The organism is Shewanella halifaxensis HAW-EB4 (genome assembly GCF_000019185.1).
Taxonomy (GTDB): Bacteria; Pseudomonadota; Gammaproteobacteria; order Enterobacterales; family Shewanellaceae; genus Shewanella; species Shewanella halifaxensis.
This window is the reverse complement of the sequence record NC_010334.1, coordinates 2,651,796-2,767,138: the sequence shown is the minus strand read 5'-3', so window position 1 is coordinate 2,767,138 and position 115,343 is coordinate 2,651,796. Positions and strand designations below refer to the sequence as shown.

Sequence of the window (115,343 nt, the reverse complement as noted above, 5' to 3'; positions counted from 1 at the left end):
CAAAAGCCCTAGCTTGGGTCGAAAATAGGCAAACAACTTCTGATGGCCAAATGCGTTACGCTCTTAGCTCCGGCGGTGAGCACCATGCTAAACAGGCTTTGTCGAGAAATGGTTATTTGGGGTTAGCTCCTGTGCCATTAAAACAGTACGCAAATATTTGTAAAAAGCAGTCGAGCAGGGCTAAGGCGATTACGTTTGAAATGCTCGAAGCAGGCTTATCCGCCTTAGTATTGCCTAAAGACCTACTGTTTAAAATTGGACCCGCAATGAACTCCAGTAGACCTGTACTTATTTATGGGCCTCCTGGTACCGGTAAAAGCTATTTGTGTCGCCATTTAAATTTAACCTTAGGCGATAGCGTACTCATCCCATATGCGATTGCGATAGGTAATGAGGTGATTCAAGTTTACGACCCCGAGTTACACCACAAGGTTGGGGTGGGGAATGAAACTAGCAGCCTTAGATTATCGGAAGGGCATGATCCCAGATGGATTAAGTGTGAAAGGCCTTTACGGATCACCGGAGGAGAATTAACTGCAGAGATGTTAGAGGTTCAATTTGATAGTCATAGTCGAACTTACATGGCACCACTTCAGTTAAAAGCAAACAACGGAATATTATTATTAGATGATTTAGGTAGGCAGAAAATTAGTGCTAAGCAGTTGTTTAACCGTTGGATTATTCCTATGGAAGAGCGCAGAGACTTTTTAAGTCTTCAATCGGGTGAGCATTTTGAAATTCCTTTCGAACTTATTCTTCTGTTTTCTACTAACCTTAATCCTAAAGAGCTTGTAGATGAGGCGTTTTTAAGACGTCTTGGATATAAAATTCACTTCGATGCCTTGGATGAAGAGCTATATAGAAAGATATGGTTTCAAGTCTGTGAGGATCTAGACTTAAGCTGTACCGAAGAAGTTTTTCAATATCTTTTAGAGGAATATCACAAGCGCTATGAGAAACCATTAATTCCATGTTATCCACGAGACTTACTGGGAATAATGTCTGATCAAATCAGCTTTATGGAGTTTGAACCCGTAATCACTCCGTCTTTGGTTGACTCAGCATGGTCGATATATTTTGTCTAAAATATTTTACGAATTTTGATTAGGAGCGACAAATGAATAACAAAACCGTCCTATTTGTCATTTTATCATTAGTATTTGGTGTTACGGCTGTTTATCTTGCGCAAAGCTGGCTTAAATCAAACACGCAAACAGAAACGGTAGGAACGACTTCCAATGTCATTACTATGGTTACAGAGGTACCTCTAGGAACCATTATTGAAAGGAAACACCTTGCTTTAACTCCCGTGCCAGAAAACCTTGTTCCTAAAGGTGCAATTACCGATATTACCGAAGCGGAAGGTCAAGTGGTTAAACACCGACTTTATCAGGGAGAGGTGTTGCGTAAAGAGCGATTAACCCCCAAAGGAGAGGGAAGCACATTGGCGAGCTTGATCACGCCCACTATGCGTGCTGTCACGATAAGGGTGAACGATGTTGTAGGTGTTGCAGGCTTTCTTCTACCAGGAAATAGGGTAGATATTATCAACATATTTAAGAGCAGCGGCCTTAAAACAGACATCGTTCTTTCTAACGTAAAAATCTTAGCTATCGACCAAAAAGCATCAAATGATGAGAATAAACCTGTCTTGGTTCGTGCCGTTACGCTAGAGCTTAGTTTAGAGCAGGCGGAGGTGCTAATGATTGCAAAGAGTCGAGGCTCGTTGCAATTGGCCTTACGAAATCCCAACGATACAGCGGTGATAGAGCTTGCAGAAATAGATGAGCCTGATGAAGACGAGGTTGAGATAAGCGAGAATATCCAACCCGTTGAAGCCGTACGCGTAGCAAGTGTTTCAGCATCTGGCACAAAAAAAGTATTTCTGCTTAAAGGCATGAGTGAACAAGAGATAAAAGTAAAAAACTAACAAGTAGTTGATAACAAGCATTTAGATTCATGTTTTAAGGAGAATAACATGTCATTCCTTCGTCACTGTTCAATTGTTTGTTTGTTAACAATGTTGCAGGTATCAATCGCGTATGCCGGTGGTCCTACGCCAGGAGCAAGAAATGATATTCAGCGAATCCCTATATTTAAGTCAAGAGTACTTATGCTCAATGGGCCTATACATAGGGTGTCTGTGGGTAATCCGAGTATTGCCGATATTAAGTTACTTCCTAATGACGAACTGTACATTTTGGGAAAACAATTAGGTAGCACTAATATCATGATTTGGGACAAGAATGAGCAGCTTGCAAGAATTATGGATATTGAAGTGACTCATGACTTAAACGGATTAAAGACAAGGCTGCATCAGTTTCTTCCAACTGAAAAGTTGGGCGTTCAGACCTCTCAAGGGCAACTTTTATTAAGTGGCCAAGCTTCTAATTTACAGAAAATGAATACTGCCGTTGAGCTTGCGCAGGGTTATGCAGAAGCCGCCGCAGGAGATCGTGCTCCAAGTAAAGTGTTAAATATGATGACTATAGGTGGCGATCACCAAGTCATGCTCGAAGTGGTTGTCGCAGAGGTTCAAAGAAACGTAGCGAGACAATTTGATTCAAAGTTTTTGATTTTCAATCAAGGCTCTAACTTATCAGGTGGTGTTATTGGTGGCGGTGGAGGCTTTGATCCTGGAAGTATTGGTGGAGTCGACGGAAAAGGTTTATTTGCACAGTACATTAACGGTGACTTAATGATGAACTTTGCCTTAGATGTCGCTAAACAAAATGGATTAGCTAAAGTATTAGCTGAGCCTAATGTTACAGCTATGAGCGGTCAGTCTGCCGAGTTTCTTTCAGGTGGGGAATTTCCAATCCCAGTGCCAGGTGAAAATGGCAATACAACCATCGAATACAGAGACTACGGTGTAGGTGTAAAATTTGTGCCAACAGTTCTCGACTCTGGGCAAATTAATTTGAATCTAAATGTAGTGGTTAGTGAGATTAGTACCGCCAATGGTTTTTCAATCTCCGGTAATACTTCAACCTCATTGGTTGTGCCGTCACTGGTAAAAAGAAGCACTGCAACAACGGTTGAGTTGGCCGATGGGCAAACTATCGCCATTAGCGGTTTGATTAGTGACACATTACGAGAAAATATCGATAAGTTGCCGGGATTAGGAGATGTACCAGTATTAGGTCAGTTATTTACCAGCAAAAGCTTTCAAAGTGGTCAGAGTGAGTTGGTTATCCTAGTCACGCCTAGGCTTGTTCGGGCATTTAATCGCAAAGATATTTCGTTGCCTACTGATGGTTTTGTTCTACCGTCAGATGTTGAATTTTACCTGCTAGGTAAACTGTCCCATAAAGAAAATACAGATGACACCAGTGATACTCCTTATGAGCCTGTTGAGTCAAAAACAAAACTAGATGACACAGGTACTCAACAAAAATATGGTCATTCACTTTAAAGTTAGGAGTAAGGCTCATGAGATATGACGCTAAAGGTTCGTTTTATAATTGTTTTGTTGTCTTTTCTATCACAATTTTGAGTTTAACAGGATGCACAAAAATCAATGACTTTCCTATGGGGGAGAGTCACTACCAGATTAAGCAAGTCCAAATCTTAGATCCCGAAGCTGCGGAACGTAACGACGGTATCATACTTAATCTCGATGGTACTTATGGTGAAGCGGTTATGCAGTCATATCGGAAAAGTAGTGTTGAACCTAAGTCTTCCAAAAACATGGGGTCAACCAAAGCGAGTAGCTCGAGCTCAGGTTCGGGCAGAAATTAGAGCAGACATGTGAGGTTATGATGTCTAAAAGTCATTATTACGTGAGTCGAGGTTTATCTTCAATAGGTCGTCAATCTGGGGCGATCTTGGTGATGTTTACTATAGGTATTTTTGCCGTTATTGCTTTTGCTGCCTTAGCGTTAGATGGTGGCCATATGCTGTTGAGTAAAGGCCGTTTACAAAATGCAGTCGATGCCGCAGCGTTAAATGCGGCAAAAGAATTACAAGAGGGGGCGACACTCTTAGAAGCCAGAGAAGCGGCGTACACTATATTGCTTCAAAACCTTTCCTTTACTGAAAATGGCGAGCTCAATACCTCTGTATCCTTGTCTAGTCCCGACTTCAACAACACTCAAGTTACACCACGCTTACAGGTCGAATTTTCTGAACTCCCCGATCCATTTAATCCAATACTTGCAGAAGGGAGTGAGTATGTTCGAGTGAGAGTTGAAAATGTAAAGTTGTCAAATTTTTTAGCCGATATTCTCAATTTTGATAAAGAAATTCGAGCATCGGCCGTAGCTGGACGCAGTCAGGATCTTGCCTGTGTGAATAAAATATTGCCGCTTCTGGTATGTGGAAAGGAAGGTTCGACGGCAGAAGATAACTATGGGTTAGCCGATGGGCTGCATCTTATGAAGGTTGGGGCCGGTCAGCCGAGTGCTAATGGTTCGGGTAACTTTCAGCTGATAAGCCTAGATGGTGACCGCGGAGGAAGTGATCTAAGGGACGCATTCTCGGGGAATTACTCACCAGATCAATGTGTTAGTGAAGGTACCGTGGCAACGACTAAAACAGGGGGCACGGTTGGACCGGCCGCACAAGGAATGAATACCCGCTTTGGTGATTGGGGGCCTGCGGGAACAAACAGCGAAGATAACCCAAGAGATTTTAATATCTGTGAAGGCACGCCTGTAACAGTCGAAGAAGTTCAAGCTATGGATGATGATGAAAACCTTCTGTTTGATGAAAATGGCAAACCAGTAATGCAAACTGCTATCGCTCCTGACTCGATAGCGGGGGCGTATCGTTGGTCAGATTATGATGCTGCTAACCATTCTGATAGCCCCCAAAACTGTGAAACGACAGATGACCCCAATGCAATGGAGCTGCGAAGGGAGTTAGAGGTAGTAGTAGGAATTTGTGATCCTGATGCAAACGGTACTTACGACATAACGATTTTGGGTACGGCTTGTTTCTTCTTGACACAGAAAGTCGGGGGAACAGGACAAGACTCTTATATCGTAGGCGAATTTCTAAATACTTGCTCCAACAGTGGATTAGCTTCACTTGACCCTGACTATGTTGGGGATAGTTCAACGATTGTCCTATATTGGGATCCTGATAGTCCAGACTCTTAGGTGAATGAACATGAATAATCAGTTATATGTCATGAAGCAAAAGGGGATTGCGGCTATCGAATTTACGATTGTCTTACCCTTGTTTTTAGTTTTGATATTATTTACAGCAGAGTTAGGACGAGGGATCTATCAGTATAGCCAGTTAACAAGAATGATCCGAGATGCTGGCCGTCACTTATCCCAAACCATAATCACAACCAGTAATGGCGTACCCTCGGTTTTAATTGACGAAAATTGTGATTACTGTATTTCTGATACAACCAACCTATTGGTCTACGGTGCTAATACAGGTGCTACACCGCTACTGTCTGGCATTGACATTACCGATGTTTCAATCTCAGAGCTTCCTATAGATAGTGGCATTTTAGTTATTTCCGTCGATTATGATTGGACGCCTATCTTTTTTGACAGGCTATCAGGGTTAGGCTTGGGAGACGGTGTTGACCTTAGTTTTAGCTTAAATTCAACGTACGCGGTGAGGGCTATATGAAGCATATTAGAGGGGTTTATGCTATTGAGTTTTCTATCGTTGCGAGTGTGTTTTTTTTAGTGCTTTTTTCTGCAATCGAAGTGGGCAGATTATTATATACCTATAATGTATTACATGAAGCTGCACGTCGCGCAGCAAGGATTGCTGTGGTATGTCAAGTGAGTAGCGACATTCACTCTCAAGCATTATTTAACGGCGCGAACTTAGTCCCTAATTTAACAAATGATAATTTGATAATAAGTTACCTCAGGCTAGATGGAACAGTTATCGAAGACTTGGTTAATGACCGCGGTTTTATTAGGCTAGTGAGAGCAGAAGTTACAAATTACCAGCATCAATTCTTAGTTCCTGGTCTTACTCAGACCCTCAATTCTCCTACCTTTTCTGCAACTTTGCCTAGAGAGAGTTTGGGTGTTTTCAAGGGAGGAACATCTGATTGTAGTTAATTCTTTTTCAATCAATAGGTAAATAATCAAATAGCTTAAGGAATGTTGTCTATAGTAAATATAGCTGTATTAAAAAGGGAGGTAGGTGCGCAATGGATAAACCGCTTGAGCTATGTGTCTCGAATAATAACCAAGAATCACCTATGTCTTTTTGTCTAGCGTTTCCTGTGCAGGCGATTGTGGCAAGTTGTGGTCATCAGTCGCTTAGTTGGTTAAGTGAAAGCCTAAACCAGTTCGAAAATCTAAAGTGGCAGTCTGCGTCATATGAAGATCAGCATTTAGTAAAAGATAAAAGTAACTTCAACCTCGTGTTATTGGTACTCCCCTCTGAAGAGGTCGAGGCAGAGAAAGCGTTAGCATATGCAGCTAATTTCGATTGCGACATTATATTGGTAGGCCACGATACTCCACAGAATATTTTAAGATTGGCATTTCAATATGATGTCAGTGACTTTATCCCTTCAAGTTCGCAGTCAAATGAACTATTTAGCTCTTTGGAAAAAGTATCTAACCGTCTTGTAAAGAATGCTGATTTGGCACCTGTAGTTGCTATTATAAATGGTAAGGCAGGCTCGGGAGCAAGCTTTCTATCCGCAAGCTTAGCTGATGTCGTCTCTCAAAGAGAAGGCAGCGATCTCGCACTATTAGATATGGATCTTCACCATGGTACATTGGCACATATTCTTGGGTGCGACGCTAAATACTCGATTTGTGATGTGCTTGGTACGATTGAAGACCTCGATGAGATCGCGCTAAAAAGCACGATGACTAAGAATGGAAACTTGAGCCTTCTCGCGGCAAAACCTTTTGAGCTTCTGACTCTAGACGAAGAGGTTGACTTTAACCGCATTAAAGAACTTATTTGGAAATACCGTCAGTTTTATAAACAGGTTATTTTAGACTTTTCTAGAGGCCCTGAAGATTGGAATTGTGATCTATTATTGAATGCGACGATATTGATCGTTACTCAACAGAATATAATGCACTTGCGTCAAACCAAAGATTTAATTTTTCAATTGACTAAAAATATGGGTATTGCTTCAGAGCAAATTAACTTGGTTGTTAATCGATATAACAAAAACTCCAATATAAAGTTATCAGATATTAAAGAGGCGTTAGGTATATCAAGTATAAGTACCGTCATCAACGATTATAAGTTATCAAACGAGTGTGTAGATCTTGGTAAGCCCCTGACTGAAGTTGCAAGGAAACAAAAGATAGTCACCGATGTGCGTTTTTTAGCTGATAAGTTTCTACCCATTAGTAGCGAGCAAGATAAAACTGGAACAACTTTTTGGAAGCGTCTTTTAGGAAACTAATATGGAAATTAGAAAAGAAATTAACACAATTAATGATTTCCAGCCATTAACTCAAGATGAGCAGGACATTAAGGTTACCCTTTACGATAAATTATTGAGCATGATGGATCTCTCTCTTATTGAGACAGTATCAAAAGACCAAGCTCAAGTCCAAATAAGTGAGATATGTGAACAGATCTTAAATGGGTTAAATTTACCTATTAACCTTTCTACAAGAAAGCGCCTTATAGGTCTTATTATCGATGAAGTACTTGGATTGGGACCTCTAGAAACTCTCTTATCAGATCCATCAATTTCGGATATTCTCGTAAACTCATATGATAGGGTTTATATCGAGCGAAAGGGCAAGCTAGAAGCGGTTAATATCAAGTTTCACAGTAATGCTCACCTTCTAAACATCATAGACCGAATCGTCTCTAGTGTTGGTCGGCGAATAGACGAATCATCACCTATGGTCGATGCAAGACTTGCAGATGGATCGCGTGTGAACGCCATTATACCTCCACTCGCCTTAGACGGTCCTTCCCTTTCGATCAGACGGTTCGCAGTCGATAAACTTAACGCCAGACAGCTTATAGATATTGGTTCGGTGACAGAGTCAATGATTGAGCTGCTTAAAGGGAGCGTTAAGGGAAAGCTAAATATTTTGGTATCAGGTGGAACGGGTAGTGGTAAAACAACCCTGTTAAATATGCTATCGGGTTTTATTCCTAGTGATGAACGAATTGTTACTATTGAGGACTCCGCCGAACTCCAACTACAGCAACCCCATACCGTTAGGTTAGAAACTCGACCACAAAATATTGAAGGTAAGGGGGAGGTTTCTCAACGAGATTTGGTTAAAAATTGCTTGAGAATGAGACCGGATAGAATTGTGATTGGTGAGGTTCGTGGTGGTGAAGCCTTAGATATGCTTACCGCAATGAACACGGGTCATGAGGGCTCATTAACAACCTTACATGCTAATAGCCCAAGAGATGCGCTTGGCAGGCTTGAGTATATGGTTTGTATGGCGGGCTTTGACATGCCAGTAAGCAATATTCGAACCCAGATTGCATCTGCAATTGATCTAGTGGTGCAGTTAGAGCGCCAAGAAGACGGCCGCAGAAGAGTCACAAGTATCCAAGAAATTAATGGCATGGAGGGTGACATTATCACTATGTCTGAAATATTCCGCTTTAGCCGAAAAGGAATAAATGAGGAGGGGATGATTATCGGAGACTTTGAGGCGACAGGAGTCATACCTGGCTTCCATGCGAAGTTAAAGCAACACGGTATTGAACTTCCATATCATCTTTTCAACTGTGGCGATCCATTTGCTGAATTTTAGGGAGCGTAGACATGTTTTCTAACCAAGTTATCTTCCTAGGACTGGTTTTTGTTGCGGTGCTTTTTTTATCACAAGCCCTGTTTCTACCAGTCTATAGCCCCCAAAGAGCAAACAGTGCTTTGGTACGCAAGCGCCTCAAAAAGCTTTCAGAAGCATCAGGCGATATAACTTATGAGACATCATTACTGCGTAAGAGCCGCTTAGGAAAACTTGGACCCATTGGGCGCTGGTTAGAGCGCTTTCAGTTGATAGAAAACTTAAGTTATCGCCTAGAATTAGCAGACTACAAGCTCATGGGCCACCAATTCATTTTTCTGGCTCTCTTTTCGGCATCGATAGTCGCTTCGGTGGTGTGGTTCTATTTGGGCGAACAGATCGCTGCCGGATTTATGTTTGTGGTCACACTATTTATCTTTAACTTCAAGCTAAATCGCGATACGGCAAAACGCATGGAAAAGATTGAGGAGAGCTTTCCGGATGCTTTGGATGTGTTGAGGCGAGCACTGCAAGCGGGTTACTCCTTTTCCGATGCCATTAAGTTAGTGACTGAAGAGATGGAGGGGCCGCTTGCTAAGGAATTTAGTTTAATGTTCGCTAACATTAACTACAGTAAAGATACGAAAAGAGCACTTTTGGGTTTTATTGAACGAGTTCCTAGTGTATCTGCGATGGCATTCGCGAGTGCTGTAATGGTACAAAAAGAAACGGGTGGTAATTTAGCCGAAAATATCAATAACTTGGCAAGAGTCATTCGATTACGCTTTACGTTCAGGCGAAGAGTGAGAACGCTTTCTGCTGAGGGACGGCTTTCAGCCTGGATCCTTATCTTGCTGCCATTTGTGTTATTTGCCGTGATCTATATTCAAACACCTGGTTATGTTGGTGAGTTAACGGGGACTGAAGAGGGCAATCAACTGCTTATTTGGGGAGCTATCGGTATGTTTGTCGGTGGCATGTGGATTAGTAAGTTAATAAGGATAGATATGTAATATGGATTTCCTAATTGGTTTATTTGGTCAGTTTTTTGATGATCCCCAACACGTTGAGTGGGCGATATATTCTGTTGCCGCAATTGCTGGGGTCACTCTTGCGATATCAATATCTTACTTGATTAGTGGTGTGTACTCTCCGATTAGAAAGAGGTTGAAATCACTTAATGCAGCGGAAGGAACCAAAGTGACACATGATGTCACTGGCACTTTGGAACATGGTATGGGTGAGATGGCTAAGAAGCCATTCCTCAACTTTTCTAATCATGAAACTAGGCGCCTGTTGATCCATGCGGGGTTTCATTCAGAAAATGCCTTGGCTGTTTTTAATGCATCTCGTTTACTGCTTATTTTGTTAGGTTTTGTCATTTCATTAGTTATTTTGAACCTGTTTCCTGAGATCTCTGGTATTTGGACGATTTATATATTCTGCCTTTTTATTGGCGGTGCGTTTATTGTTCCGTCAATGGTGTTGCAGTCACTTGCAAATCGGCGAATGCGCCAACTTAGAGTCGGGTTTCCGGATGCGCTGGACTTATTAGTTGTCTGCTGCGAAGCAGGATTGGGGCTAATGGCAGCAATGCAAAGGGTTGCAAGGGAGTTAGCATTTAGCCACCCAAGTCTTGCGAGTGAGTTGGATTTGGTTTGTAGTAAGGTGAGGGCGGGGTTAACCATTAAAGTTGCCTTACAGGAGTTTACCGATAGAACAGGACTTGAAGATATTAAGGGACTGAACTCTGCTATATCACAGAGTATGCGTTTAGGTACCGGTATCGCAGAAACTTTACGTGTGTTTTCAGATGAATACCGTGATAAGCGACTACAAGCGGCTGAAGAGCAAGCTGCAAAACTTGCTGTTAAGATGATATTTCCAATGATGTGCTGTATTTGGCCGTCATTTTTTATCGTTGCAGTAGGGCCTGCTGTACTAAAAGTGATGAAAGTATGGGGGCAGGCATTTTAGCGCTACATTATAAGAATAGGGGATGCTTATGAGACTGGAATGGATGCAGCTAAGTAAACGGGGAGTGGGATCTGTCATGATATTGATTAGGGCCTGCATTATGCTGAGTATATTGTCAGTAGTGTCCGCTTGCAGCTCTACTCCAGAAGAGACTCCTGCGCCAATAAAGGCTCCGGAGCGTCAAGATTTGCTTGATGTAGGTACGTTATCGTCTATTACTCCAGATTTTTCAGCACCGACAACCGAAGAAGAGGCGCTACAAAAGGCGCATACCGAAGAGCAGTCTGGTAATATTGAAAAGGCACTGTATGCCTATATCCAAGCATTAGATTTTAACGCTAAAAATGCCGAAACCTTTTATCAGATTGGGCGCATTCATACCATAAGGGGCAATCCGGATATTGCCTATAGAGCATATAATGAAGCACTCGTTCTTAATCCTAACTTGATGATGGCTCATGCAGATCTTGGGGTCATTAGTATGGATAAGCGTCAATATAGAGAAGCGCGCTTACATCTTGAAAAGGCGATAGAGTTAGATCAAAAAAGATTAGCGCTACTCGAAGAGAAGCAAAATATGGGGGCGTTTTTGGTGCCTAACCGAGAGTCTCCTGCAAGAGTCTATAACGCCATTGCGATTTTAGAAGATGTCGAGAATAATCACCAAAAAGCCAGAAATTACTTCAGATTGATTTTAGAGTTACAGCCACACTCGTCGATACTTATTACCAACTTAGGTTACTCCTATTATTTAACCGCTGAGCTGACAATGGCTGAGAAATATTTAAGACAGGCGATTAGAGAAGACTCTAGCTTCAATAGAGCCTGGACAAATTTGGGGCTTGTCTATGTTCGAAAAGGCTTTTATAAGCGTGCGCTCGCCGCGTTTGAGCAGACAATGTCTCCGGCTGATGCACTTAATGACTTAGGCTACTTCCTCATGCTTGAGGGGCAGTATGAAAAAGCGATAGGGTTATTTGAGCGCGCAATCGATATGTCACCCAGCTATTTTGAGCAAGCTCAAAAAAACTTAAGAAGGGCTAAAGCTGAGATTTCTGATGAATTTCAGCATGCAAGTTATTGATTACTTAGTTGTTGATTATTTAGTTGTTGATTATTTAGCGGGGAATTAACCCAGAGTTAATGACAAAACAAAACTCTACAATATCAAGCGCTGCGATAATAAGCTTAATAATCTAGAAACGATATTATTAGAAACAACAATAATAGGCCCTACAATATGAATAGTAGGGCTTATTCCGTTATAGTCACTAGGCTTGCTCTAGCTCGAGTTGCATTAACATCATATCTTCACCATCGAGTACTTTCGTCTGGCCACTTTGGCAATGGCTGCAAATTACGCTTCGCTCACTATGTTCTGTGCTTTGTCCACAGTCCAAACATCTGAGTACTAATGGCTGGATATTCATCACGAGATTAGCTTCGCGACAGATCCCCTCTAACTTAAAGGTTTCAAAAGCCGTCCTGAGTAACTCTGGCTCAACGCCACTAAGGATCCCAAGCTTTATCTCTACTCGGCTCACCTTACTTGCATTGTTAGCAAAGGCATGACGCTCACACTCTTCAATCAATGCGGTTACTATCGAGTACTCATGCACTAGCAGATCCTCGGTAGTAATTCACCCTGAGGTAAATCCAAGTAACGAGTGCTTCCCCAAGGAGTGTTGAGTACCACTTTGCCTTTTCGGTTCTCGTTTACATCACCGATGATAGATGCTTGTTCGCAGTGACAGAAGCGCTTCATAATCTCTAGCGTAGCATCGGCACTCTCTTTAGGTACCGCTAGGATAAAGGTGCCCTCATTTGCTAGATCAAATGGCTCAAACCCATATAACTCACAGAGACCTCTCACTTCATCGCAAACAGGGATCGCTTCCTCATGAACATTGATTTCGACATCAGATGCCTGCGCCCACTCATTGAGAACCGCAGAGAGTCCACCACGGGTAGCGTCGCGCATCGCATGGATTTCAATGTTTGCAGCAATAAGCTGTTCGACTATCGGCCATAGTGTCGCGCAGTCACTGGTTAGCTCAGAGTCGAGTGCCAAGCCCTCTCTCGCCATCAAAATTGCCGCGCCGTGGCGGCCGATGTCACGAGATACTATGATGACATCGTCGCAAGCTAAGTTTTTTACCGAGATCCCTTTACGAAGAATACGGCCAACCCCAGAAGTATTGATGAAGAGGCCATCTGCGCAGCCACGGGGCACAACTTTAGTGTCTCCACACACGATACGAGCGCCGGACTGTTTCAGCTCCTTGGCCATGCTTTCGACGATGGTTTTTAACTTGGCAATCTCAAAGCCCTCTTCGATGATAAAGCTGCAGCTGAGATATTGTGGTTCTGCGGCCATCATCGCTAAGTCATTAACGGTACCCGCTATGGAAAGCTTACCGATGTCGCCACCAGAGAAAAATAACGGCGCTACGGTAAAGGAGTCGGTAGTAAAGGCGACATCGCCGTTAAAATGCAAAACAGCGGCATCTTCTTCGTTACGTAAAATGGGATTATCGAAAGCCTTAAAGAACAGGTCCTTAATCAGGTGGTTCATCTCTTTACCGCCACCGCCATGACTGAGCTGCACGACTTTGCGCGAGTTAATTTGATTCATTCTGTGACTCCGTTATAGCGATAGTATGCGTTGCAAGCACCTTCAGAGCTAACCATACAGCTACCTAATGGTGTTTCTGGCGTACATCCTCGGCCAAACACCTTGCAGTCTTTGGGTTTGCATAAGCCTCTGAGAATATCACCACATTGACAGGCTTTATGGTCGTCAATTTCTTCATTTGGAAGATGCTCAGCAAAAACACGTTCGGCATCTCTATGGGCATACTCATCTCTTAGCATTAACGCAGAAGAGGGGATTGGGCCAAGACCCCGCCAACGGAAATGCTCTCTCACTTTAAGGTATTGGTTCACCAACGCTTGGGCTGTAAGATTGCCCTCTTCTGAAACCGAACGGCTATACTGGTTTTCGAGCTCGGCCTTTGCTGCCGCTTTTTGCTTAACAATCATCAAGATTGACTGCATTACATCCACTGGCTCGAAGCCAGATATGACGACAGGAGTATTGTAATTGGTCACCGCAGGGCGGTAGACCTTTGCGCCACTAATCACGCTTACATGTGCTGGCCCAATAAAGGCATTGACCTTGGCTTTGGGATCGGCCATCACAGCATCAATCGCGGGAGGAACGAGTACATGGTTGATATGAAATACTAGATTTTTTATATCACGCTTTTCAGCTTGATCGATAAGTACCGCGGTCATAGGAGTAGAAGTTTCGAAACCTATCGCAAAGAAAACAATGGTTTTGTCAGGGTTATCGATAGCGATCTGTAAGGTATCGAGAGGATCATAGATAGGCCTGATATCACAGCCATTTGCACGATAGTTAGCTAAACTGCCTTTAGAGCCAGGAACACGGATCATGTCGCCTAGCGTTACCAAAATGATACCTGGTAAATTTGCCAGAGCGGCAGCATGATCGATACGCTCTTTAGGCATGATGCAAACTGGGCAGCCTGGACCATGGATAAAGTCGATATTATCGGGCAATAATTGGTTTAAACCATATTTCATGATGGTATGGGTGTGTCCGCCGCAGACCTCCATAATATTAACATTACCGTCAATCAAACTTGCGTAGGTGGCAATCTCTTTCGCTAAAGAGCGAATGACTTCAGGATCTCTGAATCCTTTGTAAAGCTCAGTTAGGGCTATCATTAAGACTCCTGCTGTTCTTGCTCGAGTTTTTCAACAATCTCTCGATATAGAGCCAAACTTTCCATGGCATCGGCTTTATCAATTTTGTTCATAACGAAACCGATATGGATCAGCACATAGTCACCTATTTCTAATGCATCGGCCATTAGATGACTGCTGACCTTACGTTTGACACCCATAGTATCGACGGTTACCGCTTGCTCGTCTTCATGTAGTGCAACAACTTGTGATGGAATCGAAAGACACATTAGGCAGAGGCTCCGGTATGTTGCAGTAGCCAATCGGCAACTTTGGCTAATGATTGAGGATCTTTAACTGATATTTCAATCAGCTCAACATTCGGATTAAGCTTCTTGAGCTGAGCACGGGATTCTTCCATGCTAAAGTCAAAATAGGGCATGAGATCTGACTTTGTTATGAGTACCAAATCAGCACGGCGGAACATGACAGGATACTTCTCAATTTTGTCATCCCCTTCAGGTACAGATAACAAAACGATATTCTTATGGGTACCAACATCATAACTCGCCGGGCAGACTAAGTTACCAACGTTCTCGACAAAGCAGATATCCAGAGGGTCTAAGTTAATGTGGTGAAGGGCACTGTGAACCATGAATGCATCCAAGTGGCAGGCCGCTCCAGTTTGGATTTGATACGCATCGATGCCTTTGGCGATGAGTCTGTCAGCGTCTCTAGAAGTTTCGAGATCGCCCTCAATAACAGCATACTTAAGTGGCGTGTATTGATGTAAATGCTCCAGTAGAGTTGTCTTACCGCTACCTGGGCTACTCATTAGGTTAAATGCGGTGATCCCCTTTGCTTCAAAGTGTGCGCGATTATGCTGCGCTTCAATATCATTTTTATCTAGAATCTTATGAATGATGGAAAGGGTCTTTTTGTCATTGAGTTGAGGGTTTGTAGCGATATTATCGTCAATTTTAGAATGCGAATGACCTGAACTTAAAAGATGATCATGACGAGTGATCGAACAACCACAGTCTTGGCACATAGGTAACTCCGTTATTTTTGTTTAAGTTAATTGTCAACTAGGCCGACAGTTGTGGCCTTGATGCAAATCAGATTTGTGTTTGTTGTTGGGTGATGCCTGTCACACATGTTTGTCGTGCATTGCATACCACAGTTGGCCGAGTGCAATGCCAGCATCGTTTATCGGCACCTTGTTGCTCGAAAGTAGCTGATTGCCCTGTGCGTTAAGTTGTTTCTCACAACGCTCAAGTAGATATCGATTTTGAAATACTCCGCCGCAAAGTACGATAGGGGTATCAAGATGATCCTTGGCACATTCACAGACCAAATTGCACAGAGCGTCCATAAACGCTTTGGCAATGAGTGCTGCACGAAGAGGCGTGAGCGGCATCAGGGTAATTTGCTCTACAATTTGCCCTAGCAGTTCTGAGCTATCCCATTGGCCGTTTGACTGCTTTATATCAAACCTAATGGGCTCATGGTGCTCAGCTATTGTTTCTGGGGCCGGGCAAAGTAGCGGTTGAAGCTTAAATTGGCCATCAAAATGATTCAGTTCAGAAGCTGAGCTCAGTGAGTTGGCTGCGGTTTCAATTAAGATCCCGGCTTGTCCTTCATACTGAGTATCACTAATCATCCCAAGAGCAACAGCTACTGCATCAAACAATCTTCCAATCGATGACGTTTTAATACTCGTATTCGTTTGCCAAAGCTTAACTAGGTTAGTAAACATCGTCGGTGATAGTGCCTTTAACGCAGGAATATCGAGCTTATAGATTACTTCTGGTGAATGTTTTTCAAGCAAAATAGACAGTAAAATTCTAACTGGTTGCTTGATAGCTTGTTCGCCACCAATCAATGCAAAGGTACTCAAGTGGGAAAGACGCTGATATTGGTGAACATCACAGCGCAACAGTTCTCCGCCCCAAAGCGTATCGTCATCGCCTAACCCTGTACCATCAAAACTAAAACCCAGTACGGGCGTGGTGATCTTGTTTGCGGCCATGACGCTCAAAACATGTGCGTAGTGATGTTGCACCGAACTAGTATTGTTAATGGCTTGCGACAAGGCCCACCTACTCGTTGCATAATCTGGGTGGCTATCATGGACTAATTGACTGGCCTTAAACCCATAAAGTCTTGAGAACGTATTGAGTGTATGGTGGAAATACTCCTCGGCTTCAATTGACACCAGATCGCCAATATGAGGGCTTAGGAATAGGTTGTGCTCAATACCAAAACAGATACTGTTTTTCTGTTGGGCACCCAGCGCAAGAATGCTTTCTTCCAGTGGCTGCTCGCTATAGAAAGATAGCGGCGCGTACCCCCTTGCTAAACGTAGTACCTGTAGTTTGTCATTTATGACTTGCACGACACTGTCGTCACAGCCATTCAATATCGGACGGTTGTGATCGAGAATATTATCGATGACATTAGCCAGCTTGCAATTAATTGCCACGCTATCGGTGATGATTGGTTCACCCGAGAGGTTTGCACTGGTCATGACTAAGGGACGTTTAACCCCATTTAGTAAGAGTTGGTGCAAAGGCGTATAAGGCAGGAAGATCCCGAGTCTGTCTATCTGAGGTGCAACAAGATCACTTAGCGATGGCTCGACATCGTGAGCATCGATTTTGCGCATCAAGGTAATAGGGCGCTCGGCGCTGCTTAGGACCTGCCATTCAGCCGTGTTACCTGTAACGAGTCTCTTAGCGGCGTCGATATTTTCAACCATTACCGCAAACGGTTTCGCTGGGCGATTCTTGCGCTGTCGTAACAGTTCAACACTCTGATTGTTAGTGGCATCACAGACTAGATGAAAGCCACCAATGCCTTTAATGGCTAATATTTTACCTTCGATGAGAGAATTAATCGCATCCTCAAGGGCAGTCTCTTTACTACTGAGCAGAGTCAGATCGGCACTTTTGAAGCTCAATTGAGGGCCGCACTTGGGGCAGCTCACAGGTTGTGCGTGGTAACGCCTGTCCATCGGGTCTAAATAAGCACGCTCACAGTCGGGGCACATGTCAAAATCAGCCATCGCAGTATTAGGTCTATCATAAGGCAGGGCATTGATCAGGGAATACCTAGGTCCACAATTAGTGCAATTGGTGAACGGGTATCGAAAGTGGCGGTTATTAATATCGTTGATATCTTTAAAACAGTCTTCGCAGGTGCATTTGTCAGATGATACGGCAACAACGGCAAGACTCTCTTTTTCACTATGAACGATACTAAACAGATCGCAGTCATCGATAACCGGCAGCGGGGTGACATTAATATTGTCAATACGCGCGAGTGGAGGCGCTTGGTTGCTAAACGCAGCTTCAAACAAAGCAAGTTCAGCAGGGCGCCCCTGAGCCTCAATTGTCACTCCTTCACTATTATTCAGTACGGTTCCGGTTAGATTGAGCTCATGGGCTAACCGATATACAAAAGGACGAAAACCGACACCTTGAACGATGCCGGTGATCTTTAGCTGTAAACGACTCTTTTCCAGATTTTTTGTCATGAGTTACAGTTGCTTAGTGTCTACGCTGTTTAAGGTACAAAGCACCAGCAGCGATATTTAGACCATCAAGATCCATCTTCGAATTAGCATTAAGGGTGAAGTTTTTACCAAGGCGTAGAGAGACTCTTTGTGCCAATAGTTCATTAGCAAAGCTATTGCCTGCAATCACGACTGATTTAATACAGATATTTTGATCTAAGTGTTCAATCCAGTTGCAGATATAGTCTGCGAAGGAGTCGTGCAAACCAAAGGCGAGTTTATCGATATTCTCCTCTTCAGCGAGTCTAAAGCTGATAAGACTTCCCAACGTTTTACACCAATTTAGACTCCTAAAGGCTTCTCCACGAGTTAACGGGAAATCGACCCTTGGCGCGTTGGCACCTTTGTGGCACATCGCGCGGGCTACCACAAAATCACAAAGTTCAGTCTTGCTTAAGGGCACTATTTTACTTGAGGATTGATTATGCTGTGTTTGGGTCGTTGCACCGAGAAAGACAGCAGCAATAGCCCACAATGACTCAATATTATTGGTCGGGTGTGCCAGCTTTAAAGATAAAAGCTTAAGGTAATCATCAGGGTATAGAGTTTTGAATTTATCTAGTAAGGCCTTTTGAGGTGATAGTTCAAGCTGGTGCACTATGTCATAGCCGTTATCGGGCAAGCTTGGAAATTCAAAAAATAATTCTAGATTTTGTTTGCTATCTAGCGTGACTATCTGCGTCTTACTTGAACTGCTGAAGTATAAAGCTGCTATATTTCTAGGTTTATTTTCACCAATCACCGCACTATGCAGAGCGCAACTAGCAGCGCTATTGATGGGGGCTATTGCATTGTCTTCATTGGTACATGGTTGGTTAGCGATGATTTCAATATGATCTGCAGCCCACTTTGCCTGATAGTTACCAGCCTGTGCGTCATCGTGTAAAGGTTGTCTAGTTGCTTCAATGACTAGCACCTTCGTTGTTGCAGGTGTTTCTATCAACGACCATTTAGCTTCAACCATGGCAATCTTAGGGTTATCTACGTTAGCAATATAGACGTAATCGATGCCTTGCTGACGAAGAATTTCACAGATCACCAGTAATAGTCGCGATTTTGCAAAACAGATCTCGTATAAAGGCTGCTTGAGTCGAGTGTGGCTCCTGATAGGCCTAGCTTTTATAAAAGGCTTCTCGATGCTCGAAAGTGCAAGTATTTGGTTATCGTTCACAGAAAAGTGCGCGTGCAAGTTATTAGGATTACAGATCACCAACTGTTGCCGAGCTTCTCGAGGTTGGTTTTCAATGGGTTGGAAACTAATAATAGTGCCTGCACCTAGGTTACTATGGGGCAGTACTATTGACCCGAGCTTATCGAGTTTTTTGACTAAGGCTCTGGCATCGGCTAAGGAGACGGCCTTCTCGGCTGAGGTGATACGTTTTTGTGCCTGACAGCAAGGGCAGTCAAATCCGACGTCACCAAAATGTGCTGCCTGATTATCACCAAACTGTGGTTGGCAATGTTGACAGTATTCGATTTCGAGTGGTCTTGATGGGAGTAGCTTCTTCGTGCCGATAGGACTGTCGATTGCACAGATTTGAGGCTTTACTAGCCAAGCTGAAATTAAGAAATCGTTCGCTATCGCATCGGCTAGTTGTTCAAGTTGCGCTTGTTCGCCTTTCGCCTCGATATAGTAAAGATTATCTAGTTCACCAATAGTCACATCATATTGTTCGTTTTGTAGGTATTGATTACAGAGGTGCCCATAAAATGGCACTTCTCGGCTACAATTAAATTCAAATCTAATATTCTTCATCTAAAGTTAAACCACGTTTGTAAGAGTCGGGAATAAGGCTGTTAATATCTATGTTTGCAATACGTTGGTGACTAAAGCCTAAAGAGTCAAAATGAGTCAGCAACGTTTTTTCCATTAAAGGCACGGCCGCTTGGATCTGTTCTGTCAATCCAAGAGTCATGGGCTCAATAACCGTCGGGGTAACACCTAACACAAAGGTCTTGGGTCTATCACCGACCATCTCCATCATGATAAGCGTTTGCAACATTTCAACTTCATGAGCACTACCTTGCCAATCAATTTCGGGGGGAGCCTTATCAAAATCGAAAAAGTAGACTTCTCCTGGGGTAACACCGTTTGCATTAACGGTGTCAACGACGATAAGGTAGTCGTATTGGCAAAGTATAGGGATAAGACCTTGGGCAAGCGTTCCACCGTCTAGCATATCGAGCTGATCGATTTGATGGTGGAAGCTGTAGTTTTCTTGGATGTAATTGACGAAATGTACGCCGATGCCCTCATCGGCGTACAAGACATTGCCAATACCAAGTAGCAATACCTTCATGTTTTCCTTTTATTTTTTCTTATGGTAGTCGTAGCCTGAGACGATTGAGTCAACAGAGTTATGCTTAAAGCGAATTCCAGACCAAACAGCCATGTACACGTGTATTACCACAAAGATGATAAATACCCAGGTAAGATAGTGGTGCCAGATCCGAACCGGTGCTAATCCACCCATTAATGCCGTGACCCAATTCGCCATGCCGCTGAGCATGCCACCAAGACCTTGGTGATATACGTTGGCATATAAGACTAGGCCTGTAATGCAGATCAGCAGAGCAACAACTGATATTGCAAAGTAAGTCACGAACTGTAGTGGACCATAAACCCCTTTTTTGTCTAAATGTCCCATCCAAAGGTAAGATTTAAGCTGAGTGATCCAGCTCTTTATACTCATAACGTCTTTAAATGAACGACGCTCGATATCACTCTTACCAAAAAAGAACAGATAAGCGCGGACAATGGTTATCGCGACTAACAAAAATCCGAAGACCTGATGAGTTGCTCGAATATAGCCCTGTACCAACACATCTGAGTTCTCTGGTGCAGCCAAAAATGGCCACGAGATATAAAACCCGGTTACGACTAGTACAAGAATGGATAAGGCTCTTAGCCAGTGAAATATTCTTATCGCAGCACTAAAGATCAGTTCCCTTTGGTAAGGTGCAGATTGAGTTGCCATGTTATCCCCCTTGATTAAAATCCGTTGGGATCAATTTTAAACTCACCGAGATTCTGCCCTTTATAATCCATCACATGTACAGCGCAAGCCATACAAGGGTCAAAAGAGTGAATAACTCGGAGAACTTCTAACGGCTTAGTTGGGTCTTCAAGCTGTAAGCCAATAAGTGATGCTTCATAAGGCCCCATTTGCCCCAGCTCATCCACAGGTCCAGCGTTCCAAGTTGTAGGTACAACAGCTTGGTAGTTCTCAACTAGACCATTTTTGATCCGAATCCAGTGGCTGAGCATACCCCGTGGCGCTTCAATCATAGCGTGACCTAAATACTCTTTATTTGGGTCAATTTCAGGTTTAGTGTAAGTGGATTCATCTGATTGAATGTTAGTAATCAAGGCATCGAATGTCTTAAGACATTCATCAGCAACAATACATGTATGCAACATGCGAGCGGCTGTTCGACCAAGAGTTGTGAATAGTGCTTCTATCGGTAGCCCAGTAGTTTCCAATAAACCATTTACCGCATCGACGACAACTTGGTTACCACGAGCATAACTGACGAGTATGCTTGCGAGTGGGCCGACTTCAATAGGTTCACCGTTATAACGTGGTGACTTGACCCATGAGTACTTACCATCTTCATTAAGAGTCGGTAGCTTACCGTAAACGGTCTCACGTTCAACTAAGCTGGTATAGTCAGGAATGGTCGTTCCGTCATAAGGGTGCTGTGGTGCATCGGCTTTATACCAAGCATGGGTGACATCTTCTACGATCTGCATAGGATCTAAATCACTCACGTTGGCGAGATCGCCGTTCATGATCACCCCTTGGTTAAACATGAATTGCCCATCGGTAGTGACAAAGTCTTCTGTTGCTAGGAAATTCGGGACGTTCAAGCCCCCAAGTACGCTTGGCTCGCTGCCAAAGGCCGCTGCAGCCATGACTATGTCAGCTTTGTATGCGCGAATGATGAAATCATTTACGAATTCATGCTTTTGCTTCCACTCTTGTAAACGAGCTGGACTTAACATATCGCGAACAGAGGTAACACCACCGACGACAATGGATTGTGGGTGAGGTGATTTTCCGCCAAATATTGCCAGCATCTCAGCGGCAACACGTTGAACCTCTAACGCTTTTAGATAGTGAGATAGCGCGATTAAGTTTTGCTCTGGCGTAAATTTATAAGTACGGTTGCCCCAATATGCATTGGAAAAAGGTCCGAGCTGTCCCGTTTCAACTAGTTTTGTAACACGCTCTTGTACTGCTCGAAGATCGCCTTCCCCTGCAGAAATAGGGTTGGCGGTATATTTCATTGCTTCTTGCGCGGCTAAGGCCGGATCGGCGCTCAATGCTGATACCACATCGACCCAATCTAAACCGTGAAGTTGATAGAATTGAACAATGTGATCGTGCATATGAAGTGAAGATTGCATCAAGCTTCGAAGGTACTTGGCATTAGGCGGGATCTTTACCCCTAAGGCATTTTCTACTGCTTCTGTACCGCAGCGATAGTGAGAATAGGTACACACGCCACAAATACGCTGCACGATTAGGCCAACGTCCATCGGTGTACGGCCTTTAAGGATCACTTCAATGCCACGCCAAAGAGTTGAAGATGCCCAAGCTTTGGTAATAACATTATTTTGGTCGACTTCGACTTCAATTCGAAGATGACCTTCAATACGAGTGATTGGATCGATAACTACACGTTTATTCATGACTATTCCTCTTCAGACTTGGCAAAAATACTGGCTACAGCGTGTGCGCCAATTCCGACAGCAGTAGCGCCTAGAATGACGGCACCTATGGTGTCACTGGTCGCATCAAGACCATGCAGTAATTTCCTTCCTAAAGGTTTTTCGAAATCTGCCATCTCGTCCCAGAAGTCGGGCTCTGAGCAGCCAATACAGCCATGACCAGCAAGTACTGGCCAGCTAGTGTGGTGATTGAACCGTTCTGTCGGACAGTTATTGTAGGTATAAGGTCCTTTACAGCCTAACTTATAAAGGCAATAACCATCTTTTGCAGCTTGATCACCAAACTCTTCTACAAACTCACCGGCATCGAAGTGACCACGACGTTCGCAGTTATCATGAACGCGAGCACCATATGCCCACTTAGGACGGTTAAACATATCCAGTGCAGGTAACTTACCAAACATGATGAAGTACATCAGTGTTCCGACAATATTGGTTTCATTAGGTGGACAGCCACCGAGGTTAATAACAGGCTTATCAATGACTTCGGATACACCAACAGCTCCTGTTGGATTTGGTGCTGCGGCTTGAATACCACCGAAAGCGGCGCAGGTGCCGACAGAAAGAATTGCTGCTGCATCTTTGGCTGCTTCTTTAACAATATGTAGTCCAGTGTGACCTTTACAACCTACCGTTAAAAAATTACCGTTGTTTGCTGTTGGTACTGCCCCTTCGATAGCGAGCAGATAACTACCTTTATAGGCTGATAATGCGCGCTCAAGGTTTTCCTCTGCTTGCCAGCCCGCTGCGGCCATTAGAGTTTCTTGATACTCGAGTGAGACGTAATCAAAGATTAAGGTGGAAATATTAGGTGTGGTTGTTCTAATAAGAGACTCTGTACATCCTGTACACTCGGCCATATGTAGCCAAACGAGGGGAACTCTGTCTGCAAGCTCTGCTGCTTCGGCAACTAAGGTGCTAAACGGAAGAGGTAAGGCAAGCATTGCCGTTACAGATGCGCTCCATTTCATAAAGTCACGGCGAGTAATGCCATTTTGTTCCAATTTTTGCTGCAGCGTTTCACTGTGGCGAGGTTTTTGCTTACGAAGTTGCTCTATTCGCGCTAAACCTTGCTGGTAAAGGGCTTCATGTGTTTCCATGGTTAAACCTTTTTTTGTTTATTAAGGAATGTGTTCAACGAAAACAGTCTAGGCCTCAAAACGCTGGGTATTATTGATATGCGTCAAGCTTTACAGACCTTTGAGCTATACTACACAGAGCAGTTACCCCCCAATTGAGCTAGATCATTAAATGGGTTTTAAGCGAGACAATATGACCACATCTTGCGTAAAAGGTGATGGAGATCACGTAAAGTCATGACTTTGTATTTGAGGCTTAGCTTAGCTAAGGGCTTACTTATAAATGTTTGATTTAAATGTGGTTGGCTGGACATGTTAACTTTAATGCTGATGGGTCTTAATAAATAGAGGGGGGATAGATGTTGAGAATGATAAGAATTGTGCGTAGATGATAAGGAACGATGAGGTCTAGTTCTCGAATAAATATAAAAAAACCTCTGACATATAATGAAAGAGGCTTTAATATCGTTGCTAGCTTACCGGTAAGCTAGCAGTTCTGTAAGCTACTAATTCTGTGAGTTAACAGATTAGAAGTTAGCAGATTTTGGAGAGCGTGGGAATGGGATCACGTCACGGATGTTAGACACACCAGTTACATAAGAAACCAAACGCTCAAAGCCTAAACCAAAACCAGCATGAGGGACTGTGCCATAGCGACGTAGGTCACGGTACCACCAGTAATCTTCTTGGCTTAGTTCCATTTCAGCAAGACGCGCATCGAGTACATCTAAACGCTCTTCACGCTGAGCACCACCGATGATTTCACCAATACCAGGAGCAAGTACGTCCATAGCAGCAACTGTTTTACCGTCATCGTTTAAGCGCATGTAGAATGCTTTAATGTCTTTCGGGTAGTTTTTAACAACAACAGGGGCTTTAAAGTGTTCTTCTGCAAGATAACGCTCATGCTCTGAATGTAAGTCGATACCCCATTCAACGTCATACTCAAAGTCTTTGTCACAAGCTTTAAGAATTTCAATCGCATCGGTGTAATCAATTTGAGCAAAATCACTGCTTACAAACGCTTCTAGGCGCTCAATAGCTGTTTTCTCAACGCGCTGGGCGAAGAACTCAAGATCATCACGACGCTCTTCAAGCACTGCCTTAAAGCAATACTTAAGCATGTCTTCAGCAAGTTTTGCAGCATCATCTAGGTTGGCGAAAGCCACTTCAGGCTCAACCATCCAAAATTCAGCCAAGTGACGGCTAGTGTTTGAGTTCTCTGCACGGAATGTCGGACCAAAAGTATAAACCTTTGACAATGCACATGCGTAGGTTTCAGCATTAAGCTGGCCCGATACGGTTAGGAATGATTCTTTACCGAAGAAGTCTTCGCTGTAATCAACGGTGCCTTTATCTGTGCGAGGAAGGTTTTCTAAATCAAGAGTTGAAACACGGAACATCTCACCTGCACCTTCGGTATCAGAAGCGGTGATCAGTGGCGTAGAAACCCAGATATATCCTTGCTCATTATAAAAGCGGTGGATAGCTTGAGATAAACAGTTACGCACACGAGCCACGGCGCCAATAATATTAGTGCGTGGACGTAGGTGAGCAAGCTCGCGTAGATATTCAATTGAGTGGCGCTTGGCAGCCATTGGATAAGTGTCAGGATCTTCCACAAAGCCTACGACTTCAAGTTTGGTCACTTGCATCTCAAATGCTTGACCTTTACCTGGAGACTCAACAACTTCACCTGTCATTACGACAGAGCAACCAGCAGTAAGCTTTAACACTTCGTTGGTGTAATTTTCTAGATTATTTGGTACAACACCCTGAATAGGATCGAAACATGAACCATCATAAACAGCGAGGAATGAGATCCCTGCTTTAGAATCGCGGCGGGATCTAACCCAGCCACGTACTGTGATTTGCGAACCAATCGCAAAGTCACCTTTAAACACAGAAGCGACAGATGTAATGCTCATTGTTGCTTAGTTCTCCAACGAAACGTTTTTGTAAATAATTTGGAGGTTTATATTACCTGTATAAACGCTTTTCTCAAGTGGAAAGTAGGGTATCTTGGTACCTAAATTGTTATTCTGACGACAATCATGACAAAAACTAAGGATAGCTTGCATGAATAGAGCAAAATTCTTCCAACTTCTATTGTCGACGCTATCGATTGTCGGCTGGTCATTGGCAATTTATGCGCTGCTGATTTTCGACAAAGCACGTCCTGATACCGCTATTGGTTATTTTCAGAGTCAAGGTGCGGCAGTGCGTTTTGAATGGGATCCAAGCCAAACTGTGTTGCTCGAACATATTATCTGGGTTTGTGCTGGGGTGAGCTTTATCAATCTGGCTTTCAACTTTTATATTTCACGCCATAGTCGTATTGGCTGGTGGGTAAACATTCCTTTGTTATTTTTATGCTCACTAGCGGCAGGGCTCTATATTCGATTTGTTGTTTAAAGCCTAAGGATTGAGTTTTCAAACCTTAGCAGTTTACCTGTTTAGAATTTTCTGTTTGGAGTTTAGATCTTAGAGCCTAGAAAACTTAGCTAGCGCAACTGATTTTAGTCAGCTTTCTCGCAGCTTAGCTGCCTACAAAGAAGGTCGATCATCGCCGCAGTCGCCCCCCAGATGAAATGCTGCTTATAGGGAATAAAGTGAACAGGGTATTGGATCCCCTTACGCTTAAACCTTTGTGTATGACGATTATAACCTTGCATTAAAAAAGAAAGTGGCACAGTGAAATACTCATCCACTTCACCGGGATCTATAATGGGCGTAAATGTTTGCTTAACGATGCCAACAAAGGGGGTGATCTCAAAACCGGTAAAGGTTTTGTGGGGCGGGAGTGCACCTATGACCTCGACATTACTGCTGAGTAACCCTATCTCTTCTTCAGCCTCTCGTAGTGCCGTTGCCTGATAGCTTAAATCAGACTGTTCAACTTTGCCGCCGGGAAAGCTAATTTGCCCGGGGTGGGCACGAAGGTGTGTGGGCCTGCGGGTTAAGATCAGCTCGAGACGATTATCGACTTCATACAAGGCGATTAACACCGCGGCTTGACGAAGCTGCTGATCTAACTCGATTAAATCAAGTTCTGGCAGAGCATTAAGAGTATACCTGAGTCTAAACTCCGCCAGATCCATAACTTATCCTTTGCTATTAACCCCGTATAGGGCTGGTTGATATACGACTTATTAACGGTTTAGGTTAGAAAGAACGGGCAATATACGACTGATTTTATCAAAACTCTCCTGATACTCAGCATCGACCTTAGAATCGGCGACGATACCGCCTCCAGCCCAGCAATGTATGATGCCTTGCCTTCCGTTAAGGGGAGCTAGATGACTGGTTTCGTCTCTTTGGGCTACTAACGTGCGGATAGTAATGCTGGTATCCATAGTACCGTCTTGGCTTATATAGCCTATAGAGCCACAATAGAGGCTTCTTCTAGAGGGTTCAAGCTCTTCAATAATCGACATCGCTCGAATTTTTGGCGCGCCTGTTATTGAGCCCCCGGGGAAACATGCTCTCAATAGATCTGTAGGGTTTAGCTCTGGTTTAAGTTTCGCGGTAACCGTGCTGACCAGATGGTGCACCGCAGGAAAGCTTTCAACCTCAAATAGGTGAGGGACCGCAACACTGCCAGGCAGTGCTACTTTACCTATATCGTTTCGTAGCAGGTCGACAATCATGACATTCTCAGCCCGATCTTTCTCTGAAGCCTTTAGTTGAGCGGCAAGTTCACTATCACTATGTGGGTCAACACCTCTTGGCATAGTGCCTTTAATCGGCTTAGTTTGAATGTCGCCATTTTTATGCTGGATAAAACGCTCTGGCGAGATGGAGAGTAGCGCATGGCCCTCTAAGCGGATAAACGCTGAAAATGGTGCACCATTACTCTCTCGCAATGCTTTATAAGCTTGCCATTCGTTACCCGTATACGAGGCACTAAACCGTTGAGTTAGGTTAATTTGATAACAATCGCCACTGAGCAGATATGCTTGTACCTGTTCAAACTTGTCTTTATAAGCCTGTTCAGAAAGCTGATTACGCCATTGACCGTTAAGCCTAAAAGCACTATTCGCTATAGGGTTATCTTGTTGGTCTGTTTCTGAATTTTTAGAGGTATTTAACTTCTGAGTGTTTTCTAAGTTCAGAGAGTTCTCTACGTTCAGGGAGCTTTCAAGCGTCGAATTGACTTTAACCAACAGGCTAGGCTCGATAAGCTGATTTAGCCTCAGCTCAAGAGCCTCCAAAGCTTGTTGTGATTGATAGTGAACCAGTTGCCAGCTTTGGGTTTTATAGTCAAAAATTAGCGCCCAGTCGTAACAAGCAAGGTTCATCTCAGGCAGCGAAATATCGTTAGCCGCAATTTGGGGGAGCTTTTCAATGACTCGGCCAATATCGTAGCTAAAACTTCCCATAACGCCGCCACTAAAGATGAAGGGGCTGTATTTCTGTGTTGGGTAGTACTCTGCCAACAACTCATTTAAGAGATCAAAAGGATCGCGACTCGATACCGAATGTTTAGCGGCTTTTTCTGCGTACTCATTTTTTGGGTTATCTAAGTCGTTGTCAGCTGGTTGTTGATCGAACCTAAATAGCGGTTGTCTGTCAGTTGAGCGTGTAATAGTGGTTGATTGGCCATGGTTTACTATAGTGGCTACAGGCTCGGCACAGATCACATCGAATTTAGCATCTATGTGAGCAGCATTGGCAGAATCGAGCAAAACTGACCAAGGCAAGGCTGAAAAATGCTCAAATAATTCTGTTGTGCTTAAATTCCAATCAAGACGCTTTGTAAAAACTGCATTTTGCGTCAATTTGTTCATCTGTTAACCCTATCTAAAATGTGATGTTTAACTCAAACTCGCGAAAGAGTATCATATTGCTTACACAAGTAATAAAAACAAAACACGTGAGCTTTAATGGCGACTGAAGTCATTTGCACTTGCAAGTACGAGTGTGGTTTCAGCCGATTAATAAGTGTCTGCTAAAAAGGAAGTGTCTGTGAGCAAAGAAGTCCCTGTAATCAAGCAAGCCGATCTCATTGAAAGCGTTGCTGATGCCCTACAATATATCTCTTATTATCACCCGAAAGACTTTGTAGATTCTATGGCCGAGGCCTATGAGCGAGAACAAAGCGCTGCCGCCAAGGACGCGATTGCACAAATTCTTATCAATTCTCGCATGTCTGCAGAAGGTAAACGTCCACTTTGCCAAGATACGGGTATTGTCACCTGCTTTGTAAAAATCGGCATGGGTGTTCAATGGGATAAGACAGATTTAACCGTTCAAGAGATGGTAGATGAAGGCGTACGCCGTGCTTATACCAATCCCGATAACCCGCTGCGCGCATCGATTGTTGCCGATCCTGCTGGTGGCCGAAAGAACACCAAAGACAATACACCGTCAGTTGTGCATGTTGAAATGGTTCCGGGTAACCATGTTGATGTCGCTATTGCAGCAAAAGGTGGGGGATCTGAGAACAAGTCTAAAATGGCTATGCTTAATCCATCTGATGATATCGCAGCTTGGGTAGAGAAAACACTCCCTACAATGGGCGCCGGATGGTGTCCACCGGGTATGCTTGGCATAGGTATCGGTGGTACCGCAGAAAAAGCGGCGGTTATGGCTAAAGAGTCATTAATGGATCCAGTTGATATCCATGAGTTACAAGCTCGCGGCGCCAAAACAACCGATGAAAAGCTACGTCTAGATATTTTTGATCGCTGCAACAAGCTAGGTATTGGCGCGCAAGGTCTAGGCGGTGTGACCACTGTTTTAGATATTAAAATTAAATCCGCTCCAACCCACGCGGCCTCAAAGCCTGTTGTGATGATCCCTAATTGCGCAGCGACTCGTCATGTGCATTTTCACCTCGATGGCACAGGTCCTGCTGAACTCACTCCACCATCACTTGAAGATTGGCCTGACATTACCTGGGAAGTGGGTGAGAGCGTTCGCCGTGTTGATTTAAACACAGTGACTCAAACTGAGATGGAGCAGTGGAAGAGTGGTGATACTTTATTACTAAACGGCAAGATGCTCACCGGTCGTGACGCCGCGCATAAACGTATTCAAAGCTTAATTGAAAGCGGTGAAGGCTTGCCTGAAGGAGTGGATTTTAAAGGTAAGTTTATCTATTACGTTGGTCCTGTCGATCCTGTCGGTGATGAGGTTGTAGGTCCGGCTGGCCCAACGACAGCAACGCGCATGGACAAGTTCACTGATTTGATGCTTGATAAAACAGGCCTGATGGGCATGATTGGTAAAGCCGAGCGTGGTCCTGCAACGGTTGAGTCAATTAAGAAGCATAAATCATGTTACCTAATGGCCGTAGGCGGCGCAGCGTATCTCGTCTCTAAGGCAATTAAAAAGTCTCGTGTTGTCGCCTTCGAAGATTTAGGTATGGAGGCAATCTATGAGTTTGATGTTAAAGATATGCCAGTCACGGTAGCGGTAGATTCTGAAGGCGTCAATGCACATGAAACTGGGCCTGCTATTTGGAAGGTTAAGTTAGAAGGCTAATGTTTGAGTGAAAGTGCAAACTTAGTCTAAAGCAACGGATTAGAACAATGGCTTAGGCGTATTGCTTAAGCCATTTATTTTGGCTACTGTGTCGGGTCTCTAACAAAGCATACAGGCTAGTTTTAGTCGATAATATCAATCACAAATTGAACACTTACATCTTTTAACTATAAGAATAAGATCATAACGATGAAAAAAACTGCAATCATAATGGCGCTAGCGTCTGCAGGCGCGGTATTTAGCGCTCAAGCCACATCACCAACCCCTTTTACAGTTCAACAACTGGTTAAAATTAATAAGCTGCATTCAGCTGCGCTGTCTAATGACGGCACTAAAATCGTTTATGCTGTGAAAAATATTGACGCAGAAGGGGAGGCAAGCACAGACCTCTATATTCAAGACTTATCGTCAAGTTCATCACAAGCAAAGCAGCTCACCAGTGCTGCGGGTACAGAGCACAGTGTTGTATTTGGTCCTAATGATAACAGCATCTATTTTCTAGCGGCTCGTGATGGCTCAAGCCAAGTGTATAAACTGGCCCTCGATGGTGGCGAAGCGATTCAGGTTACCGACTTTCCGCTAGATGTTGAAGGCTTTAAGTTATCGCAAGACGGCAAACAGGTCGTTGTAAACATGCGTGTATTCCCTGAATGTACAGACTTAGCGTGTTCTAAAGATAGGTTTGCAGCAGAAGCTGAACGCGATACTACCGGTCGTGAATATAAACAGTTGATGGTTCGTCATTGGGATACATGGAGCGACCACTCAAGAAGTCATCTATTTGTTGCCCAGTTAAATGGGAATAAAGTGTCTAATGCGGTTGATGTCACTGCAGGCCTTGATACTGAAACACCACCTAAGCCATTCTCTGGCATGGAAGAGGTCACGTTCACTCCAGATGGCAAGCACGTGGTTTATACCGCTAAAGCGCCCGGTAAAGATCAAGCGTGGATCACTAACTACGATTTATGGAAAGTGAGTGTGGCTGGTGGCACGGCAGAAAACTTAACCGAGTCGAATAAAGCGTGGGATGCACACCCAACGTATTCAACGGATGGTCGCTATTTAGCATATTTCGCTATGACAAAACCGGGTTTTGAAGCTGACCGTTACCGCATCATGCTGCGTGACACAGTAACTGGCCAAGAAAAAGAGGTTGCACCACTGTGGGATCGCAGCCCAAGCTCTTTAGCTTTCGGTAAAGATAACAAAACCCTGTATGTGACAGCACAAGATCTTGGTCAGGTGTCAATCTTTGAAGTCAACACCCAGTTTGGTGATGTTAAAACTATCTACAATGAAGGTAGTAACAACATTGTCGGCATTAATAACGACAAGATTATTTTTAGTAACAAGACATTAGTAGAGCCGGGCGACCTATATTCTATTAACTTAGATGGCCAAAACTTAAATCGTCTAACTGAAGTGAACAAAGACAAGTTAGCTGAGATCAAGTTTGGTGAATACCAACAGTTCAGCTTTAAAGGTTGGAACAACGAAGAGGTTTACGGATACTGGATTAAGCCGTCTAACTACAAGGCGGGTGAAAAATATCCGATCGCTTTCTTAGTCCACGGTGGTCCGCAAGGTTCATTTGGTAACTCGTTCAGCAGTCGTTGGAATGCACAGTTGTGGGCCGGTGCTGGTTATGGGGTCGTGATGATCGATTTCCACGGCTCAACGGGCTACGGTCAGGAATTTACCGATTCAATCACTCAAGATTGGGGAGGCAAGCCTCTTGAAGATCTGCAAAAAGGTTTAGCCGCTGTGACTAAGCAGCAAAAATGGTTAGACGGCGACCGTGCCTGTGCGCTTGGTGGTTCATATGGCGGTTATATGATGAACTGGATCCAAGGTAACTGGAATGACGGCTTTAAGTGTCTGGTAAACCACGCTGGTTTGTTTGATATGCGTTCTATGTATTACGTTACCGAAGAGCTATGGTTCCCTGAGTTCGAGTTTGGTGGTACCTACGACAAAAACAAAGAGCTGTATGAGAAGTTTAACCCTGTTAACTATGTAGAGAACTGGAAGACACCAATGCTAGTGATCCACGGTGAAAAAGACTTCCGTGTGCCATATGGTCAGGGACTCGCGGCGTTTACCTATATGCAGCGTAACGGTATTCCATCAGAGTTATTGATCTATCCTGATGAGAATCACTGGATTTTGAACCCTGATAATCTAGAGCAGTGGTATGCCAATGTATTGGGTTGGATGGATCGCTGGACAGAAAAATAAGTAAACCGTTGTAGCGTCAGTAATAACAAAAAGCCAGAATATCATTCTGGCTTTTTGCTTATACAGATTGATATTCTCAAAGACAGGTAACGGACGATAAAGGGTGAGTTAGCTAAACAGTCATTTTATCTAGCTCACGAGCGCTTCTAGCTGTCTCTAACGTTATCTAGCAGTCTTTATCATAAACTCGAACGCTATAGTCCCGTATGGCGGTTGGCGAGCTATATTCTACATGGCATTCAAATTTGCCAGTGTTAATATCAGTGAGTTTATCTTGCCACTTGATGGGAACGATAGCCGTTGCCGATACGTGTCTTGGTACACTGGTGAAAACAAACTCCGATTCAGGCAAGCCAAAGGCGCTGCGGTAGTTTTGGTTCACGACGTCGCTAGAGGACAATGGTGGTAAAGGATAGCCCAAACTGACATAGAGCCGAGTGCCAGAGACATCGACAAAATATTCCCCCACCAATACGTCCCAGTTTTCATGACCGCCACATTGGTAAGTACAACCCTTAAGTTGTTCAATATTATCTATAGCGCTTTTACTATAAACCAATTGATTTTGACCGCTCAGATCGGTAGCAAGATTATCTAGCTGTGCCACTTGAGCATCACGGTTAAAGTTAACAAATTTGCTTGCGGCAACAACGGCAATAATACCCAAAATAACGATGACGACGACTAATTCTATTAAGGTAAAACCGGAAGACTTTTTGGGAAAGATATGTTTTCGTGTCAGTAGCATTACTTTGGCTCTTTATTTACAAAGCGCGAAAGGTTATCGATCAATCCAGTGCCTAACAAGGCATTGGTGATACATTGTGATACAAGATTGCTGAAGTGTTAATGTGATCACGTTTATCGTTAAAAGTTCATGGTTAATAGTTTTTCGTTATGAATAGCGAAGTGAACTTGCGTTCAGTTCAGCAAGTATCGAGAGGAGTTTCTATGATGACGAAGAGGTTGTTAACGATTAGCAGTGAATAAATTTGTTGGTAAATGTGTTTTTAAACGTACATTAATGATTTATGTAGTAATAACAATTAATTAGAGCTCTAAATAATTGACTTATCAATCAAGTAATAGCTTGGTGAGCGTAGGTAGTGATAATTGTGGACTACTCGATATAAAAAAGCCTGCTCTTTAGCAGGCCTTTCATAATTAGCTCATTATTAACAATCTAGTCCACTTCAAAAACCGATTGCCATAATGACGACTTAGCTAAATTGGTTCATGGTGTTGTCTTTACCCGATGCCTTCAGTGCTTGGTCACCAGAGAAGTACTCTTTGTGATCATCACCCATATCAGATCCAGCCATGTTTTGGTGCTTAACACAGGCGATACCTTGACGGATCTCCTTACGCTGAACGTTAGCCACATAACCAAGCATTCCTTGGTCGCCAAAATACTCTTTCGCTAAGTTATCTGTTGAAAGCGCAGCGGTGTGGTAAGTCGGTAGGGTAATCAAGTGGTGGAAAATACCCGCTTCACGAGCAGCATCGGCTTGGAAGGTACGGATCTTTTCATCAGCTTGAATAGCAAGTTCTGTTGCATCGTATTCAATGGCCATTAACTTCTCGCGCTCATATGCCGAAACATCTTGGCCTGCTTCAACCATTGTATCGAATACCTGCTGGCGGAAGTTTAGTGTCCAGTTAAACGAAGGTGAGTTGTTATAGACGAGTTTTGCATTGGGAACGGTTTCACGGATCTTATTAACCATTGCACCGATTTGGGCTACGTGAGGCTTCTCTGTTTCAATCCAAAGCAGGTCGGCACCATTTTGTAGCGAGGTAATACAATCAAGCACACAGCGCTCTTCACCGGTCCCTGCGCGGAACTTAAATAATCCGTTAGGAAGGCGTGCTGGTTTAACAAGTTCGCCATTTTGCTGGAATACCACATCACCGTTAGCAAGCTTGGCAGCATCAACCGCTTCAACTTCTAGGAAAGAGTTGTACTTGTCTCCTAAATCTCCCGCCTCGCTGGTTACTGCAATCTTCTGGGTTAGGCCAGCACCTAGTGAGTCGGTACGAGCAACGATAACGCCATCATCGATCCCTAACTCTAAGAATGCATAACGAACGGCATTAATTTTAGCGAGAAACTCAACATGAGGAACTGTCACCTTGCCATCTTGGTGACCACATTGCTTAACATCAGATACTTGGTTTTCTAACTGAATACAGCAGGCACCCGCTTCAATCATCTGCTTTGCCATCAGGTAGGTGGCTTCTTCATTACCAAAACCCGCATCGATATCGGCAATGATAGGGACAACATGAGTTTCAAAATTATCAATTTTAGCTTGAATTACCGCTTTATCACTTGGGTTAGCAGCGTCTAACTGACGGAATAGGCCACCTAGCTCACGAGCATCGGCTTGACGAAGGAAAGTGTATAGCTCTTTGATTAACGATGCGACAGAGGTCTTTTCGTGCATAGATTGATCTGGCAATGGACCAAACTCACTACGAAGCGCCGCAACCATCCAGCCAGAAAGGTAAAGATAACGACGCTTTGTGGTCAGTAGATGCTTTTTAATCGAGATCATCTTCTGCTGACCAATAAAGCCATGCCAACAACCTAACGACTGAGTGTACTGCGATGAGTCCTTGTCGTAGTTATCCATGTCTTCACGCATAATTTTGGCGGTGTATTTCGCAATATCTAATCCGGTTTTGAAACGATTTTGTAGACGCATACGGGCTACAGACTCAGGGTTAATTGCATTCCATGCACTACCTTCAGCATTAATCAAGGTAGCAGCTTCATCGATGTTTGATCTGTAATTTGTCATGTGTCTATTCCTTTAACAATATGATTAGCGGCGATTGATTACGTTGAAAATATTAGTAGGATTTGTTTAAATAAGTCTAATTGATAGTTTCTATATCCGGTATTTACCTTATGAATATATCTCGTATCGACTTGAATTTATTGGTTTATCTTGATGTGCTGTTACGTGAGCAGAATGTTACAAAGGCTGCGGTTCAGCTTGGGATCAGCCAACCTGCAATGAGTAATGGCTTGAAACGTTTGAGGACACTATTTGACGATCCGCTGTTGATAAGAACGAGTCAGGGGATGACGCCGACCGAACGAGCACGGGAGTTACAGCCTACAATTAGCGAGTTAATTATTGGCTTAGAAAAAGCGGTTCAACCACGAGCCAAGTTTAATGCCGGTGAGAGTGAGCAAGTATTTCGAGTGATGGCCAGTGATTACGCCGAAGCCACCCTTATCCCGCCACTCATCGCTAGGCTTAGAACCGAAGCGCCAAATGTTATCTTAGATATTATGACTCCAAGTGACGTGAGTTTCACCGATGTTGAACAGGGGCGAGTCGATATGGTTATTAATCGGTTTGACAGTATTCCTCAGTCATTTCATCAAAAAGTACTTTGGAGTGATGACTTTAGTTGTTTGATTAGCAAGACTAACTCCGTTCTTGAAAAGTTTTCACTAGATAGTTACTTAAGGGCTAACCATGTCTGGGTCAGTAAAACGGGTATGGGAGTTGGGGTCGGAATGGATCCGGGCGATGTACAGAGACTTGGTTGGGTTGATGAAGCTTTAACACGAATAGGTGTGCAAAGACGGATCACTGTATTTACTCGGCACTACCAAGCAGCCTGTTTGTTGGCGGAGCAACAAGATTTGATCGCAACAATACCAAGCAAGATGGCAAGGCAGCATGAAAACAATGAACGTGTTTGCATCGTGCCGCCGCCGTTTATTATCCAACCTATTGCGCTTACGATGGCCTGGAGTCCACTTCTACAGCACAATCCAGCCCATAAGTGGATGCGTCAGCTTATCACTCAAACAGCTGATAGTTTCGGACGTAATTAAAGTGGTTATACCAATCACTTTAAATATTTGATCGCTCTTAGTGAGCTGTATTAGTGTCTTTATTTCAATTTTGATGATTTTTACACCAAAATGGTCGAGTTAAATTAGTTTGGTGAATACTGGTAATAAAGGGTATAGATTTCAAAAATGAGCAGCGCTTGGTATAGGCTAGTTTATATCAATAAGTCCCATTGTTGAAAATGGATAACTCAAAGCTAAAACGGATAGATAAAGGGCATATTATGACTACAAGGATTCGAGTAGGTGGTTTACAAATAGAAAAATCACTTTGGGAGTTGGTAGACAGTGAGATTTGTCCAGGTACAGGCATAAGCTCGCAGATCTTCTGGACAAAGTTTGAAGGGATAGTCGATGAACTCGGTCCAGTCAATCGACAGCTTTTGCAAAAACGTGAGCAACTGCAACAACAGATAGATGAGTGGCATAAAGGAAATGCGCAGCACGCTTTTGACTTGAGTGAATATAAACAATTCCTAACGGATATAGGTTATCTTGTTGAAGAGGGTAAACCTTTTACTATCAGCACTGAAAATATTGATAGCGAGATCAGCATTCAAGCAGGTCCACAGCTCGTCGTGCCCGTTAAAAATGCGCGCTTTGCGTTAAATGCAGCCAACGCCCGTTGGGGCAGCCTATACGATGCTCTTTATGGTACGGATGCTATCCCACAGAGCGAAGGGGCTGAGCTAACAAAGGGTTATAATCCTGTGCGCGGTGCAAAGGTCATAGCCTTTGCTAAGTCACACCTTGATAACGCAGCTCCTTTAGCATTAGGTTCTCACAGTCTTGTTACTCAGTATTTTATTGAAAATGGTTGCCTTCAGGCCAAACTCAAAAATGGCTCGCAAACGCAGCTTATTCACCCAGAACGCTTTGCCGGTTTTCAAGGGAGTGAACAAAACCCAACGGCTGTTCTCATTGTTAATAACGGGCTGCATATTGAGATCCAAATTGACTCTAGTCACCAGGTGGGTAAGACAGATTTAGCTGGAGTAAAAGATCTATTAGTAGAGGCGGCCGTCACGACTATTATGGATTGTGAAGACTCAGTTGCAGCGGTAGATGCCGAAGATAAGGTAGAAATATACCGTAACTGGCTTGGATTAATGCAAGGAAATTTGACTACAACGCTTAATAAAAATGGTAAAGCTATCGTACGTGAGCTAAATGATGACAGAGTTTATACCTCCGCCAATGGCCAGAGCATTAAACTCCCTGGTCGTAGCCTGCTGTTTGTGCGCAATGTCGGTCATTTGATGACGATTGATGCTGTGCTGGATAAAAACGGTGATGAGGTGCCTGAAGGATTTTTAGATGGCATGGTGACAGTACTTGCAGCAAAGCATGATCTTCAAGGTAATAACAGCCAGCGAAGTAATAGCCGTAAAGGTTCGGTGAATATCGTAAAACCGAAATTGCATGGTCCAGAAGAAGTCCAGTTTACATGTGATCTGTTCACGCGAATTGAGGATGCCCTTAAGCTATCTCGAAATACGATTAAAGTCGGGATCATGGATGAAGAGCGACGCACAACTGTCAACCTTAAAGAGTGTATTCGCGCAGCGTCAGAGAGAGTCGTCTTTATCAATACTGGCTTTTTAGATAGAACCGGTGATGAAATTCATACTTCGATGCTTGCTGGGCCATTTGTGGCTAAATCAGTCATGAAGCAGCAAGCTTGGATTAAAGCCTATGAAGATTGGAATGTCGATATCGGACTCGAATGTGGCTTACAAGGTCGCTCGCAGATAGGTAAAGGCATGTGGCCTATGCCTGATGAAATGGCGGCGATGCTTGAGCAGAAAATTAGCCACCCCAAAGCTGGGGCTAACACCGCTTGGGTTCCATCCCCTAATGGAGCGGTATTGCACTCCACTCACTACCATCAGGTAAATGTTAGCGACGTGCAAAATCAGCTTAAGTTGCGAAAGCGTGCAAGTTTAGATGATCTGCTTACAATTCCTTTGATGGCGCAGGGCACTGAACTGACCCAAGAGCAAAAGCAATTTGAGTTAGATAACAATGCTCAAGGCATTCTAGGCTATGTTGTACGCTGGGTTGATCAAGGCGTAGGCTGCTCTAAAGTACCGGATATCAATAACGTTGGCTTGATGGAGGATAGGGCCACCTTGCGTATTTCATCTCAATATTTGGCTAATTGGTTAGCGCATGGGGTGTGTAGCGAGCAGGACGTTATGGCATCGCTTAAGAAGATGGCACGAGTTGTTGATAAGCAAAATGCTACCGATCCTGAGTATATCAATATGGCACCAAATTTTGACGGTATCGCCTTTAAAGCGGCTTGTGATCTTATTTTCAAGGGAGAGTTGCAGCCATCGGGTTATACGGAGCCCTTACTGCATGCATATCGAAAACGAGCCAAGCTTCAGTCTTAGTCGCTTTATGTGTTACGGGTGATAGTAATAGGCACAGCAAAAAGCCCTAACCGAAGGCTAGGGCTTTTTAATGACTAAAATGGTTTACTGATCGCGATAGCTTTCTCCATAGTAGCTGGCTAAAAGGATCTGTTTTATCTCTGCAATTAATGGGTATCTAGGATTGGCGCCTGTACACTGATCATCAAAGGCATCTTCTGCTAACTCATCGAGTTTTGCGAGGAAATCGGCTTCGTTGACGCCTGCGGCTTGAATCGAGCGTGGAATGCCAATCGTCTCTTTGAGTTCATCAATTTTTTTAAGCAGTGTCTCGACTTTTTCCGCATCAGTTTTGCCTTCGCCTATGGCGCCTTCCAGTTTTAAATATTCAGCAATCTTTGCATATCGACAAAGTGCTTTCGGTCTATCGTATTGGCTAAATGCCGCCTGTTTAGTGGGCATATCGGTTGCGTTAAAACGGATCACATTGCTGATAAGTAACGCATTCGCTAAACCATGGGCTAAATGGAACTCTGCACCCAGTTTGTGAGCCATAGAGTGGCAAATACCCAAGAAAGCATTGGCAAAAGCGATGCCTGCAATGGTTGCACCGTTATGTACTTTTTCACGAGCCACTGGCGCATTGGCGCCATGTTCGTAGGCGTCTGGAAGATGCTTAAACAGTAAGTCTAGTGCTTGTAATGCTTGGCCATCGCTATATTCGTTGGCCATTACGCTCACATAAGCTTCTAATGCATGGGTCACAGCGTCTATGCCACCAAAGGCTGTGAGTGACTTTGGCATGTTCATGACTAAATTAGGGTCAACAATCGCCATGTTTGGCGTTAGCTCATAATCGGCAATGGGGTACTTCATACCCGTTTGTTCATCGGTAACGACTGCAAATGGAGTCACTTCTGAGCCAGTACCAGATGTGGTTGGTATCGCGACCATCTTGGCTTTTCTACCCAGTTTTGGGAATTTATAGATACGTTTTCTGATATCCATAAAGCGTAGCGCTAAATCGGCGAAATCGACATCAGGATGTTCATACATCACCCAGATGATCTTGGCGGCGTCCATTGGCGAGCCGCCGCCTAAGGCGATAATAACGTCAGGTTGGAAGCTTTGCGCAACTTTGGCACCTTGCTTGACGATTTGCATCGTTGGGTCGGCTTCTACTTCATAGAAAACTTCGGTTTCAAGACCTTGGCTCTTTAAGATCTTGATGGTTTCATCGCAGTAACCATTATTAAATAGATACTTGTCAGTCACGATAAGCGCACGCTTCTTATCGCTGAGCTCCTCTAGTGCGATAGGTAAGCTACCACGACGGAAATAAATTGAAGAGGGAAGTTTGTGCCACAACATATTTTCAGCTCTCTTAGCGACCATTTTCTTATTGATCAAATGGCTCGGACCGACATTTTCTGAAATGGAGTTGCCACCCCAAGAGCCACAACCTAAGGTTAGCGACGGAGCGAGCTTGAAGTTATAGAGATCGCCAATCCCGCCCTGTGAAGCCGGAGTGTTAATGAGAATACGCGCGGTCTTCATTCGAAAGCCGAAGGCTTTAACTCTTTCAATTTGAGTATCCTGATCCGTATACAGCCCCGATGTATGTCCAATACCACCCAGCGTGACTAGGGCTTCAGCTTTATCTACAGCATCGTCAAAATCGGCTGCGCGGTACATAGCCAGCAACGGTGAGAGTTTTTCATGGGCGAAGGCTTCGGCTTCATCAATATCGGACACCTCACCGATCAGCACTTTAGTTGTGTGGTGTACCTCTATTCCGGCCATCTTGGCAATGCTTGCGGCGCTTTGACCGACGATATCGGCATTAAGCCCGCCATTTTTTAAAATAACATTTTGCATTGCAGCAGTTTCGTCAGGGCTTAAAATGTAGCCGCCGTGGCTTGCAAAACGCGCTTTAACCGCCTCGTAAACCTCATCTACGATAACAACAGCTTGTTCAGATGCACAGACAACGCCGTTATCGAAGGTTTTTGACATCAATATAGAGCTAACGGCGCGTTTTATATCTGCGCTTTCATCAATAACAATTGGTGTATTACCTGCGCCGACGCCAATAGCTGGTTTACCTGAAGAGTAGGCGGCTTTTACCATTCCCGGCCCGCCAGTAGCAAGAATGAGATTAATATCTTTGTGGGTCATTAATTGATTGGATAATGCGACTGATGGCTCATCTATCCAGCCAATAATGTCTTTTGGGGCTCCTGCAGCAACGGCTGCTTCCAATACGATACGAGCGGCAGTTGTCGTCGACTCTTTAGCTCTTGGGTGGGGGGAGAAAATAATACCGTTTCGAGTCTTAAGGCTAATCAGAGCCTTAAAGATTGCTGTAGATGTAGGGTTAGTGGTTGGCACTATGCCACAGATAATGCCGACAGGCTCGGCGATGGTGATGGTTCCAAATGTGGGATCTTCAGATAGGATCCCGCAGGTTTTTTCATCTTTATATTTGTTGTAGATATATTCTGAGGCAAAGTGATTTTTAATCACCTTATCTTCGATGACGCCCATTTTAGTTTCATTGGCGGCCATCTTAGCAAGTGAGATCCGCGCATCGGCAGCGGCGAGGGCTGCGGCTCTGAAAATCTTATCGACTTGTTCCTGAGAGTAGTTAGCGAACGTCTGTTGCGCCGTTCGCACTCTGTCTACTAGGAGATTGAGTTCTTGCTCATTTGATACTGTCATAATCGCAATCCTGAAAAAATTTAGCCAAACGGTATTTGGCTAAACATTCTCCGGTGCTCTAAAATCCATTTGATGAAGAAAAATTACACGCAAAGGCGAGGCTATGCCGTGATGAATGCCACAGTTTAGTGGTAATCTGTAATTTTATAACCAATTTTACAATATCTTGTGGTGGTTTTAGGTCTGTACTCTGAGCAGCCGATTAAAAAATTTTATTCAAAGTTGTGATTTGGGATAGAAAATCTCATTTTTTGTTTTTAAGGCCATGAGTTAGAGTAGCGCCACATTTTTATGAACAGATAACGCCTTGGGCGCGTTGAGGATAAGACGTTGGATTTAACACTCTATGTTAAATTTTTTCTCGGCTTAGTCGCGATAATAAATCCTTTTGGTTTATTACCCGTTTTTGTCAGCCTAACTAGCCATCAGACTGAACTTGAACGTAATCAAACGGCTAAAGTCGCAAATTTTGCCGTTGTAGTGATTTTGCTCGTGACGATATTTGCAGGGCAACACATATTAAACCTTTTTAGTATATCGTTGTCCGCATTTAGGATTGCTGGCGGAACCCTGATTGCTATCATTGCTATGTCGATGCTTCAAGGTAAATTAGGTGAAGTTAAGCGCAACAAAGAAGAGGGGCGAGAAGCCTCGGCTATGGAATCCGTCGCTGTTGTTCCCTTAGCCTTGCCATTAATGGCAGGTCCAGGTGCGATTAGTTCGGTGATTGTTTCGTCTGCTGAGCATAACACTCTGCCAGATCTTGTCGGCATGTCACTTGCCATCATAGTGTTCGGTGTTTTGAGTTTTTTACTGTTTAGAATGGCACCGATAATCTTTAAACTGCTCGGTAACACAGGCATTAACGTGATCACCCGTTTAATGGGTCTGATCATGTTGTCGATAGGTATTGAAGTGATAGCGGCTGGTGTAAAAGGTTTTTACCCAGGCTAATAACGAGAAGACAGATAGATAAATCTACTCTGTCTTGCTAAAAAAGGCACTCAATGAGTGCCTTTTTTATTGCATTAATCTAACGAGTTTAAGGTGTTTCATATCTCTCGTTAATACTTCACGCCTGTAAGCCAAATTAGGTTTCTTGGTCTAAAACTCGCAATTAAGCTCCATCATAGAGCCTGATTTTGGACTAAATAGGTGTTGGTGTAGCCTAGCGGCAAACTCGTCTGTCATACCAGAAATATAATCCGCTATCACTCTATGACTGTTTTCACCTTGCTTTTCACTGGCAATCCAACGTTCCTGAGTATTGAGTGGTAACAAGCGCTCGGGATCTGAAATAAAGGCTTCAAAGAGCTCCATCACGATCTGATGTCCTTTATATTCAAGCATCTGGATCTCTGGCTTTCTTATCACATACTTAAACACAAACTGCTTTAGCACGTTAAGCGCAATATCGAAGGCTGGCTCTAATGCCGCATTATATTTTAATAATGGTTCATCAAACCCTTCGACTTCATTGATTGATATCGCGGTAACAAAACCATTGACTAATGTGCCGATGGCGTCTTTGCGTTGATGGTGCTTGGCAGAGAATAGGCGCAGGCTCATTGTGGCGAACTCATTTTGTAGCCATTCATCTTCGCTGTTGCATAACACTTGAGTCACGTCGTTGTGCCATTGTTGTTCGCTGACAATACCCATGACTATCGCATCTTCTAAATCGTGTACCGCGTAGGCGATATCGTCAGCAAGCTCCATGATTGAGCAATCGAGAGACTTGTATCGTGTTCGCTTATGTTGGCCATCGGCAACAGTATAGCTCGATAAAAATAACTGCTTGTCCGCTTTGGAAAGCGGCTCTAATACCCAGTCTAAGATCGCTAAGTCGTCATCGAAGATCCCTTTTACGGGCGGCCACTGAGATGGCTTCAGTTGTCGAAAATGTTGGACTGTCTCATTAGGTTGTTCACGACAGAGGCGAGAATAGGGAGCGGGATACTTTAAGATCCCAAGTAGGGTTCTACGGCAAAGGTTCATGCCATAAAACTCGGTATAGGGTTCTAGACGGGTTAATATTCGAAATGTTTGTCCATTGCCCTCGAATCCTCCGTGGGCGCGCATCATATAGTTGAGGGCAATTTCGCCGCCATGTCCAAAGGGGGGGTGGCCAATATCGTGAGCCAAACACAAGGATTCAATTATGCTCATAGAGTTGAGCAGAGGATTGAATTCAGGCTGCTTTTGCTTCAGCTGCGCTCGAATACCTGTACCTATTTGAGACACCTCTAACGAATGAGTCAGCCGGGTACGGTAGAAGTCGTTCATGCCAACGCCAAGCACCTGAGTTTTTGCCTGCAGTCGCCTAAAAGCGGCGGAGTGCAGAATACGTGCTCGATCACGCTGATAAGGGTTACGGTGATCATTGCGTCTAAGCTTGTCTTCCCCTAAACGTCTTTCGTTCCAAATTGACTGTGTCATAGCGGATCCCTTTAAAGGTATTAAAGCAGCTTATTTATGTCATCGAGATCGAGAGTGAAGCTAGGAATAAAGCACTCGACAAAATAATTGACAGCGGGATTAGGATCATCCTTGAGACTTTTTTCTAGTCTCTTTTGTGCGGTACTGAACTCTGTATTCCCTGCGCGCCTTTCTTCAAGGCATTTAAGGTAAGCACATAATGTATCGGCTGATTTCACCAACGCCTTGTATTGCGGGTCGGCATATTCACTGGTTAGCAGAGCTTGATAGTCTTGCTTAAATTCATCCGGCACCATTTCAAGCAGGCGTTGCTCGGCTATCGCTTCAATCTTTTTATACTCAGCTTCAATTTCTTTATTGAAATATTTAACGGGTGTCGGCAGATCGCCAGTTAAGATCTCGCTGGCATCATGGAATATGGCGATGGTGGCGGCTTGACTTGGGTCGTAGTTCCCATCAAATTTTTTGTTGCTAATTAATGCAAGTGAATGCGCTACCATGGCGACCTGAAGAGAGTGTTCTTGAACATTTTCAGTTCTAACATTGTACATAAGTGGCCAGCGTTGAATTAATTTCATTCTTGCTAAGTGGGCAAATAAGTGGCTCATCGCATTCCTTCTAGGCATGAAGAGTTGAATGAATTCAGATTAGCATAGTTATAATACAAAAAAACGACCCGTAGGTCGTTTTTATCAGTCTAGCAATGATAAATAATAATTTAATTAGCTACTTAGTTTTAGTTCGCGACTTAGTTCGCGACTTAGTTCGCGACTTAGTTTGCCACTTAGTTCGCTAGCTTCAATTTGATGCTACTTATCGTTGCTACTGCTTATAGTTTCCTAAGAAGTCACCGAATTCCGATAGCGCTTTGGTCAGCTCTTCTTTATAAGGCAGGAACACCACGCGAACATGATCAGGCTCCGGGTAGTTAAACGCTGAACCTTGTACCAGTAAGATCTTGCGGTCTTTGAGAAGGTCGAGAACTAAACGCTCATCATCGCGCAGGTTAAACTTCTTTTGGTCCAGTTTAGCAAAGGCATACAAGGCACCTTTTGGCGTTTTTACGCTCACACCAGGAATCGAGTTAAGCATCTCAACGCAGGCATCACGTTGTACACGCAGGCGCCCACCAGGTTGTACTAATTCGTGAATACTCTGATAGCCACCTAATGCCGTTTGGATCGCATGCTGACTTGGCACGTTAGCGCACAGGCGCATCGATGCCAGCATATCTAAGCCCTCGACGTAACTCTTAGCCGCTTTTAGATTCCCGGTGAGCATCATCCAGCCAACACGAAAGCCTGCAGCACGATAAACTTTAGATAAACCATTAAAAGTTACCGTTAAGATGTCATCTGATAGACTAGCTGCAGGAATATGTTCAGCTTCATCATATAGAATTTTGTCGTAGATCTCGTCGGCAAACAAAATCATGTCGTTTTGACGACACAGTTCAATGACTTCAAGGATCAGCTCTTTTGAGTAAACTGCGCCCGTTGGATTATTCGGGTTAATTAGAACGATACCACGGGTTCTAGGAGTTATTTTACTCTTGATGTCTTCAAGATCTGGGAACCAGTCTGACTCTTCATCACAACGATAATGCTGCGCTTTACCGCCCGAGAGGTGAACCGCCGCAGTCCACAACGGGTAATCTGGTGAAGGCACTAGGATCTCATCACCACTGTTAAGTAGACCTTGCATCGCCATAACGATCAATTCTGATACGCCGTTACCAATATAGATATCTTCGATATCGACACCGAAAATACCTTGAGACTGGTAGTGCTGAACGATGGCTTTACGCGCCGAGAACAGGCCTTTAGATTCACAATAGCCCTGTGCACTTGGCAAGTTCAGAATAACATCACGAACGATCTCTTCTGGGGCCTCAAATCCAAATGGGGCTGGGTTACCGATGTTAAGCTTTAGAATTCGATGACCTTCATCTTCAAGTCGACGGGCTTCTTTATGCACCGGACCGCGAATGTCATAACAAACAGAATCTAATTTATTGGATTTGATAATAGGGCGCATCTACACCTCGAAAATGCTGAAAATATGGGCCAAACATCTCTTTGGCTTTGTTGCAGGCACAATAGCTAAATTCAATCGACAAATAAAGGATTAAATCACTAATTTAACGCACTAAAAAAGAATATCATCTCAATTGGTGTCTGCCGCAAACTTCAATTCAGAGCATTATGCTGTTTTGGTTTGAAGTTGTAGCGCTAAGTTTGGTCTAGCTTGAAAGTGACACTATATAAAGACTAATTTATTAATCTGTTAACTCATTAGAGCGTAATCGAGCGTAGGCAGAAGATTGATGGCAAATTTCAGCCAAAAAAAAGCCAGCGTATATGCTGGCTTTATCAAAGCATGGCTTAAAAATTAAACGCGCTTCTTGAACTCGTTAGTACGAGTATCAATTTCAATCATGTCGCCAGTCTTAACGAAGTCTGCAACACTTAGCGTGCCGCCACCAGTGATGGTAGCTGGCTTCATTACTTTACCTGAAGTATCACCACGAGCCGAAGGCTCTGTGTATGTTACTTCACGTACTACTGAAGTTGGTAGTTCAACTGAAATTGCTTTACCTTCGTAGAAAGTCACTTGGCAATTTTCTTCCATACCGTCAACGATGTAAGCAGCAGCATCGCCTAGGTTTTCAGCTTCAACGTCGTACTGGTTGTATTCAGCATCCATGAAAACATACATAGGATCAGCGAAGTAAGAGTAAGTACAGTCTAGACGCTCTAGAATGATATCTTCCATCTTGTCTTCACCTTTGAAGGTGCTTTCAGTAGAAGAGTCTTGTAGAACGTGCTTAAGCTTTAATTTAACGATAGCAGCGTTACGGCCAGAACGAGTTGTTTCAGTTTTTTGAACAACCCATGGGCTGCCATCTAACATGATCACGTTACCAGGACGGAGTTCATGAGCAGTTTTCATTACACTATTTCCTATTTTAGGTTTTTCTATTTAAACGTAGTATCTTAGCTATTTTTGACGAATTGAACTAGTCGAGAAACAAGATCTACATCATTGATTGCATCGATTGGCCATTGTTTTGCGTGTTGCAATAGCGGCAAATCGACTAAATTTATTTTTTGCCAGTGGCTAGCTGTCAGTTCTTGCTGTTCATTATTGAAGGCAAGATTTAACACTTTCCAGCTTTTAGCTAATTCTGGCGGCAGATTATTACAGTAAAGCTGCATAAAGGCATCTAATTTTATTAGATGATAGTCATCTTCTTGTGCATATATGTGCCAAATGAAGGGTTTTGCGGCCCATTGGGCTCTTAAAAATGAATCCTCACCGCGCACAATATTAAAATCACAGCTCCAAAGTAACTTATCGTAACCTTCTTGATCTGTCATTGGCAAAATATGAATGACCAAATTACCAAGCTTAATCTGCATTCCTGCACTGAGTTCTTCAATAGAGCAGGGGAGAATCGATTGCAAGCTGTTAAGGCTACGCCCTTTAGGGAACAACGCATGAATAGTTTGTTCACTATCTTGCCATGTTTCACACAGAGCGAGTAACGCCTTCGTCTCATAGCTAAAAACGCTAACAACTTTATCAATCGGCTCTATGCCACTGAGCCCGAGACTTGCAAACAGATCCTGTCGATTTTGCAGATTTAATTGCCAAGCATCGCGCTTTTCAAACAGCTTGTTTTCACAAATAAGCCCACCCGTTTTAGCGGTGAACCCAGGAAAGTAAAAATACTTCTTTAAACCGCTAGCTTGCATAGAGGGTAAGCCATGGCACCCTTCTACCCAAGATTCGGCACTGAGATATTCAAGGTTGAGCCATAAAGGCGGCTTCGCTGCGCTTGAGTCGAGCTTGGATGCTTGTTGCATTGCAATTAAGCTGGTTTTGACTTGCTCGGGCAATTCACATGCAAAGGCCTCGATAAGCACATTACCAGTTTGATACGCGATAGCTAACGGAGTAGACCACTGATTGATGGTGACTCCAAAGTGCACTTGGCTAACCAGCTCAGGATCTAATGCGGGTAATATGTGTGAGAAGCTTTTTAAATCATCGACCCATAAGGTGATAGCAATAGGTTGCTCTGCAGACAGTTGCTTTGCAAGTCGCCATGTGACGCCAATGTCACCATAATTATCAACAACGGCACAAAAGATATCCCAACGTTCTGGGCTATTTTGACTTGTCATATTACAAACACTCACAGTATCAGCTCATTAGGAGTTGGTTAAATAGGTTATTGAATAGCCAATATTCATAGAGACAAAAAAGCGGCATAATAATATGCCGCTTTTACAGGAATGCGATAAAGCAAATGATGCCTTTATTGCGTGCTCCTTTAGTCTTCTAGCTCAGCTAAACACATCTCTTCATAGATCTGCTTAACCCATGCATCAACACGTGCCTCTGTTAGCTCTGGCTGACGGTCTTCGTCAATACCTAGACCAACAAAGTGTTTGTCGTCTGCTAAACCTTTTGATTCTTCGAAATCATAGCCTTCGGTCGGCCAGTGACCAATAACGATTGCACCACGAGCTTCAACGATTTCGTTGACCATGCCCATAGCATCAAGGAAATACTCTGCGTAATCTTCCTGATCGCCACAACCAAAGATTGCGACTAATTTATCTTCGAAGTTGATTTGCTCAAGCTCAGGGAAGAAGTCATCCCAGTCACATTGTGCTTCACCATAATACCAAGTTGGAATGCCAAAAATGAGCAGATCGTAATCTGCAATCTGTTCCTTGGTACTTTTGGCAATATCTTTTACCTCAACCATATTTTTACCCAGTTTCTTCTGGATAATTTTGGCGACGGCTTCGGTGTTGCCTGTATCAGACCCGAAAAAAAGACCTACTGTTGCCATTGTTGTTCCTTTAATATCTAGTTAACTATTAATGGTATGCGTGCATTTAAAAGTGGGTTAGTCACTAACCTGCTTTTGTAGTATCGATTCGATTAGTTGGCTGCGGCTGATATTACTGGCCATAGCTTGTTCATTCAAGGCGTCATACAAATCTTGTGACACCTTTAACTCTATTCGTTTTAATCCGTTCGCTCGATCACGCTGAATTTGATTTCTTTTATTGATTTTAAGCTGTTGGTCCCGTGGCAAAGGATTGCTGCGAGGCCGACCACGTCGCTTTTCTGTTGCGAACAGATCAATGGTGGTTCTATCTGATGTTTCTTTTGCCATTGAGTTCGTATTTACCCGATACCTGAGCTTTCCCAGGTCATCTGTATAATCCCTTTTGCAATAAACCCGGCGCAGCCGAGAAATAAAACTAGCCAAACGATGTTTCGCCCAAACGTTGGCACATTGCCTTGTTTGAGTACATCCCTAATGGCCATACCAATAAAAAAGAAAATGGCTGCAAAAAACAGGTTTAAGCCGAGTGCTTCAATCTGCTCCATATATTGCATCAACATTCGCCATTCCTTTCTTAGGCTAAAAAAAGTTGCGCGAATATACCATATAAGTTTTCAAGCGGCTATATGCTTTACACCTTTGTGCGGTGAAAAATGGCCTAGCCGTTTGTAATGAAATCTTTGACTACGCGGTTAAAAATGCTGGCTTTTTGAGCATGTAGCCAGTGGCCCGCACCTTCAATCGTTTTAGCCTTTACTGTAGGAAATTGTGTCAATATTGCTTGCCTGTGCTCCGCCGTCACGTAATCAGAATCCCCCCCACGAATAAACAGGCAAGGGCCGTGGTAGGATCTATTAAAGTGAGGCCAATCAATAATATTCGCGTAGTTGGCTTTAAGTCCCTCTAGGTTCATTCTCCAGGTAAAACCTTGCTCTGTTCGCGTAAGAGACTTTAATAAAAACTGCGCGGTAGCATCATCAATATCCCAAGATTGCATATGGGCGAGCGCTTGGCGTCTATCTTTAATTTCAGGTAACGGCATCGACTCTAATGCCGCGAAGACTTTATCATGACGATTTTGGTAGGCTACTGGCGCAATATCCGCAACGACAAGCTTGCTAACACGTTGTGGATATTTGAGTGCGGTTGCCATGGCAATTTTACCGCCCATGGAGTGACCAATAAGGATAGCATCTGTACAGTTAAGCTCTTCAATCAATTTGGCCATGCTATCGGCCAGCGATTCATAACTCATATTGGCAACGTGCGGGCTGCTGCCGTGATTGAGTACATCAATGCGAACAACGGTGAAGTTTTCCTCTAGTTCTTTGCCCAAAGTCTTGAGGTTATCAAGATCCCCAAACAAGCCATGTATAAGGATAACTACCGGGCCTTGGCCACTTGTCACATAATGCATTATCTTTCCGCTTACTAGTAAGTTGTGTGGCGCAGATTGTGCCTTGGTTTACGATAAAATCCAACAAAGGGCGGCTAAGTTGCCGTTTAGTGCCGAAAAAATAGACATTGATTGCCTAGTAAATAGGATCTTTCTTCTCTGGATCGCAGTTTTCATTTAATGACGCTTTATCAAGGCTCTAAACCTCGCTACACTGAGCGGATAATTCGGGACAGTTATGCGATCTTTTGCATTTAAGAACACCGATCCGCTTTTCTACTTAAGGAAGATAACCGTTATGAAATATATCGAAGTTGATGAAGAGCTTTATCGACACATCGCCAGCAAGACTGAACATATTGGTGAGAGCGCTTCGGATATTTTGCGCCGTATATTGGGATTACAAGTTGAATCAGTGGTTCAAGATGCACCTGAAGAGATCAGTCATCCTAGCCTTGAACGAGTTTCACCTAAGCCAGTTAAAGTCGCTAAAGTGATAACTAAGATGACATCTACGGCTGTTTCTGATTTTACAAGTTTAATCGATGCCGATGTATTGGCAGCCCAAAAGGGCGCTGTAGGCCGTTTTCTATTTATTCTCGATACGGTTCATAGAGCATCACCTGTTCAGTTTGAGCAAGTGTTACAAATTCAAGGACGTGACCGCTTATACTTTGCGACGTCAAAAGACGCACTGTTAAAAGCCAGTAAGTCAGCGAATCCTAAAGAGATTGGCCAAAGTGGTTTTTGGGTAACGACAAACAACAACACCGCTAAAAAACGCACCATACTTTCAGAAGTTTTGCTGCAGTTTGGTACTGATGAAGCACAAGTTACCGATATCATAGAGAAAATCTAACGCCGTATCGCGTTAATGTAAAACATTTAAACTTGCCGTGCTTAACGTCATCACGGCAATAAAAGGAGAAGGAACTTGGCTACACACAAGAGAGCTGGATTGATTGCTGAGCAAAAGGATTTGGTCAATATCCCAAAACTCGTTAGCCTATATTATTGCTTAACACCCGATGTGAATGAGGTTAGCCAAAAGGTCACGTTTGGCACGTCGGGGCATCGCGGCAGTGCGGTACAAAAAAGCTTTAATGAAATGCATATCCTTGCTATTGCACAAGCGGTTGCTGATTATCGAAAACAAGCCAATATTACGGGTAAGTTGATTTTAGGTATCGATACTCACGCTTTATCGCAGCCTGCAGCCATTTCGGTTGTTGAAGTATTAGTTGCAAACCAAATCAGCGTTGTGGTCCATCAAAATGATGGTTTTACCCCCACACCAGTGGTGTCTCATGCGATTATTTGTGCCAACAAGAGTCCCGCCGAGGGCTTGGTTGATGGCCTAATCGTGACACCTTCCCATAACCCACCGCAAGATGGAGGTATTAAATATAATCCGCCTCACGGTGGGCCCGCAGAAGGTGAGATCACCACTTGGGTGGAAAACCGAGCTAACCAATACTTAGCCAGTCAGTTGGATGGGGTTAAGCGTGTCAGTTACGCTCATGCAGTAGAAAGCCAGTACTTGCTTGAGCAAGACTTAATTACTCCTTATGTCGAAGATCTGTGTAATGTCATCGATATGCAGGCGATTGCAGATGCTAAGATCCGCTTGGGCATCGATCCTCTCGGTGGGTCAGGGATCCATTATTGGACTCCGATTGCTCAGCATTACGGGATCGATATCACTGTGCTTAACGAGAAAGTCGACCCGAGTTTTAGCTTTATGCCACTCGATAAAGACGGCAAGATCCGCATGGACTGCTCGTCACCTTATGCGATGGCGGGGTTATTAGCGCATAAAGATAATTTTGATCTTTGTTTGGGTAATGATCCTGACTTTGACCGTCACGGTATTGTCTGTCCAGGCAGTGGATTGATGAATCCAAATCATTTTCTTGCGGTTGCAATTGATTATCTGCTAACCCATCGTCCTAACTGGACCGAACAGATGGTGATCGGTAAGACTTTAGTGTCGAGCGCGATGATAGATAAAGTCTGTGCGATGCATAATAAGCAAATGTCTGAAGTTCCGGTGGGCTTTAAGTGGTTCGTTGAGGGACTTGCCAATAGCGATTTTGCCTTTGGTGGCGAAGAAAGTGCAGGCGCAGCATTTTTAAGAACCGATGGCAGCACTTGGTGTACAGATAAAGACGGATTTATTTTGTGTCTACTGGCCGCTGAAATGCTTGCCGTGACAGGTAAAACACCTCAGCAACGTTACGATGAACTAGAAGTTCAATTTGGTAAGAGTTTTTATCAGCGTATTGATAGCCCTGTGAGCCTAGAAGACAAAGCTAAGTTTTCGACGATCTCTGCTGATGCAATTGTTGCTGATACCCTAGCGGGTGACACTATATTACAAAAACTGACTCATGCCCCAGGTAACGGCGCAGCCATTGGTGGCATTAAAGTCGTAACAGAGAAAGGCTGGTTTGCTGCTCGTCCATCGGGTACCGAAGCCTTGTTTAAGCTTTATGGTGAAAGCTTCGTAAGCCTAGAACATTTAACTCAGTTGCTAAAAGATGCACAGCAGATTGTGGCTGCTGCATTAAGATAAATGGATCGTTTGTTATTTAGAGTCAAGTATCAAACGCAGTAGGCACCTTTGATAGCTTGAGCATATAGCTTGAAACCTTTGGTGCATGAGGGATTGCAAAATCCACTGTCCACACATCGAGCACAACAGTTAGGACATAACAATAAGAAGCCCCAATTTTGGGGCTTTTTCATTTGATTTATAGCCTGTTGCTGAATGTGCGCACACTTCAGTGACACGGTGAGTAAAGCGAAGAGTTGGGTTACGAACAAGAAGCATGGATGCTGAACTGGCCATTAGATATGGATATCGTTGCAAGCACATCTGATCTTAATTGTCCTTATAGCCTCTACGACAGCTTCCCTGCTATCGAAGGTCACTGCCGTATTCACACCTCAGCATTCATCACATCGAATTTGCTTCTTTAATTCGCTTGGTGATCACAACCGCGGAGGGCTTCGTTCAACTCATTTTTGGACATTTTCAATTTAGAAATCGAACCACCACGGCTAAATAAATGCACCAATTATCCAGTGTAGATGCGGCCGTGACCGTCCATGACATGGACGTCATGGTCGAGCTTCCAAGGACGGACTTGCTGCGTGTCACAGCAGTATCTGCACATACCCCGCTGGAGGCGATTAGGTACACCTTTACTCAAAGGTAAACACACTTTGGGGCAAAAGCGTGTTTCAAGTTGGCCTAGTGAATGTCCGGAAATGGCACAGAATTACCGCCTTTAGCAACTAAATCTCTACTACGTTCTGCCCTTGATAGTGATAGAATCTCGGCATCAGAATTACCGAGACACTCTATGTATATCCATCATGTTAACGGCATCGACTGGCTGGTGATTACAGCTTTTGAAGAACTGAAAACTTTATTTATCGAAGAAGCCGGTGCGATCCCCTTTTGCTTCTCTACCGCCAGCAAATTGAACCTGATTGTTCAAGCCAAGCGCACTTATGGATATTTGCCTACACTCAGCGGCGTAATCACCGATACCGGCATTTATCAAAGTCAGGATAACGAAGAAGATTTGAACCCACAGCTTGCCTGCTTGGTTGAAGGGCGTGGTCGGGTATTTATCTATCACGGCGGCTTTGTGGCTTTTGTGGATGACAAGCAAACCTTTATTACTCAAATGGACTGAAAATTATTCAGTAAGGTGAAATCGGCGAATTGGCATCCCTAGCCGTTCATCCGCAAGCGTTTCGCTTTTTAACAGGGTGCGGGAACCTAGCTTCAATAAGATATGCAATGCTGCGGTTAACTGGCGAGCTGTATCCCTAGCAAGGAATGGGGCATTTCCAAGCTAGCAATCAAGCCACTACTCCCTAAATGAGACACCAATTATTTAGTGCAGATACGGCCGTGACCGTCCATGATATGGACGTCATGGCCGAGCTTCCAAGGACGGACTTGCAGCGTGTCACGGCAGTGTCTGCACATAAGGTCGTTCCTTCACATCCATGTGATCACGACATTCGGACATCCTGTCCAGCACCCGCTGCAGGCGATTAATAACTCTAAAGCAACAGTGCAGAACTCGCTACCCTGTAGTCACAGCACAGATAAAAATGCAATAAGCCTTCATTAGAAGGCTAACCAACTTTGGGGCAAAAGCAATTCACCACGGCGAATATGGCAAAGCCATGTGCTAATAAGCGAGAGCTAGGGATAGCGAACTGGCTGTTAAACAAGGATGTTATTGGAACACGAAGATCACGGAGAAACGCAACAGTCGAGGCCAGTTAAACTCTTCATCTTTACCTCCGTGTTCTTGGTGAAAACGCACCGCTTCGTGGTGAAATTCGCGCTATAGAATATCCTATTTGCTCAAATTGAATAACGATACCTCTTGTGATGATTTTTTAATGGGTAAAGGGGGCAGGTCTTGTATTTTGCACCTCACATTAGCTGAGTGATGGCTAAAGTTGATAAACAGGATGTAAACAAACTTCTTTCCTAGCTAACTAACGCTTTGTGCATGGATGTTTACTAGGGTAGGGGAGATTAATATTTTTTAGCCATAAACAGGTAAATGTAGTTCCTGCATACAGTAATGAGTTTCATTATGGAATCTTGAGTGCCTTTTGATGCGTTTTTATAATTGAGTAAGGAATATCAATTATGACTCGCTGTTTGTCGGTATTAATAACTGATGTGACAGCTAGGCAAGTCATTCTTAGCTAAATAATCTTGATGATACTCTTCGGCTTGATGAAATTGCTGGCAAGGGACAATTTCGGTGACCACTTGTCTCGCTCCCCATTTTTGGCTTTTTATCAACGCGAGTTTTGAGTCCTCTGCCTGCTGTTTTTGCAGCTTATCGTGGTAAAAAATAGTACTTCGATATTGATTACCTATGTCGCCACCCTGTTGATTCAGGCTAGTCGGGTTATGGTTTTGCCAAAATACATTGAGCAAATCATCAAAAGAAACGATATTTGGATCGTATTCCACTTGTACGACTTCAGCGTGACCAGTTGTACCTGTTTTAACCTCTTGGTAGCGAGTGTAGTGGTCCTTGCCGCCCATATAACCGCAAGTACAATCAATGACACCTTCGACTTCTCTAAAGAAATATTCAACTCCCCAAAAACACCCTGCGCCGAATGTAGCCACTGCCATAGTTTTCCCCTTACCACTGTTTCTGAATATTGATGACTTTTTATCACAGCCACTTAGATGGCTAGACGTCTTAATCTTGTTTTGTTTTTTCCCTTTATGCAAGCAAAAAAATGCATGGCTGATGATTTGTTGTACTACCGAGGCTAAAAAGGACACGAGATACATGAGTCAAATATGCTACTATCGCTCCCAGAATTAGCGAGGCTAGGTATTACAAATGCCCGTGGTATTTGAAATTTCTGCCAAAATAAAGCTGACATCGATAAATAAGGAGAAGTTTGTGTTTCACGAATTGAAACAGTCTAAGGACTTTTTAGCGCTGACCCTGGCACATCCACAATATTTACCAGAAACTTTTGAGTTTGAGCTTGATAACCTGATCCGTGTAGAAGTTTGGGATACAGGTGTCATCATGTTTGAGCCGCTTAACGCTAAACATACCAAAGATATCGTATTGTCTTGTGCGGTCCACGGAAATGAAACGGCTCCGATTGAACTGTGTAATGATCTTATGACACAACTACTGAGTGAGAACATTGCACTAAAACAGCGAGTGCTTTTTCTTATTGGTAACCCACCCGCTATCCATAACGGTACGCGCTTTATCGATGAAAATCTCAATAGGCTGTTTAATGGCGCATACTCTCGCGGTGAAGGTTTATGTAACCCTGAGCGTGTGAGAGCACAAAAACTTGAGCAATATATCGATAAGTTTTTTGCGTCACAGTCAGGCGAACGCCACCGAATGCATTACGATCTTCATACTGCGATTCGTGCTTCTAAGCATGAAAAGTTTGCGATTTACCCTTATCGCGCCAATCGTAAATACAGTAAACAGCAGATTATGTTCCTAGAGTCTTGTGGTGTAAATACCATTTTATTCCACCACGAACCCACCACAACGTTTAGCTATTTTTCCTCTGAAAACTATCATGCCGATGCATTTACCATTGAACTCGGTAAAGTGTTTCCTATGGGGCAAAATGATATGACGCGCTTTATCGCGATGAAAGAGATGCTAACACTATTAATGAAGGGGAAAGACCTACAGTTACCCGACTTCGATATGAAACGTTTAAACCTGTATCAGGTTTGTCGTTCGATAAATAAACATTTTGATGATTTTGAATTTAGTTTTGCTAACGATGTAGAAAACTTTACCGCATTTCCAAAAGGATTCACCTTAGCGAAAGAGGGGGGTAAAGAAGTGAAGATTGAACATGAGTTTGAATCTATTGTTTTTCCAAATGCCAAAGTGCCAGTAGGCCAAAGAACGGTATTGTGTTTAAAGTCAGCAGATGAAACTCTTTTAGAATAAATTCAAACTGAATAACTGTGCATGTAAACCAATATATACATGCACAGACATGCTTAGTTATGTTTCAATGATGGGAAGTGTTGAGAGTTAGTTTACGTTAACGTAATGTTCTTCCCGCGTATTAAAATAGCAAGGCGTCGTATTTAGTCGTTTAGCGGCACCATCAATAACAAGAGCACATTATGAGCAACGCAACAACGAATGCAGAAACAATCCATCGCGTGAGCTTTCTTGATAAAGACTCACTGTCGATCCCGATTTTAAAAGTATTACAAGCTGACGGTACCGCCTATGAAGGTGCCGTATTACCCGTAATAGACGAAAATTTAGCAAAAAAAATCCATGATACTTGTGTGTTTACCCGAGTGTTAGACGAGCGTATGTTGGGGGCTCAGCGTCAAGGCCGTATTAGCTTCTATATGACCTGTACTGGTGAAGAGGCTTCTATTATCGGCAGCACCGCGGCTCTTGATGATGGTGATGTGATCTTGGCGCAATATCGCGAACATGCAGCAATACGCTATCGCGGTTTTACCACTGAACAGTTTATGAACCAGATGTTCAGTAACGAAAAAGATTTTGGTAAAGGCCGTCAAATGCCGATCCATTACGGTAGCCAAGAACTTAACTATCAAACGATTTCATCACCGCTTGCGACTCAAATCCCACAAGCAACTGGTGTCGCCTATGCCCTTAAAAGGCAGGGCAAGCGCAACATTGCCATCTGTTATTTTGGTGAAGGTGCTGCCTCTGAAGGCGACTTCCATGCAGGCCTGAACATGGCTGCCGTTTTGAATTCTCCGGTTATTTTCTTCTGCCGTAACAATGGGTATGCGATCTCGACCCCAACGGAAGAGCAGTTTAAAGGTAATGGTATTGCAAGCCGTGGTGTGGGTTACGGTATGCATACTATCCGTGTTGATGGTAACGATATGCTGGCAGTACTCGCTGCAACGCAGCAGGCTCGTGCATATGCGCTAGAGCATAACGCCCCTGTACTGATTGAAGCCATGACTTATCGCCTAGGCGCGCACTCTTCATCAGACGACCCGTCGGGTTATCGCTCAAAAGATGAAGAGGCTAAGTGGCAGCAACACGATCCGGTTAAGCGCTTCAAACTGTGGATGATCAATAAAGGTTGGATGAACGAGCAAGAAGATGCCGATCTTTATGTGAAATACCGTGAAGAAGTGTTATCTGAGCTCAAAGTGGCAGAGAAAGTACCAACTCCTCATCTAGATAGTATCATCGAAGATGTCTACGATACGCCAACACCAATGCTTAAGAAACAGTTAGCACAGTTGAAAGAACACGTAAAAAAATATCCAGAATCCTATCCAAAAAGCGCAGGGAGAGTATAAGCCGTGGCTCAGATGAATATGTTGCAAGCCATTAACCAAGCGCTGAGCTCGGAAATGGAATCAGATGAAACAATGACAGTGTTTGGCGAAGATGTTGGACACTTTGGTGGGGTATTTAGAGCGACTTCGGGTCTACAAGAAAAGTTTGGACGTGACCGCTGTTTTAATACGCCGTTAACCGAACAAGGTATTGCCGGTTTCGCTAATGGTTTAGCGTCAAATGGTATGACGGCAGTGGCTGAAATTCAGTTTGCCGATTATATTTTTCCAGCGATCGATCAGATTGTGAATGAAAGTGCCAAATTTAGATACCGTAGTGGTAATGAGTTCGATGTCGGCGGACTAACATTTAGAACCCCATATGGTGGCGGGATTGCAGGTGGCCATTACCACTCGCAATCGCCAGAAGCTTATTTTACTCAAACACCGGGGCTCAAGGTGGTTGTGCCACGTAATCCTGAGCAAGCCAAAGGCTTATTAATCGCGTCAATTCGTGATAAAAACCCAGTGATTTTCTTCGAGCCTAAGCGTCTATACCGCGCCTCAGTAGGCGAAGTGCCCGAGGGCGACTACGTTATTGAATTGGGTAAAGCAGAAGTGGTGAAACAGGGTTCTGATATCACGCTTCTGGGCTGGGGCGCCCAGATGGAGGTCCTTGAGAAGGCGGCAGAGATGGCGGCCAAAAAAGGAATTTCTTGTGAAATCGTCGATTTAAGAACGCTTTCTCCATGGGATATCGATACCGTCGCTGCCTCAGTTAAAAAGACCGGTCGTTTACTGATTAACCACGAAGCCCCTTTAACGGGTGGTTTCGCAGGCGAAATAGCCGCGACAATCCAAGAAGAGTGCTTCTTGTACCTTGAGTCGCCAATCGCCCGTGTTTGTGGTCTCGATACACCGTATCCTTTGATCCATGAAAAAGAATATATGCCAGATGCGTTAAAGACGTTTGAAGCGATCAAAGCTTCGGTTAAATTTTAGGAGCCAGCCATGATTAAAGATTTTATCCTTCCGGATATCGGCGAAGGCGTTGTCGAGTGTGAGCTGGTCGAATGGTTAGTACAAGAGGGTGATACTGTTGTTGAAGATCAACCTATTGCCGATGTGATGACTGATAAAGCATTAGTACAAATTCCAGCGCCTAATGCTGGAGTCATCACCAAACTTCACTATGCAAAAGGCGAAATCGCTAAGGTGCATGCACCGCTTTATTCTGTTGATATAACAGAAGAGGGACAAGCTGCACAAAACGATACCGCTGTGGCTTCGGTAAGTGGTGCTGGCATGACTGCCGAAAGTGAAAGCGCACAGGCAACTAATACAGAAACTAATACAGAAACTAATACAGTAACGATAGGCTCTGGTGTCACGATTGAAGAGTTTTTGCTGCCCGATATAGGCGAAGGCATTGTCGAATGTGAACTGGTCGAATGGCTAGTTAACGAAGGTGACATGGTTGTTGAAGATCAGCCTATTGCCGATGTGATGACCGATAAAGCCTTAGTACAAATTCCCGCGATTAAAAGCGGCAAAATTGCTAAGTTACATTATCGAAAAGGTCAGTTGGCCCGTGTACATGAGCCACTATTTGCCATTGAAGTTGTATCCGATGTGGTCAGTGTCAATGCATCAGAGCTAAGTGACACCAATACCACTGTCGCTAATGCATCTGTAACGACTAATGAATTTGTACCACAAGGTAAAGCGTTAGCAAGCCCTGCGGTACGACGATTGGCCCGTAGTCTAGATATTGATATCTCAACAGTTGTTGGCTCTGGTAAAAATGGCCGAGTGTACAAAGAAGATGTTGAGCGTCACCAGACTGGCGGCGCAGCTGCGCTTTCAACTGCTTCTAACTCAGTAAGCACGCCTGAGCCAGCAGCACAACCCACTGCTGCTGTTGAAAATACACAAGTTAAAGGTCAAGCTGATAGAGTAGAGCCTATAAAGGGCGTCCGCGCGGTGATGGCGAAGATGATGATGGAGTCGGTATCGACGATCCCACATTTTACCTATTGTGAAGAGTTTGATCTGACCGACTTGGTTGCTCTGCGTGAAAGCATGAAGAAAAAGTATTCATCAGATGAGTTAAAGCTCACCATGATGCCTTTCTTTATGAAGTCTATGTCACTGGCACTGGCTCAATTTCCAGACATGAACAGCCGAGTTAATGCAGACTGTAGTGAGCAGACATATCTAGCAAGCCATAACATAGGTATGGCCGTTGATTCTAAAGTTGGCCTACTGGTGCCTAACGTCAAAGATGTACAGGATAAAACGATTCTTGAAGTCGCAGCTGAGATCACGCGTTTAACCAATGCTGCGCGAAGTGGCAGGGTATCACCAGCGGATCTTAAAGGTGGCAGTATCTCTATTTCTAATATCGGCGCATTAGGTGGCACGGTGGCAACACCCATCATCAATAAGCCTGAAGTCGCGATCGTTGCCTTAGGTAAACTGCAAGTGTTACCACGCTTTAATGAAAAGGGTGAAGTTGAAGCGCGTAAGATCATGCAGGTTAGCTGGTCAGGGGATCATCGCGTTATTGATGGTGGCACCATCGCTCGTTTTTGCAACTTGTGGAAACTCTATTTAGAGCAGCCTCAAGAGATGTTGTTAGCCATGCAATAGGCTACAAGCATTTTGTAAAATGGCGCTAGTGATAGCGCCTTTTTTATTTCTATTATCCTCGTAGTAGTTTTAAATTTGTGAACAATTCCGTATAATTCCGCTAATCTGTTATTGCCCATTGGTTGTACTATGAGCGCGTTCGCCCCAATTATCGAAAATATTGATTATCCTTTTCCACCAAAGCCTGCTCCCTTATCTGATCGTGAGAAAGCTGAATCAAAAGCAAAAATTAAGCAGCTTTTAAAAGAAAAAGATGCGGTTTTGGTTGCGCATTATTATACCGACCCAGAAATTCAAGCCTTAGCGGAAGAGACTGGCGGCTGTGTTTCTGACTCATTAGAGATGGCTCGCTTTGGTCGCGACCATCCGGCTAAAACATTGATTGTTGCTGGCGTTAAGTTTATGGGGGAAACCTCAAAAATCTTAAGCCCTGATAAAACGATTCTAATGCCAACGCTTGAAGCGACATGTTCGCTCGACCTTGGCTGCCCAATAGAGACTTTCAGTGAGTTTTGTGACGCACACCCAGACCATACCGTGGTGGTGTACGCTAACACCTCGGCGGCAGTAAAAGCGCGAGCGGATTGGGTGGTTACCTCAAGTATTGCCCTTGAAATTGTTGAGCATCTAGATAGTGAAGGTAAGAAAATTATCTGGGGGCCAGACCGTCACTTAGGCAGCTATATCGCTAAGCAAACGGGTGCAGAGATGCTGATGTGGCAGGGCGAGTGTATCGTTCACGATGAGTTTCAAGCCAAGGCCTTACGTGAGCTGAAGAAGCTACATCCAAACGCCGCGGTTTTAGTGCATCCAGAATCACCTGCTAGCGTAGTAGAACTCGCTGACGCAGTCGGCTCAACCAGTCAGTTAATCAAAGCCGCACAAACGATGGATAACGATATGTTTATCGTGGCAACAGACAAAGGTATCTTCTATAAGATGCAGCAGGCCGCACCTGATAAAAATTTAATAGCTGCGCCGACTGGCGGTAATGGGGCGACGTGTAAGAGCTGCGCTCATTGTCCTTGGATGGCCATGAATGGTCTTAAGGCGATTGAAAGTGCGCTAGAGAATAGTGACTCACAGCAACATGAGATCTTTGTTGATGATGCGCTGCGGCTCGATGCCCTCAAGCCATTGGATAGAATGTTGGACTTTGCAATGACTTTGAATATGAAAGTCAAAGGTAATGCTTAGAATTCAACCTGTTATTTCAATGTTTTATATAACTGCATAACTTATGCAGTTGTATAAAACTTGATCTATAACAATAAGCTCGTTAATACGGGCTTATTTTTTGAAACAAATTTAAAAAAATATTTACCTAGATGAAGTTTCGACTATGCTAAGGCGATAATTAATAATATTTAAATAGGTTGTTTTGCGAATGAAACTAACTTTTATTAGTAGCCTCACTTTAAAGCAGAAATTTCTGATTGTTATCCTACCCCCGCTATTGGTTTCTATAATTTTTGGTGGACTCTATGCGAAAACCCAATACCAACTTAAAACGGAGCTTACCGAGGTTCTTGTATTAAGTGAGTTAGCGGTTAACAACAGTAATCTGGTCCATGAACTCCAAAAAGAGAGGGGAATGAGCGCCGGATTTATCGGTTCAAGCGGGCAATCTTTCGCGCAAGAGCTGGCAAAGCAGCAACGCGCAACTGATACTCTGCTACAAAGTTATCAGCAGTTCCTCAATCTTAATGCCCTACCTGCCGCCTTTTCGACACAGATTACAACAGTGGAGTCATTAATAAAGCAAATTCCAGATATCCGAAATCGTGTTAGTAATTTGTCTATTTCAGTAGCAGAGGAAGTGAAGTTTTATACTCAAATAAATGCTCTGTTATTGAGTATTGTCGATTTAACTGCGATTAATGCTGCTAACCAAGAGATAGCGATCCGTTCAGCAGCGTTTGCTGCTTATCTACAGATGAAAGAGAGAGCGGGCTTAGAAAGAGCGGTGCTGAGTTCGACCTTTGGCAACCAAGGTTTTAAAGACGGGGTATACCGCAGATTTATTACTTTAGTTGCAGAGCAGGAAAGTTATCAAGAACGCTTTTTAGCCTTGGTCGATAAGCAAAACAGCAGTAAATACCAATCTTTATTGAGTTCGACAGAACTTCTCGATGTCAACCGATATAGGGCAATCGGATTCGAACAGTTAGCCAGTGAAATAGAAGGGCAGAAACCGGAGCAGTGGTTTCAGGTATCGACTAAACGCATCGAATTGTTAGCCCAGTTTGAGCATCAATTATCGCAGGATTTACTGATGGTGACTAAGCAGCGCTTGTCGTCAGCTACACAAGGATTTTATATTAGTGTATTGAGTCTCCTGTTTGCAGCCACAACCGTGTTATTACTCTCGTTTTCGGTGCTGCACTTTATACACCGTAGTGTTGCTAATTTACATAACTCAGTAACGAGCGCCAGAACAAATTTCGATCTCAGCGTTAGAATAGAACAGCACAGCAAAGATGAGTTTGGCGAATTAGCAGGCGCCTTCAATGAAATGATGGCGGATTTTGAACGTGTGATCGAGCATGTTCGTAAAAACTCGACCTCTTTATTGACCGCCGTCTCCAAGATGGAGCAATGCTCTACTCAACTTCGCACCGATGTCGAACAGGGACATGGAGAAGCTGAGCAGGTTGCCTCTGCAATGACTGAGATGAGTGCTACCGTCGCTGAAATCGCCATAAACGCCGAGCGTGCCTCTGAAGCTTCAACCCAGGCCAATACCGAGGCCAAAGAGGGCTATGCCGAGGTGGGCCGTACGAGTGAGTCGATTAGCGTACTTGCCGACGATATCCGAGGGTCGGCAGATGCGCTACAAAAGCTTGAGCAAGATATACAAAGTATTGTTGCCGTGTCTGATGTGATAAGTGGTATTGCCGAACAGACTAATCTGTTAGCCCTTAACGCCGCGATTGAAGCCGCGAGAGCAGGCGAATCCGGCAGAGGCTTTGCGGTTGTGGCTGATGAAGTTCGTAGCCTCGCGCAGAGAGCCCAAAGCGCTACAGGGGACATAAAAGCCATGACCGATCGCCTCCGTAGTGGTGCTAATATTGCGGTATATGCGATGGAGCGTGGTATGAAGCAGACAGATGATAGCGTAGTAGAAGCATCCAGAGCCAGCGCAGAGCTTGATAAAATTGTTAATCACATAGGTGTCATCGAGAGCATGAACGAACAGATTGCCGCCTCGACTCACGAGCAATCAGCCGTTGCCGAAGAAGTGAACGTAAATGCGCTTAAAATTAGTGAGATCTATTTGCAAACCCATAGTGTTGCAGATCAGCTTAGCTCGCTAACAGACCAGTTAGTGCAAGACACCGCCGAGATGTCAAAAGAGGTTAAAAAGTTCAAGTTGAGCTAATTCCCTCAATAAAATGAGGTAACTGGCTAGCAATTATGCAAACGTTTGAGATTACGGCTATTTGTCTTGACGCAATTGGGCCTTTTAAGTAAAGTAGCGCTCCGTTGACCAAGCAAATAATCGATTAACGGTTTTTTGTTAGCAACCGTGGTGCTTAAACACGTAAAAGATATTGCATCGGTGAGCTGGCTGAGTGGCTGAAGGCGCACGCCTGGAAAGTGTGTTTAGGTTAATCCCTAACGAGAGTTCGAATCTCTCGCTCACCGCCATATTAGAAGAGCCCGTTATCGCAAGATAACGGGCTTTTTGCTGTCTAAAATCTGCTTACAGCACAAGTCTAACCGGGCAGCTTACTTTGTAATTTGATTATCATGTGCTTGAGTGTGGCCCTTAAAGTGCAAGCCCATTGCAATCGCTAGGTGCGTCGAGCCCTAATGCGTCCATAAATAAGACGCATCACCAACCCAAGCGTGATTAGCTTGTTCTGTATGCTTTGTCGTTTCCTTGTAAGCTTGGCGCTGAGTGACGACTAGACCGAGCTTTGAGATAATGGTTCTAGTGCGATAACGACTAATACTGACGTTTTGCATTCATGAGCTCCTCGATTGATTATCGTATTATCAACAGTTAAGTTATGCATAACAATTAGACAAGATTAGTCGTGGTACGGTATTCGGTAGTCCCGACTAAAAGCAGGGAAGAGAGTCTACCTCCATTTTCATTCATCCTGACAACCTTTCTTAGTGCCAGTCGAATGGTTATATCCGTTTTCAAGTATTGGTGAAGTTCAATAGCGATATATTAAACCAGTAAATAAGCAGTTTTAATATAGATGTAGTTTAATTGGCAATTCCGGCAACATATTAACGATGTCTGACTAATTTATCAAAGGGGAACTATCCTCTCAATCTATAGCGATTAGATTCAGTTTGTCACAGAAACTGCAATGATAATGTGAATATGATTAAAAAATAAATAGAATTATTAACTTATGGTCTAATAATACATATTTCATATATGGGTTACCACGAAGACTGTGGTTTTATGTTTAGTTTTGTAGGATGTAGTCAATTACCATTAACCATGTTTTTTTCACGAGTCATCAATACTACAGTTTTTATAGTGTATGGAATATCCATTTTATCTATTCTTCATGGTTAAACTAGTTTGATTTATTCCGATTAGGTTAAGGGGTAAGTTAATTAGTTTTAAGTTAATAGCTTTAGCTCGCGGCGATTTGCGTTATTTAATTTTCATATTATTTTCTCTGTCAGTATTAATGCATCATTTGTAATAATTAATGATAAAGTATGATGCTCGCCTCGATATCGACGTTAAATATAATATTAGTAATATAAAAAACACCAGGCAGTCTATTCAATTGATTAAAAAAGTAAGCATTAAATATCATAAACACATTACTTTAAGTTCAGATTGAAAGTGATGAAGAAAAGATGTCTCGATAATGAAGTGTGATATCGCTCGTGTATTTTATTGGTTGCGAGTGAGATACTTCAAATAGTTGATGCTTGTCTTGATTACTAACATTAACAATTCACTCTGCTCGCATTAAATGGATCACATCCTATCCATTAGGATTGATAAATAAAATTTTGGACTCAATACGGAAGTAGTAGCAATGTTTAAAAAAACAATCATTGCAATAACCTTGTCATCTTCATTTGCTATGGGGATTTCACAGGCTGCAACAATATATAACCACGATAATGGTGACACCCTTAATATATATGGTGAAATGGGGGTCGGTGGGCACATTGGTGCTAACAGTGATTACAATCACGATGAGTTTTTTGATACCAAGGGTTATGTGGATGACTCTTTTGCTACATTAGGAGTAACAGGTAAACAGTCCAATTTCTTATATCGTCTGGAAATTGATTATCAACGTGAAAACTGGTTAGGAGGTAGTGGTGAATTAGCTCTTGCTATCGATAAATTATATTTAGGATATGCTTTCGATGAATATCAATGGATTGAATTCGGTTTAACCGATACGGCTTTTGATGATTATGACCATTTTGGTGACTTGACTTTTAACAAGTCGATAGAAACTGGAGAGGCTGGTGATCAAGAAAATACCGTTAAATACCAAGCCGAGTTTACTAACCTACGATATGGCGTGTCATATACATATGAAGGTGAGCACAAAGCTGGCTTCCTTCAAGGAGATATTGTCAATGGTTATATCGGTTATTTCTCTGACTATTTCTCGGCAGTAATAGGAGCAGAAGCTCGTGGTGGTTCTAATGGTATTAGTCAATATGGTGAACAACAGTTGTTAGGACTCGGTATGCGAGTGTCAGTATTACCGAAACTTATGTTGGGCTTTAATGGATTTATCGAAGATGAAGATATTGCTACCCGTAAATCTGGTGATACTTATTTAGAATATGAGACCTTCCGTAATTATGGAGCAATGCTGTCTGCTAAATACCAACTAAGCGAAAGCTGGGAGATTATCAGTTCTTATAATTATGAAAGTTATGAAGGCTGGGATATCGAAGGACCTAATTATGATTATGAAGAACTTCCTCCTGTTTTCGGTAAAGATCGGATTTGGGGCAGTTTAGGTTTTAATTTTAGCCCAGCTAATAATATCGTACTTTCTTTAGAGGGTCGTGTTGGGGAAGCTCCAGAAGCCGCTTATGCCTATGCCCGAGTGTACTTTTAACCGGGTCTATACCAATTATAAATATACAGGTAGCGTTTAATATGAAAAAAAGTATTGTTTGTCTGGCCATTGCCAGCGCAATTTCCACTGGAGTTCAGGCAGGGGTGGACGATCTACTCATTACTGAGATTGTGCAAAATAAAGCAACACCTGCGATGGGGTCCATAGAGATAACCAACACCCATGCTTCTGAAGATTTTACTTTTACCGATGCCACCAAAGCCGTCATTCTTGCTAGCGGTAAACATACTAACGATTTAAAAAATGCCGATGGAAGCCTGTTACTTACCGGTTTCACCATCCCGGCAGGCAAATCTGTGGTGCTATTAAATAGAGGCGCCACTGATAGCTATAAAGCACAAATAGAGGCGGCTGGCGGCAGTTTCTTAGTTGGTGAAGGGACTGGTAACTATGACAATGTATACGTCAATGGTGATGATAATTTTCTCCTAAAGCACAATGACAATACTATTGATATCGTTGGCCCTAATACCACATATGACTATTGGGCAGAAGATAACTCATTTCAACGTCGAGTTACCGCTGAGGGCGCGACTCCTGAACAATCGGCAACATTTGATGTTACCCAGTGGTTAGACACTAGTCCTGCAATCACGGCTGGCATGGGCTCTCCCGCATTAGCACCTAAGTACGAGGTGCCAGAGGTGTTTGTCTGTGATGTGACTCATACCATTAGCGAAATCCAGGGGACTGGCGCTGCATCAGAGTTTGTTGGCGACACTGTGATAGTCGAAGGCGTGGTGGTTAAATCAGAGAAGATCCCAATTTCTGGTTTGTACATTCGGGATCTCGTTTCAGATAATGATCCGCTGACATCTGACGGTATCTATGTTTCCTTCAAAGGTGATGGCGATAGCTTAGAAGGTAAGACCATCTGTTTCGAAAGTAAGGTCGTAGAGCATTACGGTCATACTCAACTTTCCACCAATGATCCGTTAATCACTGATACAAGTTATACGCCTACTGATGCTGTCGATATTCAGGTTTTAGAATCTGATAATGGACTGTTTGCCAACACCCTTGAGCGTTATGAAGGCATGCTGGTTCGATTACCTGCTGATTTAAATCCTCTAGTTGAAGGCAAGCAGGATATACGAATCTCGAAAACATTCGGCTTTAACTATGATAGCTACCGTAACAACATCTCTGCTGCTTATCTGCGTCCCAATATGCAGCCTAATCAACTTAATGTGGCGGGTAGCCCCGAAGCAATTGCAGCTCAAGCACAAAATGATGACTATCGCTTAGTCATTGAGAGTCAAAGTAAGGCACCGAATGGCGATATTCCTTACTACCCTGGTTTTAAGGCCAACCCCGCTGACAATTATGTGCGCATCGATGACAGTCTTGTTGGTCTAGAAGGCGTACTCAGTTACAGCTACAATAATTTCAGCCTGACCGTGACCAATAAACTCACATCGGTTAACTTTGTGCGTAATATTAAGCGCAGTGACAAGCCTGATTTGATTAAAATGGCGCCAAAAGATCACTTTACTATCACGCTGGCAACCCAAAATCTGTTTAACTTCTTTAACTCTCCCTTCGGCGGCGATCAAAACAATTTTGGCCAAAACCGTGGGGCAGATAGTTATCAGGAATATGAGCAGCAAAAGGCCAAATTGGTACAAGCCATTCTTAAACTAGATGCCGATGTGCTAGGCCTGATGGAGATGGAGAATAATGGTTTTGGTCTAGATAGCGCTGTTGCTGACTTGGTCAATGCGGTCAATAGTCACTACTTCGATGAATACCCAAATGCAGACCCCCATGAGTCTACTGAAAATCGTTATGTATTCGTTGGTTTCGATCACAATGGTAACCAAATTTTAGATGAATTGGACTCCATTGGCTCTGATGCGATCACCACGGGTATTATCTATCGCCCTAGCAAAGTGAGTATAGAACGGACCAAAGTTGTGGTATTACCGCAGCAAAAAGCGCCCAGTATCGTTAATGATTTCAATGAGATCATTAAGGACGATAAAGGTGAAATACTGGAAAGTGGTCAAAACTATAACCGTGATGCCTTGGTCGTGACTTTCATCGTCAACCAGACGGGTAAACGTCTGACTATGGCTGTAAACCATCTAAAATCCAAGGGCTCTACCTGTTGGGAAGAATGGCAGGACGTCGAGTTTGGTGATGCGACAGTATGGGAAGATGATCCAAAGGATGCTGATAAGCAGGGTTCTTGTGAGCATTTACGCGTTGCTGCAGCGGTTCGCTTGGGGGATGAGCTTGAGAAAATTGGCGGGGATCGCATCATTATCGGTGATCTCAATGCCTACGCTCAGGAAGACCCGATGCTGGTGTTAACCAGCAATCCCCGTAATAAAACAGTGATGACCGCTAGCCACACTTTTATCAATAAACAGCCGCAGTTTAATCAAGCTGGCGATCCCGTTGCAATTACTCACAGCTATGGCTATATCGATGTACTCGGGCTAAAAGCGAAAGAACGCGGAGAGACTCCTTGGAGTTATTCATACAATGATGAAGTCGGTTCACTGGATCATATCCTTATTAGCCCGTCACTGTCTGGCCGCTTGATTGATGCTACCGATTGGCACATCAATGCAATTGAGTCCGCCTTGTACGATTACAACACTGAACATAAACCTGATGAAGTGGCTGGTGTGCCTGTTTTCTATGCCGAAGATCAATTCCGCTCATCAGATCATGATCCTGCGATTATGTCCTTAAGTTACCAACAAGGCGAAACCAGTGGGGATGATGCGGTTCGTTTGGCACTGTGGGACAAGTTGATGACAGTGCCTTACTTGGTGCCTGGTGATATCGCGCAGGAAGGTGATATCGCAACAGTTCGTTTGACACAACAAAATGACGATGACCGTTTGGACTTGAGTCAGCTGGTATTGCCAAATGTGGTGATTAAGCAAGCAGGACAGCTATTGGTGGAGATGGAAGTGTTTGGTGCCCCTGCGGCATTCTATCATGCCGATATGGAGCTACGTCGAAATGGCGAAGTGGTACCAGGTTCAAAGACCAGTTTACTGATCCAAGTGAAAGGTCGTGACACCTTGGTCCCTACTTTAGTCACTGAACCACACGATAACAGCGGCGGTGCTACCGGATTTATCGGATTGTTATCTTTACTGGGTCTGGCTGGGTTACGCAGACGTTTCTTCAACCGAGGTTAATTCTATTCAACATAGTTGATCGCTCAGGTGCACTATTGCATCTGGGCGGCAACAGTGATGGTCCCACGGACATAATAAGAACAAAGGATACATATGAAGACCAACCCAACTAAAGTCGCTATGGCCATGGCGATGCTTTGTGGCACTCTTTCCACCTATGCCAATGCAGAACTTGTAATAACCGAATATATTGAAGGTGGTAGTAACAATAAAGCTATAGAGATCTCAAATCTTGGGACAGAGGCAATCGATCTCGATGCCAATGAATATATATTAACATTATATTCTAATGGCAACGGTTTAGATAAACCGGGTAATACAGCAGTGCTTACCGGTATGCTTGCACCCAATAACAGTGTGGTATTTCATAACGCTTCCGCTGCTCCAGAGTTTAAAATCGGCACCGCTTCTACAGTGACTTACTTTAACGGTGACGATGCTCTAGTACTGACCAAGGACGGTGCTGTAATTGACCGCTTTGGTAAGGTAGGTGAAGATCCTGGTTCAGCATGGACAGATCCTAATGACGCAAACTTTTCTACCGCAGATAAGACCTTACGCCGTAAAACCAGTGTAACCACGGGTGACACCGCAGCTGAAGCTGATTTTCCCGGTGCTGATAATCAGTGGATTGTGTTTGCAAAAGATACTTATGACGGTTTAGGCTGCCCTGGAGAAGGCGCTTGCGATGGCACTACGCCACCCCCAGAACCTGACCCGGATCCAGCGCCTTGTAATAACTGTGATGTTATCGATAAAGTCGCTGATGCTAGTAAATACGTCCCGGATGAATACTACTCAGATGTGCTAAACGGTGATTTCGTCGACGTCGCGGCAAAGAAGCAAGCGATTGCAACCATTGCCGCAAGTGGTCACAAGGCCGTGAGTTATAAACAGGTCTGGAGTATCTTAACCTACTCTGATGAAGATCCTGCCAACAAAGACAATGTGATCATGCTTTACAGCGGTAAATCAATTTCCAAGTATGACAATGGTGGTAATGTTGATGACTGGAACCGTGAACACGTATGGCCACAGAGTCACGGCGTAGAATCAGGCTTTGGCAATTCTGATGCCCATCATTTGCGACCCGCTATGCCCCAAGTCAACGGTGCTCGTAGTAATCATGACTTTGACAATGGTGGTACTCCTGTATCACAAGCACCAGATAACTTAGTTGATACTAAGTTGGGGACTTTCGAGCCTAGAGATGCAGTTAAAGGCGATGTCGCCCGTATGATGTTCTATATGGATACTCGCTATGAAGGTGGAGATTCAAGCAATAATGGCGATCTTAAGTTAGTGGATTCCATTGGCAGTGATGGTGAGAAGTTACAAGCCGGTAAACTCTGTACCTTGTATGCGTGGCACAAACTAGATCCTGTTGATACCTTAGAGCAAGCCCGTAACACGGCTGTCTACGAGTACCAAGGTAACCGTAATCCCTACATTGATCGTCCAGAATGGGTGCAAGATATCTATGGCGCCCTTTGTAACGATGATCCCGTACCAGAATTAGATGTGGATATTGTTATCGATGCGCCTGCTGAGGTGAATGAAGGCGCTAGCTTTACCTTTGATGGCACTGGAACTAAAGGCGTTGAGGGGCAAGTGCTAACCTTCACTTGGACTCAAATATCTGGACCTGAACTTGCCTTCGACGTTGATGGTGGGATGTTAACCGCGGTAGCGCCAATTGTTGCTATCGACACGCCATACCAATTTAAGCTAACGGTAAGTGATGGCGAATCAGAAGCTTACGAAACAGTAGATTTAATGGTTAAAGACGTGCCATTAGCTGTCGAGATCATGATCTCTGGTGAAACTTCAGTTGAAGAAGGTAAGTCAATTACACTAGAAGCGAGTACCGATCCTGCAAATGAATCTATCAGTTTTAGTTGGGTTCAAATTGCTGGTGAGACTGTCGAATTTGAAGGTGAGGGGGCAGTACTTAAGCTAACCGCACCAGAAGTGTTGCTTGATACCTCACTGATTTTTGTTGTGACTGCAACTGATGGTAAAAGTTCAGTAAGCAAGAATGTAACTGTTTCGGTGAAAAACGTACAAGGTGATGGCTGGACAGAGCTAGATGGTGCTGGCTCACTTAGTGGCCTACTGGGATTATTACTTCCTCTTGCCATTTGGCGTAGACGTAAAAATTAAATTTTAGTTGATTTAGCAGGCAAAAGAAAAGTCGAGAGACCTCATCTCGGCTTTTTCTTATTAAGCTTAAACGCAATTTTTAATTCCAACTATAAAAATGATGAGATGTACTATGCGTGTTAATTATATCGGCAGCGTATCTGTCATAGCGGTCATACTGCTGTCTGGGTGTGGAATTAACCAAAAAAGTTTTGCAACATGTGCAGCAGCAGGCGATGCTTGTACTCGATTCACCATTTTGCATACCAATGACAACCATGGTCGCTTTTGGGAAAATAAACATGGTGAATATGGTATGGCTGCACGTAAAACTTTGATTGATTCAATCCGCCAAGAGGTTAATGCGCAGGGGGAGCACGTATTGCTTTTTTCTGGCGGTGATATTAATACCGGTGTACCTGAATCGGACTTGTTATATGCAGAGCCTGATTTTAAAGGTATGAATCATATTGGTTATGATGTGATGGCGGTTGGTAATCATGAGTTTGATAACCCGTTAGCGGTACTGGACAAACAAAGGCAATGGGCTGAGTTCCCTATGCTGGCAGCAAACATCTACAAATCAGTTGAAATCAATGGTGTCACTAAACAAGTGCGCTACTTTGAACCTTATAAAATTTTTGAGTTTAATGGGCTTAAGCTGGCCGTAATCGGCATGACAACAGAAGACACGGTTAGAATCGGTAACCCTGAATATGTCAGTGAACTGGCTTTTACCGAGCCCCAACAAGAAATTAAAAATGTTATCGCAGAGATAGAGCAGTTGCACTCGGTTGATATCATTTTTGCCGTGACTCATATGGGGCATTATGCCAACGGGCTGCACGGCAGTAATGCCCCTGGTGACGTATTGATGGCAAAGTCGCTTAAGGTCGGGCAGTTGCAAGCCATTTTTGGTGGCCATTCCCAAAACCCGGTTTGCATGGAGTCTAATAGTCACAATACCAACAATTATGCCGATTTTGCCCCAGGGGATAAGTGTATTCCAGACCAGCAAAATGACACATGGATAATGCAAGCCCACGAATGGGGTAAGTATGTGGGCCGTGCAGACTTTGAATTCTTCAATGGCAAATTGAATCTGGCTAAGTTTGAATTAATTCCAGTGAACCTTAAAGTTAAAAATAGCAATGGTGAAAGGATTTTAGTGGGTGATGCAATTATACCCGATCAGGAGCTAAAAGAGTTTCTACTGCCTTTTCAATTGCGTGGACAAGATAAGCTTGATGAGGTTATTGGTGTCACCAAAGGAAAACTCATTGGTGATCGCGATCTAGTGCGCAGTCAACAAACCAACTTAGGTCGCTTAATCGCAATGGCACAGAGTAATGGAGCAGTAAAAGCTGATTTTGGTGTTATGAATTCAGGTGGGGTACGAGCTTCTATTGAAACAGGTGAGATCACTTATCGGGACGTACTGTCGGTGCAACCCTTTGGTAATATGATCACCTTAAATACAATGACAGGAGCTGAAGTGAAAGCATATTTAGCTTCGGTTGCCACTATGACGAGAGGCTCTGGAGGTTATGCGCAATTTTCCGGAATAGAGATGGTAGTTAACTGCACTGAAAAGGCTGTAGAGATCAGCAAAATTGGCGGACGTGATTTCAATATAAGTGATAGCTACAGTTTCACCGTCCCAAGTTATAATGCGGCAGGTGGCAATGATTATCCCAAGCTGACTGAAGCCATCAATACTGGATTTGTCGATGCCGATATATTGTATCAATTTTTCAAGAAACAACCTCAAATTAATGCCGCTGATTTTGATTCTCGCAAAGAGATCACTTATATGAGGAGTTCCAGCCCATTTGGATGTGATCCTGCCTCATAACGAGATCCTTAGTGAAAGAAAATAGGTAAAGTTTCGGTATGTTCAAGACTACAGTTCTCAATTTGATTGCTCGGCAATGGTAAAACAATAAGTTCAACTACCTAAACAAAGCTGATTTTGATTTTTTGCGCTTAGTTTACGCATTGTTGCACAAATAGATTTAATCGTGCGGTTCAATCAAGCTTGGTAATAAAAGGGATTTTTGGTTTGCCTATTAGGTTCATCTGGGGGCTTCATCAATTCAAGGCGAATAGCCGAAAGAATGGTTATTCCCTTGTGAAGCTGTTAAACACAGAAGTAGGCCGCTCTGATGCTGTGACTCTTAAGGAACAAGAGGAAGCTTAACCCTAGAACAACTATGCTCTTCACTCGTTCTCGTTGCAAACAACATGGGTGTGGTGAATGTCATTAATGCACGACTATATGGATATAGGAGGTAGAGTAACGCAGGAGCAGTTACCGAGGAGTATTTAATGACCTTGCCTTATAACCGCTAAACTCTCGCTGAACGACCAAATCTTTATACTGATTGGTATTATATATGCTTTGGCAGGCGTATCTAGTTGGCGGTAATCACAAAAACAAGGTGAGCCTGAAATAATGACCGCAAGATGGAAAGTGTTCATATAGGTAGTATGAACAACTTTAAAACCATAATCTAACATAGGAACACTTACGCTGGTGGCGCCAGTGCGTGGAAGCGCAATGACAAAAACTTTGTTTATAGGTTACCAAAAAACAATTCAAGATTAATGGGAAATACTGCTTGATGAACGCATTAATACGTTCATCAAGCCAATGAATAAAGTGATCGCAAAAGTTACAGTAACGGGCTAAATAGATAGAAGACTCGCTCTGCTGCACGGCTGGCTAAAGGTCGCTTTTTCCATTCCTCTGGTGAGATCATGACTGTATTTTTAAGGTAATCTTGCTGTACGGTTTCAAGTTTTTGAGTAAACCCTAGATTATCGACAGCAAGGGTAACTTCAAAGTTAAGCCATAGACTACGCATATCCCAGTTAACCGTGCCGATTAAACAATGATTACTATCGATAACGACGGACTTGGTATGCAGTAGGCCACCTTTAAATCTATGTATGTTAACGCCGGCTTCTAACAGCTCACTAAAAAAGGCGCGGCTTGCCCACTCAACCATCAATGAGTCATTTTTATCAGGAACGATAATATCGACCGTGACATTACGCTGCGCGGCGATAATTAATGCCATGTGGAGATTATCACTGGGTACAAAATAGGGCGTTGTTATAACGATACTTTTTTGTGCCTGATAAATACTTTGGAGTAGCACTCGGTGAATAACCTCTTCACGCATGCCGGGGCCTGATGGGATAACTTGTACTAAATCGGTAATTTCACTGTCTTCATGAGACAGGCATTTAGGTTGTTCTGGAAGGAAACGTTCATTGGTTTCAACTTCCCAGTCCCATGCGTGAATACTATTAAGTACGGGTACAGAGGTGCCAGTGATCCGCACCATAACATCAATCCATTGGCCAACTCCCGCATCTTGATTAAAAAACTCCGGGTCAACCAAATTCATGGAACCTGTGTAGGCAATTTGATTATCTATGACAACAATTTTACGATGTAATCTAAGATCTAAACGTCGAAAGAACATACGAAAAGGCGAGACTTGTAGTGCACTAACGACATGTATACCACTTTGCTTCATCAGTTTTGGCCACTGGCTTTTGAAAAAATGCCGACTCCCTGCAGCGTCAAGTAATAAGCGTATTTTTACCCCTCGCGCCGCACTTTGTATCAGAGCCTTGGCAACGTCATCGGCCCTGCCACCTGGATGCCAGATATAAAACTCCAGTAATATAGTTTCTGTTGCTTGGTGTATGTCGTCAATTAGATTATCTAAAATCTCATAGGTTTCACTACACAGGGTTAAGTGGTTATCGGCTAATGCAGGGATCCCAACTTGTTTCTCACAAATGGCGCTGATTGACTGACCATAGAGACTAGCAACATGAGGCCGATACTGACGATACTCATAGAGCTTTTTAAACCACTCACCATAAGGTTTGAACATTAATTCTGCACGTACAGCTCTTTTTTTTCCTAAATTGAGTTCGCCGAAAAGTAGGTACGCGAAAGCGCCACCTAAGGGAACGATGTAGATAATCATTAACCAAGCGAGCGACACACCAATGGTACGTCTTTTGGCGACTACACGAATGCTTATACCAGCAATAATCAACCAGTATAGAAAGACTCCAGCTATGGTTAGCAGCTGGTAAAACTCATACATATTTTGTTTGATAACATTGTCCTTACTCTCTCAAAGCCAAGTGGCAAATACTCTTGAAGAGGACTTGAGTGAATAATCCCTATATAGAATGATCATGTGATTAAGCGTAATAAGCGATTATAATGAAAAGAATACCTTAAATCTAAGAACCGAGCTGAATAAGTCAATTATGGCGAAAATTATCCGTAAACTCATTTTATTAGCACTTATAGCTGCAGCAGCCGTGGTTGCTTATGTCTATGACGCATCCGTTATCCCTACAGACGATGTCCTCATTACTAATGACAATAGCCTAGATGTACAGGCGCAATGTATAACATATCCGACCAAAGAGTCGCTCGACAGGTTTGGTAAGCTCGATATCACCACCTGGAACCTCTATAAGCAGAGTGGTGAGGGGTGGGATGATACCTTAAAGCAACTCGTAGAACGTTCCGATCTGTTGCTGCTTCAAGAGGCTCAGTTAACTAAAGCACTTAACAGCTTTGTCGAGTCGCAAAAGCTATCTATGCTACTTGCACAGGCGTTTAGCTTTGATGGAGAGCCTGTAGGCGTTATGAACCTGACGCGAGAGCCTGCACTGAGTAGTTGTGTGTTTAGAAAGGCTGAGCCTTATATCAACTTCCCAAAATCCATGTTGGTGTCCTATTATCTACTATCGGATCTAAGCCAACTATTGGTCGTTAATATCCATAGCATTAACTTTACTATTGGTTTAGATGAGTATCTGGCTCAGTTACGTATCGTCGAAGCCGCGATTCAGGACCATAAAGGCCCGGTTATTTTTGCCGGCGATATGAATACTTGGAGCGACTCAAGATTTGAGACGATCAAGCAACTGGCTAATCGCACAGGGTTAAAAGAGGCGATCCCCGCTGCTGATTCAAGAACCGAGATCTTTGGTCAACATCTCGACCATATCTTTTATAGAGATTTAGAGTTAGTTAAAGCCGAATCAATAATTACCTCAAGTTCTGATCATAACCCCGTTAAAGCCTATTTTCGCTTAGAGAAAAAGCGTCCTGTAAAGGTCGTAAAATCAGTCAAATAGTCATCAGCTGTACAACTAATTCTCACATATGACTATATAAAATTACACAGGATTCAATATGGATAACGCACTGGCGTTACTTAATCGTTATTTTGGTTTTAGCGAGTTCAGGCTAGGGCAAGCAGAAGTTGTTAACCACGTCTTAAATGGACAAAGTGCAGCGGCAATTTTTCCTACAGGTTCGGGCAAGTCCTTATGTTATCAATTGCCTGCGCTAGCTTTGCCAAATCTTACCTTAGTGGTCTCACCTTTACTTGCCTTAATGGACGATCAACTGAAATTTCTTAATAGCAAAGGGATCCCAGCAGCATCAATCGATTCGACACAAAGTAATGAACAGTCCAGCGCTGTGATCCAAGGTGTAACCGAAGGCCGGATTAAGATCTTAATGATCTCAGTTGAGCGTTTGAATAATGAGCGCTTCAGGCGTTTCATCTCATCGGTTCCCATTTCGTTATTAGTGATCGACGAGGCGCACTGTATTTCAGAGTGGGGTCATAATTTCAGGCCTGACTACCTTAAACTCCCTACGTATCAAAGGCAGCTAAACATTCCTCAAGTCCTATTGCTAACCGCAACGGCAACCCCGAAAGTTATCGAGGATATGGGAAGTAAGTTTGGCATCAAGCGAGAATGTATCACCTTAACGGGCTTTTATCGCGCCAACCTAAATTTATATGCGGTAGGGATAAGTGCACAGGACAAAATTAATTACTTAAGTGGCTGGCTTGGACAAAGGCAAGAGCAAAGTCAGAACAAAAACCAGAGTGGCATTGTCTACGTGACCCTACAACATACTGCTGAAACAGTGGCTAAAGCGTTAGTTAGTCGTGGATTCGACGCCGTTGCCTATCATGCCGGAATGGATAGCGATAAGCGTAAAGCCATACAAAATCAGTTTATGGCGGGTGAAGTGCCCATCATTGTTGCAACAATCGCATTTGGCATGGGGATCGATAAGAGTGATATTCGTTTTGTAGCACATTTCGACCTGCCTAAATCAATTGAAAATTATGCCCAAGAGATCGGACGAGCGGGTCGAGATGGCTTAAGCTCTGATTGTTTAGTATTGGCAAACCGCGACAACCTCAACGTGCTAGAGAACTTCGTGTATGGCGATACCCCAGAACCCAGCGCCATCGAATTTGTCCTAGATGAAATCATTCAAGCATCAAAACTAGGCCCACAATGGGAGCTGATGCTTAATCAGCTCTCAACAGCGTCCAACATCCGTGCATTAAGCTTAAAAACCTTGTTGGTGTACCTTGAGATGCTGCGGGTTATTAAGCCTAAGTACAGCTATTTTGCCGATTATCGCTTCAAGATTTTATGCCCAATAGAAGAGATCTTGTCAAAATTTGATCCGCAGCGACAAGCCTTTATTAGTGCTGTTATTGAAAGCTCTGATAAAGCTAAGCTGTGGTACAGTGCCAACTTCAATGCACTGGAGCAAGTACTACCTGATAGCCGAGACCGTGCAATTAAAGCGCTAGATTATCTACACCAGAAACAGCTAATTGAGTTACAAAGCAAGCAATTAACCCAAGTGTATGACATTTATAGCGCTAATATTAACGACTCACTTGCAGCGCGTTTATTTGAGCGCTTTAGCACGAAAGAGCACAGTGAAATAACCCGAATAAACCAGTTAGTCGATTTTTTCGACAGCGATCATTGCTTAAGTTTACAGCTCGCTCAATATTTTGCCGATCCTCACTTAACAGGGCCTTGTGGTCATTGTAGTGTATGTCTAGGCAAGGTGGCCCGCTTACCGGCACCACAAGCCTTGAAGCCGTTAACTGATTTTTACTTTAATGATATCTGCCGAGAAGCAATTGAAAAGTTAGCAAAGCAACTTTCTCCTGTGTTATTAAGCCGGTTTTTATGTGGCTTAACGACGCCGATATTTACAAAATTAAAGTTACGGCAGGTCAAAGGCTTTGCTCAGTTTGAGCACTACCGTTTTGCTGATGTTTTAGTCTGGGTTGAAGCAAACCTAGAAAACTAACTGTCAAACGCTGAAATAAAAACTCAATTTAATGCTGAACATCGGCTATTAACTGACTCTGTTTGGCTGTCTTTGTTGTGTAACAAAGGTTGTCAAACTGAGTATAGTTACTGAAAATATATAGAGAACATGATTTACTGGAGCGGATTTTAAAGTGGCATTAGACCACGAGCTAACAAATTAAGGGAACACACCATGAAAAAAGCCGCACTGCCTTTGGCTATTGCGCTATCTCTTGTAGGCCTAACGGCCTGTCAAAGTCAGCCAACAACAGAACAAGTTGCTGTTGAGATCACCGACCAGAATTTAGCATTTAATCAATTCAGTCAAAATTTTATTGATGCGTTATGGATAGAGTCTCCTACTTGGGCTCTTTACAGTGGTTTTCACAAATATGATGGTGTCTTAAAGGTCCCTAATGCCGAAACTCGTGCAGCGAGTTTAGCGTTTATTCAAACACAACAGTCGGCGCTAGCTAAGTTTGACCCTAAACTGATGTCGCCAGCAACATTGACTGACTATCGCCTCATCGAAAACTTACTTGCTGAAATGAAGTGGAATATTGAAACCTTCAAGTCATGGCAATGGAACCCTGCAAGTTATAACGTCTCTGGTGGTTTCGCACAGATTATTAATGAAGACTTTGCCCCGTTCAGTGAGCGTTTGCATTCTGTGTTAGCAAGAATGGAAAATGTGCCAGCTTATTACGCAGCGGCAAGAGAAAATATTCAAAATCCGACCATAGAGCACACACAGCTCGCGATAATGCAAAATCAAGGTGCTTTCTCTGTTTTTTCTAATGACTTACTGAGCCAAGTTTTAGCATCGAGTCTAACCAACGAGGAGAAGGCGCTATTTGCTAATCGCTTCAATAAAGTGACGATGGCGATTAACGAGCATATTGATTGGTTAACGGCATTAGAGGCTAAGCTTGAGAAAGAGGGCGCAAGAAGCTTCCGTATTGGTGAAAAACTTTATGAGCAGAAGTTTGCCTACGATATTCAGGCGGGGATGTCTGGCAAGGCGCTTTACGAAAAAGCGGTAAATGACAAAAATCGTGTACAGGCTGAAATGGCCAAGATCACCAAGAATATCTGGGGTAAATACTTCGATATCCCTATGCCAAAAGATGACAAAGTTGCAATTAAACAACTGATTAATAAGCTTTCTGCAAAACATGTTAAACGCGAAGACTTTGTTGATGAAGTGCGAGCACAGATCCCAGAGCTTATTGATTTTGTTAACGAGAAGGATCTGGTTACCTTAGATCCAAATAAGCCGTTAGTGGTTCGTGAAACACCCGCGTATATGCGCGGCTATGCTGGCGCATCAATCAGTGCACCTGGCCCCTATGAAAAGTCAGGTAATACCTATTATAACGTGACACCACTTGATGGAATGAGTTCTGCCTCTGCAGAAAGTTATCTGAGAGAATACAATCACTGGATACTACAGGTACTTAATATCCATGAAGCTATCCCTGGGCATTACACTCAGCTGGTTTATTCGAATGAATCCCCCAGTCTGATTAAGAGCCTATTTGGTAATGGCGCTATGGTCGAAGGCTGGGCGGTGTACACTGAGCGTATGATGCTTGAAGAGGGTTATGGCAACTTTGAGCCAGAGATGTGGTTGATGTACTACAAGTGGAACCTGCGTGTTATCGCCAACACCATCCTCGATTACAGCATTCAGGTAAAAGGAATGACTGAAGAACAAGCGTTAGAGCTTATGATGAATGAAGCTTTTCAGGAACAAGCGGAAGCGGAAGGTAAATGGCGCCGTGCTACCTTGAGTCAAGTTCAGTTAACGAATTATTACTCGGGTTATCGTGAGATTTACGATTTCAGAGAAGAGTATAAGGCGCTAAAAGGCGATGATTTTGACCTAAAGGCATTCCATGAAGAATTCTTAAGTTACGGCAGCGCACCTGTGAAATATATTCGAGAGCTGATGCTTAACAAATAAAATCTTTTAATAGTTAAATAATAGTCGTTAAATCAGTTTAAATGACAAAAGCTTGGTATAACAGCCGCTCGTAAAAACGAGCGGCTTTTTTGTACTCCGATATTGGGATGGGTAAAAATTTTTACTTGTGCGTGAAAGCGTCTAGTAAACTTAACTCACTTACTGTAATCTAAATGAAAATGATTCGCATTGAGTTTGATTTGAGATGAAACACCTTTTATTGATAGATGATGATCTTGTACTCCAGAGCAGCTTGTTACCTGTATTAGAGCGAGAAGGCTTTTTTGTCACCGTTACAAATAGCGGCGCCGATACTCTTGATAAGCTAAAGTCCACCAGATTAGATTTGATTTTACTAGATATTAATTTGGCGGAGCTAAGTGGTATTGAGTTGTTAAGACAGCGGGTAAACAAGACACCGATTATCGTTATCTCAACATTAGAGAAAGAAGAAGACAGGATTAAAATATACGAGCTGGGTGCAGATGACTTTTTGAGTAAGCCGTTTGGTTTCCGTGAACTTGTGGTTCGAATTAATGCATTAAAGCGACGAATAGAAGCCATAAGAAATGATACAGAGTTTACTCATCAACCCTCTCAAGATATCAGCTTTGATGATAATCAGTGCATCATTTCAATTTCGGAACAAGCGGTGTCGTTCACTCAAACCGAATTTAAGCTGTTTAAGTATCTATTTGAAAGAAAGGGTCAGGTCGTGACAAAGCAGGAGTTACAGCTTAGGGTTTTACAAAAAGAGTTAGGCCAGTTTGATCGTAATCTTGATATGCATATCAGCAACACTCGGCGTAAGTTATTCGAACAACATTTGCCTAAGACCCTAATTAATACTGTAAGAGGTAAGGGCTATAGCTTCGCCTATGCTAATTAATACCAATCAGTATAAGAAGTTGATCTACTCAGAGCGTTTTTGGCAAACTAATTCAAGGCGAATAGCTGAAAGAATGGTTATTCCCTTGTGAAGCTGTTCAACGCAGAAGTAGGCAGCCAAAAGCGCTCCAGAATGGCGAGTTTTAGCGGCTCTGATGCTGTGACTCTTAAGGAACAAGAGGGAGCTTAACCCTAGAACAACTATGCTCTTCACTCGCTGCCTTGCCTCATAACCGCTAAACTCTCGCTGAGCGACTAAATCTTTATACTGATTGGTATAATATTAGGGAACTTAAAAGGGAGCCTGCGGCTCCCTACATATTACTTAAGTAACTAGTTTTTCGAGTTACTTAAGTAATATTTGTGGATCGACAAACTCAAGGTTTAGTGCTTCAGCAACTTCGGCACAAGTGATCTTACCGTGCATTACATTAAGACCGTTTAGTAAGTGCTTGTCTTGTAACAGCGCTTCTCTATAACCCAGTTGAGCCAGCTTAATGATGTATGGCAAGGTTGCGTTGTTTAGTGCAAATGTCGAAGTACGGGCAACCGCACCAGGCATGTTAGCAACACAGTAATGAACAACGTCATCAACGATATAAGTTGGATCTTGGTGAGTCGTTGCGTGCGATGTTTCGATACAACCACCTTGGTCAATTGCAACATCAACGATGGCAGAGCCCGGCTTCATGCGTTTGATATGTTCTTTAGTCACAAGTTTCGGTGCCGCGGCTCCAGGAACAAGCACGCCGCCGATCACAAGGTCAGCCTCAAGTACATGTTTTTCAATGGCATCAGCCGTTGAGTAAATGGCTTTAACTTTATTATCGAATTGAGCGTTAAGGCGACGAAGAGCATCAATACTTCTATCTAGAATAACAACATCGGCACCAAGACCAACAGCCATCTGCGCTGCGTTTGTACCAACCATGCCGCCGCCAATGATCACAACCTTTGCAGGTTCAACACCAGGAACGCCACCGAGTAACATACCGCGGCCACCCATAGATTTCTCTAGCGCCATCGCACCTGCTTGAATAGACATACGGCCAGCGACTTCAGACATAGGTGCAAGTAGCGGAAGCGCACCGCGATCATCGGTAACGGTTTCGTATGCAATACAAACAGAACCACTTTTCACGAGATCTTCAGTTTGTGGAAGATCGGGTGCTAAATGAAGGTAGGTAAATAGTAACTGGTCTTCACGTAACATTGCACGTTCAACAGCTTGAGGCTCTTTTACTTTTACAATCATCTCAGATTGAGCAAATACCTCGGCAGCTGTTTGCAGTATTTTTGCACCGACTTCGATATAATCTTGATCAGCAAAACCAATGCCTGAGCCAGCATTTGTTTCAATAAAAACCTCATGACCACGTGACGTCAATTCACGAACACTTGATGGGACCATACCAACACGATATTCGTGATTTTTGATTTCTTTTGGAACACCTATAATCATCTTCGAGCCTCAAATTTGCATAAAAACCCATTTTATATGGGTGTAATTGTTATATTGTATTGCCTGAACGTGAATGTTGCAGGGAAATCTAGTATAGTATTCATTCCGTAGTTTATGCTGCTGAAGATTTTTTAAAAGCAGGCAATAATATCGTCCTAAACGTCAGCCAGGGTTATATATATGGTTAATAATAAAAAGAGTCCTATAAAAGACTTAGATCGTATCGATAGAAATATACTTAATGAATTACAAATTGATGGACGAATCTCTAACGTCGAGTTATCTAAGCGAGTAGGTTTGAGTCCAACACCTTGCCTTGAAAGAGTTAAAAGGCTTGAAAAGCAAGGTTATATCAAGGGTTATACGGCATTAGTCAACCCTCATTATCTGGGAGCCTCACTGCTAGTGTTTGTAGAGATCACCTTAAACCGTGATACAGCAGAAGTGTTTGACAAGTTCAACAAAGCTGTACAACTACTCGATGACATCCAAGAGTGTCATTTAGTCTCTGGTGATTTTGACTATCTATTAAAGACCCGTGTTTCAGATATGTCTGCATATCGTCGTTTATTAGGCGAAACCCTTCTGAAATTGCCGGCAGTTTCCGACACTCGTACCTATGTTGTTATGGAAGAGGTCAAGCAAACAAATCGTGTCGCGATCAATACCGTTTCAGATACATAAGTAATATATTAAATGACAAAAGGAGCCTTGAGGGCTCCTTTTTTTATACAAAATCCAATATGATACAAATTGATGCAAAATGCTTTTATGCATAACTATTCAGTAGTGCCCAGAAGTCGCAAACGCTGCATAAAGTCTTAAATTCTGGTATCTTGTCCTTAATTAACGTTTTTTAGTGTAGGTTTTCCATTGTCTAAGGGAAGTAGTGTTAAAACGCTCTCAGGCGTACAACGACTATTAGAAGGTAGTCTCATCATTTGTTGCATGTTAGCAACATACGTTCTAATCGCTTTGAGCAGTTTCCATTCTTCTGATCCAGGGTGGAGCCAGTCAAATTTTGATGGTGAAATTAATAATCTAACGGGTGCGGTTGGCGCGTGGTTAGCCGATGTTTTATTTTACTTTTTTGGTTATTGCGCATACATCATCCCCATTATTATCGCCTTAACAGGTTGGTTGCTATTTAAGCGGACGCATAAGCTTTTAGAAATAGACTACTTCTCTGTTGGTCTTCGTTTAATTGGCTTCTTACTGATTGTTTTTAGTCTTGCCGCATTGGCGAGTATGAATGCAAACGGACTATATGGTTTTTCTGCTGGCGGGGTCGCGGGTGATGTTATTGCTCAAGCCATGCTACCTTACTTTAATAAGTTAGGTACGACGCTGTTATTGCTCTGTTTCGTGGGCGCTGGTTTTACACTACTTACCGGTATTAGCTGGTTAACTGTGATTGATTTAACCGGGTATGCAACGATTTGGTTAGTCAAAAAACTGCGAGATCTGCCTAATAAATTTAAGCCTGATATGGGCGACACCGAAGATACACGCGGTTTTATGTCAGTGGTTGAGCGCTTTAAAGAGCGACGTAACAAACAATCAGATGATGAATATGAATTCGAAGACGGCAGTGAACAAGATGAATTTGATTCACAGCAAAACGCCCAAAACAGTAAAACGACAGAACGTGAGTTAAAGGCCCAACAAAAAGCAGAGCCAAAAATTATTGAACCTCAATTCAATGCTAAAGTGAGTGAACCTACATTGACTGGGGCTGAAGCTCAGCAAGCCACTTTAGCCGACGTTGTTGAGCCAACAATCGCTGCGCCGTGGGTTAACGAAAGCAGTGATGAAATTGAATCAATTGACTTCAATAACAATGCATCATCAGGGGCTGTTAATGCCGTTAAACGTATCGAAGATGACAAGGCTAAGATTGTTGATGGGATTGTCGTATTACCTGGTCAAGAAATTGAACAGGAACGTCCGCCTATGGCACCGCTACCTTGTATCTCTTTATTAGATGTACCAAATCGTAAGACCAACCCAATCAGTCAAGAAGAGTTAGAGCAAATAGGTAAGTTAGTTGAAGTTAAACTCGCCGATTTCAACATTACCGCAAATGTTGTTGGTGTTTATCCTGGCCCAGTTGTAACTCGTTTCGAGCTTGAATTAGCACCAGGGGTTAAAGCCTCTAAAATCACCAATCTTTCTAAAGATTTAGCACGTTCACTATTAGCTGAAAACGTGCGAGTTGTTGAGGTGATCCCTGGTAAAGCTTATGTAGGATTAGAGCTGCCGAACAAGTTCCGTGAAACGGTCTTTATGCGCGATGTGCTCGACTGTGAAGACTTTAGAGACGGCCCATCACATCTAAGTATGGTATTAGGTGCCGATATTGGTGGTAAGCCTGTTGTCGTTGACCTAGGAAAAATGCCACACCTTCTTGTTGCGGGCACGACGGGCTCGGGTAAGTCTGTTGGCGTGAACGTGATGATCACCAGCTTACTGTACAAATCAGGTCCTGATGATGTTCGTTTCATCATGATTGACCCTAAAATGCTTGAGCTATCAGTTTATGAAGGGATCCCGCACTTACTGTGTGAAGTGGTAACCGACATGAAAGAAGCAGCTAACTCGCTACGTTGGTGTGTCGGCGAGATGGAGCGTCGTTATAAACTGATGTCAGCACTTGGCGTGCGTAATCTCAAAGGCTATAACGCCAAAATTAAACAGGCTAAAGAGTCCGGTGACCCAATTTTTGATCCGCTTTGGAAGTCTTCTGACAGCATGGAGCCTGAAGCGCCTGAATTAGATAAACTGCCATCTATCGTTGTTGTCGTCGATGAATTTGCCGACATGATGATGATTGTAGGTAAAAAAGTCGAAGAATTGATTGCTCGTATCGCACAAAAAGCACGTGCTGCGGGGATCCATTTAATCCTTGCAACTCAAAGGCCGTCAGTTGATGTGATCACAGGTTTGATTAAAGCTAACATTCCAACACGGATGGCGTTCCAAGTTTCATCCCGCATTGACTCAAGAACGATTCTCGATCAACAAGGCGCTGAAACACTACTCGGTATGGGTGACATGTTGTACTTACCACCAGGAACCAGCGTGCCTATCCGTGTTCATGGTGCATTTATTGATGACCATGAAGTTCACAAAGTAGTTGCCGATTGGCATGCACGAGGTAAGCCGCAATATATCGAGGAGATTTTGCAAGGTTCTGCCGAAGGTGAACAGGTATTATTACCAGGTGAAGCCGGTGATTCAGAAGAAGAGATGGATGCCTTATACGATGATGCTGTTGCGTTCGTGACGCAAACTCGCCGAGGTTCGATATCAAGTGTGCAGCGGAAGTTTAAAATTGGTTATAACCGCGCAGCTCGTATTATTGAACAGATGGAACTTCAAGGGGTTGTAAGTGCCCAAGGCCATAACGGTAATCGAGAAGTGTTAGCGCCGCCACCGCCAAAAGACTACGTCTAATTAACGAATAAGTGTACTGACCCACAGAATATATTCAGTGTTAAGCCTAGAGTAGGCTTAACTCGGAGAACAAAATGAAAAAGATTTTTGCTATTGCAGCCCTGAGCTTGCCTTTGTTTAGTCATTTCCCAGCATTTGCTGGTGCCTCAGACGAGCTAAAAGTGAAGCTGACCGAAATAAGCAGCCTAAAAGCTAACTTTAATCAAACCGTTACAGACATCAATGATAAGGTGATTCAAACGGGCGAAGGAGTTTTTGCTTTGTCTCATCCTAATCAATTTTACTGGCATTTAACCGCTCCCGATGAGTCGTTAATCGTTGCTGACGGTACCGATGTTTGGATCTACAATCCGTTTGCCGAAGAGGTCTCTGTTATGGACCTCAATCAGGCCATTAATGCTTCTCCAATCGCGTTATTAGTTCACTCAGACGATGAAACCTGGTCACAATACAATGTTAGCCAAAAAGAAAACTGTTTCGATATCAGCCCCAAAGATAAAGACAGTGGCGGATCTGAAGTGCAAGTTTGCTTTAATGATAATCAGCTAACAAAAATGGTGCTTAAGGATCAACAAGGCAATATCAGTGACTTCACGCTAACGAATCAAAGTGTGATAGCCGGTAAAGACCAAGATCTGTTTAAGTTCGTCGTACCCGATGATGTAGATATCGACGATCAACGTTTAAAATCGACCAATTAAGAGAAGTCAGTGTCTAGTTTCAGTTTTGATTTTGCACCAGACTTTAGACCGTTAGCCGCACGAATGCGGCCCGAACGGCTAGAGCAATATATTGGCCAGTCACACCTTTTAGGTGAGGGCAAACCGTTACGCCAAGCACTTGAAGCCGGGCGTGCGCACTCCATGATGTTCTGGGGGCCACCGGGCACAGGTAAAACGACTTTGGCCGAACTTGTTGCGCATTATGCTAATGCCCATGTAGAGCGTATTTCGGCGGTGACTTCTGGCGTTAAAGAGATCCGGAGTGCAATTGAACATGCCAAGAACGTGGCGCAGTCTCGGGGTCAACGTACCTTACTGTTTGTTGATGAGGTGCATCGTTTCAATAAGAGCCAGCAGGATGCATTCTTGCCCTTCATTGAAGATGGTACGGTAATTTTTATTGGTGCCACGACTGAAAACCCTTCCTTTGAAATCAATAATGCACTGTTGTCGAGGGCGCGTGTTTATCTCATTAAGCAACTAGAGCCTGAAGAGATAGGTCAAATTGTTCAGCAAGCGCTTGAGGATGAAGAGAGAGGGCTTGGAAAACGTAAGCTACTCTTGCCTGCTGATGTTTCACTAAAGCTGGCACAAACCTGTGATGGTGATGCGCGTAAAGCTTTAAACCTGATAGAGCTAATGAGCGACATGCTCAAAGACGGCGAAGCCTTTACCGAAGAGATGATCATCGCAGTTGCTGGGCAACAGTTGGCTGGATTTGATAAAAATGGCGACCAATACTACGATCTGATCTCGGCTGTTCATAAGTCAATTCGTGGCTCAGCCCCCGATGCGGCACTGTATTGGTTTTGCAGAATGTTAGAAGGCGGCTGTGATCCTCTTTACATTGCACGTCGCCTGTTAGCGATAGCGTCTGAAGATATCGGTAATGCAGATCCCATGGCGATGACAGTAGCAATCAATGCATGGGAGTGTTTCCACCGTGTAGGGCCATCTGAAGGAGAGCGCGCAATTGCACAAGCTGTGTTATATCTTGCCAGTGCTCCTAAAAGTAACGCCGTCTATACCGCATTTTCAAAAGCGCGGCAGCTCGCTCGTGAAACTGGCCATGAACCTGTGCCGGAGCATCTACGCAATGCCCCGACCCAACTGATGAAAGATATCGGTTACGGGGAAGGCTATCGTTATGCTCACGACGAACCCAATGCGTATGCCAGTGGCGAAAAATATCTTCCGGAATCGATTGCTGAACATCGTTTTTACTATCCAACGGAGCGTGGATTTGAAAAACGGATCAAAGACAAGCTTTCTCAACTACAGCAGCTAGATGAGCACAGTGAGGTGAAAAGATATGAATAATGTTCTTTTTGTGGCCTTAGGAGGCTCAATTGGCGCTGTTTTACGCTATCTTATCTCATTATTGATGCTTCAGGTATTTGGTAGTGGATTTCCTTTTGGTACACTGGTCGTTAATATTTTGGGTTCGTTTTTAATGGGTGTTATTTTTGCACTCGGACAAGTGAGCGAACTTAGCCCAGAGATTAAGGCGTTTATTGGGGTTGGCATGCTAGGGGCCCTGACCACGTTTTCCACTTTTTCCAATGAGTCTTTGCTGTTGATGCAAGAGGGGGAGTTGGTTAAAGCCGTATTGAATGTTGTTGTTAATGTTGGCGTCTGTATATTCGTCGTCTATCTAGGACAGCAATTGGTGTTTTCTCGTTTTTAACTATTAAGATAATAAAATATGTTAGATCCAAAATTTTTACGTAATGAATTAGAAGTTACCGCAGAGCGTTTAGCGACTCGCGGATTTATTTTAGATGTAGAGCGCCTAGGCAAGCTTGAAGACAAGCGTAAGTCATTACAGGTCGCGACCGAAGAATTACAAGCATCACGTAACGCTATCTCCAAGTCGATTGGTCAAGCTAAAGCTAAAGGCGAAGATGTTGCACCAATCATGGCTCAAGTGGGCTCACTAGGCGAAGAGCTTGATGCAAAGAAAGCTGAGCTTGCATCTTTACTCGACGAGCTAAACTCAATCGCAATGAGCGTTCCTAACCTACCTGATGAGTCAGCACCTATTGGCGCAGATGAATCAGAGAACGTAGAAGTTCGTCGTTGGGGCACGCCTAAAGAGTATGATTTTGAAGTTAAAGATCATGTTGAACTCGGTGAGAACATTGGTGGTCTAGATTTTAAGAATGCGGTTAAGATCACCGGTTCGCGCTTTATCGTGATGAAAGGCCAAATCGCTCGCATGCACCGCGCATTAGCCCAGTTTATGTTAGATCTACACACCACTGAACATGGTTATACAGAAGCGTACGTGCCTTTATTAGTTAATGAAGACAGCTTAATGGGTACAGGCCAACTACCAAAGTTTGGTGAAGACCTGTTCCACACTAAGCCTGCTACTGAAGAAGGCCAAGGCCTAAGTCTTATTCCAACGGCAGAGGTTCCGCTAACTAACCTAGTTCGCGATACCATCGTTGATGAAGAAGAGTTACCAATTAAGCTAACCGCGCATACACCATGTTTCAGAAGTGAAGCTGGTTCTTATGGTCGTGATACTCGTGGCTTGATCCGTCAGCATCAGTTTGACAAAGTAGAGCTAGTACAGCTTGTAAAGCCTGAAAATTCTATGCAGGCATTGGAAGAGTTAACTGCTCATGCGGAAACTGTACTGCAAAAGCTAGGTCTACCGTACCGTACTGTTGTGCTTTGTACTGGTGATATGGGCTTCGGTTCAAGCAAGACCTACGATATCGAAGTTTGGTTGCCAGCGCAAAACACCTTTAGAGAGATCTCATCTTGCAGTAACATGCAGGACTTCCAGGCTCGTCGTATGCAAGCTCGCTATAAGGCTAAAACTGATAAGAAGCCAAGCTTACTGCACACTCTGAATGGTTCTGGTTTAGCTGTAGGTCGTACATTGGTAGCGGTTATTGAAAACTACCAAAATGCAGATGGTTCTATCACAGTGCCTGAAGCATTACGCGGATACATGGGCGGCCTAGAAAAAATCGGCTAATATTGAGCCGGCCCAATCGCAAAAAGCCTTCACTAACGTGAAGGCTTTTTTGTTTTCTCGAAAATAATAGCTACTATCGATTTAACCGCTAACTCCTGTTACAAACGTCATAAAATCCACTTATTTTTATTTATCCACTGACTTACAGTATTGTGGATTATTTAGAATAATTTTATGAAATAAGCATATTTATAACCTTTCAAATGATGATAACTAGGCTATAACGCAAAATTTGCTAATAGTCGTAGAACTCCCTTTCTCCTGCTTAGCTTCAATGTTATAAATACACGCGATAACCCTACACTTATAATATTTAGGAAAGCCGTCATGATATTTTCCCAGGTTGAACTGGCCCCAGCCGATCCAATTTTAGGTTTAACAGATGCTTTTAAAGCAGATCTTCGCGACAATAAAGTGAACTTAGGCGTCGGTATTTATAAAGATGAATCTGGCCAGACACCAATCCTAAAGTCTGTAAAATTTGCAGAAGAAAAACTGTTAGGAACCGAGAAAAGTAAAAGTTACCTCGGTATGGAAGGCGTCCAAGCCTACAATAGTGCCGTTCAAAGTTTACTATTCGGCGCTGAACATGATGTGGTATCTCAGGCCCGTGCATTAACGGCACAGGCTCCTGGCGGAACCGGCTCTTTAAGAGTTGCGGCAGAATTTCTCGTTCGTCATACGCCAGCAAAAACCATCTGGATAAGTAATCCTACTTGGGCAAACCACAATAATATTTTTGGCACAGCGGGTCTGGAGATTGCAGAGTACCGTTATTATAAAGCTGAAACCCATGGTTTAGATTTCGAAGCGATGCTGACTGATCTACAGGGCGCTAAAGCAGGCGATCTAGTCTTACTTCATGGCTGCTGTCATAACCCAACGGGTATCGACTTAAATCTAGAGCAGTGGCAGCAGATTGCTGACTTGTGTTTAGAAAAATCATTAGTACCGCTTTTCGATTTCGCTTACCAAGGTTTCGGCGCCGGTGTTGAAGAAGACGCCCAAGGCCTGCGTATTGTTGCCAATACTGTGCCTGAATTGATTGTTGCTAACTCTTTTTCTAAGAACTTCGGCCTATACAATGAGCGTATCGGTGCGGTAACTGTTGTCGCTTCTAATAGCGGCGAAGCCGTTAATGCATTTAGCCAAATTAAAAGCACGATCCGCGCGTCTTATTCGAACCCTCCAGCGCACGGAGCGTTAATTGTTAGCACGATTTTAGGTGATGAAACACTTAAGCAGCTATGGCATGACGAACTCAAAGAGATGCGTGAACGTATTGCTGAAATGCGTACGCTATTTGTTGAGTCATTAAAAGCCGCTGGCGTTGAGCATAACTTCGATTTTATCTCAGGTCAAAACGGGATGTTTAGCTTCTCGGGACTTAACAAAGAGCAGGTTAACCGTTTAAGAGAAGAGTTTGGTGTTTACATCGTTGGTTCTGGTCGTATTAGTGTTGCGGGTATGACGAAAACCAACATGCCTGTGATCTGTGAAGCAATTGCTAAGGTTCTTTAATCTAGCGATTGCGTGAGTCAAATAGCAGAGAGCAAGCCGAGCATTGCAAAACTAAATGCGCGTTAGTGAACCCACTACGCGCATTTTTTATGCTTAAAACTGCACAATTGGTATAACTTACTCCTTTTTTTCAAAATAGGGGTAAATGTGCCCAGGAATTAATCTATGGTACAGCACTGCTAAAGCTACAATAGCCAAGGTGCCTATTAAGATCGGATGAAGTAAAAAGGTCCAACTTGTATGTCCGCCAAGCATAATCAGCAGTGGGTTTCCTCCTGCAGGAGGATGAGTGACATCAAAAAGTAACATAAAGAATAGGCCAAATCCCACGGCTAACCCCAGAGTTAATGAGGTAACGGGCAGGTAATTGACGAAGAGAAGCCCAACGATTGCGGTAATAATATGCCCCAAGATAACATTTTTAGGCTGTGCTAATGGGCTGTGATGTACTCCAAAAATAAGTACCATAGTTGCACCAAAAGGAGCAATCAGAACATAAGGCGAGTCCATTCCGGTATCGATTGCTGCAAGAGTCCATATACAAAGCGTTGCGCCTAATGCAGAAACCGTCGCAGTGACTAATCTGTTATCTTTAAAAAGGGAAAGGATAGGTGTTTTCATTGTCACTATAACCATTATATAAATGTGCTTACCTAGCTATTGAGTCTGGTTAGAAGTGCTAAATTGGTCAAGTTATAATGGGAAAAACACTAATGTTTGAATTTGGGAGCCTGTAAATAATTTGGAGTTCTTTATGCTCAGCTACCTCGCTAACCTGATAGGTTATGAGTATTCATTTATGGCCTATTAACCTTTGCTGATGGGCTGTTAGTTTAAATTCAAGCTAACTAAAAGCCCAAGTATTGGTTATCCAATCGCGGACAAGTTGGCTATGTCGACACTGTGCTGTGGTCTTGACTCACCATCAAAGACAGCGCATCTGCGAGTGCACGTTTGTCGTGTAAGCCAATATGATGTGAACTTCGAAGCGGGTAGTAACAAATATTGTCTTCTTGATAAGCACTATCAGCGTTACACAATACCTTATCGATAATCTTTAACCCCAGCACCTGATGGCACCAGTTGATCTTGTGACTTAAGCTACAGTTAGCAATCGGTGATGGTTCGTTAGTGAGGTTATCAATTAAGATCACCTCTGCCTTTGATTGCGCAAGTGCATGGGCTATTTTAGGTAGTAACAGTGGTGGCATTATGCTGGTTAAAAAGCTACCTGGTCCTAAAATGATCAGTTCTGCATCTCGAATGGCTTCACAGGCTTCGCAGGTTGCTTGAACTTGTGGATCGAGCGATAAGGCTATAGGTGTATCTTGCATCTTATCAACATCAGTTTCGCCAAAAACACTTTCACCACTGGCTTGAAGTGCCACCAAGTGTGTCGGTTCTTCTGACATAGGGATTAGACGGGTATCGATATTAAGAAAGTTGCGGACTAAATTCACCGCATCTAGTGGACGCACACAAAGTTCGTCCAACGCCATTAGCATTAAATTTCCCAGATTATGGCCAGATAATTCACTATCGCCGCCAAAGCGATATTCAAACATTAAGGAACCAACGGAAGGGCGTTTAGCCAATTGGGTTAAACAGTTGCGTAAATCTCCCCAAGCGATGCAGTCTTGCTCGGCTCTTAAGCGCCCCGTAGAGCCGCCGTTATCAGTCGTGGCAACAATACCTGTGAGCTTAGGCCCTAAGAACGAAAGGGCTGATAAGACTTGCCCTAATCCATGTCCGCCACCTATGGCTACCACATGGTTATATTGATTAAGCCCATTTTGTTTCATTTTTGGGGTCTCCTTCCTGAATACCCAAAGTATTATAAAAGACCCAGAATTATAACTGAGATTACAACATTATTCGCGATGTATTCTCAGTTAAAGCTAGCATATAATAGCCGTAATTAATTAAAGTCTTTATACCCTTGAGTTTGATAAAGGAAAATGAGTGAAAACAGGCAAAGTTGGTTTGTTTACAATAGCGTTAGGACTTGTAATAACACTGATCTTACTGGTTAGATTGGTGCTGGTTCCCGGTAGTGAGGATCAAATACAGTCATTAGGAAAAGCGGTTAAAAACACAGAAATTGCGAGCGTAGTGCCAGATTTTGCTGCTATTAGTGATGTAAGTGAAAAAAAACGCGCATTTTTTGCATTCCTGAAACCTTCGATTAAGCATCAAAATGCGATCATTCAAGATGAGCGCGATTTTGTTATCGGCATTCGTAATCAAATCGTCAATAACAAAGAACTCACTGAGGCCGATGAGTTCAGACTGCAGCAGATCTCGGAAAAGTATCAATATACTGTCAGAAGTCTAAATATAGGCAATATTGATACCTTGTTAACTCGTGTCGATATTATTCCTGAAGAGATGGTATTAATTCAGGCCGCGAACGAAACGGGCTGGGGCAGTTCCAGATTTGCCCGCGAAGGTTTAAATTTCTTTGGTCAATGGTGCTTCAGAAAAGGTTGTGGTCTAGTCCCGCAATCGAGGACAGAAGGGCTGTCCCATGAGGTTGCTTTATTTAAAACGGTTGAAGACTCTGTCGCGTCATATATGCGTAATCTTAATTCTAACGCGGCCTATTCGTTGCTGAGATCAATTCGAGCCGATCTACGCGCACAAAACAAAACGCCGAGCGCGCAAGATCTTGTATACGGACTGATTAATTACTCTGAACGTCAAGAAGCTTATATTGATGAGCTGCTTGAAATGCTACGCCAAAACCAACGATTTTTAGTGGATAACAATGAAAAAACGACTGCTGTTTAGCTGTATTTTATTAGGGTTTGCATCTGTAAGTCAGGCAGCTCCTATCTCTCTTGAGTATCAAAGTTTTTACCAGCGTCTAAAGCAGGTGAATAAAGGGAACTATCAATTAGTTGAATTGGCATTTTCTGTTTCTAAGGCTAATGGTTGCAAAGTTAACAACGGTACAATCACCACAGAAAAAGACTCTTTTCCTTTAACGATTACCAAAGACCAACGCCTGTTCTTACCCTATGACGGCCAACTTAAATCAGATCGCGCACTGATTAATTTAGATGTTGAGGGCGATGCACAGTCTTGTGCTATTGCTATGCAGGTTAGAGCTAAAAACACTAAAAATGCATACAATCAGGCTGAGCTAAAACAGATCGCGCAAGAGATGAATGCGCTCTTAAGTCAGTTGCAAGGCTTCCCTATGCGATTGTTTGCAACAGATATTGCAGGATTAAACTTAGAGTTTGACGGTGATGCAACGGTTAATATTGATGGTGAGCTCATACCCGTTAGTGGCACATATCGTCTTGAAACTAGCCAGCTCGATAATCTAACGAATTTAAAGACATCGGTTGCGCCTAAGGTTATTAGCCCTTGGACATCTAAGTAATTCTTCTTTAATCAAAAGCCCTGCAATGCAGGGCTTTTGATTCTACTTTTACGCTGATAACGGTTAATCGGGCGTATAGGTATTTACCACGTCAATACGGACCGCTTTATCTAAATTAATATGACCATTGTTGGCGACATCAACAAAGTCAAAGGCGGGTAGATCTGACTCTGCAACATCGCCTCGCATTGGCGCATCTGGATCTCGAGTCAAGCTTAAGAAATCAAACTGTTCTCTATCGACACCTTGAGATGGCGCGGTATTTTGCATTGCCGTAAAAATAGTTTCGATACGGCCAGGGTAATCACGATCCCACTGCACCAACATCTCTTTAACTGCAGCGCGCTTTAAGTTTTCTTGTGAGCCACAAAGGTTACAAGGAATAATTGGGAAGCCTTTCAGACCAGCGTATTCAGCAATATCTTTTTCACGACTGTAAGCTAACGGACGGATCACCATATTGGCGCCATCATCAGACAATAGTTTTGGCGGCATGGCTTTCATCTTGCCGGCAAAAAACATGTTCAGGAACATGGTTTCAATGATGTCGTCTCTGTGATGACCAAGGGCAATCTTGGTAGCCCCTATTTTTTGTGCGAAACCGTAAAGAGTTCCGCGGCGCAGGCGAGAACAAAGAGAACAAGTTGTTTTGCCTTCAGGAATTTTATCTTTAACGATAGAATAAGTGTCTTTTTCCAAAATGTGGTAAGCAACACCTAGGGTATCGAGATACGCAGGCAAAATGTCTTCAGGGAAACCTGGCTGCTTTTGATCTAAGTTAACCGCAACGATTTCGAATTTAATAGGAGCGCGTTGCTGAAGGTTCAACAAGATATCGAGCATGGCATAACTGTCTTTGCCACCAGATAGGCAACACATGACACGGTCACCTTCTTCAATCATGTTGTAATCACCGATGGCACGACCAACTTCAGTGCGTAAACGCTTCTGTAGTTTTGCCATACGAGTGACTTGTTGTGGAGTTAATTCTTCGGACATAAAAAAACGCGCCTAGTACACAAATGTTCAGGGCGCGTATTATTCCAGCTTAAAAGCTTTTGGTAAAGCTTAGAAAGCGGTTATACCTCTTCTAATGGTGATTTATAGCCATCAGGCTTAATCGCAAGTAGGTCGCAGTTGATACTATCGATAACATGTTCAGCAGTATTGCCTATTAAGGCTGCGGAAATTCCGGTTCGACCAATGGTTCCCAATATGACTAGCTCTGCATCTAAACTCGTTGCTAAGTCAGGGATAACATCTTCTGGTAGGCCTTCCATAACATGGCAGAAGTCTGGCGAGATCCCATAAGCATTTGCAAGATAACTGATCCGCTCCTCATGCTGTAATCGTATGGTTTCGCTATAAGTATGAGCATCAAAGTCGGGGAGTTCGATAGCCAAGTTAACGGGCGTACCAGGGTAAGCATTAACGAGGTGCACTTGAGCGTCAAACTGCTCGGCGAGCTTCTTAGCGTGAGAGATAATCTTACCGTTGAGGGACTCGTTAGCATTATCTTCAGCGCTTACGTTTACTGCGCAAACAATCTTGCCTGCAACTGGCCAGTCTTGCGCTTTAACGAGTAGTACAGGTATTGGCGCCTTACGCATCAAGTGCCAATCTGTCGGCGTAAAAATAACCGATTTGAGCTTATCATGTTCGTGAGTGCCTTTGACGATAAGATCATACTCACCATCGATAGCGTGTTTAATGATGCTTTCAAACGGACGGTTATGCCAAATCACATCTAAGTTTATGGTTAAACCATCTTTACGGTAGGGGGCAACGACATCTTCAAGCCAAGCCTTGCGTTGATTTACAACACCTTCACGCATTGATTCGCGTTCTTGGCCAGAAAGAATAGAGGTCATCTCATAGGAGAAGTCGAAAATAGATAAAAATACAGTAATTTCAGCTTGGTTTTTTGACGCTAATTCTACGGCTCTGGCAAGAGCCGTTTGCTTATCTGTCGTAGGATCAACAACCACAAGGAGTTTTTTATAGTCCATCATAACGTTTTCCTTATCCAATATCGTTTAGTTTTATCTTGCACGAATAGGATGATTTTATATTGTTTTAGATCAAGCGATTGTCGTAAATGTTCTACCTTGCAATATTACTGTTACCAGATAGTTCGCTTAACGCATCAATGTCTAATATCGTAATATACTTACCTTTGACTTCAATTAGTTCTGCTTTTTGAAAACGTCCAAGCAGACGGCTTATTGTTTCGACGGTTAAACCAAGATAGTTACCGATATCACCGCGAGTCATGGTCAATCTAAACTCTCTTGGTGAGAAACCTCGGCTACCGAAACGTTTAGCAAGGTTACTAATAAATGCCGCGAGTCTTTCCTCAGCATTCTTCTTACTGAGTAACAAAATCATCTCTTGGTCGCTTTGAATTTCATTACTCATTAAACGCATGATCTGCTGTCTAAGCTTAGGCATCTTGCCTGTAAGATCATCGAGAGTGGTGTATGGAATTTCACAGACCATTGATGTCTCAAGAGCTTGTGCGAAGCTTTGATGAAATTGCGAATGAATACCGTCAAAACCGATAACATCACCAGCGAGATGAAACCCCGTGATCTGTTCATCGCCTTGCTCGGTAATGGTATAACTTTTGATGGTGCCGGAACGAATTGCAAATAAAGATTTTAGTGGGTCACCTGACTTAAAAATAGGTTCACCTTTTTGAATGGGTTTTTTTCGCTCAATAATTTCGTCAAGTTGATCTAGTTCATTAGAGTTAAGTGTGAACGGAATACACAGTGTACCCATGCTGCAATCATGACAATGAATCGCACATCCTGATGCCATTTGACGGCGGTTCTTATTGTTATCAGCTGACATTGTCTCTCTCAATTTTGACTATTCGTCTACTATGTTAAACTAATTTGATATTCGGAGCTAGCTAAGCTGGCCAATCGCCACATACAAGGTCTGTATTCCGAATGCCACTAAGGCTATTCCGCTTATAATTCGTACTAGTTTGTTTTGTACCCAGCGGCTAAATGTACTCGCGGCAATACCTGCGCTCAAAAGCGCCGGTAATGTGCCTAAGCCAAACGCAAGCATAATCAAGGCACCGTCTAGGGCATTACCTGCCGCAACAGACCAAGTCAACATGCTATAAACGAGCCCACAGGGTAGCCATCCCCAAAGACTACCGGCGATAAAGGCATGGGCCTTATTTTTGATTGGGATAAATCGATTTGCGATGGGGGCTATGAACTGCCAAAGCCATTTACCTACGCGTTCAATCTGGACAACACCCGCCCAAATTTGCGCAATGTAAAGTCCGGTAATAATCATCATAAAACCGGCAAACAGCCGTAGCACTAGCAAGTAGGTGTCTACATCAAACAATACGCTCAGCGCACTGCTGCTGGCACCAACAAATGCGCCTGCTAACGTGTAACTGATTATTCGGCCGCTGTTGTAACTTAAGAGATACCCCAACTGCGATACGAGCTTATTGCCAGCATGCTGCTTAGGTAGGTTTACAGACAGCGCCCCCACTAAGCCACCACACATACCAATACAATGACCCGCCCCCATCAATCCAACGAGCAATGCGCCAATTACGCTGTAATCATTCACTCTTACACTGATCTCTTATCATTTGAGTTATCTAAAGCAGAGGCAGTGTTGTTGGTGTCAGTCGCATTTGTAGTGGTCTCAGGAACGGTCGTATTTTCTGGTATTTGCTGTTTACTGGAGTTGTCATTTTGAGGGGTGTCGTCCTCAAATAGTATCGATACGCTTTGTTTTTCTAAATCGTCAAATTGATCGGATTTTACCGCCCAGAAAAATACACCTACCGCCAATAACACGAAAAGCATAGCGATAGGGATTAGGACATAGATAATACTCATAAACGAACCTTAAGTAGTCTTAGGCTATTGCTGACAACAATGAGCGAACTTGCAGACATGCCTAATGCTGCAATGTATGGAGCGACGTGACCGGTAACGGCCAACGGGATTATAAACAGGTTGTATCCTAGCGCCCAGAACAAATTCTGCTTGATAATCCGTCCTGTCAATTTAGCGACCTTAACGGCATCGGCAAACCGAGCGAGGTTATCGCCTAATAGAATAATATCAGCACTGTTTTTAGAAATCGCGGCGCCACTCCCCATAGCAATGGATAAGTTCGCTCCAGCAAGAACAGGGGCGTCGTTAATACCATCACCAAACATGGCCACTTGACCTTGCTGTTGGAACTTATCAATTAATGCAAGTTTCCCCTTGGGCGAAAGTCCTTTGTGTACATCATCGATGCCGAGCCTTTTGCCTAATGCCGCTACTTCTGTCGAGTTGTCACCGCTGGCAATACTCAGTTTGCAGCCCATTTGTTTAAGCTGAGACACAGCTTTAGCTGTCTCGGGCCTGACTTCATCGTCTAAGGTGACTTTCGCTTGTACAACTCCTTCGCAGCTTAACCAAACAGTAGTGGAGCTTTCCACCATATCGGTGTTATTGACAAATTGTTGGCTCCCCACTTTACACTGCTGGCCATGTATCACTCCCGATAGACCATTACCGACCACACTCTGCCTTTGAGTCACAGTCATAGAATTATCGATATAAGGGGCAAAGGCCTTTGCAATAGGATGCAGTGAACCCGACTCTAATGCGGCGATATAGGCCAGAGCCTGCGATTTTGATAACTCGCAGGTCAGCTCAATATTGCTAATCGATAATGTTCCTAAGGTGAGAGTGCCGGTTTTGTCGAAGACAACGTGCTGGATTTTAGGCAGTTTTTCGAAAATACCGGAGCGACGAGTAATGATCCCAAGTCGGGTCATAATCGCAGTACCACAAGTTACCGCCGTAGGCGTTGCCAAGGCGAGGGCACAAGGGCAAGTTGCAACTAATACCGATAATGTCACCCAAAAGGCATCTTCTGGTGAATAAAAATACCAAAACAGATAAGTTAAGGTGGCAATAAGCAAAATAGCCGCGGTAAAGTAATTTGAAAACCTGTCGGCGTACAACGCCACCTTAGGCTTATTGTTAGACGCTATCTCTTGCAGTCGAATGATTTCGGCAACTAACTGATCTTGTCCAAGAGCGGTAACTCTGATAAGTATCGGTTGCTCAATGTTAATCGTGCCAGCAAACACCTCTGACGTTTGTGTTTTTTGCAGTGGCATCTGCTCGCCAGTCAGCATAGCTTCATTAACTGCCGACTCTCCCTCAATCACGACTCCGTCGGCGGCAATGACATCACCAGGTTTAACCAAGATGATATCGCCAATGACAAGACGCTTGGCGGGCACTTCATCGAATCCATCTTCAGTTTTTAGTTGCGCGGTTAACGGCACCAACTTATGCAAATTACTGGAACTCACCGAGGCTTTTTGTCTGGCGTTTTGCTCGAAGAAGCGACCTAATAACAGGAAGAAGGTAAACATGGAGACCGACTCGAAATAGACTTCCCCAGTACCGTTTATCGTTTCAATACAACTAGCAATATAAGCACCACAAATCGCGATACTGACTGAGACATCCATGTTTAATCTGCCCATCAGCATCGAGCGTACGGCGCTAAAGTAAAATGGCTGAGCAGAATAAAACACCACAGGCGCAGCAAACAACATGCTCACCCAGCGGAAATAGTCGCGGTATTCGGTTTCGAGATCGGAAAAGTAACCGGAATAGAGGGCGAGGGCAAACATCATCACCTGCATGGTAGCGAAGCCAGCAAGCCCAAGTCTTAGCAGAAATTTACGACTATCTTTTTTACTTTTTGTTTCTTGCTCGTCAACTTGAAACGGCGCGGCCTGATAACCAATTTGGCTGATTTGATTAAGGATCTTGCTTAATTTGATTTTGTCGCTATCCCAAGAGATCAAGGCGCGCTGCGTGGTTGAGTTAACTTGAACTTTTGCAACACCGTCAAGTTTATTGATTTTATGTTCAATCAACCAGGCACAGGCAGCACAGGTGATGCCATCGACCGTCAACGAGACTTCGTTTAACGAATCTCTTTGTTGAATAAAGTCTTGTTGTACTTCAGGTAGATCATATGCACTGAAGTTAGATAACTCTTCAGGCACCAAAGCCGTTTGTTTACTACCGGGTTCTGTCCGAAATTTATAGTAGTTAGTTAATCCTGCATCGATAATTGCTTGAGATACGGCTTGGCAACCGGGGCAGCACATAAGCTGCTCGACATCATTAATAGAGGTTATAAATTGCTTACCTGTTAAAACAGGCTCGCTACAATGAAAGCAGCTTGCTTGACTCATAGGATTTTGTTCTTTCTATTATTATTCGAATTGGCACTTGAATTAATATTCGAAAAGCAGGTATCGACCCCAACATTCAGGGTCTTTGCATAATTAGTTTAGCCAGTATTGCTGATCGTCCTTTAATGTCACACGCTGTTGAATACGCCAGGTTTGATCATAACCTTCAATTCGGACTTCCCATGGGCCTTCAATGGCTTGATTTAAATCGATGCGGTAAACACCGTTTGCATCTGCAGTGACAATTTGAGAAAAATCCCTCTCTTCGAGAGTGGGGTGGTAGAAGCTAACGCTCAATGCTGCGAGGTAGTTTTCACCGCCTTGCTGTGAGATCTCGACATACTTGTCATCAAATTCGAGCAGGTAGTTCATGCCGAGCTGCTTAGCTTGCTTTATCTTGCGAAGGTCAATATTGATGCCTTTACCTTCTTTATAGTACTCTTCGGTAACCAATGGGTCTTGGTTGGTAAAAGCAACCCAAAATAAATTGATACTTGCGACCACGGCACATAATGGCAATATGATCAGAAACCAAGGCCAGAACTGTTTATACCAGGGTTGTGGAGCTGACATTATTTACCGCCTTTACTTATTAGAATAGTTGTTAAATGCTGGGAAAAAAGAACACATATTTTACCCATAAAACTGTGATTTAGCACTTAAAAAAAGGCCTCGTTAATGACGAGGCCTTTTTCTCACATCAAGTGTTAACCTGCTGTAATCACTTGTTTGACAAGCTGTAAACGTAAGCTGTGATTACGTGAACTTTCTCTTCACCTAACACATCTTTCCAAGGTGGCATAACACCACTTCGGCCGTTCTGAATCGATTGCTCGATAGCTCCGCGGCTACCACCATAAACCCAAGCGTTATCCGTTAGGTTAGGGGCTCCCATGAACTTGTTACCTGTGCCATCCATACCATGACAAGCGAAACAGCCTTTCATGAATGAACCTTGGCCTTGTGCAGCCAAGGTTTCATCGTGATCGCGCCCAGATAGCTTAACGACGTATTCTGCTAGCCCCTTAATTTCACTGTCTTCAATCGGTAAACCACCTTTTGGCGGCATCATACCGTGACGACCGTTCATAATAGAGGTCTTAATCGTCTCAAGCTCACCACCATATAACCAAGCATTGTCGGTTAGGTTAGGGAAGCCTTTACTACCACGCGCATCACTACCATGACACATGGCACAGTTTTGTAAGAACAGACGTCCACCCACTTTTAGGGCTTCTTCATTCAGAACTAACTGTTCAAGTGGTGTATCAGCATATGCCTTGAAGATAGGACCAAACTTTTCGTCTGCGTGCTTAACTTCTTGGTCATACTGTACCCAAAGACCGTCATTTTGAGCGTCAACAACTGCTTGTTTAGACTCTTCAATAGTGCGAACGCTTTGGTTAGAGCTTGTCCAGCCTAATAGACCTTTAAAGCTACCAAGACCTGGGTACAGTGCTAAATAGATAACACTAAATACAATAGTCAGGTAGAACATATAACTCCACCACTTAGGTAGTGGGTTGTTAAGTTCTTCAATACCATCGAAGCTGTGACCCATTGACTTGCCTTCTTCTACGCCCGTGTCGTTCTTAGAACAAGCACGTAGTAGAACAACACAACCAATGATTACCACAACCGTGAGTACGATAATCCATATACTCCAGAAGTTACTCATCACTTTTGTTCTCCTGAGTCCTTCGATACCGAGATTTTCTCATCGTCAGAGAAAACTAGGTTAGCTGCATCGTCGAATTGTTGCTTACGACTAGAGCTATATGCCCAGGCAAATATACCGATGAAGGTCACCATTACAACGATAGTAATAATTCCACGTAATGTGCCGTAATCCATAATTTGCCTCCTTATTTAAGCGCGTGGCCAAGTGATTGCAGATATGCGACCAATGCATCCAGCTCAGTCTTACCTTTCACAGCGTCTTTAGCGCCAGCAATCTCTTCAGCTGTATACAACTTATGAGTTGGGTGAAAGTTTTGCAGAATTTCCATCTTCTCACCGGTTAAATCGCCAGTAAGGATGTTTTCTGCTAACCAAGGGTATGCAGGCATATTTGACTGAGGTACAACAGCGCGAGGGTCAATTAAGTGAACCTCATGCCATTGGTCACTATAACGACCGCCAACACGAGCTAAATCTGGACCTGTACGCTTAGAGCCCCACTGGAATGGGTGATCCCAAACTGACTCGCCAGCTACAGAGTAGTGGCCATAACGTTCAGTTTCGGCGCGCAGTGGACGGATCATCTGGCTGTGACAGCCATAACAGCCCTCACGAACATAGATGTCACGACCTTCAATCTGCATTGCCGTATAAGGGATCTGACCTTCTAAAGGTTCAGTCGTGTCTTTTTGGAATAGTAGGGGGGTTATCTCAACCAAGCTACCGAAGCTGATTGCGATAACGGTAAGGATCCCCATTAGACCGATGTTTTTCTCAATTATCTCGTGATTAAATTTCATCGTATCTACTCCTTAAGCTGCTTTTGCATCAGCAATTGCTGGCAAAGAATCTTTAGGGGCCTTAACAGTACGGTATACGTTGTATGCCATTAAGAACATACCTGTAAGGAAGAACACACCACCCAAGAAACGAACAAAGTAGAACGGGTAAGAGGCTTCTAAGCTTTCTACAAAGCTATAAGTCAATGTACCGTCAGAGTTAACTGCGCGCCACATTAGACCCTGCATCACACCAGAGATCCACATTGAAACGATATAAAGAACAGTACCGATTGTTGCCAACCAGAAATGAACATTAATAAGGTTTGTGCTGTACATACGGCCGTGGCCAAACAGAACTGGTATCAAGTGATACAAAGAACCGATAGAAACCATAGCAACCCAACCCAATGCACCAGAGTGAACGTGTCCAACAGTCCAGTCAGTGTAATGAGAAAGTGCGTTAACCGTTTTAATTGCCATCATTGGGCCTTCGAAGGTAGACATACCGTAGAAAGACAATGAAACAACAAGGAAACGCAAGATAGGGTCAGTACGAAGCTTATGCCAAGCACCAGATAGGGTCATGATACCGTTAATCATACCACCCCAAGACGGAGCGAATAGGATCAGAGACATCACCATACCCAATGACTGAGTCCAGTCAGGTAGAGCTGTGTAGTGTAGGTGGTGAGGACCAGCCCAGATATACAAAGCAACAAGTGCCCAGAAGTGAACGATAGATAGACGGTACGAATAAACTGGACGGCCAGCTTGTTTAGGTACGAAGTAGTACATCATACCTAGGAAACCTGCAGTTAACAGGAAGCCTACCGCATTGTGACCATACCACCACTGGACCATGGCATCTACCGCGCCACTATATAGCGAGTAAGACTTAGTCATTGTTAACGGTACAGCCATAGAGTTAACTATGTGAAGTACGGCTACCGTGATAATAAAGGCACCAAAGAACCAGTTAGCCACATAGATATGCGACGTTGTTCGTTTCATTATGGTACCGAAGAAAACCACTGCATAGGAGACCCATACGACGGTAATGGCGATATCAATTGGCCATTCTAGCTCAGCGTATTCTTTACCACTGGTAATACCAAGTGGCAAACTAATTGCCGCTGAAAGAATGATGGCTTGCCAACCCCAGAACGTAAATGCAGCTAACTTAGGTGCAAATAGTCGAGTTTGACAGGTGCGTTGAACGATATAATAGGATGTGGCGAAAAGGGCTGAAGTACCAAACGCGAAAATCACGGCATTCGTATGTAGAGGTCGTAGACGACTATACGTTAACCATGAGGTTTCGAAGTTTAGCTGCGGCCAGATCAACTGGGCTGCAATCAATACACCTACTGACATGCCAACAATTCCCCATAACACAGTTGTTAGAGCGAATTGACGGACGACGGTGTAGTTGTAATCAGCGCCTTGAGGCTGGGAATGGTTCATCATATTGCTTCCACTGCTTATTACTTATACTTATTATTGTGTAGAACCTGAGCTCTACCCGTTATGTGACACCCTGAAATTAAGTCTCCTATCGGAAATTAAGGCTCTGTGTCAATATGTAACCTTACATTTCATGATATAACGCAAGGCAAGGCCATGATACTTGAGCTATATCAAAAAAGATAGGAATTAAGCCCTTCTGAAAGTTGATCTAGATCAAATCTACCCATAGAATGTTAAACGAATTGATTGAAAGGTTAATTATCATGCAAGTCACTCACAAATCAGCAGTATTAGGGGGGGTGTACATATGTATACTGGGACTATTTTTACTTGGATGCGAGCCTAATAACCCTGAGTCTGCTGGGTTAAAGCACGTTGATACAAGTCTTTGCAATTTCAAGTCTGGTCTATGCGCTCAAACTGTTGCAGATGTTGTTATCCAGTTAAGCATCACACCATGGCAAGCTCCCAGTGAGCGGCCATTACAGCTAAATCTCAACACTTCAGCAGAAGTTGGTAATGTAAAAGTTAAATTGCAGGGTAGAGACATGTTTATGGGGGTTATTCCGGTAAATTTAGCTAAAATAGGCAAAAATGACTATAAGGCACCGCTAATTTACGGTTCATGTAGTAGTGGTTATATGGTGTGGAGTGCAGTAGTCAGTTTTGAAGTGGACGGCGTCGAGAGGTTTACCACCTTTGACTTTTTAGCTGATCACCCTGGCTAAGATAGATTAGGGCTGGCTGCGTACTAAGATCATATTATCGCTAAATAGATGTTGATAATCATTCTCATTTAGTTATATTAAGTCTCCCCATTAGAACAAAGAAGAAGTAAGATGCGCGCTCCTAACAGACAGTTAAATATCAGGATCCCAGAAGACAAAATCGCGGAGCTTATACAACAAGGGGTACTGTGTGCTGCCGATTTTAAGTGTTTAGATGCGCAGACGAAGAAAGCTGTATGGCAACTATGTCTGTGGAGCTGTGAAAAACGCATTCATTGTAACAAGCAGTGCCAAGAGAAGTGTAAAAGCCAATGCCAAGAGGCTGTTCAAGCTGCAATATTGGTTATAGAACAGTAAAACAATACAATAGGGCTAATTAAGGATATCGTTTATTCATCTTATTGATTATAATAAGGATATACGTTTTTATAGCGGTTTTCCTTATGCAGTTACCCCCAGTTATTCCTCTTTTTGACTCAATCGACTATATCCAAACTGGCAACCCTCTTGTTAACCAACATATCACCCAGCTGAGTTTGGGGGTTCTCGATGAGACGGGCTTGGTCTTTGAACACGCCACCGACTGGCTATTCGAGCAAAAATACAATGAGAATAATTATAAAGCCTACCGAAGTGAGTTAACCACATTCCTGCACTGGTGTTTCGATGTGATTAAGCTCAACGTTAGTGCCATAGGGCGCAGAGAGGTTGGCCTATATATAGAGTACTGTAAGAATCCGCCAATCGAACTTATTGGCTATTTTAACGTGGCCCAATTTAAGTGTGACAAAGCTAGCGATGAACGTACGCCCAATCCGAACTGGCTTCCTTTTAGAGGCAAAAAAATTGACGGAAAAGCTCAGCCTTATGCCCTTAGTGATAGTGCACTCAAGACTAAGGTCGCAATTCTTTCTAGCTTCTATAGTTATTTGATGGGGGAGGATTTCTGCGAGAAAAATCCGGCGCAGATGTGGCTCAATAAGAGTCGTTTTTCCTCAAGACAGAAGTACCGTCTCAACACCGATGACGATAATCAATTGGCGTTCACCGAGTTGCAGTGGTCCTACATTATGTCCACGGTAGAGAAGTTAGCCAAATCACTGCCTGAATTACATCAGCGAAGTCTGTTTCTGATTAAACTGATCTACTCCTGCTATCTTAGAGTCTCCGAAGTATCGGCTAGGGCGGGGTACTCGCCAGTGATGAGCCAGTTTAAGCAAAACCGCCAGACCGGGATCTGGAGCTTTTATATCCCCAAGAGTAAAGGGGGCAAGAGCAGAAGTGTGGCCGTATCCAAGGCGTTACTCGATGCACTGAGCCAATATCGTAGCTACTTAAAGCTGTCGCCATTACCGACTGGCAGCGAACAGCATCCATTAATCGTGCGCCAAAAAGCGGCGGGACGAGGGCGGGAAGTCGGCTGCTTGAATGCCAACCTAGGGATCCGTCAAATTCGAGAAGAAGTCGATAAGATCATCGAAATCGCGGCGAATAGCATCGAAACAGACGGCTTTATTGAGGATGCACAGCAGATGCGAGGCTTAAGTATCCACAATATTCGCCACACAGGCATTACCCACGACATCAATATTAACGGCCGGCCATTGTCACACGTACAAGCCGATGCCGGTCATGAGAGTATCGACACCACCTCGCAATATCTGCACACCACCCAGATCGAACGTCATGAGAGTGCGCAGAATAAACCGTTAGATTACTTGCAGGGGATTGAGTAGCTGTTTAATAAAATTGAATAAGAACTGAGTAGCTACTAAACACAAATCAACGTAGATACTTAGTCAGTAAAGTACCTTTCCAAGAGAAAGTGCTTCAGTACCTATTCACAATTAGACCACTTAGAAGTTAGCTTTGCTTTTGTGCTTTAGCAAGACGCCGTAAATATATCCCTATAGGCTCTACTAAATCGTCTCTGATTTAGAAGCTTGCACAGCACTTCTAGCAAAGCTTAACTTTCACACTGAACCTAACGTGGATATCTTTAAATGAGCTATAAGCCGTGTATCGCGGGAATGCGATATACGAGCTCTTCCACAAAATTCGGCGCACTGTGCATTCGCTTTTATCCCTTTAGCTAGTGGTGTAATGCCGCCGTATTCGCAGAAGAAACCGTGGATGTGACCAGCCCCAGTAAAGCCCCACATTGATGGGGGCTACTTATCCGTAAAGGCCGCGCCCGTGGTCTATCGCCAATATTTGCATTAATTCAGCGCCCAGCCGAGTCAGATAAAACAGCCATCGCTACTTGTTAAAAGCTATCAGTTAAGAGCTAACGCAACACTATTTTGAACAGGGCGACTCAGGCGCGCTGAGACTATACCTTAAAGATGTCAATTCCTGCTTTAAAAGCATCGATTATTCGCAACGTCAATCGAGCAATGGCTGCGGGTGTAGTATATGCCGCGAACCGTGGCCTCATGCTAAATGACACAGGTGAGTAGGGCATGTAGACCAGCCTATTTATTCTATAATCCAGCCGGTCTCCTACCAATAAATGTCCCTTTACTATCCGCTGGTTCCTAGTTTAAGTCGGCGATTCGCACTCCAAGCTCTCAAACTTGTTGTCTCTGTTGTAAGCCTAGAAACAGAATTTTGTTCATTCTCGTTATAGAGCGAAAGCGGGGAGGACGCCTGCTTTTATAGGCGCACTTTTGGGGGGGCATGTGAGGCTTTTAGATCTAAGCATCTGGAGATAAGAATCAAGAGATAAGCGTGAAGTTAGCAGTCAAAAGAGCCAGTCGAGCCGTGATAAAGTAGGGCATGTACGCGATAATTAACCGCCTAGTAGTGTTCGAGGTGAAGCTAATTCAATGGGTTAATGTTAGCTGTAAGCAACTGATTATAAGTGCATAGTTTCAGGCCTCTATATCAGATACTCAAGTCTTAGATCGTCATCTTAAGTTAACCATTCGAGCTTGTTATGCTTTTCCAATACTCTAATTCTGCACCCAATCCAGTTGTTAACCACAAAAGCAAAGTTAGAATTTCTGTATGGATTTCTACCTAAATTGCTACAGAGATTTCAGAGACAGGTTAATGCCGATAAGTGACATTATCGGCAATTGCCTTAAAAGGGGTTTTCGCCGCTATAACTTATCTACTTATCTTTCTATTACTTTACCCATCTTTCTATAGTCTATAGCTTGCTAGATATTACGACCATCTATTTAAAGTAAGTTATTAATAATCTGTCTTCATGCGCCGGTTCGCTCCGCACAACAATTTGCTCTTCATAACAACTATGCTTTCAATGAAGCATAGTCAGCTCAGATAAAACGTGGCTCATAAAAATCACGGTTTAGATAAACAACGTTCTGGCTTAGTCAGTGTCTTATCAAGATTTCAGGCCAATCCCGATATAGTAGTCATTCGATAATATCGACAACCAAGCATTTCTATTGTTGAGCACATCATGAGCGACTTGAGCTAACCAGCTGTAATTCTAGCGCTAACTCTAGTTATGGCAATGCCCAGACAGGCTAGATTTAGATAAGAATAGACTCAATTTCACAATACCTAGATGAAGCTAATACAAACCCGTTTGCAGTCTGGTCGTTGTCATTTAGCCAGCAGTTTAACCAGTTTAGGCGGTTTAGCTAGATTGGCTGAATTGATCGAACATTTGGGTAAATCAATACGGCGCGCTGTGTGGCTACTTTAAAAGTTTGGCTAGCTCAGTTAAGCAGATTTCACGTAGCGCACGATAAAAATAGAAATTTTCTGTATGTTTTCAATCTACTGTGAGTTTTTAAATACTCAGCTTTTCGTTTGAGTGCTTAGCTTTGAATTTTGAGTTTAGTATATTAAAGTTAGTTGAGTACGTGACGTCGTGTTCATGACAAAACTACTGAGCGACACCGTTAAGCTGGAAGCCGTAACAGCAAACAGTTAAGTCTCAATGTCTTTAGCCAAGTTGTTAGTCAGCGTATTCAGTTAGCAAATTTTTCCGTAATCAGTAGTAAAACGGAATGGCGTATGGTTTTACTGATTGTAGATGTAGATGTAGATGTAGATGTAGATGTAGATGATTGAATTCAGATGCAGAGATGTAATTGACAGACTGCAGCCATATAGCTTGATGAACGTAATGCACGCGAGTGAAACCATCGGCCTGAATATACAATCGAACCACGATATTCAGGTCTAACCTCATTCTGGTGACTTTTACATGTCTATGCGCACAATGTATATTATGTTAAATACCAAGAACATCTATTTTAGTTCATAGATTTATAATCTTTTTCAATAGCCCCCCCTTATCAGTAACTTATACACACTATCTAAAACACTTGACGTGCCTTATATGTCCTTATACTCTGGTTCATATGCTGAATATTTGTACTGCCAATTTAGTTCATAACGTTGTGGGTTTTTTATGTATAAAACGATGTGTTTCAAAGATGAGTTCTGGTACCTATGTGATTCTGAAACGATGTTGCCCCCATTATTGTCGTTTCGCTATTGCGAATACAAACTACGTAAAAATGCATTCAGCACGCAACGAGCTGAGCTACAGGCTGTTCAGTTTTTTTATGAGTTCTGGTTCGATAAATTTAGTGAGACTCTGGATTACTCTCTATACAAATCAGGATTCCAAGATATTGAGCTTTTAATTGATGAGCTAGAGCCGTTCTGGGAATATTTGGTTGCAGGACGAAAATTGAATCTACATGTTTTATTTTCGGGAAATGTAAATACAGACACGAAGAAATTGACGACGCATTCAACTCGATGCTTGGCAGTCATTCGTTTCATTAAGTGTCTAATCGACATCTACGTGGACTCTAGATACACCAACCAGTCTAAAACAGAAATATTAGCACACCGCAAATTATTGAAAATGAAACTAGAAACACCACGAAAGAGTTTCCAGAGATACATCAGGGACAGCGGCTCACAAACAAGCACGCTTCATAGTTTAAGTGCTGATCAATGTGTTGATTTTTCAAAGGTCATTCGACCAAGCACCAAAAAAGCGCAAAATCCACTGAACCCCCAGGTTAGCCAGCCCATACAAATACGCAATTACCTAATGTGGCTGCTGATGCTGCGGTATGGTCTTCGAGTTGGTGAAATTCAGTTGTTGCAAAAGATATCATTTAAACCCTATATGACAGATAGCAGTAAATTTTTGATGATAGTGCAAAACCTTGAAGACAATAACGATACTCGAAGTCAGAAACCTTCCATAAAAACAATGCAAAGTACTAGAAAGATTGATATTACCAGAGAACATTACAATTTAATTTTCGGTGTTTACTACAACAAGTCGAGACCCACAGATGAACAATGTGGCCACGATTTTATTTTTGCATCTTCGGTTAAACCATACCGTCCCCTATCCTATCGCGGCATATTAAAAGAGTTCGAAAGAACTGCAAAATCATTTAAGAAAAATTTTCCTGCGCACTTCAACATCGAATATAGCGATGCAATAACAGCAAACATTACACCGCATTGGCTACGGCACACATGGGCATTTAGTACTTTGGCTGCAATCTACAGCCAAACGAGTGATAAATATATTAACACTAAAGCCGTTAAGGTTTCCGGGATCATGGAAGACAGCATCGAGCAATTAAGAGTGTTAGGTGGTTGGTCGCTAAAATCTAGAATGCCGCAACACTATGGTAGGCGATTTATCCAAAATCAGGCCAATATGTCTTTACTAAACATATTTAACAGTACGTTATACGACAACCTAATTGATGAGGATATTGAATTTTGAGTAATTTAAACAAGAAACTCAGCGGTACATCACCTGTCTCCCTAAGTGCTGAACAAATTCGATTTATTAGCGGGTTAGAGTTACCTAATCGGTTGGTTTTACCAACGAATTCTGATTTCGATACTCAATCAATTAACCCATCTTTAGATGTGTGGGAGTTTAAATATGGCGGCAATAAAGTTAAATTTGACATGGTTTGCCCAAATCAGTTTATAACGGATTTATTGAAATATGTGTGTGTCGTCGATTTTAACATGAGGGCTGCACCGATACGGCTCGATAGGTTTAATAATATCAAATCGTTTATATGCGACTTAGAGCTAAGTTCTGATATTTATTTTGACTCTCTTGAAAACCTTGCAAAATCAGAGTCCTATGCTGACTCAATGAAATATTATGATTTAAAACGCACTTGCAGACATCTATTTCGGATGGGAATGCCACAATTCGAAATACAGGATTATGAAAAACTCGAGGAAGTCACTATTCCATCTGTTAAGAACGCTTTTCTTATCTATCAGGACATTGAGAACTCTTTCCCGTCACATCTAAAGCGACTGATTGGCAAGGGATTGGTCGAGCACTCTACAGAGGAAGGATTAGCCGCCCTTACCGATGCTAAACTTACCGACCTTACAATCCTAGGACTGTCGTATGCTACAGGTATGCGCTCAATTCAATTTGATAAACTCCGAGGTTCCTCTTTGAGGCGTGAGGCTCAAAACCCTCGAACGAATTTGGTCCGTTACAGTATCACTGTTCCACTTGCCAAGCAGCGTCGAGTTAACGTTGATGGCGCTAAAATTGCTATTCCTGATTCTATTGGATTCTTGCTCGAGGAATACATGAACAGATTTAATCTTACCAAAGACAGCCAATTATTCACAACAGACAAAGTACGTCTCGGTTCAGATTTAAATGCTAGTTTAAACAGAGGCTTGCTCTTTCTCCAGTCAGACGAAACCAAAATGGCAATTGCCAATAAGGAACTAATCCCAGAACGTTATGTGCTCACGGATTTTAGACATAATGTTGGGCACACAATGGCGATGAGTGGTTCAAGCGCCGAAGAAATAGCATATATTTTGGGGCATTCTTCGACGGTTGCTACGACATATTACATCATGGCGACACCTGAGTTAGCCATGGTTCAACACAAAGCTTTAGGCTCCAATCCTGTCTGGATGAATATGGTAGGTCTAATGACTACAGGGTATGCAGTCGATAAGGATACGTGGGTTGGACATACAGTTTCTGGAATGTTGAAGGGCAAGCTATTTATAAACATTGGTGGTTGTACTCGCAAGCAAGCTAAATGTCACTTATGCAAGGTTAGGAGCTGTTATGGATGTTTCTATTTTCGCCCATTCAAAAATCTAGAACCACATGAAGAAGTTTATAGAATTTTTAGCGAAGAACTTTTTGAGTTAATAGATGTGACAAACAAATCTGGCTACGAAAATAGTCCTATGATCCACACCGCGACGGACGCCAGACACGAGGTTAAGTTGGTTATAAATCGCCTTCAAGGAGGTTTGTCATGAAGGAAATTCAAGAAAATTTGACATTATTTATTTCGGAACAAAAAAGTTATTTTGAAACAGTACTAGCCCCGAATGAAAACAACCTAAAATGGGGTGAAGCATGGATATATAATAGGTCAAGTAAGGGGTTTCTTATTGGCCCTACCAACGCAGGTGTTAACTTTAAGGAAATCCTTATTACTCGCTCGAAAGCTTTGTTCCGAGAGGATGAAAGCTACGAACATATCGTTATCGAGGATGGTAAAACCATTCTAATTGATACGCTGTTTTCTGATTTTACTCAGGCATTTTTAGTTTATAAGCTTAGACAATCTGGCAAGTACCCTAGCGCAGCAAGTCTGGTTGCCCCTTCCCTACTTTTAAAGCGCATTTATGTTCGTTTGTTAATGTCAGGAGTCAAACCATCGCCTTGCAATATATCGTCAGAAACACTTAATGATACTGCTGAATTGCTGGCTACGTTTCGCAAACAAAGTACATTAGCGGACGATCAAACCTATTTAAACGGTATTGCGGAAGTCCTTCGCAAAAAACAAATTACCTATAGCGAACCTGAGTTTATGGTTACGGTTAAACGTCCTCAACGAGCAAGTACCAAGAAGGTTAGAGAGGCTGAATTTGCTGAGGGGCTTGGGGATGAGGAAAATGAAAAGCTAGTTGAGATCCAGGATTTTCTTAATGTTGTAAGTCTTCGAAATCTTGTCCAAAAGGATAGCGAAAAAATAATGTTGAATATGACATTGTTATTATTTGTTACAGCTTGGCGATTTGAAGAATTATCCGGCATAACCATTAATGCATTGAAAAGGCTAGAAGTTGAAGATGAACAAGTTCGTAAGTTACTTAAAAAACGTGGCTTGCATACCTATTATCTAGGTATCGTTTATCAGGGAAAAAAAGGTGCTGGAATGCGTACTCACTGGGTTGAGCCCCTTGCAATAGATTTGGTTGAATTCATTTTCAAGGATACTATAAAGCTAACAAAAAATTTAAGAAATCAGGTTGTTAATTGTCGTGGTAATAACTTTAAAACACTACTCCCTCAAGAGCTAGTCCCTAAAGAATCAACCGTTGTTAATCTAAATGAAGCAGAAATTGAGTTAGCAGATGTAGTTGCACACATTTATGAGTCCACCTCGGATAGTATTAGGTATTTTAATGATTTAAAGCGTTTTGCTAAAGAAAAACTAAGAAAAGCTGGCTTTTTACCTCATCGAATCGTTAAAAATCGCAGAAAACGCGAAGATCAATTTTATACGCTTAAACAAATTGATGATTTTTTAAAGCAGACCATAACTAAATCTAAAGAGCTTTCCGCAGACATGATTTACCGTGTGCGGGACTCTTCAAATGACTACTCCTACGATGTCGAATACGAAAAACTTTTATTCATTACGCCAGTAGGATCTACTGCATTAAATTACTCTGGCATGATCAAGCCATTAGCAACACCAATTTGGTATCGATATTTATCTGCATATTTGGGAATGGGT

94 protein-coding genes and 1 tRNA gene (2 of these 95 cut by a window edge) are annotated in these 115,343 nt (G+C 43.2%); 52 read left to right on the top strand and 43 right to left on the bottom strand.

Annotation, left to right across the window (positions count from 1 at the left end; translation table 11 throughout):
* The 12 genes from SHAL_RS11905 to SHAL_RS11850 form a co-directional block, all read left to right on the top strand.
* Positions 1–1,085 carry the 3' portion of a DUF8689 domain-containing protein gene (locus tag SHAL_RS11905; RefSeq protein ID WP_012277371.1) on the top strand. It extends 238 nt beyond the left edge of the window, so 1,085 of the gene's 1,323 nt are visible here — the last part of the coding sequence; the start codon falls outside the window, past its left edge; it ends in the stop codon at positions 1,083–1,085.
* A gap of 32 nt (positions 1,086–1,117) precedes the next feature.
* On the top strand, positions 1,118–1,930 hold the full coding sequence (gene cpaB / locus SHAL_RS11900; RefSeq protein WP_012277370.1) for a Flp pilus assembly protein CpaB: 813 nt from the start codon (positions 1,118–1,120) through the stop codon (positions 1,928–1,930).
* Between the two features lie 48 nt (positions 1,931–1,978).
* Positions 1,979–3,415 carry a type II and III secretion system protein family protein gene (locus tag SHAL_RS11895; protein ID WP_012277369.1) on the top strand — a complete coding sequence of 479 codons (1,437 nt, stop codon included), beginning with the start codon at positions 1,979–1,981 and terminating at the stop codon, positions 3,413–3,415.
* Positions 3,416–3,531: 116 nt separating this feature from the next.
* Entirely contained in the window at positions 3,532–3,741 is a 210-nt protein-coding gene (locus SHAL_RS11890; protein WP_150102087.1) for a hypothetical protein, read from the top strand.
* A 17-nt stretch (positions 3,742–3,758) separates the two neighbouring features.
* On the top strand, positions 3,759–5,102 hold the full coding sequence (locus SHAL_RS11885; RefSeq protein ID WP_223296187.1) for a Tad domain-containing protein: 1,344 nt from the start codon (positions 3,759–3,761) through the stop codon (positions 5,100–5,102).
* A 10-nt stretch (positions 5,103–5,112) separates the two neighbouring features.
* On the top strand, positions 5,113–5,592 hold the full coding sequence (locus SHAL_RS11880; RefSeq protein ID WP_012277366.1) for a TadE/TadG family type IV pilus assembly protein: 480 nt from the start codon (positions 5,113–5,115) through the stop codon (positions 5,590–5,592).
* A complete protein-coding gene (locus SHAL_RS11875) occupies positions 5,589–6,038 on the top strand; it encodes a TadE/TadG family type IV pilus assembly protein (protein WP_012277365.1) in 450 nt (149 codons plus the stop codon). The genes SHAL_RS11880 and SHAL_RS11875 overlap by 4 nt, the downstream gene beginning before the upstream one ends.
* 92 nt (positions 6,039–6,130) lie before the next feature.
* A complete protein-coding gene (locus SHAL_RS11870; protein WP_012277364.1) occupies positions 6,131–7,357 on the top strand; it encodes a CpaE/TadZ family protein in 1,227 nt (408 codons plus the stop codon).
* Between the two features lies 1 nt (position 7,358).
* The gene (locus tag SHAL_RS11865; RefSeq protein ID WP_012277363.1) at positions 7,359–8,687 is read left to right on the top strand and encodes a TadA family conjugal transfer-associated ATPase; all 1,329 of its coding nucleotides are present in this window, start codon (positions 7,359–7,361) and stop codon (positions 8,685–8,687) included.
* Between the two features lie 11 nt (positions 8,688–8,698).
* On the top strand, positions 8,699–9,676 hold the full coding sequence (locus tag SHAL_RS11860; RefSeq protein WP_012277362.1) for a type II secretion system F family protein: 978 nt from the start codon (positions 8,699–8,701) through the stop codon (positions 9,674–9,676).
* A gap of 1 nt (position 9,677) precedes the next feature.
* Positions 9,678–10,640: a type II secretion system F family protein gene (locus SHAL_RS11855; RefSeq protein ID WP_012277361.1), complete on the top strand. Its 963-nt coding sequence runs from the start codon at positions 9,678–9,680 to the stop codon at positions 10,638–10,640.
* Between the two features lie 28 nt (positions 10,641–10,668).
* Complete coding sequence (locus SHAL_RS11850) at positions 10,669–11,724, top strand: tetratricopeptide repeat protein (RefSeq protein WP_150102086.1); 1,056 nt, start codon at positions 10,669–10,671, stop codon at positions 11,722–11,724.
* A gap of 187 nt (positions 11,725–11,911) precedes the next feature.
* Here the strand turns inward: SHAL_RS11850 and SHAL_RS11845 are convergent, their stop codons facing one another.
* The 12 genes from SHAL_RS11845 to asnS form a co-directional block, all read right to left on the bottom strand.
* Positions 11,912–12,259 (bottom strand): hydrogenase maturation nickel metallochaperone HypA/HybF, encoded by a 348-nt coding sequence (locus tag SHAL_RS11845; RefSeq protein WP_012277359.1) that lies wholly within the window; start codon positions 12,257–12,259, stop codon positions 11,912–11,914.
* On the bottom strand, positions 12,259–13,275 hold the full coding sequence (hypE, locus tag SHAL_RS11840) for a hydrogenase expression/formation protein HypE (protein WP_012277358.1): 1,017 nt from the start codon (positions 13,273–13,275) through the stop codon (positions 12,259–12,261). Before hypE ends, SHAL_RS11845 begins: the two co-directional genes overlap by 1 nt.
* Entirely contained in the window at positions 13,272–14,393 is a 1,122-nt protein-coding gene (gene hypD / locus SHAL_RS11835) for a hydrogenase formation protein HypD (RefSeq protein ID WP_012277357.1), read from the bottom strand. Before hypD ends, hypE begins: the two co-directional genes overlap by 4 nt.
* Positions 14,393–14,641, bottom strand: coding sequence for a HypC/HybG/HupF family hydrogenase formation chaperone (locus SHAL_RS11830; protein WP_012277356.1), 249 nt, complete (start codon positions 14,639–14,641; stop codon positions 14,393–14,395). Before SHAL_RS11830 ends, hypD begins: the two co-directional genes overlap by 1 nt.
* Complete coding sequence (gene hypB, locus SHAL_RS11825) at positions 14,641–15,402, bottom strand: hydrogenase nickel incorporation protein HypB (RefSeq protein ID WP_012277355.1); 762 nt, start codon at positions 15,400–15,402, stop codon at positions 14,641–14,643. Before hypB ends, SHAL_RS11830 begins: the two co-directional genes overlap by 1 nt.
* Before the next feature lie 99 nt (positions 15,403–15,501).
* A complete protein-coding gene (hypF, locus tag SHAL_RS11820) occupies positions 15,502–17,889 on the bottom strand; it encodes a carbamoyltransferase HypF (RefSeq protein WP_012277354.1) in 2,388 nt (795 codons plus the stop codon).
* A 13-nt stretch (positions 17,890–17,902) separates the two neighbouring features.
* Positions 17,903–19,684 carry a hypothetical protein gene (locus SHAL_RS11815; protein ID WP_012277353.1) on the bottom strand — a complete coding sequence of 594 codons (1,782 nt, stop codon included), beginning with the start codon at positions 19,682–19,684 and terminating at the stop codon, positions 17,903–17,905.
* The gene (locus SHAL_RS11810) at positions 19,671–20,228 is read right to left on the bottom strand and encodes a HyaD/HybD family hydrogenase maturation endopeptidase (RefSeq protein WP_012277352.1); all 558 of its coding nucleotides are present in this window, start codon (positions 20,226–20,228) and stop codon (positions 19,671–19,673) included. Before SHAL_RS11810 ends, SHAL_RS11815 begins: the two co-directional genes overlap by 14 nt.
* Positions 20,229–20,237: 9 nt before the next feature.
* Positions 20,238–20,906 (bottom strand): Ni/Fe-hydrogenase, b-type cytochrome subunit, encoded by a 669-nt coding sequence (gene cybH / locus SHAL_RS11805; RefSeq protein WP_012277351.1) that lies wholly within the window; start codon positions 20,904–20,906, stop codon positions 20,238–20,240.
* A 14-nt stretch (positions 20,907–20,920) separates the two neighbouring features.
* The gene (gene hyaB / locus SHAL_RS11800; RefSeq protein ID WP_012277350.1) at positions 20,921–22,624 is read right to left on the bottom strand and encodes a nickel-dependent hydrogenase large subunit; all 1,704 of its coding nucleotides are present in this window, start codon (positions 22,622–22,624) and stop codon (positions 20,921–20,923) included.
* 2 nt (positions 22,625–22,626) lie between these two features.
* Positions 22,627–23,763, bottom strand: coding sequence for a nickel-dependent hydrogenase small subunit (gene hyaA / locus SHAL_RS11795; protein ID WP_012277349.1), 1,137 nt, complete (start codon positions 23,761–23,763; stop codon positions 22,627–22,629).
* A 506-nt stretch (positions 23,764–24,269) separates the two neighbouring features.
* The gene (gene asnS, locus SHAL_RS11790) at positions 24,270–25,670 is read right to left on the bottom strand and encodes an asparagine--tRNA ligase (protein WP_012277348.1); all 1,401 of its coding nucleotides are present in this window, start codon (positions 25,668–25,670) and stop codon (positions 24,270–24,272) included.
* 151 nt (positions 25,671–25,821) lie between these two features.
* On the opposite strand from asnS, the gene SHAL_RS11785 reads away from it, so the two are divergent.
* Positions 25,822–26,157: a hypothetical protein gene (locus SHAL_RS11785; protein WP_012277347.1), complete on the top strand. Its 336-nt coding sequence runs from the start codon at positions 25,822–25,824 to the stop codon at positions 26,155–26,157.
* A gap of 104 nt (positions 26,158–26,261) precedes the next feature.
* On the opposite strand, the gene SHAL_RS11780 is transcribed toward SHAL_RS11785, so the two are convergent.
* Positions 26,262–26,843, bottom strand: coding sequence for a CoA pyrophosphatase (locus SHAL_RS11780; protein ID WP_012277346.1), 582 nt, complete (start codon positions 26,841–26,843; stop codon positions 26,262–26,264).
* A gap of 51 nt (positions 26,844–26,894) precedes the next feature.
* Entirely contained in the window at positions 26,895–28,532 is a 1,638-nt protein-coding gene (pabB, locus tag SHAL_RS11775) for an aminodeoxychorismate synthase component I (protein WP_012277345.1), read from the bottom strand.
* A 178-nt stretch (positions 28,533–28,710) separates the two neighbouring features.
* On the opposite strand from pabB, the gene SHAL_RS11770 reads away from it, so the two are divergent.
* The gene (locus SHAL_RS11770) at positions 28,711–30,231 is read left to right on the top strand and encodes a fumarate hydratase (RefSeq protein ID WP_012277344.1); all 1,521 of its coding nucleotides are present in this window, start codon (positions 28,711–28,713) and stop codon (positions 30,229–30,231) included.
* Positions 30,232–30,420: 189 nt separating this feature from the next.
* A complete protein-coding gene (locus SHAL_RS11765) occupies positions 30,421–32,472 on the top strand; it encodes a S9 family peptidase (protein WP_012277343.1) in 2,052 nt (683 codons plus the stop codon).
* 166 nt (positions 32,473–32,638) lie between these two features.
* Here SHAL_RS11765 and SHAL_RS23610 read toward each other — a convergent pair whose 3' ends face one another.
* Both SHAL_RS23610 and SHAL_RS11755 read right to left on the bottom strand, forming a co-directional pair.
* On the bottom strand, positions 32,639–33,220 hold the full coding sequence (locus SHAL_RS23610) for a prepilin-type N-terminal cleavage/methylation domain-containing protein (RefSeq protein WP_012277342.1): 582 nt from the start codon (positions 33,218–33,220) through the stop codon (positions 32,639–32,641).
* A 472-nt stretch (positions 33,221–33,692) separates the two neighbouring features.
* Positions 33,693–35,276, bottom strand: coding sequence for an isocitrate lyase (locus SHAL_RS11755; protein WP_012277341.1), 1,584 nt, complete (start codon positions 35,274–35,276; stop codon positions 33,693–33,695).
* Between the two features lie 110 nt (positions 35,277–35,386).
* Between SHAL_RS11755 and SHAL_RS11750 the strand changes: the two genes are divergently transcribed.
* Together SHAL_RS11750 and SHAL_RS11745 are read left to right on the top strand one after the other, a co-directional pair.
* Positions 35,387–36,331 (top strand): LysR family transcriptional regulator, encoded by a 945-nt coding sequence (locus SHAL_RS11750; RefSeq protein ID WP_012277340.1) that lies wholly within the window; start codon positions 35,387–35,389, stop codon positions 36,329–36,331.
* Between the two features lie 242 nt (positions 36,332–36,573).
* Entirely contained in the window at positions 36,574–38,748 is a 2,175-nt protein-coding gene (locus SHAL_RS11745; RefSeq protein ID WP_012277339.1) for a malate synthase G, read from the top strand.
* A gap of 84 nt (positions 38,749–38,832) precedes the next feature.
* On the opposite strand, the gene adhE is transcribed toward SHAL_RS11745, so the two are convergent.
* The gene (adhE, locus tag SHAL_RS11740; RefSeq protein WP_012277338.1) at positions 38,833–41,448 is read right to left on the bottom strand and encodes a bifunctional acetaldehyde-CoA/alcohol dehydrogenase; all 2,616 of its coding nucleotides are present in this window, start codon (positions 41,446–41,448) and stop codon (positions 38,833–38,835) included.
* Between the two features lie 330 nt (positions 41,449–41,778).
* Here adhE and SHAL_RS11735 point away from each other — a divergent pair, with 330 nt between their 5' ends.
* Positions 41,779–42,402 (top strand): YchE family NAAT transporter, encoded by a 624-nt coding sequence (locus SHAL_RS11735; RefSeq protein WP_012277337.1) that lies wholly within the window; start codon positions 41,779–41,781, stop codon positions 42,400–42,402.
* A gap of 150 nt (positions 42,403–42,552) precedes the next feature.
* On the opposite strand, the gene SHAL_RS11730 is transcribed toward SHAL_RS11735, so the two are convergent.
* From SHAL_RS11730 to SHAL_RS11690, 9 genes are all read right to left on the bottom strand, one after another.
* Entirely contained in the window at positions 42,553–43,887 is a 1,335-nt protein-coding gene (locus SHAL_RS11730) for an anti-phage deoxyguanosine triphosphatase (RefSeq protein WP_012277336.1), read from the bottom strand.
* 20 nt (positions 43,888–43,907) lie between these two features.
* Complete coding sequence (gene yfbR / locus SHAL_RS11725; protein WP_012277335.1) at positions 43,908–44,495, bottom strand: 5'-deoxynucleotidase; 588 nt, start codon at positions 44,493–44,495, stop codon at positions 43,908–43,910.
* 214 nt (positions 44,496–44,709) lie between these two features.
* Positions 44,710–45,924, bottom strand: a complete 1,215-nt coding sequence (locus SHAL_RS11720; RefSeq protein WP_012277334.1) for a pyridoxal phosphate-dependent aminotransferase — start codon at positions 45,922–45,924, stop codon at positions 44,710–44,712.
* Positions 45,925–46,278: 354 nt separating this feature from the next.
* A complete protein-coding gene (gene efp / locus SHAL_RS11715) occupies positions 46,279–46,839 on the bottom strand; it encodes an elongation factor P (RefSeq protein WP_012155285.1) in 561 nt (186 codons plus the stop codon).
* A 44-nt stretch (positions 46,840–46,883) separates the two neighbouring features.
* Complete coding sequence (earP, locus tag SHAL_RS11710) at positions 46,884–48,077, bottom strand: elongation factor P maturation arginine rhamnosyltransferase EarP (RefSeq protein WP_012277333.1); 1,194 nt, start codon at positions 48,075–48,077, stop codon at positions 46,884–46,886.
* 149 nt (positions 48,078–48,226) lie between these two features.
* Entirely contained in the window at positions 48,227–48,754 is a 528-nt protein-coding gene (gene fldA / locus SHAL_RS11705) for a flavodoxin FldA (protein ID WP_012277332.1), read from the bottom strand.
* A gap of 57 nt (positions 48,755–48,811) precedes the next feature.
* Positions 48,812–49,084, bottom strand: coding sequence for a LexA regulated protein (gene ybfE / locus SHAL_RS11700; RefSeq protein ID WP_012277331.1), 273 nt, complete (start codon positions 49,082–49,084; stop codon positions 48,812–48,814).
* Between the two features lie 11 nt (positions 49,085–49,095).
* Complete coding sequence (locus tag SHAL_RS11695) at positions 49,096–49,317, bottom strand: DUF2788 domain-containing protein (RefSeq protein WP_012277330.1); 222 nt, start codon at positions 49,315–49,317, stop codon at positions 49,096–49,098.
* A gap of 98 nt (positions 49,318–49,415) precedes the next feature.
* Positions 49,416–50,174 carry an alpha/beta fold hydrolase gene (locus tag SHAL_RS11690; RefSeq protein ID WP_012277329.1) on the bottom strand — a complete coding sequence of 253 codons (759 nt, stop codon included), beginning with the start codon at positions 50,172–50,174 and terminating at the stop codon, positions 49,416–49,418.
* Between the two features lie 277 nt (positions 50,175–50,451).
* On the opposite strand from SHAL_RS11690, the gene seqA reads away from it, so the two are divergent.
* From seqA to SHAL_RS11675, 4 genes are all read left to right on the top strand, one after another.
* Positions 50,452–51,012 carry a replication initiation negative regulator SeqA gene (gene seqA / locus SHAL_RS11685; RefSeq protein WP_041415987.1) on the top strand — a complete coding sequence of 187 codons (561 nt, stop codon included), beginning with the start codon at positions 50,452–50,454 and terminating at the stop codon, positions 51,010–51,012.
* A 75-nt stretch (positions 51,013–51,087) separates the two neighbouring features.
* On the top strand, positions 51,088–52,728 hold the full coding sequence (gene pgm / locus SHAL_RS11680) for a phosphoglucomutase (alpha-D-glucose-1,6-bisphosphate-dependent) (RefSeq protein WP_012277327.1): 1,641 nt from the start codon (positions 51,088–51,090) through the stop codon (positions 52,726–52,728).
* A gap of 236 nt (positions 52,729–52,964) precedes the next feature.
* Positions 52,965–53,135: a hypothetical protein gene (locus tag SHAL_RS23265; protein ID WP_190273598.1), complete on the top strand. Its 171-nt coding sequence runs from the start codon at positions 52,965–52,967 to the stop codon at positions 53,133–53,135.
* A 386-nt stretch (positions 53,136–53,521) separates the two neighbouring features.
* A complete protein-coding gene (locus SHAL_RS11675; protein ID WP_041416404.1) occupies positions 53,522–53,860 on the top strand; it encodes a hypothetical protein in 339 nt (112 codons plus the stop codon).
* A 1,001-nt stretch (positions 53,861–54,861) separates the two neighbouring features.
* Here the strand turns inward: SHAL_RS11675 and msrA are convergent.
* The gene (gene msrA, locus SHAL_RS11670; RefSeq protein WP_012277325.1) at positions 54,862–55,341 is read right to left on the bottom strand and encodes a peptide-methionine (S)-S-oxide reductase MsrA; all 480 of its coding nucleotides are present in this window, start codon (positions 55,339–55,341) and stop codon (positions 54,862–54,864) included.
* Positions 55,342–55,621: 280 nt separating this feature from the next.
* On the opposite strand from msrA, the gene astE reads away from it, so the two are divergent.
* From astE to SHAL_RS11635, 7 genes are all read left to right on the top strand, one after another.
* Positions 55,622–56,659, top strand: coding sequence for a succinylglutamate desuccinylase (astE, locus tag SHAL_RS11665; RefSeq protein ID WP_041416402.1), 1,038 nt, complete (start codon positions 55,622–55,624; stop codon positions 56,657–56,659).
* Positions 56,660–56,841: 182 nt separating this feature from the next.
* A complete protein-coding gene (locus tag SHAL_RS11660; protein WP_012277323.1) occupies positions 56,842–58,020 on the top strand; it encodes a thiamine pyrophosphate-dependent dehydrogenase E1 component subunit alpha in 1,179 nt (392 codons plus the stop codon).
* A gap of 3 nt (positions 58,021–58,023) precedes the next feature.
* Positions 58,024–59,001 carry an alpha-ketoacid dehydrogenase subunit beta gene (locus SHAL_RS11655; RefSeq protein WP_012277322.1) on the top strand — a complete coding sequence of 326 codons (978 nt, stop codon included), beginning with the start codon at positions 58,024–58,026 and terminating at the stop codon, positions 58,999–59,001.
* A gap of 9 nt (positions 59,002–59,010) precedes the next feature.
* Positions 59,011–60,651: a dihydrolipoyllysine-residue acetyltransferase gene (locus SHAL_RS11650; RefSeq protein WP_012277321.1), complete on the top strand. Its 1,641-nt coding sequence runs from the start codon at positions 59,011–59,013 to the stop codon at positions 60,649–60,651.
* Positions 60,652–60,780: 129 nt separating this feature from the next.
* Positions 60,781–61,848, top strand: coding sequence for a quinolinate synthase NadA (nadA, locus tag SHAL_RS11645; protein ID WP_012277320.1), 1,068 nt, complete (start codon positions 60,781–60,783; stop codon positions 61,846–61,848).
* A gap of 190 nt (positions 61,849–62,038) precedes the next feature.
* The gene (locus SHAL_RS11640; RefSeq protein WP_012277319.1) at positions 62,039–64,033 is read left to right on the top strand and encodes a methyl-accepting chemotaxis protein; all 1,995 of its coding nucleotides are present in this window, start codon (positions 62,039–62,041) and stop codon (positions 64,031–64,033) included.
* Positions 64,034–64,212: 179 nt separating this feature from the next.
* A tRNA-Ser gene (locus tag SHAL_RS11635) sits at positions 64,213–64,302 on the top strand.
* A 162-nt stretch (positions 64,303–64,464) separates the two neighbouring features.
* On the opposite strand, the gene SHAL_RS23260 is transcribed toward SHAL_RS11635, so the two are convergent.
* On the bottom strand, positions 64,465–64,623 hold the full coding sequence (locus tag SHAL_RS23260; RefSeq protein WP_190273597.1) for a hypothetical protein: 159 nt from the start codon (positions 64,621–64,623) through the stop codon (positions 64,465–64,467).
* A 1,049-nt stretch (positions 64,624–65,672) separates the two neighbouring features.
* Between SHAL_RS23260 and SHAL_RS11630 the strand changes: the two genes are divergently transcribed.
* The 4 genes from SHAL_RS11630 to ushA all read left to right on the top strand — a co-directional run bounded on the left by SHAL_RS11630 (position 65,673) and on the right by ushA (position 73,904).
* Positions 65,673–66,725, top strand: coding sequence for a hypothetical protein (locus SHAL_RS11630; RefSeq protein ID WP_012277318.1), 1,053 nt, complete (start codon positions 65,673–65,675; stop codon positions 66,723–66,725).
* 41 nt (positions 66,726–66,766) lie between these two features.
* Entirely contained in the window at positions 66,767–69,907 is a 3,141-nt protein-coding gene (locus SHAL_RS11625) for an ExeM/NucH family extracellular endonuclease (protein ID WP_012277317.1), read from the top strand.
* A 93-nt stretch (positions 69,908–70,000) separates the two neighbouring features.
* The gene (locus SHAL_RS22395) at positions 70,001–72,070 is read left to right on the top strand and encodes an endonuclease (protein ID WP_012277316.1); all 2,070 of its coding nucleotides are present in this window, start codon (positions 70,001–70,003) and stop codon (positions 72,068–72,070) included.
* A 112-nt stretch (positions 72,071–72,182) separates the two neighbouring features.
* Positions 72,183–73,904 (top strand): bifunctional UDP-sugar hydrolase/5'-nucleotidase UshA, encoded by a 1,722-nt coding sequence (gene ushA, locus SHAL_RS11615; protein ID WP_041415986.1) that lies wholly within the window; start codon positions 72,183–72,185, stop codon positions 73,902–73,904.
* Between the two features lie 820 nt (positions 73,905–74,724).
* Here ushA and cls read toward each other — a convergent pair.
* On the bottom strand, positions 74,725–76,182 hold the full coding sequence (gene cls, locus SHAL_RS11610; protein ID WP_012277313.1) for a cardiolipin synthase: 1,458 nt from the start codon (positions 76,180–76,182) through the stop codon (positions 74,725–74,727).
* A 169-nt stretch (positions 76,183–76,351) separates the two neighbouring features.
* On the opposite strand from cls, the gene SHAL_RS11605 reads away from it, so the two are divergent.
* From SHAL_RS11605 to SHAL_RS11590, 4 genes are all read left to right on the top strand, one after another.
* Positions 76,352–77,233 (top strand): endonuclease/exonuclease/phosphatase family protein, encoded by an 882-nt coding sequence (locus tag SHAL_RS11605; protein WP_012277312.1) that lies wholly within the window; start codon positions 76,352–76,354, stop codon positions 77,231–77,233.
* Between the two features lie 58 nt (positions 77,234–77,291).
* Positions 77,292–79,241, top strand: a complete 1,950-nt coding sequence (locus SHAL_RS11600) for a RecQ family ATP-dependent DNA helicase (protein WP_012277311.1) — start codon at positions 77,292–77,294, stop codon at positions 79,239–79,241.
* A 195-nt stretch (positions 79,242–79,436) separates the two neighbouring features.
* Complete coding sequence (locus SHAL_RS11595; RefSeq protein ID WP_012277310.1) at positions 79,437–81,209, top strand: DUF885 domain-containing protein; 1,773 nt, start codon at positions 79,437–79,439, stop codon at positions 81,207–81,209.
* 205 nt (positions 81,210–81,414) lie between these two features.
* The gene (locus SHAL_RS11590; protein ID WP_012277309.1) at positions 81,415–82,098 is read left to right on the top strand and encodes a response regulator transcription factor; all 684 of its coding nucleotides are present in this window, start codon (positions 81,415–81,417) and stop codon (positions 82,096–82,098) included.
* Positions 82,099–82,443: 345 nt separating this feature from the next.
* Here the strand turns inward: SHAL_RS11590 and ald are convergent, their stop codons facing one another.
* Positions 82,444–83,559, bottom strand: a complete 1,116-nt coding sequence (ald, locus tag SHAL_RS11585) for an alanine dehydrogenase (RefSeq protein ID WP_012277308.1) — start codon at positions 83,557–83,559, stop codon at positions 82,444–82,446.
* Between the two features lie 180 nt (positions 83,560–83,739).
* On the opposite strand from ald, the gene lrp reads away from it, so the two are divergent.
* From lrp to SHAL_RS11550, 7 genes are all read left to right on the top strand, one after another.
* Positions 83,740–84,243: a leucine-responsive transcriptional regulator Lrp gene (gene lrp, locus SHAL_RS11580; RefSeq protein WP_012277307.1), complete on the top strand. Its 504-nt coding sequence runs from the start codon at positions 83,740–83,742 to the stop codon at positions 84,241–84,243.
* A 189-nt stretch (positions 84,244–84,432) separates the two neighbouring features.
* Complete coding sequence (locus tag SHAL_RS11575) at positions 84,433–87,015, top strand: DNA translocase FtsK (RefSeq protein WP_012277306.1); 2,583 nt, start codon at positions 84,433–84,435, stop codon at positions 87,013–87,015.
* 74 nt (positions 87,016–87,089) lie between these two features.
* A complete protein-coding gene (lolA, locus tag SHAL_RS11570; RefSeq protein WP_012277305.1) occupies positions 87,090–87,716 on the top strand; it encodes an outer membrane lipoprotein periplasmic chaperone LolA in 627 nt (208 codons plus the stop codon).
* A gap of 9 nt (positions 87,717–87,725) precedes the next feature.
* Entirely contained in the window at positions 87,726–89,057 is a 1,332-nt protein-coding gene (locus SHAL_RS11565; RefSeq protein ID WP_012277304.1) for a replication-associated recombination protein A, read from the top strand.
* Positions 89,050–89,424, top strand: coding sequence for a fluoride efflux transporter CrcB (crcB, locus tag SHAL_RS11560; RefSeq protein WP_012277303.1), 375 nt, complete (start codon positions 89,050–89,052; stop codon positions 89,422–89,424). Before SHAL_RS11565 ends, crcB begins: the two co-directional genes overlap by 8 nt.
* An 18-nt stretch (positions 89,425–89,442) precedes the next feature.
* A complete protein-coding gene (gene serS, locus SHAL_RS11555) occupies positions 89,443–90,729 on the top strand; it encodes a serine--tRNA ligase (protein WP_012277302.1) in 1,287 nt (428 codons plus the stop codon).
* A 327-nt stretch (positions 90,730–91,056) separates the two neighbouring features.
* Positions 91,057–92,250 carry an amino acid aminotransferase gene (locus SHAL_RS11550; protein ID WP_012277301.1) on the top strand — a complete coding sequence of 398 codons (1,194 nt, stop codon included), beginning with the start codon at positions 91,057–91,059 and terminating at the stop codon, positions 92,248–92,250.
* 117 nt (positions 92,251–92,367) lie between these two features.
* On the opposite strand, the gene SHAL_RS11545 is transcribed toward SHAL_RS11550, so the two are convergent.
* Both SHAL_RS11545 and yvcK read right to left on the bottom strand, forming a co-directional pair.
* Positions 92,368–92,871 (bottom strand): HPP family protein, encoded by a 504-nt coding sequence (locus SHAL_RS11545; RefSeq protein ID WP_041416400.1) that lies wholly within the window; start codon positions 92,869–92,871, stop codon positions 92,368–92,370.
* Between the two features lie 269 nt (positions 92,872–93,140).
* Positions 93,141–94,052, bottom strand: a complete 912-nt coding sequence (gene yvcK, locus SHAL_RS11540; protein WP_012277299.1) for a uridine diphosphate-N-acetylglucosamine-binding protein YvcK — start codon at positions 94,050–94,052, stop codon at positions 93,141–93,143.
* 160 nt (positions 94,053–94,212) lie between these two features.
* Here yvcK and SHAL_RS11535 point away from each other — a divergent pair, with 160 nt between their 5' ends.
* Together SHAL_RS11535 and SHAL_RS11530 are read left to right on the top strand one after the other, a co-directional pair.
* Positions 94,213–95,040, top strand: a complete 828-nt coding sequence (locus SHAL_RS11535; protein WP_012277298.1) for a glucosaminidase domain-containing protein — start codon at positions 94,213–94,215, stop codon at positions 95,038–95,040.
* Positions 95,018–95,641 carry a DUF2987 domain-containing protein gene (locus SHAL_RS11530; RefSeq protein ID WP_012277297.1) on the top strand — a complete coding sequence of 208 codons (624 nt, stop codon included), beginning with the start codon at positions 95,018–95,020 and terminating at the stop codon, positions 95,639–95,641. The genes SHAL_RS11535 and SHAL_RS11530 overlap by 23 nt, the downstream gene beginning before the upstream one ends.
* A 63-nt stretch (positions 95,642–95,704) precedes the next feature.
* Here the strand turns inward: SHAL_RS11530 and ttcA are convergent, their stop codons facing one another.
* The 11 genes from ttcA to ccoN all read right to left on the bottom strand — a co-directional run bounded on the left by ttcA (position 95,705) and on the right by ccoN (position 105,832).
* Complete coding sequence (gene ttcA / locus SHAL_RS11525; protein ID WP_012277296.1) at positions 95,705–96,640, bottom strand: tRNA 2-thiocytidine(32) synthetase TtcA; 936 nt, start codon at positions 96,638–96,640, stop codon at positions 95,705–95,707.
* Between the two features lie 80 nt (positions 96,641–96,720).
* The gene (gene uspE, locus SHAL_RS11520) at positions 96,721–97,653 is read right to left on the bottom strand and encodes a universal stress protein UspE (protein ID WP_012277295.1); all 933 of its coding nucleotides are present in this window, start codon (positions 97,651–97,653) and stop codon (positions 96,721–96,723) included.
* A 91-nt stretch (positions 97,654–97,744) separates the two neighbouring features.
* Positions 97,745–98,497, bottom strand: a complete 753-nt coding sequence (etrA, locus tag SHAL_RS11515; RefSeq protein ID WP_012277294.1) for an electron transport transcriptional regulator EtrA — start codon at positions 98,495–98,497, stop codon at positions 97,745–97,747.
* A gap of 57 nt (positions 98,498–98,554) precedes the next feature.
* Positions 98,555–99,247, bottom strand: coding sequence for a sulfite exporter TauE/SafE family protein (locus tag SHAL_RS11510; RefSeq protein WP_012277293.1), 693 nt, complete (start codon positions 99,245–99,247; stop codon positions 98,555–98,557).
* A 2-nt stretch (positions 99,248–99,249) separates the two neighbouring features.
* Positions 99,250–99,522, bottom strand: coding sequence for a cbb3-type cytochrome oxidase assembly protein CcoS (gene ccoS, locus SHAL_RS23450; protein WP_012277292.1), 273 nt, complete (start codon positions 99,520–99,522; stop codon positions 99,250–99,252).
* Entirely contained in the window at positions 99,519–101,903 is a 2,385-nt protein-coding gene (locus tag SHAL_RS11500) for a heavy metal translocating P-type ATPase (RefSeq protein ID WP_012277291.1), read from the bottom strand. Before SHAL_RS11500 ends, ccoS begins: the two co-directional genes overlap by 4 nt.
* A 93-nt stretch (positions 101,904–101,996) precedes the next feature.
* Complete coding sequence (locus SHAL_RS11495) at positions 101,997–102,476, bottom strand: FixH family protein (protein ID WP_012277290.1); 480 nt, start codon at positions 102,474–102,476, stop codon at positions 101,997–101,999.
* A gap of 148 nt (positions 102,477–102,624) precedes the next feature.
* The gene (ccoP, locus tag SHAL_RS11490) at positions 102,625–103,581 is read right to left on the bottom strand and encodes a cytochrome-c oxidase, cbb3-type subunit III (RefSeq protein WP_012277289.1); all 957 of its coding nucleotides are present in this window, start codon (positions 103,579–103,581) and stop codon (positions 102,625–102,627) included.
* On the bottom strand, positions 103,581–103,757 hold the full coding sequence (locus tag SHAL_RS11485) for a CcoQ/FixQ family Cbb3-type cytochrome c oxidase assembly chaperone (RefSeq protein ID WP_012277288.1): 177 nt from the start codon (positions 103,755–103,757) through the stop codon (positions 103,581–103,583). The genes ccoP and SHAL_RS11485 overlap by 1 nt, the downstream gene beginning before the upstream one ends.
* 11 nt (positions 103,758–103,768) lie before the next feature.
* The gene (gene ccoO / locus SHAL_RS11480) at positions 103,769–104,383 is read right to left on the bottom strand and encodes a cytochrome-c oxidase, cbb3-type subunit II (protein ID WP_012277287.1); all 615 of its coding nucleotides are present in this window, start codon (positions 104,381–104,383) and stop codon (positions 103,769–103,771) included.
* A 12-nt stretch (positions 104,384–104,395) separates the two neighbouring features.
* Complete coding sequence (gene ccoN, locus SHAL_RS11475; protein WP_012277286.1) at positions 104,396–105,832, bottom strand: cytochrome-c oxidase, cbb3-type subunit I; 1,437 nt, start codon at positions 105,830–105,832, stop codon at positions 104,396–104,398.
* Positions 105,833–106,095: 263 nt separating this feature from the next.
* Between ccoN and SHAL_RS11470 the strand changes: the two genes are divergently transcribed.
* From SHAL_RS11470 to SHAL_RS11445, 6 genes are all read left to right on the top strand, one after another.
* A complete protein-coding gene (locus tag SHAL_RS11470) occupies positions 106,096–106,560 on the top strand; it encodes a hypothetical protein (RefSeq protein WP_012277285.1) in 465 nt (154 codons plus the stop codon).
* A 111-nt stretch (positions 106,561–106,671) separates the two neighbouring features.
* Positions 106,672–106,917, top strand: coding sequence for a hypothetical protein (locus SHAL_RS11465; protein ID WP_012277284.1), 246 nt, complete (start codon positions 106,672–106,674; stop codon positions 106,915–106,917).
* An 86-nt stretch (positions 106,918–107,003) separates the two neighbouring features.
* Positions 107,004–108,296: a tyrosine-type recombinase/integrase gene (locus SHAL_RS11460; RefSeq protein WP_012277283.1), complete on the top strand. Its 1,293-nt coding sequence runs from the start codon at positions 107,004–107,006 to the stop codon at positions 108,294–108,296.
* A 2,657-nt stretch (positions 108,297–110,953) separates the two neighbouring features.
* Entirely contained in the window at positions 110,954–112,306 is a 1,353-nt protein-coding gene (locus SHAL_RS11455; RefSeq protein WP_012277282.1) for a tyrosine-type recombinase/integrase, read from the top strand.
* Positions 112,303–113,850 (top strand): site-specific integrase, encoded by a 1,548-nt coding sequence (locus SHAL_RS11450; protein ID WP_012277281.1) that lies wholly within the window; start codon positions 112,303–112,305, stop codon positions 113,848–113,850. The genes SHAL_RS11455 and SHAL_RS11450 overlap by 4 nt, the downstream gene beginning before the upstream one ends.
* Positions 113,847–115,343, top strand: the 5' portion of a protein-coding gene (locus tag SHAL_RS11445; RefSeq protein ID WP_012277280.1) for a hypothetical protein. 930 nt of this gene lie beyond the right edge of the window; 1,497 of the gene's 2,427 nt are visible here — the first part of the coding sequence; the start codon lies at positions 113,847–113,849; its stop codon lies beyond the right edge, outside the window. The genes SHAL_RS11450 and SHAL_RS11445 overlap by 4 nt, the downstream gene beginning before the upstream one ends.

Excerpts from the sequence above, each read along its gene's own strand:
- cpaB (WP_012277370.1), top strand. The coding sequence starts at position 1,118 with ATGAATAACAAAACCGTCCTATTTGTCATTTTATCATTAGTATTTGGT.
- SHAL_RS11895 (WP_012277369.1), top strand. The coding sequence starts at position 1,979 with ATGTCATTCCTTCGTCACTGTTCAATTGTTTGTTTGTTAACAATGTTG.
- SHAL_RS11890 (WP_150102087.1), top strand. The coding sequence starts at position 3,532 with ATGGGGGAGAGTCACTACCAGATTAAGCAAGTCCAAATCTTAGATCCC.
- SHAL_RS11885 (WP_223296187.1), top strand. The coding sequence starts at position 3,759 with ATGATGTCTAAAAGTCATTATTACGTGAGTCGAGGTTTATCTTCAATA.
- SHAL_RS11880 (WP_012277366.1), top strand. The coding sequence starts at position 5,113 with ATGAATAATCAGTTATATGTCATGAAGCAAAAGGGGATTGCGGCTATC.
- SHAL_RS11875 (WP_012277365.1), top strand. The coding sequence starts at position 5,589 with ATGAAGCATATTAGAGGGGTTTATGCTATTGAGTTTTCTATCGTTGCG.
- SHAL_RS11870 (WP_012277364.1), top strand. The coding sequence starts at position 6,131 with ATGGATAAACCGCTTGAGCTATGTGTCTCGAATAATAACCAAGAATCA.
- SHAL_RS11865 (WP_012277363.1), top strand. The coding sequence starts at position 7,359 with ATGGAAATTAGAAAAGAAATTAACACAATTAATGATTTCCAGCCATTA.
- SHAL_RS11860 (WP_012277362.1), top strand. The coding sequence starts at position 8,699 with ATGTTTTCTAACCAAGTTATCTTCCTAGGACTGGTTTTTGTTGCGGTG.
- SHAL_RS11855 (WP_012277361.1), top strand. The coding sequence starts at position 9,678 with ATGGATTTCCTAATTGGTTTATTTGGTCAGTTTTTTGATGATCCCCAA.
- SHAL_RS11850 (WP_150102086.1), top strand. The coding sequence starts at position 10,669 with ATGAGACTGGAATGGATGCAGCTAAGTAAACGGGGAGTGGGATCTGTC.
- hypE (WP_012277358.1), bottom strand. The coding sequence starts at position 13,275 with ATGAATCAAATTAACTCGCGCAAAGTCGTGCAGCTCAGTCATGGCGGT.
- hypD (WP_012277357.1), bottom strand. The coding sequence starts at position 14,393 with ATGATAGCCCTAACTGAGCTTTACAAAGGATTCAGAGATCCTGAAGTC.
- SHAL_RS11830 (WP_012277356.1), bottom strand. The coding sequence starts at position 14,641 with ATGTGTCTTTCGATTCCATCACAAGTTGTTGCACTACATGAAGACGAG.
- hypB (WP_012277355.1), bottom strand. The coding sequence starts at position 15,402 with ATGTGCCAAGACTGTGGTTGTTCGATCACTCGTCATGATCATCTTTTA.
- hypF (WP_012277354.1), bottom strand. The coding sequence starts at position 17,889 with ATGACAAAAAATCTGGAAAAGAGTCGTTTACAGCTAAAGATCACCGGC.
- SHAL_RS11815 (WP_012277353.1), bottom strand. The coding sequence starts at position 19,684 with ATGAAGAATATTAGATTTGAATTTAATTGTAGCCGAGAAGTGCCATTT.
- SHAL_RS11810 (WP_012277352.1), bottom strand. The coding sequence starts at position 20,228 with ATGAAGGTATTGCTACTTGGTATTGGCAATGTCTTGTACGCCGATGAG.
- cybH (WP_012277351.1), bottom strand. The coding sequence starts at position 20,906 with ATGGCAACTCAATCTGCACCTTACCAAAGGGAACTGATCTTTAGTGCT.
- hyaB (WP_012277350.1), bottom strand. The coding sequence starts at position 22,624 with ATGAATAAACGTGTAGTTATCGATCCAATCACTCGTATTGAAGGTCAT.
- hyaA (WP_012277349.1), bottom strand. The coding sequence starts at position 23,763 with ATGGAAACACATGAAGCCCTTTACCAGCAAGGTTTAGCGCGAATAGAG.
- asnS (WP_012277348.1), bottom strand. The coding sequence starts at position 25,670 with ATGAGCATTACATCTGTCGCTTCTGTGTTTAAAGGTGACTTTGCGATT.
- SHAL_RS11785 (WP_012277347.1), top strand. The coding sequence starts at position 25,822 with ATGAATAGAGCAAAATTCTTCCAACTTCTATTGTCGACGCTATCGATT.
- SHAL_RS11780 (WP_012277346.1), bottom strand. The coding sequence starts at position 26,843 with ATGGATCTGGCGGAGTTTAGACTCAGGTATACTCTTAATGCTCTGCCA.
- pabB (WP_012277345.1), bottom strand. The coding sequence starts at position 28,532 with ATGAACAAATTGACGCAAAATGCAGTTTTTACAAAGCGTCTTGATTGG.
- SHAL_RS11765 (WP_012277343.1), top strand. The coding sequence starts at position 30,421 with ATGAAAAAAACTGCAATCATAATGGCGCTAGCGTCTGCAGGCGCGGTA.
- SHAL_RS23610 (WP_012277342.1), bottom strand. The coding sequence starts at position 33,220 with ATGCTACTGACACGAAAACATATCTTTCCCAAAAAGTCTTCCGGTTTT.
- SHAL_RS11755 (WP_012277341.1), bottom strand. The coding sequence starts at position 35,276 with ATGACAAATTACAGATCAAACATCGATGAAGCTGCTACCTTGATTAAT.
- SHAL_RS11750 (WP_012277340.1), top strand. The coding sequence starts at position 35,387 with ATGAATATATCTCGTATCGACTTGAATTTATTGGTTTATCTTGATGTG.
- SHAL_RS11745 (WP_012277339.1), top strand. The coding sequence starts at position 36,574 with ATGACTACAAGGATTCGAGTAGGTGGTTTACAAATAGAAAAATCACTT.
- adhE (WP_012277338.1), bottom strand. The coding sequence starts at position 41,448 with ATGACAGTATCAAATGAGCAAGAACTCAATCTCCTAGTAGACAGAGTG.
- SHAL_RS11730 (WP_012277336.1), bottom strand. The coding sequence starts at position 43,887 with ATGACACAGTCAATTTGGAACGAAAGACGTTTAGGGGAAGACAAGCTT.
- yfbR (WP_012277335.1), bottom strand. The coding sequence starts at position 44,495 with ATGAGCCACTTATTTGCCCACTTAGCAAGAATGAAATTAATTCAACGC.
- SHAL_RS11720 (WP_012277334.1), bottom strand. The coding sequence starts at position 45,924 with ATGCGCCCTATTATCAAATCCAATAAATTAGATTCTGTTTGTTATGAC.
- efp (WP_012155285.1), bottom strand. The coding sequence starts at position 46,839 with ATGAAAACTGCTCATGAACTCCGTCCTGGTAACGTGATCATGTTAGAT.
- earP (WP_012277333.1), bottom strand. The coding sequence starts at position 48,077 with ATGACAAGTCAAAATAGCCCAGAACGTTGGGATATCTTTTGTGCCGTT.
- fldA (WP_012277332.1), bottom strand. The coding sequence starts at position 48,754 with ATGGCAACAGTAGGTCTTTTTTTCGGGTCTGATACAGGCAACACCGAA.
- ybfE (WP_012277331.1), bottom strand. The coding sequence starts at position 49,084 with ATGGCAAAAGAAACATCAGATAGAACCACCATTGATCTGTTCGCAACA.
- SHAL_RS11695 (WP_012277330.1), bottom strand. The coding sequence starts at position 49,317 with ATGTTGATGCAATATATGGAGCAGATTGAAGCACTCGGCTTAAACCTG.
- SHAL_RS11690 (WP_012277329.1), bottom strand. The coding sequence starts at position 50,174 with ATGCATTATGTGACAAGTGGCCAAGGCCCGGTAGTTATCCTTATACAT.
- seqA (WP_041415987.1), top strand. The coding sequence starts at position 50,452 with ATGAAATATATCGAAGTTGATGAAGAGCTTTATCGACACATCGCCAGC.
- SHAL_RS11675 (WP_041416404.1), top strand. The coding sequence starts at position 53,522 with ATGTATATCCATCATGTTAACGGCATCGACTGGCTGGTGATTACAGCT.
- msrA (WP_012277325.1), bottom strand. The coding sequence starts at position 55,341 with ATGGCAGTGGCTACATTCGGCGCAGGGTGTTTTTGGGGAGTTGAATAT.
- SHAL_RS11660 (WP_012277323.1), top strand. The coding sequence starts at position 56,842 with ATGAGCAACGCAACAACGAATGCAGAAACAATCCATCGCGTGAGCTTT.
- SHAL_RS11650 (WP_012277321.1), top strand. The coding sequence starts at position 59,011 with ATGATTAAAGATTTTATCCTTCCGGATATCGGCGAAGGCGTTGTCGAG.
- nadA (WP_012277320.1), top strand. The coding sequence starts at position 60,781 with ATGAGCGCGTTCGCCCCAATTATCGAAAATATTGATTATCCTTTTCCA.
- SHAL_RS11640 (WP_012277319.1), top strand. The coding sequence starts at position 62,039 with ATGAAACTAACTTTTATTAGTAGCCTCACTTTAAAGCAGAAATTTCTG.
- SHAL_RS23260 (WP_190273597.1), bottom strand. The coding sequence starts at position 64,623 with ATGCAAAACGTCAGTATTAGTCGTTATCGCACTAGAACCATTATCTCA.
- SHAL_RS11630 (WP_012277318.1), top strand. The coding sequence starts at position 65,673 with ATGTTTAAAAAAACAATCATTGCAATAACCTTGTCATCTTCATTTGCT.
- SHAL_RS11625 (WP_012277317.1), top strand. The coding sequence starts at position 66,767 with ATGAAAAAAAGTATTGTTTGTCTGGCCATTGCCAGCGCAATTTCCACT.
- SHAL_RS22395 (WP_012277316.1), top strand. The coding sequence starts at position 70,001 with ATGAAGACCAACCCAACTAAAGTCGCTATGGCCATGGCGATGCTTTGT.
- ushA (WP_041415986.1), top strand. The coding sequence starts at position 72,183 with ATGCGTGTTAATTATATCGGCAGCGTATCTGTCATAGCGGTCATACTG.
- cls (WP_012277313.1), bottom strand. The coding sequence starts at position 76,182 with ATGTATGAGTTTTACCAGCTGCTAACCATAGCTGGAGTCTTTCTATAC.
- SHAL_RS11605 (WP_012277312.1), top strand. The coding sequence starts at position 76,352 with ATGGCGAAAATTATCCGTAAACTCATTTTATTAGCACTTATAGCTGCA.
- SHAL_RS11600 (WP_012277311.1), top strand. The coding sequence starts at position 77,292 with ATGGATAACGCACTGGCGTTACTTAATCGTTATTTTGGTTTTAGCGAG.
- SHAL_RS11595 (WP_012277310.1), top strand. The coding sequence starts at position 79,437 with ATGAAAAAAGCCGCACTGCCTTTGGCTATTGCGCTATCTCTTGTAGGC.
- SHAL_RS11590 (WP_012277309.1), top strand. The coding sequence starts at position 81,415 with ATGAAACACCTTTTATTGATAGATGATGATCTTGTACTCCAGAGCAGC.
- ald (WP_012277308.1), bottom strand. The coding sequence starts at position 83,559 with ATGATTATAGGTGTTCCAAAAGAAATCAAAAATCACGAATATCGTGTT.
- lrp (WP_012277307.1), top strand. The coding sequence starts at position 83,740 with ATGGTTAATAATAAAAAGAGTCCTATAAAAGACTTAGATCGTATCGAT.
- lolA (WP_012277305.1), top strand. The coding sequence starts at position 87,090 with ATGAAAAAGATTTTTGCTATTGCAGCCCTGAGCTTGCCTTTGTTTAGT.
- crcB (WP_012277303.1), top strand. The coding sequence starts at position 89,050 with ATGAATAATGTTCTTTTTGTGGCCTTAGGAGGCTCAATTGGCGCTGTT.
- serS (WP_012277302.1), top strand. The coding sequence starts at position 89,443 with ATGTTAGATCCAAAATTTTTACGTAATGAATTAGAAGTTACCGCAGAG.
- SHAL_RS11550 (WP_012277301.1), top strand. The coding sequence starts at position 91,057 with ATGATATTTTCCCAGGTTGAACTGGCCCCAGCCGATCCAATTTTAGGT.
- SHAL_RS11545 (WP_041416400.1), bottom strand. The coding sequence starts at position 92,871 with ATGAAAACACCTATCCTTTCCCTTTTTAAAGATAACAGATTAGTCACT.
- yvcK (WP_012277299.1), bottom strand. The coding sequence starts at position 94,052 with ATGAAACAAAATGGGCTTAATCAATATAACCATGTGGTAGCCATAGGT.
- SHAL_RS11530 (WP_012277297.1), top strand. The coding sequence starts at position 95,018 with ATGAAAAAACGACTGCTGTTTAGCTGTATTTTATTAGGGTTTGCATCT.
- ttcA (WP_012277296.1), bottom strand. The coding sequence starts at position 96,640 with ATGTCCGAAGAATTAACTCCACAACAAGTCACTCGTATGGCAAAACTA.
- uspE (WP_012277295.1), bottom strand. The coding sequence starts at position 97,653 with ATGATGGACTATAAAAAACTCCTTGTGGTTGTTGATCCTACGACAGAT.
- etrA (WP_012277294.1), bottom strand. The coding sequence starts at position 98,497 with ATGTCAGCTGATAACAATAAGAACCGCCGTCAAATGGCATCAGGATGT.
- ccoS (WP_012277292.1), bottom strand. The coding sequence starts at position 99,522 with ATGAGTATTATCTATGTCCTAATCCCTATCGCTATGCTTTTCGTGTTA.
- SHAL_RS11500 (WP_012277291.1), bottom strand. The coding sequence starts at position 101,903 with ATGAGTCAAGCAAGCTGCTTTCATTGTAGCGAGCCTGTTTTAACAGGT.
- SHAL_RS11495 (WP_012277290.1), bottom strand. The coding sequence starts at position 102,476 with ATGTCAGCTCCACAACCCTGGTATAAACAGTTCTGGCCTTGGTTTCTG.
- ccoP (WP_012277289.1), bottom strand. The coding sequence starts at position 103,581 with ATGAGTAACTTCTGGAGTATATGGATTATCGTACTCACGGTTGTGGTA.
- SHAL_RS11485 (WP_012277288.1), bottom strand. The coding sequence starts at position 103,757 with ATGGATTACGGCACATTACGTGGAATTATTACTATCGTTGTAATGGTG.
- ccoO (WP_012277287.1), bottom strand. The coding sequence starts at position 104,383 with ATGAAATTTAATCACGAGATAATTGAGAAAAACATCGGTCTAATGGGG.
- ccoN (WP_012277286.1), bottom strand. The coding sequence starts at position 105,832 with ATGATGAACCATTCCCAGCCTCAAGGCGCTGATTACAACTACACCGTC.
- SHAL_RS11470 (WP_012277285.1), top strand. The coding sequence starts at position 106,096 with ATGCAAGTCACTCACAAATCAGCAGTATTAGGGGGGGTGTACATATGT.
- SHAL_RS11465 (WP_012277284.1), top strand. The coding sequence starts at position 106,672 with ATGCGCGCTCCTAACAGACAGTTAAATATCAGGATCCCAGAAGACAAA.
- SHAL_RS11460 (WP_012277283.1), top strand. The coding sequence starts at position 107,004 with ATGCAGTTACCCCCAGTTATTCCTCTTTTTGACTCAATCGACTATATC.
- SHAL_RS11455 (WP_012277282.1), top strand. The coding sequence starts at position 110,954 with ATGTATAAAACGATGTGTTTCAAAGATGAGTTCTGGTACCTATGTGAT.